Raw genomic sequence first — 115343 nt, forward strand, 5'->3', positions numbered from 1 at the left:
GAAAGTTTACGGTAGCACGCATGTGCATTGTCCAATATTCTGGATCCAGTGCCTCAGCGTCAGTTAGCCACTGCCCGGTTACGGTAGAAATAATTGGCTTTTTTGGAACGTTGAGCTGTATAGTCTTTATAATTTCACGGAAGGGATCTATGGCGTTATCCATCATCAGGGAATGAAAAGCATGACTGGTGTGTAAGGGTTTGTATAATATTCCATGCTGATCCAGTACCGAAGTGTATGCTGCTATATCGTCAATGCTGCCAGCCAGTACGCAGAGTTCCGGTGCGTTGATTGCCGCTATGCTAATGGTATCTGGCAGTTCCCGAAGTTCTGCTGCGGCCGCCCTAACGGAGATCATCGTGCCTTTTGGGAGTTCGCTGATGAGTCTTCCTCTTGCTGCAATTAGTTTAAGCACATCTTCCAAAGAAAAAATGCCTGCCAGATGTGCTGCCACAAACTCCCCAATGCTATGTCCAATCAATACTTCAGGCATAATTCCCCAGCTCATCCACAGCTTAGCCAAAGCATATTCTGTGATGAAAATTGCAGGTTGGGTATAATAGGTGTTATTGATCTGATCAGGGTCTTCAGCATCATATAATACTGATCGGATATCCTGTGCTAAAAATCGCTGTAAAATCGCCGCTCCTTCGTCTATGGCCGCTCTGAATACTGGTTCGTTTGCATATAATCCTTTGCCCATATCAGCATGCTGAGCACCCTGTCCGGGAAATAAGAAGGCAATATCTGCAGAATTGCCTACAGTATCCTGAATCGTTGTTGCCGCACCAAGCTGCTTAAGCAGGTCGTGATGATCCGTTGCAACCAACCATTGCCTGTGTTTGAATGCATTGCGTGTTGTTTGTAACGTATAAGCCAGGTTGGCCAGATTTGTGTCAGGGTTTTTAATCAGAAAATCCTTAAGCTTTTCAGCATACAGATTTAAACTGGTAACGGATTTTGCAGACCAGCAAACCAGTGCCGCTGCAGGTTGTGCTGCAGGAAAAACCCGTGGGTTTTCATAACTTTCCAGGATGAGGTGAACATTCGTGCCGCCAACACCGAAGGAACTTACGCCGGCAAATCTTGGCGAATCACTATCCCAGTCGCTCAGCCTGTCATTTACATAAAATGGGCTGTTTTCAAAATCTATGTGCGGGTTTGGATTATGGTAATGTAATGAGGCTGGCAGTTGCTTGTGATAAAGCGATAATGCGGTTTTAATGATCCCCGCTACACCTGCGGCATGGGTGAGGTGTCCAATATTACTTTTTAATGAACCGATGGCACAATACTGGCGGCCAACATGCTGGCCATAAGCAAGCTGAAGTCCCTCTATCTCTATGGGGTCGCCAAGCGGTGTCGCTGTTCCATGAGCTTCCACATAAGAGATTTGCCCGGGCTCTACCTCAGCATCTTGCAGGGCCATAGTGATAGCTCCGGCCTGTCCTAATGCGTCTGGTGCGGTGAAACTGCTTTTTTGACCGCCGTCGTTGTTAACGCCAATTCCTTTGATCAGCGCGTAGATCGTATCTCCATCTGCGATGGCATCGTCAAGATTTTTTAATAATACAACAGCTACACCATCGCTGAACAACGTTCCACTGGCTGCAGCGTCAAACGGGCGGCAATGCCCATCACTGCTAAACATGGCTCCTTCCTGATGAATTTGCCCGCTGTTTACAGGTACGGTAATGCTGGCACCACCGGCGATAGCCAGGTTGCACTGACCGCTCCTTAAACTTTCTACGGCTTGAGCTATTGCAAGAGCAGATGTGGAACAAGCCGAGTTTACACTTACTGCCGGCCCTTTTAAATTTAATTGGTAGGCAGTGCGGCTGGATAAATAGTCTTTTTCATTAAAGGTGTCGACCATAATTTTTCCCGCCTGCTGTACGGCATCCTGATGTGGCCATACATTATTCAGGAAATAACCATTGCTGCCGCTACCTGCATGTATGCCTATCGTACCATTGTAATTTGAGGGAAGGTGACCGGTTGCTTCCAGTACATCGCGACTGATTTCTAAGAAAATCCGCTGCTGAGGATCCATCAGCTCCGCCTGTTTAGGATTGATTTGCCAAAAGTCAGCGTCAAAAAGGGTTACATCCGAAAGAATTCCACGTGCAGGTATATAGCCTGGGTCATTTTTTATCCCTTCAGGGATAGATGGGTCAAGCTCATCCTTGCTAAAAAAATGAATGGTATCCCGACCTTCACGGAGTAGATCCCAGAATTCTGCAATAGTTTCTGCTTCGGGAAAACGCCCACTCATCCCGACGATGGCGATGTCGCCATTATGACTTGATCTTCGATGGCTTACCTTAGGCTTTGGTGCCGCATCACGGGCATCGCCCGATAAAAAAGCAACGATACCAAATATTGTTGGATATTGGTATAGTTTTGTGATTGGGACCAGGATATCCTGCTGTTTAAAAGCGAGGATCGTTTTCTGGGCAAGTAATGAATTTCCGCCCAGCTCAAAAAAGTTGTCGCCAACACCCACCGGTTTTACCTGCAGCAGGTCTTCCCAGATGCTGGCCATCGTTTGTTCCAGCCTGCTGCCGGGTATAATAAATGGATTTTCCAGTTCAGACCTTCCTAATTCTGGTCTTGGTAAAGCTTTTTTGTCAACCTTCCCGCTAGATGTTTTAGGAAATTCCTTAAGCCATACAAAGTTGGCAGGAACCATATATTCTGGAATCATACTGCTGAGCTCCGACCGGAGTTTTGCAGTATTTTCTTCGGTATTTGCAGAACGTAGGTAGGCTACCAGTTTTTTATTACCCGGAAGGTCTTCCCGTGTGGTTACCACAGCATCCTGCACTGCGGGTAGCTGATTGATGATAACTTCAATTTCCGCTAACTCTATTCTGTAGCCTCGTATTTTTACCTGATCGTCATTTCTGCCTAAAAAAGTAACTTCACCATCAACGCTGATCTTTGCCTGATCGCCTGTTCTATAGATCCTGGTCTGACCAAGTGTAGGATGGTGCCATAGAGGAAACTTTTGGGCTGTTAATTCCGACTGGTGTAAATACCCCTCTGCCAAACAATTTCCTGCAATGCAAAGCTCGCCAATCTGACCGGAGGGTAGCAGATTCAGGTTTTCGTCCAGAATGTAAATGGCAGTATTTGTTATCGCTGAACCAATTGAAGGGAGCGCCGGCCATTCAGCAGCGGCACCATCAAGCTTAAGTTCTGTAACAACATGGCACTCTGTTGGACCGTATTGATTATATAGCATACACTGCGGCAAGTGCTCAAAGAATTGACGTACCTGAGCCGTAATCTTTAGCTGCTCACCAGCAGTCATAATTTCCTGTAAACTTTCAGGATAAATTTGATGTGTTACTGCAGTTTCTGCTAGGAGCTGAAGGGCCACAAAGGGCACGAAAATCCGGTTGATATTTTCTTCTTCAATAAAATGAAGCAACGCTAAAGGATCTAATCTGAGATCGTCGTCAATAAGTATGATTTCTCCTCCAGTACTTAATGTAGCAAAGATTTCCTGAAAAGAGACGTCAAAGCTCAGTGGGGCAAATTGAAGGGTCTTGGTTTGATGTGTAGCGCTGGAATGTTCCTGTTGCCAGGTGATCAGGTTTACCAATGCACGCTGTCCCATGCATACGCCCTTAGGCTTTCCGGTAGAGCCTGAAGTGTACAACACATAAGCTAAACGTGAGTTACCTGGTAAAAATGGAGTGTCGCTAGCTGAGTCGGTTAAAGTTTTTATCCCCAAGGCTATGAAAAGCTGATTTTCTTCCTTTGGACATAGTATGGTTTTGATCCCGGAATCGCCGATGATTTCTTTTAGTCTCGACTGTGGATAAAGGGGATCCAAAGGCAGATACGCCTTTCCAGATTTTAAAATTGCCAGCAATGCAACAAGCATGTCGAGTCCACGGGTGGTGCTAATGCCTATGAGATCTGAATGGTCGGAAGCAATGATTTGTGCCGACAACAGCGTTACCCGATTCTCGAGTTGCCCATACGTTAATTGTGTGTGTTTAAAGGAAACGGCAGTTAATTCCGGAGTTTGTTTTGCCTGTTTACTAAACATGCTATATATATTATTACCGGTCTCATTGGGTTTGCTACTCATCATATAATCACGTATTCGTTTCCAAAATAACACATTCTATTTGTTCAGGTGGCCATTAAGCGCTAAAAAAAAGATATGACATTGTTAAACACAATTAATTTGCCAATCATTTCAGCGGCTTTCCAAGAAGTTAAACGGTATTTTTCCATGCTTTGAATTCTATAGATAATCCTTTGGATTTAATAAAACCACTACGGTAGTAAAGTCTACCTTTGTCGTAATATGAATACAGAATTAATACAGCCTGGTTCCATCAAAGCAAAGCACCAGGGCATCGCTACGGTACTTGCTTTCTCTCTCATTCCTTTGTCAGGTTTCGCTACCGACATCTATATTCCTTCTTTACCTACTATGGCAGGTGATCTGCAGGTGAGCAGTATCCAGGTACAGCTAACATTGAGTCTTTTTTTAATCAGTTATGGCGTTTCTCAACTTTTCATTGGCAGTGTACTCGATAGTTTCGGCAGATATAAAATCAGCTTGATTTCACTTCTGATTTTTGCGATCGCCAGCATCATTATTACGCAAACGAATAATATGTACGTGATTTATGCCATGCGTATTATTCACGGACTTACCGTAGGGGCAGTAGTTGTAGCTAAACGTGCCTATTTTGTAGATCTTTTTAGTGGCGACGAGCTTAAACATTACCTCAGTCTTTTCTCCATTATCTGGTCAACTGGCCCTATTATAGCACCTTTTATTGGCGGTTATCTGCAGTCGGCTTTCGGCTGGGAATCCAATTTTTACTTTTTAGCAGGCTTTGCTGTGCTCTTCGGGATCCTTGAGCTGCTATTTAGTGGAGAAACACTAAAACACGCTATAGATTTCCATATCCAAAAAATTATTGGCATTTATGGTACAATGATCCGTACTACAAGTTTTACCTTGGGCATTGTTATGCTTGGACTGGCTTACTGCATGGTGATGGTTTATAACATGACGGGACCTTTTATCATCGAACATCACCTGAACTTATCGCCGGTAATTGCTGGTTATAGTTCACTTGTTTTGGGTTTTGCCTGGATGGTGGGTGGCTTTATTGGAAAAGCGACTATTAATAAACCCTTCTTTAAAAGAATGGTCTATAATATCCTTTTTCAATTGGTTTTCGTGCTTGTGATGATCATCAGCGTTCAGTTTATCAATACCTTATACTCGTTGATCTTTTTTGCTTTCATTATCCACATTGGCGCAGGATTTACGTTTAACAATTACTTTACTTTTTGTTTGAGTAAATTTCCTAAAAATGCGGGAATTGCAGGTGGGCTAACAGGTGGATTTACTTATGTGATCGTTTCATTTCTTAGTTATGGTGTTGTAAACTTATTTCCACCCAAAGACGAGACCAATCTAAGCTATAGCTATTTTGTAATGATCGTGTTATCGGTTATTGTAATGTTTTTTATTTTCCGACTTAACAAGTCTGGGAAAGAAGAAGCAACAATTTAGATTTTGTTTGCAGAATCAAGTTTGTTGATATAGGCAATCAGCTCCCGTGTAAATTTGTCAAGATTGTTTGCAGGCTGCTTCATCATGAGCATGATTTCTTTGATGTCCTGGGCAGATTGTTCTCTGTTGTCGAGTAGATTGGTTAGTCCCAGGATGTGTACGATTGGCTGACGAATTTTATGCGAGGCGATAAAGATCATTTCCTGCATGCCGGCGATATAATTTTGCTGACTATCCCGGGCGGCTTTCAACTGGGTATTGGCCATAATCAGTTCAGCGGCACGTTTCTCTTTTTCCTCATTCTGGAAAGCAAGTTCTTTATTTGCGATAATCAGTTCAGCTGCCCTGTTTTCTTTCTCCTGATTTTGAAAAATAAGTTCGGTATTCGCAATAAGTAATTCAGCTGCCCTATTCTCTTTTTCTTGATTCTGGTAAATAAGCTCTGTATTCGCGATAATAAGTTCGGCAGCACGTTTCTCTTTCTCCTGATTCTGAAAAAGAAGTTCCTTATTTGCGAGAATCAATTCTGCAGCTCTTTTGCCTTTTTCTTTATGCTGATAGGCGAGTTCTTTATTCGCAACCTTTAACTCTGCAGCCCGCTCTTTCTTTTCCGACGTCTGAAAAACAAGTTCTCTATCGGCTATGACGAGCTCGGCGGCACGGTCTTCTTTTTCCTCATTCTGGTAAATCAGTTCTTTATTCGCTATTAGTAGCTCGGCAGCACGCTTGGCCTTCTCGCCCTTCTCGAAACGGAGTACCTGATTGGCAATTACCAATTCGGCTGCACGGTCTTCTTTTTCTGATTGTTGAAAATCAAGCTCTAAATTGGCAATAACCAATTCAGCTTCGCGTTGCTCTTTCTCCTGAGTATGAAGTGCAATCTCTCTGTTGGCTTGTGCCAGATCTCTGGAATTCTTCTTCATGACTTATTTATGAGCGTTATCGTTATCTTAATGGAGTAGATATACGTAATAACTAACGGAATATACGTGTTTTTGTTCTAACTAATATGTCATAAAGTTGATGGCCGGTTAAATTCGTTATGTATAAAGATACCAATATGTCGGATGTAGAATCAACTTGTTAGCAATGTTGTGCTAAATTTAACACTTTGTTCACCTGGAATCTCTACTTTTAAAAATGGGTATGATGAAAATTAGACGAATAATAGCGGTCGCTCTGCTAACGGCAATAAGTGTATCTGCGATGGCGCAGCAATATACTGTGGGTACTTTTAACCTTCGAAATGATAATGCCGGTGATGTGGGGAATCGTTGGCAGCAACGCGGGCCTGTAGCTGCAAACCTATTGCGATTTCATGGCTATGATGTCTTTGGAACACAGGAAGGCCTTCCGAATCAGATCGCAGACCTTGCTAGGTTTTTACCTGAATATGGCTATTATGGCTTAGGTAGGGACGACGGTAAAGATGGTGGGGAACACTCGACTATTTTTTACCGTAAAGATAAGTTTAAGTTACGTGCTAAGGGGGATTTCTGGCTTTCTGAAACTCCGGATATTCCAGGGAAAGGTTGGGATGCGACCTGTTGCAATAGAATTTGTAGCTGGGTTTATCTGCAGGAAATTAAGACAGGTAAAAAGTTCTACTATTTTAATGCCCACTTTGATCATCAGGGACAGATTGCGAGGGTAGAAAGCGGAAAGCTGATTGTCAGAAAAATTAAAGAGATTGCTAAAGGAGCGCCTACCGTTTTTACTGGGGATTTGAATGGCGGGCAAAAGAGCGATTGGTATTTGACGCTGGCTAATTCAGGATTCTTAACTGATACATACACGCAGGTTAAAAATCCATATGTAAACAATTCCTCATTCAACGATTGGGGTAAGCAGGTAGATGGGTATGAGATTATTGACCACGTATTTGTGACAAATGGTTTTAAAGCTCAACGATGGGGCGTGTTGACAGATACTTATCATGGTAAATTTGTTTCAGATCACTTCCCAATTTTGGTGGATGTTATTATGAAATAACTGACCAATCAGCGGGCAAGGTGTTGTTGTTGTGTCTTGTTTTTCAAACATCCTGGTCTTTTACTGCGTTATTGGTTTAATTTGCAGAAAGTATGAAAGAAATTAAGGATATCATATCAGCGTATGATGCTGCAGTAATTCAGGGTAAACGATCTGCATTGGCCACTGTAGTCCATGTTGAAGGCTCATCTTATCGTAGACCCGGTGCGCGTATGCTCGTTACTGAAGACGGAATGCTTACTGGCGCTATAAGCGGCGGATGTTTGGAAGGTGATGCACTCCGTAAGGCATTGATGGCAATTAATGAGCAGCGCAATAAACTGGTGACCTATGATACAACGGATGACGATGATGCCAAATTTGGTGTACAACTTGGCTGTAATGGGATTGTCCATATTTTATTTGAGCCTATTGATACTTTAAAGAAAGACAACGCGCTCCAGTTGCTGAAGAAAGCGACTGTTGATAGACAACCCGCTGTTCTGGTCACTTTGTTTTCAATGGATGCACGCGATGTGCAACCTGGAACATGCTACTTTCTTTCTGATTCTGGTGTTGCAGAATCGGGATTGAAATTGTTGGATGCTGCAATAGCAGCATCCATAGTCGCAGAAAGTGCATCTGCCTTAGCCAGTCAGACTTCAACTATCCAACAATACCATGTTAATGAAATAAATCTAACTGCATTTGTGGAAGTGCTGCAGCCATCCATAGCATTAGTTATATGTGGCGCGGGTAATGATGCCATTCCTCTGGTTGCTATAGCAAACGTGCTTGGGTGGGAGGTAACGATACTGGATGGGAGGCCCACACATGCGAATGTACAACGTTTCCCGAATGTTCATGCTGTGCTAGTGGCACGTTCAGAACGCGTTCTGGATCACATTCAGCTGGATGATAGAACGGCCTGGGTGCTCATGACGCATAACTATAACTACGATCTGGATGTGCTCCAACAACTTGCCGGTACTTCCTGCAGTTATATTGGTATTCTCGGTCCCAAGAAGAAGCTGCACAGGATGTTTGATGACCTGGCCGCTAAAAATATAGTAATTTCCGATCAGGTAAAGGCAAGAATATATAGCCCGGTAGGTCTGGATATCGGAGCTGAAACAGCAGAAGAGATTGCCTTGTCTATTGCTGCGGAAATCAAAGCAGTAATCTATGGTAAAACGGCATTGGCACTGAGAGACAAGCAGTCGGCAATACATGCTTCAGCAGCAACAGGTATATGAGCAATGCCGTAATTATTTTAGCTGCAGGGAACTCTTCCCGCTTGGGAAGACCCAAGCAATTGCTTATTTATAATGGCATTAGTCTGCTGCGGCACACTGTTACAGCCGCAGTCCAATTGAACACTGATCTTGTGGTGGTAGTAACCGGTGCAGAGCACGGGTTATTGCTGCCAGAGCTAAAGAGCGATCCGGTTTACCTTTGCCATAATACAAATTGGGAACAGGGTATGGGCACTTCTATTGCCACTGGCCTGAACTGTGCGTTGCTTCAGCTTCCTGACTTGCAAAGTTGCATTCTCGCGGTGTGTGATCAGCCATTTTTGTCGGCCCAAACTTTTAAGGAACTGATTTCTCTGCAACAACAAACAGGAAAAGGAATAGTTGCTTCTGCCTACGCAGATACGCTAGGAACTCCTGTGCTTTTTGAGCGTCGATTTTTTTCAGATTTGCAACTTCTTGATGGTAGTGGAGGGGCGAAGATGCTTTTTAAAATATATGCGGCAGAGCTCGTCACTGTGCCTTTTGCTAAGGGTGAAATAGACGTTGATACACAGCGGTCGTACGAAGCTTTGCTGGCTTCTGCACAGGAAAAACCCTGAAATCCTAAATATCCAGGCATAATTGGCTAACTTTAACTTTGAAAACTACCTAAGCCCATGATCATAGATAATTTTAACCGGGTGCATGACTATCTGCGGATTTCGCTGACTGACAATTGCAATTTGCGGTGTTTTTATTGTATGCCCGATGAGGACTATGATTTTACGCCTGCTTCACGCTTGATGCAGGTTGATGAAATCTTGCATCTCGCCAGGGTGTTTGTGGCTGAAGGGGTAAAAAAAATCCGGTTAACCGGGGGCGAACCATTGGTACGTAAAGATGCTGCCAGAATTATTACGTCGCTGGCAGCTTTGCCGGTCGAATTGACCTTAACGACAAATGCCACCCGGCTACACGATTTTATTACTGTGCTTGAGGAAGCGAAGATTAAGTCTATCAACATCAGTTTAGATACTTTACAGCGGGACAAATTTATGTTGGTTACCCGACGTGACTTATTTGAACAAGTGATGGCCAATATTGAGTTGCTACTCGATAAGGATATCCTGGTGAAGATCAATGTAGTGGCGATGAAAGATTTTAATGATCAGGAGATTAATGATTTTGTTGAATGGACCAAAGATACGCCTGTTGACATTCGTTTTATAGAGTTTATGCCTTTTAGTGGGAATCGCTGGACGAGTAATCAGGTGATTTCGCAAGAGCAGATCCTGCAAACTATTGGCCAGAGATTCGATTATAGCCCGTTGCCGGGTGATGTCCATGATACAGCACAAAGTTTCTCTGTACCTGGGCATGCAGGACGGTTTTCCATCATCAGTACCATGACAAAGCCCTTTTGTGCGGGTTGTAACAGAATGCGCCTCACAGCAGATGGAAAGTTGAAAAACTGTCTGTTTTCGGCGGGGGAGACCGATTTACTACAGCCGCTGCGCAGGGGCGAAGATGTATTGCCGTTGATACATCAAAATATTAAGGGCAAGGCAAAAGAACTCGGGGGGCAATTTACAAACGCACTCGAGCAGATTGAAGCACTTACGATTCAAAATAGAAGTATGATTACCATTGGCGGTTAACGATATGATTTCAGTAGAAGAAGCGAAAAACAGTATTCAGCAAAACAGTAAAAAGCTGGCTCCGAAAAAGGTGCTGCTCTGTGATGCGGCAGATTTTATACTGGCGGAAGATGTATTTGCAATTACCGATATTCCGGGCTATAACCAGTCGTCAATGGATGGTTATGCCATTGCTTTTTCAAGCGATCAGAATCCGTTAACCTTAAGCGGTACAACAGAAATACTTGTTGAAATGGCTGCTGGTACAACAACGCAGCATATCCTGGAACCTAAGCATGCCATGCGAATTTTTACCGGAGCACCATTGCCTCTGGGAGCAGATACTGTAGTTATGCAGGAAAAGATCGAGGTGAAGGAAAATAAGCTGGTTATCAAGGATGAACAGCTTAGTCTGGGGGCAAATGTACGGTTAAAAGGGGCTGAAGTGAGGTCGGGAGCATTGGCAATGCCTGAAGGTACCTTTTTGTCGGCCGCCGCGATAGGATTTTTGGCAGGCATCGGCATAGCCGAAGTGTGGATATATCCCGCCCCCAGTGTAACCGTAATTCTTACTGGAAATGAGCTGCAGACACCAGGGACACCGCTTGAGTTTGGACAGGTTTATGAGGCGAACGGTGTCATGCTGACCGTGGCGCTACAGAAAGCCGGTATCAAAGAGATCAACGTAGTTAAAGTTGCTGATGACCTGGTAGAATTGTCGGGCGTACTGCAAACAGCTTTAGAAACCAGCGATGTGGTGTTGCTAACTGGTGGTGTAAGTGTTGGCGACTATGATTTTGTTGTCGAAGCAACACAAGCCTGTCAGGTGGTTCAGCAATTTCATAAAATCAAACAGAAACCTGGAAAGCCTATTTTCTTTGGTGTTAAGGCCAATCAGCTAATATTTGGCCTTCCAGGAAATCCATCGTCAGTACTCACTTGTTTTTATGAATATGTATATCCAGCATTAAAAGTCTTATTACATGGAGCATCTGCAATTAAAGTTGTAGAGCGAAATATTAGTCATGCTTATCAAAAACCCGCAGGACTTACACATTTTTTGAAAGCTAGAATGGATGGTGATATGGTTATTCCCCTGCACGCACAGGAATCTTTTAGACTTCATTCCTATGCGCAGGCAGATTGTCTGATTTGTCTGCCAGAGGATTGTACTTTGGTAGCTGCCGGAGCATTAGTAGAAGTACATATATTACCAATTTAAATTATCTCAACATGGTTAAGGTTAAACTTATCGCTTTTGGTCAATTGGCAGAGATTCTGGGAGATGATGAACTCAATCTGAATGCCGCAGATACTAATGGCTTAAAGGATGCGCTCAACCAGCGCTTTCCTGAATTAAAAAACAAGAAGTATGTGTTAGCCGTTAACAAGCAAGTGGTGTCAATCAATATACTTTTGACTGAAGGTGCAACGGTAGCATTACTTCCACCATTTTCGGGAGGATAACTATGGATAAGGAAAGGTACAGCAGGCATCTCAACCTCAAAAATTTTGGCGAAAGCCGGCAGCAAAAGTTGCTGGATGCGAAGGTGCTTGTTATCGGTGCCGGCGGTTTGGGGTGCCCGGTTTTACAGTATCTAACTGCAGCTGGTGTTGGTGAAATAGGTATTGCAGACGGTGATACCGTTAGTCTTTCCAATTTACAGCGACAGGTCCTTTATACGGTTGATGATATTAGCTTGCCTAAAGCCGTGCAGGCTGCAATCAGGCTGCAGCGCCTTAATCCAGATATTGTTATTCATACACACGTATTGCATGTGGATGCTGCGAATGCACTGGAACTGATTCGTTATTATGATATTGTTGTTGACGGAACGGACAATTTTGCATCCAGATACTTAATTAATGATGCTTGTGTATTGCTTGAAAAACCTTTGGTTTATGGTGCTGTTTATCAATATGAAGGTCAGGTTGCTGTTTTCAATGTTGCAGATATCCTTGGAATAAAAACCAATTACAGGGATCTGTTCGCTACACCGCCATCTGCGGTCGACGCACCTGATTGCAATGATACCGGCGTGATTGGTGTTCTGCCAGGAATCATTGGTGTGCTTCAGGCCACAGAAGTGATCAAATTGATCACTGGTATAGGAAAGGCATTGATCAACCAGTTGCTCACATGGTCTGTAGTGTCAGCTACAGCTTATACCGTGCAGCTTCAGGAAAATCCTGAGGCTAAAGCTTTTATTCCTGCCGATCAGGCAGCTTTTCGTGCAACGGATTACGACTGGCTATGTAGCACGCAAATAACAGGAGTAGAACAGATCGGGCCAATCTCATTTGTACAACTCACTACCGAGGCCGACGTACTTTTTATTGATGTCAGGGAAAGCGGGGAGCAGCCGGAAGCGCACTTTCCGCATCTTCAAATTCCACTATCTCGATTTAAGGAAAACCTGTTATCGATTCATAAAAATAAAGTTGTACTTTTTTGTCAAAGTGGAAAAAGAAGCCTTCAGGCAGCACAGATCATTCGTGATAGCTTTGGCGAATCAAAAAAAGTATATAGTTTAACGGGTGGCATACTCACCCTAATCGAATAGTTATACATGAAAAATATATTTATACAAGGCCCAGTGCAGTCTGGCTTTATTGCAGATAGCATTCAGAAGCACAGTGCTAAAAAAGATATCGGAGCACACAGTATTTTCTTAGGGCAGGTAAGGGCCGATGTTATCGGTGATAAAACCGTGGCTGCTATTGATTACACGACCTATACTGAGATGGCGCTCGAAAAAATGCACGAGATCAGGGAGGATATCTTCTCCAGGTACAGTCTCAACTGCATGCATGTTTACCACAGCCTCGGTGAAGTAAAAGCAGGTGAGATCTGCCTTTTTGTATTTACGTCTTCAAAACATCGGAAAATCGCCATTGAGGCCTGCGAGGAGTTGGTAGAACGTGTCAAGGCGGAGCTGCCGGTGTGGGGGAAAGAAATTTTTGAAGACGCATCACATACTTGGAAAGTCAATGGTTAATATCACACATAAATCCTTTACACTCAGAAAAGCTATTGCCACAGCTTTAGTGCAGACCTCTATGCAACAAACTATTAATGCTATTGAGCAACGTAAAGTACCAAAGGGCGATATCTTTGAATTTGCCCGTGCTGCGGCACTGCTGGCAATAAAAAAAACCAGCGATGTGATTCCTGATTGTCATCCGCTCCCTATAGAATATGCTGCCATTACTTATGAAATAAATGACCTCTCTGTTTTGATCTCTGTGGAAGTGCATACGATTTACAAAACAGGTGTTGAAGTGGAGGCGATGCATGGTGCTTCTGTTGCTGCACTGGTGATGTATGATATGCTGAAGCCGATCGATAAAAATGTTGTCATTTCCAGTATAGGACTTAAGTCAAAGACTGGAGGGAAGAGCGATCACAAACGCTCGGATAGGAAACTGAAATCGGCGGTGGTCGTCTGTTCAGATCGTGTATCAAATGGTGAAAAACAGGATGCATCGGGTAAGGCCATTATCGCGGAACTGGAAAAACATGGGCTTGAATGCGATCAGTATAGTATAATCCCTGACGACTATGATAAAATTCAGCAGGTTGCGAAGGAGTTGCAGGAAAGTGGTTTTGACCTTGTTTTATTTACCGGAGGTACCGGTCTTTCTAGTCGCGATGTAACGCCGGATGCAATTGCTCCATTGTTGGACCGGGAGATACCTGGAATTATGGAGACTGCGAGGAGTTATGGTCAGTTACGCACAAAGTTCGCTATGCTATCCCGGGGAGTGGCAGGATTTATGGATAATATGTTAATAGTGACCCTTCCTGGTTCAACCAATGGTGTGAGAGAAACAATGGATGCATTATTTCCGGCGGTGTTGCATGTATTTGAAGTCAAATCCGGCGACCCACATTAAACAAAATGCTTTGGTGACTGTTAGATGCTTAAATTACCTTGCATATGATGGACCAACAGCTGATATCCACCTCCTTCACAATCAATAGAAAAGAGTACAAAGTTAGCGTAGCTCCATGGTCGTCACTTCTGGATGTCATGAGGGAGACTCTTGATCTTACCGGGACAAAAAAAGGCTGCGATCACGGGCAGTGTGGCGCCTGTACGGTTTTGATCAATGGAAAACGTGTGTTAAGTTGTCTCACCCTCGCGGTGATGAAAGAGGGTGCAGAGATCACAACAATTGAGGGCATCGCTGAAGATGGGAAATTACATCCATTGCAGCAGGCATTTATTGATCATGATGCATTTCAATGTGGTTATTGCACTCCCGGCCAAATCTGTAGCGCCATAGGTATGCTGCAGGAAGGGAAGGCGCAATCCCGTGCTGAGGTAAAGGAGCTAATGAGCGGCAATCTATGCCGCTGTGGTGCCAACACAAATATCATTGATGCCATTATGGAAATCAAGGAAGGAGCAGCCCATGCATAATTTTAGGTATAAGGCTGCAACATCTGTTTCCGATGCAGTTGTAGAGGTTAATCAGTCAGCTGAAGGACAGTTTGTTGCCGGCGGAACGAATGTGCTCGATTTAATGAAATATTTTGTGGCGAAGCCCGAAGTGCTGGTAGATGTAAATCCATTGAATAGTCTTCCTGTTGTTTCTGAGTATAAGGAAGGTGTACGATTGAGTGCTTTTGCTACCAACGCTGACACAGCATATCACCCTATAATCGAGAAACGATACCCTTTACTGTCCAAGGCAATTCTTGCCGGAGCTTCCGCACAGATCAGAAACATGGCTACAAACGGAGGCAACCTACTGCAGAGAACACGCTGTTATTATTTTTATGACGTCAACACGCCATGTAATAAAAGGGAGCCTGGCACCGGGTGTTCAGCTATTCGTGGTTACAATAGAATGATGGCCATTATGGGCACTTCTGAACATTGTATTGCTGTTTTTCCTTCCGATATGTGTGTCGCGTTGGCAGCCCTAGGCGCTGTAGTGAATACAGACGGCATGCAGGGAAAACGGGAGATTCCTTTTGCCGACTTTCACCGCCTGCCAGGAGATCATCCAGAAAAGGATAATAATTTGTTGGCAGGAGAATTGATTACAGGAATAGATCTCCCTGCGGAGGGCTTTGCTGAGCATTATGCTTATTTGAAATTGCGCGACAGGAATTCATACGCTTTTGCGCTAGTGTCTGTCGCTGTGGTGTTTAGATTAGATGGTGATCTCATAAGCGAAGCACGGATAGCATTAGGAGGTATAGCCCATAAACCATGGCGCGTGCTTGATGCTGAGCTTTATTTACAGGGCAAGTCGGCAACGGTGGATCATTTCGCCGCTGCCGCAGAAATCATTCTGCAAGGAGCGAAAACTTTTGAATTTAACAGCTTTAAGCCCGAACTGGCCAGAAGAGCGATCATCAGATGCTGCAAGATGGCGCTGAGCCCAGATACACAATTACCCGGCGCACAGCCGTCCGCTTAATCCAGAAAGATATGTCTACACAACCCGCAATCGGCCAGTCTATAAGCAGGCTGGAAGGATTTGAAAAAGTTACAGGTTCTGCAAAATATGCAGGAGAATACAATGTGCCAGATCTACTATACGGATATGTGGTGAACAGCACGATCACTAAAGGAGAGATTCTGAATTTTAATGCTGATGCGGCACTGGCATTACCAGGTGTAATCAAGGTTTTTTATTACGGAAACAGACCCTCACTAGCTTGGTTTAATATGCAATATGCAGATATGGATGCTCCACCGGGCACACCGTTCAGACCACTGCAGGATGCGGAAATAAAATACAATGGACAGCCCATAGCATTGGTAGTGGCCGAGTCGTTTGAGCTTGCAAAATACGCTGCTACACTCGTTAAAGTAGACTATAAGGAAGAAACCTTCACCACGGATCTCATTGCAAATCAGGCATCCGCCCGATCACCAAAGGTGGGCTTAGCCACTGCACTGAAGCCACCACCTCCAAAACCAGTTGGAGATTTTGAGGCTGCTTATGATACGGCCTTTGCAAAGGCGTCAGGCAAGTTTATTCATGGCACGGAACATCATAATCCACTAGAGTTGTTTGCTACAACAACAATTTACGAAGGCAAGGGAAAGGTAACGATATATGACAAGACACAGGGCACTGTAAACTGTCAGCTCTATGTCGGCAATGTTTTTGGCTTGCACTTTAAAGATGTACGTGTGATCTCTCCCTATGTTGGGGGTGCGTTTGGCTCTGGTCTTCGGCCTCAGTACCAGCTATTTTTGTCGGTTATGGCTGCTTTGGAGTTAAAGCGAGCGGTAAGGGTTACTTTAGACAGGACCCAAATGTTCAGTTTCGGTCATAGGCCGCCAACAACTCAGTTTACCAGATTTGCTGCTGCAGCTGATGGATCACTGCGGGCTATTAACCATACTGCCATAGCTGAAACATCCAGGTTTGAAGATTATACTGAAGTTGTGGTCAACTGGGCACATATGCTCTATCCTGCGAAAAATACGTTAATGGAATACAAGCTTGTGCCGCTGGATGTGTTCAGTCCTTTGGATATGCGTGCTCCAGGTGGCAGCACCGGACTGCATGCAGTAGAAAGTACAATGGATGCATTGAGCTATCAGCTTGGTATTGATCCATTGGAATTCAGGCTTATTAATTATGCGGAGAAGGACGAAAGTACCGGTCGTCCCTATTCCAGTAAAGAGTTGCGTAAATGTTATGAAGAGGGCGCAGCCCGTTTTGGCTGGTCTGAACGATTACCGCAGCCGCGCAGCATGAAAAGAGGCAATAAGCTTGTAGGCTACGGGATGGCAACAGGTATTTGGGAAGCTATGCAGCTGCCTGCCAGGGCTAAAGCATTGATTAATGCGGAGGGTAAGTTGGAGGTAAGTAGTGCCGTTACAGATATCGGTACCGGAACGTTAACGGTGATGACACAGATTGCTGCTGATACGTTAGGTCTTGCGATGGATGACGTCACATTCAGCTATGGCGATAGCAAAATGGCCTTTGCACCTATTCAGGGTGGTTCATTTACTGTTGCTACAGTAGGATCCGCAATTAAGGCTGCCGGCTTAGCTTTGGCAAAAAAACTTTTCCGGAAGGCTAAACAAATGCAGAACTCTCCCCTGGGTAAGGCAAAATTTGAAGATGTAGAGTTTAGGGATGGTTTAATAGCCTTAAAGGCCCAGCCTAAGGCTGTGATAGCCCTAAAAGATATTGTGTCAGCAAATAAAGGGCGCGCCATACAATCTACAAACTTCAATTTGCCCAAAGTAATGAAGTTGAAAAACTATTCAAGAGCAGCCCATAGTGCAGCTTTTGTGGAGGTGGAGGTAGATGAGGAACTGGGCGTAATCAATGTCACCAGGGCTGTTACTGCTGTTGCAGCAGGTAAGATCATCAATCCGAAAACTGCTAGAAGCCAAATCCTGGGGGGTATGGTCTGGAGCATCAGCAAAGCACTCCGTGAAGAAACAATTACCGATCATAATTTCGGTAAATACATGAACCAGAACCTTGGTGAATACCACATTCCTGTTCATGCAGATATTCATGAATTGGATGTGATTTTTGTCGAAGAAAAGGATGATATTGTTAATGAGTTGGGAAGTAAAGGGATAGGGGAGATAGGCCTGGCGGCTATGCCGGCGGCAATCGCAAACGCTATATTCCATGCTACGGGAAAACGTATAAACCGTTTCCCTATACATCTGGATGACCTTATGTAAGTTAAATTAAGGTTTGTAACTTATACCGTTTTTGATGACCAAGCCGATATTTCTAATTTTAGTGATATCGGTTTCTGGATTATCGGCGACTATAATCATATCTGCCATCAGCCCTTCTTTAATTCGGCCGACCTCATTTCCGATGCCAAAGGTGTCTGCATTAACTGAGGTAGCTGCACGCAATACCTCGAGAGGTTTCATGCCATATTCGACCATTAACTCCATTTCCAACGCGTTGTTTCCATGGTTAAAAACACCCACGTCGCCGCCCATACAAATGGTAACACCAGACTGCAGGGCGAGTTGAAATGCTTTTTTCTTTTTTATTACCCTTGCTGGATCCTGATCCATACCTTTCTTCCACCCATTATAACTGGCAATGGATTCGCCTGCGGCTAGCGTGGGGCATAGCGCAATATGGTTGGCTTTCATCAGTTTGAAAACTTCCAGATCCCCGCCGTCCCCATGTTCAATAGTATTTACACCTGCGGCGATGGAGCGCAGCATACCTTCTTTAGTCCCGGCATGCACTACCACCTGACGGCCACTACTCTTCACCACCTCAACAACAGCTTTCAGTTCGGCCGTAGTAAATGTTGGCATAGCCTCGCCCCCACGGCCAGATCCGTAATCAGCATATACTTTAATCAGATCGGCGCCTTTACTCATCTGGATCCTTGCCTCTTTAACCAATTCATCCTGATTACCTACTTCTGCAGCACCACCCGGTAAGTCGAGCTCAGCGGTCTCCGGTTTCGGTCCATAAGTACCCGTGGCAACAATAGCCCTGGTAGCAACAAGCATCCTGGGGCCTGTAACTATGCCTTTCTCGATTGCCTTTTTTAATCCTGCATCATCATATGCCGCACCTTCGGTACCCAGATCACGAACGGTGGTAAATCCTGCGAGCAAAGTTTTACGGGCATGACTTACAGCACGTGCAGTTCTTTCAGCGCGACTTTCTTTCAGTACCTGATCGTTCCAGCTTACTTCATTGTAGGCGTGCAGGAAAAGGTGTGAGTGTCCTTCAATTAACCCCGGTAACAAAGTTGTATTCGGCACTTCTATTCTTTTTGTTGGGCCTACCAATTGGTTAAATGTCCCTGAGCCTGCATAAATAATTTTATTACCCCTGTAGGCTACTTCCCAGCCTGGATGCATGGCGACGCCGTCAAATACCCTTGCAGGTTTAATGATAAAAGTGGTGTCCTGAGCAGTGCCCTTTAAATTGAAAAGGCAGAGGAGGAAAAGTATAGTGCCGCGGATTTTCATGGTTGGATATTATCAGGCTAAAATACAAATCGCTTTGTCTTCTTGTACAGCTTTATGTTTGCTAAATAACTGTGTTTTTGATTACCTTAGTTTTCAGTGGCTTACATAAAGATGTGGCAAATGCTGTTGTCAAGCATGACAGTACATGACAGAACTCTATAAAGCCCTTACTACTTTTAGACTAATCAAATAAAAACCTATTCATGCAAATTATCTTTGGAGTTATCTTCCATTTTATTGGCGGTTTTGCCTCAGGCAGTTTTTACATTCCTTACAAGAAAGTCAAAGGATGGTCCTGGGAGAGTTACTGGATTGTAGGTGGTATCTTTTCCTGGCTCATTGTTCCGCCGCTTGCAGCATACCTGACTATTCCGAATTTTGCAGAAATCATTCGTCATACCCAAGGAGGCATTTTAGGTCTTACTTACTTTTTTGGTGTGCTATGGGGAATTGGCGGACTGACTTATGGCCTGGGGGTACGTTATCTGGGTGTTTCGCTTGGCAGTTCTGTAATTTTGGGTCTGTGTTCGGTTTTCGGCGCCATCATTCCCTCAATATATTATAATTTCTTTCCAAAAGCAGGAAAAGATACCCTGACCGACATGCTAAACAGCAGTTGGGGGCAGCTTGTGCTTATCGGGTTGCTCGTTTGCGTAATAGGAATTATCGTTTGTGGCAGAGCGGGTGCATTGAAAAGCAAGGATCTTGCAGATGCTAAAACAAATCAAGCTGAAAATTCAGAGTTTAAGATTGGCTTGGGACTGTTTGTTGCCATCATATCTGGTATTTTGAGTGCATGCTTTGCTTTCGGCATTGATGCAGGTAAAGACATGGCTAATGAGGCCAATGAAATCTGGAAAAGTACACACCCGGGGGCAGGAGAATTCCTCTATCAGAATAATGTAACCTATATCATCATCCTGTGGGGAGGCCTGACCACAAATTTTATCTGGTGTATGATTTTAAATGCCAGAAATAAAAGCTTCGGCGATTATACCAATAAAAAGACACCATTATTATCTAATTATATTTTTTCAGCACTCGCTGGCATCACCTGGTTCCTTCAATTCTTTTTTTACGGGATGGGGGAGAGTAAGCTTGGCAACGGTGCAAGTTCCTGGATCCTTCACATGGCCTTTATTATTCTGATTGCCAATATGTGGGGCTTAGTGCTCAAAGAATGGAAAGGGGTAAGTAAAAAAACATTTGCAACAATATTAACTGGAATTGCGCTCATTGTACTTTCCATTCTTATTGTTGGGTACGGTAATTCCATTAAATAATTAAATCTATTTTATGCCTGTTGAAACAAACGCTTTTAAACATGTAAGCTATCTCTGGGATCAGGAGGAAGCAGATCGTCTGGCTGGCGACGAAGTCGCGCTACTGATTTATCGATCCAATTTGCTCGGCGCAGATTTGCGTCTAACCAATTATGGTGGGGGAAATACCTCCTGCAAAGTTACAGATACTGATCCGCTTACTGGAAAGGCTGTAGAGATCATGTGGGTTAAGGGATCTGGCGGAGACCTCGGTACGCTCAAAAAATCTGGTCTTGCAGCATTATACGTAGATCGGCTCCGTAGCTTGCAGCAGATCTATCGGGGCATTGCGTATGAAGATGAAATGGTTGAACTTTTTAACCATTGTATTTTTGATTTACAATCAAAGGCACCATCTATTGATACGCCCTTACATGGTTTTCTTCCATTCAAACATATTGACCATCTACATCCCGATGCAGCAATCGCAATTGCTGCCGCAAAAGATGGAAAGCGAATTACAGCAGAATTATTTGGCGGAACTATTGGTTGGGTAGACTGGCAGAAGCCGGGATTCGATTTAGGCTTACAGCTGCGTAGCTGCCTGGATGAGAATCCGGGGATCCGCGGTATTATGCTCGGCTCACATGGTCTTTTTACCTGGGGTGATACAGCTTACGAAAGTTATATCAATACCCTCGAAGTTGTAGAGCAATGTGCGGCTTATCTTGAAGAAAACTATAGTAAGAAGGGACCTGTATTTGCAGGGCAGAAAATTCAGAGTCCAGGATCAGAAATCAGATTGAAGCAGGTGGCAGAGATTGCACCAATACTGCGCGGTTTTTGTTCCAGTGAAAAGCATATGGTCGGGCATTTTACTGATGATGCCCGCGTGTTGGAATTTATCAATTCAAATGATTTAAAAAGGCTTGCTCCATTGGGTACCAGCTGCCCGGATCATTTTCTGAGAACGAAAATCAGTCCGCTGGTACTGGATTTAACAGCCGAAGAAGACCTCAGTGATTCTGCGGCACTAAAAGCAAGGTTGGAGCCTGCATTTGAAGCGTACAGAACGATGTACAAACAGTACTATGAAGACTGCAAGCATGACAACAGTCCGCCAGTACGTGATCCAAATCCAGTTATCATTCTATATCCTGGAATAGGTCTGTTCTCTTTTTCTAAAGATAAACAAACAGCCAGGGTAGCTGCAGAATTTTATATCAATGCCATCAATGTAATGAAGGGTGCCGAAGCAATCTCATCTTACACGGCGCTCCCAAGACAAGAAGCCTTCAATATCGAATACTGGTTGTTGGAAGAAGCAAAATTACAGCGGATGCCCAAACCAAAGGCGCTCTCTGGAAAAATTGCACTTGTTACTGGTAGTGCCGGAGGTATAGGTAAAGCAATAGCGCGTAAATTTATTGAAGAGGGCGCTGTGGTAGTTATCAATGATAATGACGAGAGTAGGCTTCAAATCGCAGATGCCAAATTTAAAGCGGATTATGGCGCTGACAGTTATGTAACCACACCACTTGATGTTACCAATGCCGACGAGATTGATCGTGCATTTCAAAAGGCTTGTGTTTCTTTCGGAGGTGTAGATATTGTTGTAAATTGTGCTGGTATTTCCATTTCCAAATCTATTCAGGACCACACAGAAAAAGATTGGGATCTATTATATACCATTTTAGTGAAAGGACAATTTTTAATTACTCAGGCGGCAGTAGCTATTATGCGTAAACAAAACATAGGTGGCGATATACTCAATATTGTGAGTAAAAATGGACTTGTTTCAGGCCCAAATAACTCGGGATATGGATCTGCCAAAGCCGCACAACTGCACTTAAGCAGGCTTAACGCTGCAGAGCTCGGTCCGGATAAGATCAGAGTAAACACCGTTAATCCTGATGCCGTCATTTCTGATAGTAAAATATGGGAAGGCTCATGGGCTGAAGGACGTGCTAAAGCATATGGAATTACGGTGGCAGAACTACCAGCCTTTTATGCGAGCAGAACCCTATTAAATGAAATTATATTACCAGTAGATATTGCCAATGCCTGTTTTGTATTCATCGGCGGAATGCTCAACAAATCAACAGGCAATGTGCTCAATGTAGACGGCGGTATTGCACCAGCATTTTTGCGCTAAGTATCATCCCTAATCACCTAAACGACAACAACCATGCAACTCGAAAAATATCAGATCCAATCGCACAACGAACCTCAGCTAAGCGCACATTACCGTAAACTTGCTTATCTGGAAGAAGAACTTGGTGACACCGAGCAGCTTATTGAAAAATTAACCGCCTTCCAGATCGCTATTCCAAGCTGGGCACTGGGCACGGGAGGAACACGCTTTGGCCGATTTTCAGCTGGTGGTGAACCCCGTAACCTCGAAGAAAAAATCAATGATATAGGTCTTTTACATGCGCTAAACAGATCCAGTGGTGCCATTTCGCTGCATATTCCCTGGGATATCCCACAGGATACACTAGCGGTAAAAGAACTTGCTGCATCACATGGATTGCGTTTTGATGCCATGAACTCGAATACCTTTCAGGATCAGCAAAATCAGGAATTCAGTTACAAATTCGGATCGCTACAGCATGAGGATCCCAAAGTTAGAAAACAGGCCGTTGAACACAATATTGAAGTAATCCGGCAGGGAATTGAACTTGGATCCAAATCGTTGACCGTATGGCTTGCCGATGGCTCTTGTTTTCCTGGACAGCTGAACTTCAGAAAAGCTTTTCAGCATACATTGGATAGCCTGAAAGAAATCTATGCCGCCTTGCCCGACGACTGGAAGATCTTTATAGAATATAAGGCCTTTGAACCAAATTTTTATTCAACTACTGTTGGCGACTGGGGTCAATCTCTGCTCTTCGCCAATAAGTTGGGTCCTAAGGCATATACATTGGTAGATCTCGGACACCATTTGCCAAATGCCAATATCGAGCAGATTGTATCGCTCCTGCTAATGGAAGAGAAACTTGGTGGATTTCATTTCAATGACTCTAAATATGGAGATGATGACCTCACTGCAGGTAGTATTAAGCCTTATCAATTGTTCCTGATTTTTAATGAACTTGTTGAAGGAATGGATACCCGTGGAATGGATCATGCTGAAGATTTGGGTTGGATGATAGATGCTTCACACAACGTGAAAGATCCTCTGGAAGATTTATTGCAATCTGTGGAAGCGATTATGCTGGCGTATGCCCAGGCATTGATCGTAGACAGAGCGGCACTACAAACAGCGCAAATTGAGAATGATGTAGTACGCTGTCAGGAGATATTGCAAAATGCTTTCCGTACTGACTTACGTCCGCTGGTAGCCGAAGCCAGACTTCGTTCTGGAGGTGCACTGGCGCCTGTCGAATTGTTCAGATCTCTGCAAATCAGATCTCAACTCATTCAAGAACGCGGATTATTTACTATGGCTACAGGCCTGTAGGATACAGACATGAAGCCTGTACCAGTTATAGCCATATTCGATGTTGGTAAGACCAACAAGAAACTCTTTCTTTTCGACGAACACTATAGAATTGTGTTTGAGCGGACGGCGCGTTTCCTGGAAACAACAGATGAAGATGGAGAGCCCTGTGAAAACCTGGAAAGTCTCCGGCTTTCGATATTTGACTCCCTCCGGGAAGTTTTTAGGATGCCGGAGTTCGAGATCAGAGCGATTAATTTTTCGACCTATGGAGCCAGTCTGGTTTATGTAGATAATCAGGGTACCCCAATAGCACCATTGTATAGTTATTTGAAACCATACCCCGAGTATCTGAAGCAGCAGTTTTATGCTACTTATGGAGGTGAAAGCAAAGTTGCCGAACAAACAGCATCTCCTATTTTGGGGAGCCTCAATTCCGGTATGCAACTCTATAGGCTTAAATACGAACAGCCTGATGTGTTTAAAAAACTAAAATATGCCCTGCATCTACCTCAGTACCTTAGCTCGCTCATCTCGGGCATTGCCAGCTCGGAAATTACGAGCATCGGTTGCCATACCGGCCTATGGGATTTCGGGCGCTCAGCTTATCATAAGTGGGTTAAAGAAGAAGGCCTACTAGATAAAATGGCACCCTTGGTGCCATCAACAGAAGTGCATTCGGCTTGTTTTCCTGGAAATAACTATGCGGTCGGGGCAGGACTGCACGACAGCTCCGCAGCACTTATACCTTATCTGGCAAATTTTACAGAGCCTTTTGTGCTCCTGTCTACCGGCACATGGTGTATTAGTATGAATCCTTTTAACGATAGTGTGCTGACCGAGGAAGAGCTTAATCAGGATTGTCTTTGCTACCTCCAATATGGAGGCAAACCTGTAAAGGCATCCAGAGTATTTTCTGGTTATGAACACGAACAACAGGAGAAGCGAATCATCGCACATTTTAAAGAAGAAAAATCAAGATATAAAGATCTGGAACTTGATGAGGAAGTGATTGCAAAACTGCGTAAAAGTAAGCCGGCAAAACCGGAATTCTCATCGCGGAACCTGGCAGATTTTGATACCGGGGCCGAAGCCTATCACCAGCTCATGCTTGACCTTGTTGAAAAACAGCTGCAATCCACCAACCTTGTACTTGCCGGAACACCCGTTAAAAGAATCTTTGTTGACGGGGGATTTAGCAAGAACGCAATATTTATGCATTTGCTAGCCTCGGCGTATCCGGAGATTGAAGTCTTTGCTGCTTCTATGGCTCAGGCAACAGCAGTGGGCACAGCGTTGGCCATCCATCACGCATGGAACACTAAACCATTGCCAACCGACCTGATTGAACTTAAGTATTACTCCAACGCACGTTTTGTATGAAGGTAGGGCTTTTTATACCCTGTTATATAGATCAGTTCTATCCCGACGCTGCCATTGCGACCCTGCAATTGCTCCAAAAACTCGGTGTAGATGTTACTTATCCGCTTAATCAAACCTGTTGCGGCCAGCCAATGGCAAACTCAGGCTTTGAACACCTTACTGCTGGATGCGAAGCGCTTTTTATCCAGAACTTTGCCGATTTCGATTATATCGTTTCTCCATCCGGAAGCTGCACCTTACATCTTAAAGAGCATTTGCATTCTGATCATGCGCCCAAAACGGCGTTGGACATACGTACGAAACTCTACGAACTCACAGAGTTTTTAACGGATGTACTTGAGGTGAAAACTCTCCTTGCCCGTTTTCCACACCGCGTCGGGATGCATCAGGCCTGCCACGGTCAACGTGGATTGAAACTTTCCCAGATGTCAGAACTTGTTGCCGAGCCCTTTTCCAAACCTCAATATCTGCTCGATATGGTTGATGGAATTGAGATGGTCGAGCTGACCAGGCCAGATGAGTGTTGCGGATTTGGCGGCACCTTCTGTGTGGCAGAAGAGGCTGTATCCGTTAAAATGGGGAAAGACAGAATCGCAGACCATGTAAGCCATGGCGCAGAGTTTATAACCTCAACAGACATATCTTGTCTTATGCATCTTGAGGGATTGCTTAAACGAAATGGCAGTAAGGTCAAAGTGAAATACATCGCAGAGATCCTCAACGCCTCTTAAAGACCACGATAAACTTATGGAAAAATCTAAAGGCACCCATGCCGAACTCGCTGAGCAATTCAACAAGGATCAGTCACGGGTCGACTGGCATGATGAAACGTTGTTCTGGATCAGGAATAAGCGGGACAAAGCCGCTGGAAAGATACCGGAATGGGAGGCCTTAAGAGAACAGGCCTCAGCAATCAAGAATAATGTTTTATCCAATCTTCACACCTACCTGGAGGATTTCGAGAAACGGGCCCTGAAAAACGGGATTCAGGTACATTGGGCTGTAGATGCTGCGGCACACAACCAGATCGTACTTGACATCTTGAAGCAGCACGAAATTACCGAAATGATCAAAAGTAAATCTATGCTTACCGAAGAATGTCAGCTTAATGAGTTTTTAGCTGTGAATGGCGTTGACGTCATAGATACCGATCTCGGTGAGCGTATCGTACAATTAGCAAAGGAACCACCGAGTCACATCGTTTTACCCTGTATCCATAAAAAAAAGGAAGAGATAGGTGAACTTTTTTATAAGCACCTCGGGACCGCCAAGGGAGAGTCTGATCCGCAGGTGCTCACCGCTGCGGCACGAGTACACCTCCGACAAGCCTTTATTACCCGGCGTGCAGCGCTTACCGGAGTTAACTTCGCAGTGGCCGAAACAGGAGAATTTGTAGTATGTACGAATGAGGGCAATGCCGATATGGGCGCACACCTGTCGGAAGTCCATATTGCGGCCATGGGAATCGAAAAAATAATTCCTGAACGCAAGCATTTGGGTGTGTTTTTAAGACTACTTACCAGAAGCGCCACCGGACAACCTATTACTACTTATTCCAGCCATTTTAAAAAGCCCAGGCCTGGTCAGCAGATGCACATTATCCTTGTTGATAATGGTAGGTCTACGCAATTGGGAAGGCCCGATTTTAGGAATTCTCTGAAGTGCATCCGTTGCGGAGCCTGTATGAATACTTGCCCTGTATATAGGCGTAGCGGCGGCCATAGTTACCATAACGCCATCTCAGGCCCTATCGGTGCCATACTGGCTCCGAATCTAAATATGGAGAAGCACACAGATTTACCATTTGCCTCTACCTTATGTGGTTCCTGTACATATGTTTGCCCGGTAAAAATAGATATCCATACACAGTTGTATAAATGGAGGCAGGTAATCGTTAAAAAGGGTTTTGCAGATCCTGCTAAAGCTGCAGCAATGAAGGGAATGGAGTTCACTCTGTCTAGCCCTGCACGTTATAGGGCAGCGGGTAAAACAGGTAAATGGATTTTAAAGCATGTTCCTGTTATGGTAAATAATCGGCTTAACGCCTGGTATAAACACAGGGAAATGCCGGCAGTTCCGATAACTAGTTTCAGAGATTGGTATATCAAAAATCATAAACATGACTAACAGAAATCTGATACTTACGGCAGTGGCGAAAAATCAGCCGGAATACCAGGAGATTCCTGATATTCCGGCTGAAAATAATATTGAAACAGAAACTTTACAATCTTTTAAACAGGTACTTTCAGATATCGGCGGTACTGCGCTTGAGGCAAAAGATATCGCAGAACTGAAAGTGTTAATTCAGACATTTTTTCCAGAATCATCTCGTAAAGTTAGCACAATGCAGATCCTGTCAGATATTGTAGATACCGATCTTTCTTCTGATTTCCCCCATGACTTTGAAGATGTTGATGTAGCAATTTTGGAAGGACATTTTGGCGTTGCTGAAAATGGAGCAGTCTGGATTACAGAGGATAAGATGGGGCAGCGCATTTTACCGTTTATCTGCCAACATTTGGTGTTAATTATACACAAAGATGAGGTCTGTGCAACCATGCAGCAGGCGTATGCGAAAGTCGGAACGGCTGATTATGGCTTTGGGACTTTTATAGCCGGCCCATCCAAAACTGCCGATATTGAACAATCTCTTGTACTGGGTGCACATGGGCCAAAAAGCCTTCTTGTGCTTATACTTAGTTAGGTTTTTTTCTAAAAACAAGAAATAAATCTGCGTATCAGAAATCGTACAGGATGCAACAGGTTGCACCTTATGAAATATTCAAAGATCTTAGCTTTATCGATGGGGTAAACCTAATCGCTAAAACAACTAACCAAATTTTAAACCAAATTAAAACGAACTACGATGGGTAGGAAATTTTTACATTATTTATCTGGGGCCAGACACCTGCAGCTATTTCTGATGCTGTTGTTGCTTAGCCCGTTTGCTTTTGCTCAGCAAAGCATGAAAATTACCGGAAAGGTAACTTCCTCGGAAGACCGGACTGGATTACCGGGTGTGTCCGTAAAAGTAAAAGGGACACAAGTTGGTACTGTAACGGACGGTGCCGGTGCTTACACACTGACTGCCGCAAAAGGAAATGTGTTAACATTCAGTTATGTGGGATACGACTTGTACGAAGCAACCGTTGGAGAAAGCAGTACGGTAAATGTTAGCCTTAAATCTAAAAGCGCAGATCTTCAGGAAGTCGTAGTTGTAAGTTACGGTTCTAGCAGACAAAGAGATATTACTGGCGCAGTAACGAAGGTTAATGCCGAAGATCTTCAGAATCTTCCTGCAGCAGAAATTGGTCAGAAACTAACCGGTCGTGTACCTGGATTGCAGGTAAACCAGGCATCTGGACGTCCCGGCCAAGGTATGACTTTCAGAGTTCGTGGTGCAGCGTCACTCGGATCAGGTAATCAACCCCTGATTGTGGTAGACGGACAGCCGATTACTGGTGACGTCAATCTGATCAATCCTGATGATATCGAGAGTTTCAGTGTGCTGAAAGATGCTGCTTCGACAGCATTATATGGCTCACGTGCTGCAAATGGTGTTATTCTAATCACAACTAAACAGGCAAAATCGGGCCGCTCTACGATAAACTTCAACACCTATTACGGTACACAGACTGTGCTACAGCGTGGTAGACCTGATATCATGAATGCAAATGAATTCGCAACATTCATGAAAGGTTACTATGAAGACAGAATCAAGTATGAAAACTGGAAAAATCCGGTAACAGGTTTGGCAGAAGTACCTGCAGATTATCAAAATCCAGCTCAGTATGGAGAAGGTACAGACTGGTATAACGAATTGCTGCGTACTGCTCCAATTCAAAACTATAACTTAAATATTTCTTCGGGTACAGATAAAGTATTGTCGAGCAACTCACTTACTTATTTCAAGCAGGACGGTGTACTTAGAAATACAGGAATGCAACGTTTTTCTTTCCGTTCAAACAATCAGTACACACCGAGCAGCAAGGTGAAATTCGGTTTTAACATAGCACCAACGTATCAGATCGACAACAACACACGTGGTAACCTTGATGGTAACAGACAAATTCTGGTAGGCGGTGAGATCAGTTCTCCGTTAATTCCGGCAAGAAATGCTGATGGCAGTTACCCTACCCGTACAGGTTCGTATGGTATGTTTGCTTTGCCAAACTTTTTGCAGCAGTTGGACCTGATGAAAAACAAACAGAACAGTTTGCGCATTCTTGCCAATGCATTTGGAGAAATTGAATTGCTTAAAGATTTACGTTTCCGCACAACAATTAATACGGATCTTGGTGCTATAGATCAGAACTCTTTTAACTCATCTAACTACGGTACAGCTGGCGCTCCCGGACCGTCAATCCCTTCTGCTGTAAGTAACAGTAATAACTATACTTCGTGGTTGAGTGAAAATATTTTGACTTATAAATTGACAAAAGGAGACCATAATTTTGATTTCCTTGCAGGATATAGTGCGCAGAAATACAACCGGAATTTCCGTACAATTAACGGATCTGTATTCCCGAATGACAACATTCCATGGATTGCTGGTGCTGCAACAACTACAGGTACAACCAATAACACTGCCTGGGATATCGCTTCTATGTTTGGCCGGATTAACTACGATTACAAAGGTAAATATCTGATCTCGGCGAATATACGCCGTGATGGTTCGTCCAGGTTCGGTAAAAACTCTAAATATGGAACTTTCCCTTCGATATCTGCAGGCTGGATTATCAGTGAGGAGTCTTTCTTTCCGAAATCAGATAATTTTTCATTCCTGAAGATCAGAGGAGGTTACGGAAAAACGGGTAATAATAACATTGGTGATTATACACAGACATCTTTGGTGGGCCAAACTAACTATGTGTTCTCAAGCGCCTTGGCTCAGGGGCTTTCAATCACCTCGCTGGGTAATCCTGATCTGACCTGGGAAACATCAAAACAAACTGACATCGGTTTGGAGATGAATTTCTTCAAAAACAGGATTAATGTAACCTATGATTACTACAATAAGCTAACCAATGGTATGCTTTACCTGATTAGTATTCCTTATGCCTCTGGTTACTCAAGTATCAGATATAACGTTGGAGAATTCAAAATGTGGGGACATGAGTTGAGCATCAACTCCACCAACTTAACGGGTGAAGTAAAATGGAACACAGGATTTAATATTTCCTTCAATGACAACAAGGTGCTGAGTTTGCAGGATAATACGCCAATTGGTGGTACTGCAACGTATAACGACTATAACCGTACCGCAGTTGGCCGCAGAATCGGAGAGTTGTTCGGTTATGTTTTTGATGGCGTTTATAAAAATCAGCAGGAGTTCGATTCCCAGCCTAAACATGCAACATCAGCAGTAGGAACTGCAAGGATGAAAGATATCAATGGTGACGGAAAGATCGATCAAAATGATAAAACGTTTTTAGGCAATCCTAATCCTAAATTCCTTTTCGGTTTGAACAACGACATCCGCTACAAAAACTTTGATTTCTCAATTTCAGTTTCGGGACAAGTAGGCAATAAGATCATGAATACCAACCTGCAGAACTTCCAGAATTTGGATGGAATCTTCAACATCGAAAAATCGATGATGAACCGCTGGAGATCACCTGAAAATCCTGGAAACGGACAAGTGCCAAGAACATTGTCAAATACAACAGAATTGTACCGTTTTGGTAATTCAAACTGGGTGTTCTCTGGAGATTATCTGACAATCAGGAATATTTCTGCTGGTTACACCTTTACAAGCGTGCCGAAATATTTCAAGTCAGCACGTATCTATCTGGCAGTAAATCAGGCGTATGTGTTTACTAAATATCCAGGACAGAATCCTGAGGTAAATGACAGCAGAGATAACCAAACCACTGCAGGTCAGGACAACGGGTCTTACCCGGTTCCAAGAACAATAAGTATTGGTGCAAACATTAATTTTTAACTTGTGGAAGCTCAGGAAAAGCGGTATCGCTTTGACGAACTTCATAACTAATGACAATCAAAATATAACAATATGAAAAACTCAAAATATATGTTGATTCTTTTAACAGGAGCATTGAGCTTTGGTTCCTGTAAAAAGGACTTCCTGGAGTTATTTCCGGAAGGACAAATGAATGAAGGAAACTTCTATAAAAGTACAGTTGATTTTCAACAAGCTGTAGTGGGTGCCTATACTCCACTAAGGGATGTTGCCAACATTGCATTTTATATGGATGAGATGCGTTCTGACAATGCACACTACGACTACAATTCTAAAGATCGTGGAGGCTTGGGTTATGAGCAACTGGCAGATTTTCTGGATAACTCACAAAATGGCGTAACAGCAACGCGTTACCAGGGTGATTATAACGGGATTTCACGCACCAACGTGATCCTGGATCGCCTGGAAAAAATCACTTTTACAATGGCTGATGCTGATCGCAAACAGATTGTTGGTGAGACAAAAGCACTGCGTGCACATTACTATTTTGACTTGGTTAGGCACTATGGCGGTGTTCCACTTCACTTGCATGAAGTGACAGAGAAGTCGCAGGCCACATTGCCACGTTCTACAGCTGAACAGGTGTACGCTCAGATTATTGCTGATTTCACCGACGCGCTTGCCAATGTTGCTGCACCTAAACTACCGCAGGAAACAGGTCGTGTTACAAAAGGTATGGTTGCTACTGAGCTTGCTCATGTCTACATGACACTTAAGCAATTTGATAAAGCAATTCCATTACTTCAAAGTGTAACTACAATGGGTTACAGCCTATGGGCGAATTATGAAGATGCTTTCAAGAATGAGAACAAAAATAACAAAGAGTCAATTTTTGAAGTACAGTATAAGGATGGTACCGATGGTCAGTCTAGTACATTTATCTACAGATTCATCCCTAATGGAAATACACTGAATATCACTGGTATTTCTTACAACGACACTAACGGCGGATGGAACTATCCAACGGATGATTTGTTGGCAGCTTATGAGCCTAATGACAAACGTCTGGATGCAACTATCGGTGTAATTGAAGGAACCTATAATGCGAATACTGATTTCGTTGCAAGTAAAATTGTAAGTATCGTAAATTATAAGGCCCCAACAGGTGTCATCGCCAAATACTTTATCCGCAAATATTTCCACCCTCCTTACCTGCTCGCAAACAATACCAAAGAAAACTGGCCGATCTACAGATATTCGAACGTTCTGCTGATGCTTGCCGAGTGTTTAAATGAAACTGGTCAGTCTGCAGCTGCCCTGCCTTACCTTAATCAGGTAAGAACACGTGCTGGCTTAGCCGCAACTACTACTATAGATCCTGCACTTTTGCGTCCTATAATCGCACATGAGCGTAGAATCGAACTGGCTTTCGAAAATCACAGATGGTTGGATCTGGTACGTACCGATCAGGCGATTCCAGTACTTACAGCTTACGGTATTAAAACTAAAGCACAGTTCGGATATATCCTTCCTGCAGCATATAATGTTACTGCTGCTCGTTTTATCTATCCAATTCCATTCAGGGAATTACAATTGAATACAGCGTTGGTACAGAGTCCGGGATACTAAATTTAAAGAAGATGAATTATCAAATTACTGAAGAGCAAATCAAATCCTATCAGGAGAATGGATTCATAGTTATCGAGGACTTTCTGAATGCTGCAGAGCTGGACCATTGGAGAGCCACTGTAATGAATGCTGTAAAGAACCGTGCCGGGCAGAAAATGCCCGGCAAGGATCTCAAAACAGGAGAGTCTGATGGGATCAATGACGATACGGAATACTTTGGAAAAGTATTTGATCAGTTGCTAAACTTATGGCAAACAGATGCCGGTGTAAAAGAGCTGATGGTTGATCCACGTATTGGAGAGATGGCAGCAAAGCTGGCCGGTGTAGATGGGATCAGAATCTGGCATGACCAGGCACTGTTTAAACGCCCATGGGCTAATCCAACTTCATGGCATCTTGATACGCCATTCTGGTCTTTTTCGGACAGGAATGCGCTTTCCATTTGGATTGCACTGGACGACGCTACATTAGAAAATGGTTGTCTGTTCTTTGTTCCTGGTTCTTACAAGGAAACAGAGTTTGAGAATAAGGGCATTGGTAAAAATATGGACAGCATCTTTGAGGTGTATCCGCAGTTTATCAAAGTGCCGTCGGTGGCGGCACCAATGAAAGCAGGAAGTTGTTCGTTTCATAACGGGCTAACTATTCATGGGGCTAATGCAAACATGAGCAGCGGTCACCGCCGCGCCATGACTTGTGCATATATGCCCGATGGCAATGTGTTTAACGGTCAGGCTAATATCCTGCCTCAGGAATACATTGACACGCTGAAGGTTGGCGACCTGCTTGATAGCGATGAGCAAAACCCGCTAATATATCACCGTTCAAAAAATAACGCGTAGTGATCGTAGACTTCTTTTGCCCGAGATGGGGATCAGAACATATTCCCTGGGATACCTTCCTGCCTATGGTGGTGCAGGCGGGTTACCGGGGGATTGAATGGTTTCCCTATGGGGAGGAGTGTAATATAGATGAGGTTACGGCTTTACTACAAAAGCATGGCCTGCAGTTTACTATCGTCATGACTGTACTTGGAGAACAGGCAGATTTTGCAGGCTATCTTCAGGAACTGAAACTACGACTGGTTGACTTAAGTCAAATTGGGAAGAATTTAGGTGGTCCCTTATGTATAAGCGCTCAAACCGGGAGAGAATACTTTAGTCCTGATCAGATTGATGCTATTCTGACCTGCTGTCTCGGGGTTAGCCGAGACACAGGCATTCCCATTTATCAGGAAACACATCGGAACAAATGGTCTTATGCTTTACATGTTATGCCGGAAGTCTTAAAAAGACATCCTGAGACTATGCTTACGCTTGATATTTCACATTGGTTTTGCGTGTCCGAAAGCTTGCTCGAAGACCAGCAGGAAGCCATGAAAGTCGCTATTGGCCGAGCAAGACATTTGCACGCGCGGATAGGGCATACACAAGGGTCGCAGGTAGCCGATCCATCCCTTCCACAATATACAGATACTGTTAACGCACACCTTAGGGTTTGGGATCAATGGACCGCAGAGCGAAAACTCGCCGGTATAGAAAGACTAACCATCACTCCCGAATTTGGGCCAACTCCTTATCTTGTACCTACACACACAACTAAAACCGCCTGGGAACAGCAATGGGATCTAAATCTCTGGATGAAAGATCTGCTAAACAGGCGTTACAATTTATTTAAGCATTCATGAGAAGAAGAGATTTTTTGATACAGGGATCGGTAGCCGCATCAGGTATGGTATTGGTAAATTCACTGCCAGCTATTGCCCGTGAGATACTGGCCGATGGCACGGTGTCGCAGCGCATGCCCCTGTATGAAATATTCAAAAACCCAGCAAGCCAGTACCGTCCTTTTGTACGCTGGTGGTGGAACGGGAATAAAATAGAAAAAACAGAACTCGCCAGAGAGCTCAGGATATTAAAAGCTGCCGGAATTGGTGGTGTAGAAATTAACCCGATCTCCTTTCCGCTTCGTACGGATGATATGGGAAAACCCAGTATCGAATGGCTGAGCGACGAATGGATAGAACTGTTACGATTTACGCTGGATGAAGCAAAATCTTTAGATATGACCTGCGACCTGCTGGTAGGTACTGGTTTTCCTATGGGGGGAGAATTTCTTGAAGGTGGAGAGCGGTCGCAGATTGCAGTCATCGCAGTAAAGCGCTTTCAAGGGCCTCTTGAAACAGAGATATCCCTTTTTGATCTTTACAAGGAAGCCGATCCATCTATTACAAATCCATACAGCGGCAGAACAATGGAACTGCTGGAGGTGAAACTGGTGCCAGATCCATTAAACAGAATGGATGAGGTGGTTGACCTGTCAAAAAAGATTAAGAATGGAATTGTGAAACTCTCCATTCCAGCAGGAAATTATGCGGTATATGGCCTGGTAAAAGTCGAAGGTTTTATGCAGGTAATTCAGGGAAATCCAGGTGGAATGGGTCCTGTTCTCAACCATTTTGATAGTAAAGCTGTTAAGAAATATCTGGATAAAATGAGTGAGACCATCCAGAAAAAGATAGGCCCTCTGGCTCCCAAAGTACGCTCTTTCTTTGTTGATAGTCTGGAAACAGAAGGTACCAACTGGACTAGCGATATGATGAGCGAGTTCAAAAAAAGACGCGGATATGATCTGTATCCTTACCTTCCTTTTATCCTGTTTAAAATTGGCGGTATGGGCAATACACTGAATGCGAACTATCCTGTTCAGATGGGGGAGGACATGAAAAAGATGACCGACCGTATGCGGTATGATTTCGAACTTACAAAAGCAGAACTTTTTCAGGAACGCTTCGTCCATAATTTTGCGGAATGGTGCAAAGACAACAAGATTAAATCAAGGGCACAGGCCTACGGCCGTGGTTACTTTCCCCTGGAAGGAAGTTTTGAGATAGATATACCAGAGTGCGAAACCTGGTTGAAATATGGCATTGGAGAGGATATCAGCGAAGAAAAATTCAGTATGTATCCATGGCACCTCGGTAGGGGTAATACCATGATCAATAAACTGGTTTCTTCGGCCGCACACTTGAAAGATAAAAAGTTAATCAGCTCTGAAGAACTAACCAATACCGATATGGTATTTAACGAAGCACTGGAAATTTTGAAAATCGCAGGTGATCAGAGTACGATTTCCGGGGTAACGCATCCGATATTCCATGGTTTTAATTATTCACCTCCCGATGCAGCCTTCCCTGGCTGGATTACTTATGGTGGCTATTTTAATGAGAAAAATACCATCTGGCCATATTTTAAACATTACACCGATTACCGTGCCCGGCTCTCAGCAGTGTTGCAACAGGCAACGATGTTTGCTGATATTGCATTGTTGGCTCCTTTCGCTGATCAATGGGGTACCTATGGTGCCCAAAATGAACCGTTTCCAACGGTTGTGTCCCCGCCGTATCAGATGCTGGTCTGGGAATCTATTCATCAAAATGGTAATGCATGCGACTATGTTTCAGAATCGGTGATCAATACCTCAACAATCAAAAACGGATGGATCACTTATGGAAAAAGGAACTATCACACACTATTCCTGATTGAAGTACGTGGTGTAGATCCGGCAACGGCTAAAAAAATCTACGAGTTTGTTGCTGCCGGTGGGCGTGTGTTTTGCCTGGAGGCCATCCCCAATCAAAGTACAGGTTGGAATAACTATGCACAGCGGGATCTTGAGGTGCAAAACTGGGTAAAGAAAATGCAGGCCTTCCCCGATAGATTTGTTTTCTTAAGCAAACCGGCTACGGATTTTATGGGCTGGTATAAATCCATCCAGGAAAAGTATAACCTGACGCCTTATGTTAAAATTAAATCACCTAAAACGTTTGTGACTCAGGTACGCTACCAGACTAACGATGCGGAGCTGCTGTTACTCAATAATTCCAGCAATAAACGTAGCGCACAAATGGATCTGACTTTTAGCAAGGCAGTAACTGGTCGTAAACAGACATGGCTGTGGGATGCCGTAACAGGTGAAAGATTTAAGCTGAACATGCCTGATGGTAAATTTAGTATCAGCCTTGGGCCCGCAGATTCCAAACTGATTGTATTTAATAGCGACAGTGCTGGAACAGTATGGAAAAATCCTCCGCTTGCGGGTGCCAAAGGAAGAACAATCAATACCAAATGGGCTGTGGAATTCAGACACAGCGACGGGTCAGTTAAAAAAGATGAATTCTCTAAACTTTCAGACTTGAAGGAACTCCCTGATTATTCACATTTTTCAGGAACAGCGATCTACCGTAACACATTTACGCTGAGTGACAAAAATAGTCTTCCTTATCTGAATCTTGGTGACGTTTACGGGATCTGCGACGTAAAGATTAACGGTAAAGATGCCGGTACCCAATGGTATGGGCGAAGAATTTATCCTACTGCAGGTTTACTGCGTAATGGCGTCAACGACATTGAGATCAAGGTGGTTACCGTCATGGTAAACTATATGAAGACATTAAAAGATAATGTTGTTGCGCAATACTGGACGAACCTGAAAAGGAAAGACCAGCCACTACAATCTATGGGGCTGGTGGGGCCTGTCACTTTATACTAAACCTAAAATTTATAACCATGTTAAAAAAATATATTCTGATTGCATTTATAATGCTCGCTTCCAGTCCGCTCTGGGCTAAAGATTATAAGGCCTCGTTGTTTGGAATTCACTCTGATGGAACCACGCTGAACACGAAATCTATCCAGTTCGCGATAGACTATATCAGTGCTAAAGGCGGTGGGCGCCTTGTTTTCTACGTTGGTCGCTATCTGACCGGATCACTTAACCTGAAGTCTAATGTGGAAATCCGTCTTGAAGAAGGTGCTGTCTTATTAGGTTCTTTAAACCCATTCGATTATGATAAAAAGACATGGACAGCACTGTTGTTTGCAACAGATGTAGAAAATGTTGGTGTAACCGGAAAAGGTATTATCGACGGACAAGGCAAACTTGTTGCACGCAACGTTGTAGATAATATCGAAAAAGGATTACTTGTAGATTCATATAAATATGGAAGACCTTCTGAGACTAACAGGCCCATGTTATTCTATTTCCGTAACTGTAAAAATGTAAATATTAAGGGGGTTACCTTCCGTAACTCCGCAAGCTGGAACCAGACTTACGACCAGTGTAAAAACTTGGTTGTCGACAGCGTTACGGTAGATAATGTAGAATACTGGAATGAGGATGGTGTGGATATAGTGGATTGCGAGGATGTTAAAGTGATGAACTCTTATATAGATGCTGCTGATGACGGTATATGTCTGAAATCCCATGATGCTACAAAGGCCTGCAGAAACATCCTGATCAGCAACAATACCATTCGTTCAAGCGCAAATGCGATTAAATTTGGTACAGCTTCCAGAGGTGGATTTATTAACGTGAAAATCATTAACAATAAAGTTTTTGACACCTATCGCTCGGCACTTGCCCTGGAGGCAGTTGATGGTGGTTTTCTAGAAAATGTTGAAGTTGACGGCCTGACATCTACAAACACCGGAAACCTGATCTTCTTACGTACCGGAGAGCGGGTTGTAGGTAAAAAAAGCAGATTACAGAATATTAAAATTAACAACGTTAGCGGCGATATCCCGGCAACTAAGCCAGATGCAGGGTATGGCTATGAAGGGCCAATAGAAGATCAGCCACGAAATATTTCTCCGGGTATCATCATCATTGGCGTGCCAGACGCAATGATTACAGATGTGACATTGAATAACGTTAGTTTTCACCATGCTGGTGGAGGTAAGGCGGCATTTGCCAATGTACCATTAAGTCAACTGGACAAAATCCCTGAAATACCAGCGCAATATCCAGACTTCTCGATGTTTAAGGAATTGCCATCATGGGGTGTATTTGCAAGGCATGCCATAGGGTTGAAAATAACTAATCTCACAATGATCTGCGATCGAAAAGATTTTAGAGTTCCCATTGTACTCGATGATGTTCGGGAATCTAGTTTCAGTGGATTGAAAATTACACAAGCCGGAAAGCAGAAAGATATCCATCAGAATAATACCAAAAATATCACTGTAAAATAGTGATTCTAAACAGGCCATTTTGCGCGGTGTGTTATTTGGTGCAAAAATAGCCTGTTGAAACGTCGTTAGTTGGCGAATAGACAGGGGTTACGCAAGGATAACGCACGCATAACCCAGACATAGCGCAGGCAATGTCTGGGTGACATCTGTGCAATACCTGTTTGATAACAGGTTAAGCCATGGCAATTTTTGATAGCTCATTACAGTTCATTTTTTAACCAATAACTATGAAATACAAAATATTCGGGCTGTTTATAGGCCTGTGTGTATGTGCCTTTAATGTTGTTGCCAAAGATTATCAGGCCGGATTCTTCAAAATCAAATCAGACGGACAAACGCTCAATACAAAATCCATCCAGTTTGCGATAGATCACATCAACGCAAATGGAGGTGGTCGTTTATTATTCCCGGCGGGCCGCTATCTAACGGGATCAATATTTCTGAAGTCAAATGTGACATTACACCTGGAAGAGGGAGCAGTGTTGCTAGGTTCTCTGAATCCTTTTGATTATGAGAAAAAGATTTTTACGGCACTCGTTTTTGCTTATGATCAGCATAATGTAGGTATTACCGGAAAAGGCACAATCGATGGACAAGGGAAATACCTGGCCAGGAATATTGTTACAGCGATAGAAAAAGGACTGATCGAGGATCTCTATACAGATGGGCGTGCTACTGCCGATAACAGGGCTATGCTGGTCAACTTCAGAAACTGCAAAGATGTGCTGGTGCGTGGAATTACGTTGAAGCACTCTGCCAGTTGGACACAGACCTACGATCAATGTTTTAATCTGGTGATCGATAGCATTAAAGTTGATAATACTGTATATTGGAATGAGGATGGTGTTGACATTGTAGATTGCGAAAATGTACAGATGACGAATTCTTATATCGATGCTGCAGATGATGGCATTTGCTTGAAGTCTCATGATCCTGAAAAGGCATGTAGAAACATTCTTATCAGTAACAATGTGATCAGATCCAGTGCAAATGGGATTAAATTCGGTACTGTTTCCAGAGGTGGATTTGTAAATATAAAGATATTAAACAACAAAGTATACGACACTTATCGTTCGGCAATAGCGCTGGAGGCTGTGGATGGAGGATATATTGAGGACGTGGAGATCAATGGACTTCAATCGATACATACAGGAAATATCATTTTCTTAAGAACTGGAGAACGTTGGGGAAAGAGCAGCCGAATGAAAAATATTAGGATCAGTCATGTAACAGGTGATATACCATCCACAAAGCCTGATGCAGGCTATGAATATGAAGGGCCCATTGAGGATCTGCCACGAAACATCTCGCCAGGCATTATCATCGCCGGACTCCCCAATGCCATAATTGGTGATGTAATTCTTGACCATATTAATTTTACACACGCTGGAGGCGGAAATGCCCTATATGCAAATGTACCCTTAGACAAACTGAGCAGGATTCCTGAGCTGCCTGCTAAATATCCTGATTTTTCTATGTTTAAGGAGTTGCCTTCCTGGGGTGTGTTTATTAAGCATGCCCGTGGAGTGAAAGTCTCCAATTTAACCATGACCTGCGAACGGCCAGACTTCCGGATCCCGATTGTATTAGATGATGTGGATCAGGCAAGCTTTCAGTCCATGAAACTTACTCAGGAGGCAAAGAAAAAAGACATTTTTCAGAATAATAGTAAAGGAATTCTGATAAAATAGCCTGTTAGAACTTTATTTTTACAGAATCAATCAAGCTTAAATAGAATGAAGAAAATATTATTTGGCATCTGCGGACTTTTATGTGCATATGTTGCCCAAGCTCAGAAGCAACCTTATCAATATGTAAAACCGATTATTGGAACGGAAAAGATGGGACATACCTATCCTGGTGCTACTGTGCCTTTTGGTGCGGTACAACTAAGTCCAGAAACGGATACCCTGTCTTATGAGCAAAACGGGAAATACAATGGAGATGTGTATAAGTATTGCGCGGGTTATCAGTATTCAGATAAAACTATTGTTGGTTTTAGCCATACACACTTTAGTGGGACAGGACATTCAGATTTAGGTGATTTCCTCATTATGCCTACTACGGGAAAGCTACAGCTTAATCCAGGTACAGCCAATGAGCCGCAAAGTGGGTACCGATCGGCATTCTCCCATGATACTGAAGTTTCAGAAGCCAATTATTATAAAGTTAAACTAACCGACCATCAGATCACTGCAGAGATGACTACCAGCGCACGTGTGGGATTTCATCAGTATACCTTTCCGAAATCAGACCAGTCGCACATCATTCTTGATCTGATCAGTGGAATCTACAATTATGGCGATAAAAATGTCTGGACCTACCTGCGTGTGGTAAACGATACTTTGGTGACGGGATACCGCCAAACAAGTGGATGGGCGCGTACGCGTACCGTGTATTTCGCAATGACATTTTCAAAGCCTATCGCTAGCTACGGACAAAAAAACTACGACCCTAAGCAGGTGTATCGTGGTTTCTGGGGTAAGTTTGATCAGACTAAAGATTTTCCTGAGATGGCAGGAAGGAAGATCAGGGCTTATTTCGATTTTAAAACTACAGAAGGAGAAAAGATTAAAATCAAGTTTGCATTATCTCCAGTCAGTCAGGAGAATGCTTTGGAGAATATGCGCGCGGAAATTCCGGGATGGGACTTCGAAAAAGTTAAACGTGACGGACAGCAGGCATGGAATAAAGAGTTGAATAAAATAGCTGTAAATACTTTGAATGAAGATGATAAAGTGAATTTCTATACGGCTATGTACCATACCTTCATTAACCCCACGTTATACACTGACGTGAACGGTGCTTACAGAGGCTTAGATCAAAACAATCACCAGGCAAAAGGATTTGATAATTACAGTACTTTTTCTCTCTGGGATACTTATCGCGCTTTACACCCCCTTTTTAACATCATACAGCAGAAAAGAAACGGGGATATGGTTTCTTCTATGATGGCACACTACGATCAGAGTTCATTAAAAATGTTGCCGGTTTGGTCTAACTCTGCCAACGATAACTGGTGTATGAGCGGATACCATAGCGTTTCTGTTATTGCTGATGCAATCATCAAGGGAAATTACACAGGTGATGCAAGTGCTGCGCTCGATGCCTGCGTAACGACTGCAAAACACAGAAGTTACGAAGGCATAGGTGAATATATGGATAAAGGGTATGTAGCTTCAGAGTCTAACGGTAATTCTGTTTCCAATACATTGGAATATGCTTACGACGACTGGTGCATTGCGCAACTGGCAAAAAAATTGAACAATACAGCAGTCTATAATGAGTTTATTAAAAGATCTGAAAACTGGAAAAACGTTTATGATGCTAAGTCAGGCTTTATGCGCCCGAGATTGAAAAGCGGGACTTTTAGAGAGAAATTTGATGTGTTAAGTACAAATGGACAAGGATTCATCGAAGGTAACACTTGGAATTACAGTCTGTATGTACCACATAATCCTGAGGCAATGATCGCGCTGAGAGGTGGTAAAAAACATTTTGCTACGCATCTGGATTCTTTATTTACTATGCACTTGCCTGATGAGTTTTTTGCAGAAACAGAAGATATTACGAGAGAAGGCATCATCGGTAATTATGTACATGGCAATGAGCCGGCACATCATGCAGCTTATTTGTATAACTATACTACTACACCATGGAAAACGCAGGATCGTGTACGCATGATCCTTAAAAAAATGTACAAACCGAGTTCAGACGGTCTAGGCGGAAATGATGATTGCGGACAAATGAGTGCATGGTTTATCTTCAGTTCGCTTGGATTTTATCCAATGGCACCGGGTTCGTTGAACTATGAACTAGGTAGCCCTGCTGTGATCAATGCAACACTGAATCTGGAGAATGGGAAGACTTTTAAAGTAACTACTAAGAATCAAAGTGATAAAAATGTATATGTAAGTCAGGTTATCTTAAACGGAGCTATTCTTAAGCGTAGGTCTATTACGCATGAGGAAATAATGAAAGGTGGAGAAATCCAGTTTATCATGTCTGCGAAGCCAAACACGAAAGCTTTATAATAAATGAAGAAGCTTTTTAAATTATGTCTGCTGATTTTGATTACAGGATCGGCCGCGGCACAGGAAAGAAATACACTGCAGGATACAACCTTTACACTGGCAAATTATAGCAAGGTGGAGCGTAAAGTTCCTATGCGTGATGGGGCAACGCTTTTTACAACCATTTATACGCCAAAGGATCAGTCGAAGAAATATCCTTTTCTGATCTGCCGGACGCCTTATAGTGTGGCGCCTTACGGCGAAAAGATGAAGGTTCCCGCGGGTCCAAACAGGATGTTTGATCAGGAAGGTTTTATTTTTGTTTATCAGGATATCAGAGGTAAATATATGTCGGAAGGTGATTTTGTTGCTAACCGACCATATATCAGGAATAAAAAAGGAAAACAGACTGATGAGAGTTCCGATACTTATGACACAATAGATTGGTTACTTAAGAACGTCTCTGGAAATAATGGTAAGGCGGGCGTATGGGGGATTTCATCGCCAGGTTTTTATGCTACCTCATCATTGATTGATGCCCATCCGGCATTGAAAGCGGTATCGCCGCAGGCACCGGTAACAGATTGGTTTATGGGGGATGACAGGCACCACAATGGTGCATTCTTTCTGATGGGTAGTTTCTCATTTCTATCCTCTTTTGGACAGCAGCGTGACTCGATCAGCACTAAGGGAGCTCCTGGCTTCTCAAAATATGGTACAGCTGATTCCTATCGCTTTTATATGGATGCAGGTCCTTTAAAAAATTTCAATGAGAAATTTCTGCATGGCAAAAGCGTACTCTGGAATCAAATGATGGAACACGAATCATATGATGACTATTGGAAGGCGCAAACACCAATTCCACATCTGAAAAATATTAAGCCGGCAGTGCTTACGGTAGGAGGTTGGTTTGACCAGGAAGACCCATATGGGCCACTTAAGGTATTTGAGGGCTTGGAAAGAGCTAAACCAAAAAATGAAAATATTCTTGTAATGGGTCCCTGGTATCATGGATCGTGGTCGCGCAAGGATGGCGACCTGCTTGCTGGATTAAATTTCGGTAGTAAGACCGGCGAATTCTATCGGACTACAATAGAACTTCCATTTTTCAGGAGTAAGCTTAAAGGTGCTGAAGATCCGAAGTTATCGAAAGCAATCATTTTTCAGACTGGTTCCAACGAATGGAAACGTTACTCCAAGTGGCCGCCTGAAGAAGCAATAGCTAAAGATCTGTACCTTCAACCAGGGAATAAACTAGCTTTTGAAGCACCGAAAATGAATGCTCCAGGTTTTTCCGAATACCTGAGCGACCCCGCTAAGCCCGTGCCTTTTTCGGCTGATATTAAAATTTTAAGAGGTTTCGAATACATGGTCGAGAATCAGCGTTTTGCTTTTATGCGTCCTGATGTTTTAAGTTTCGAAACAGAGATTCTGGAGCAGGATGTCACGATTGGCGGACACCTTACCGCAGATTTATTTGTAAAAACTACTGGAACAGATGCTGACTTCATCGTGAAACTGATCGATGTTGCGCCGAACAACGGATACCAGCTCATGGTTCGGGGTGAGGTTATGCGTGCCAAGTTCAGGAATGATTTTTCAAAACCTGAAGCCATGATACCAGGAAAACTTACGGAAATAAAGTTTGATATGCAGGACGCCTCGCATGCTTTCTTAAAGGGGCACAAGATTATGGTTCAGATTCAGAGCTCCTGGTTCCCTTTAGTGGATCGAAATCCACAAACTTTTACAAATATCTATACTGCTGATGAATCAGCATTTCAGAAGGCTACCCAGCGTATCTACTTTACGCCAGATGCGCCTTCACATATTAAATTACAAGTTATACCAATACCTTAAATACCGTGATGTCAACCAAATCCTTCCTCGCTAAAATTCTTTTATGCACCCTCGTTTGGGGAGGCAATTTATTCATTTCCCAGGCGCAGGACATTGCTTACGCTAAGGAGGTTGTAAAAACACTCGCCTCGCCTGCATTTAAGGGTAGAGGGTATGTTGGTGGCGGCGATCAGATTGCTTCTGCTTACATCGCTCGGGCCTTTAAAAAATCAGGTCTCGCTCCCTTAAATGCCGGCTCTTATTTTCAGGATTTTAAACTGGCTGTAAACACTTTTCCAGGAAAGGTAGATGTGAAGCTGAACGGGAAAACATTAATAACTGCTAAGGATTATCTAATCGGAGCTACAAGTCCTGCGATTCATGGAACCTTTAAAGTGATTCCAGTTAAAAGGTCAGATATTAATACTGAAGAAAAGCTCATGGCAGTTATACAGGCTGCCACTGATGCCTTTATTTTGCTAGATGATAGGATTGAGGGCCCGGAAAGTACTGCAGAGCTGGGTAGCATCAATGCAAGTATACGGGCACTTAAAAACAGCGAAAAACTAAATTTTAAGGGTCTGATAGTTTATACCAAGGATAAACTAACCTGGACAACACTAACCTACCAGACTATTAGGCCGGTGGTGACGATCAATAAAGCAGATTTAGATCCAGCATTGGTCAACACACTGACCATCGATGTGGACGCCAGGTTTGTCCCAGAGTACACCACACGCAATGTAGCCGGGATGATCAGGGGTAGCTCAGGATCAGATTCAACGATAGTGATTTCGGCACATTTTGACCACCTTGGTATGTTGGGTAATAAAGTATATTTTCCAGGAGCTAATGACAATGCAAGTGGGGTAGCTATGTTGCTTAGCTTTGTGAAATATTACGCTAAGAACAAGCCTAAATACAATACTGTCTTTCTGGCGTTCTCTGGAGAGGAGATAGGTATTCTGGGCTCCAAAGCTTTTGTGGAAAATCCGTTAATTAACCTGAAGAAAATAAAATTCCTGGTTAATTTTGATCTGGCAGGAACAGGTGAGGAGGGAATTAAAGTGGTTAACGGAACAGTATACAAAAAGGAATTTGACCGACTTGTAGATTTGAATTCGGCTTTTAAGCTAGTGCCTAAAGTAGAGATCAGGGGAGAGGCCTGTAAGAGTGATCATTGCAGGTTTTATGAAAAAGGCGTACCTTCTTTTTTTATTTATACCCAAGGAGGCATTGCCGCATACCACGATATATATGACAGGGCGGAGACGTTGCCGCTAACTGAGTTTGAGCATTATTTTGAGCTTATGGTGAAATTCTTTGGGACCATTTAATTTTGTAGTATGTCTATTAAGCCGGCTAGATTTTTTGATCATATTTTTGTAGATGGTTACTCTGCAACACCAAAATATCTGCAGCTGACCAACTCAATTATTAGTGCTATAGAGGCAGGGAAAATTAAAAAGGATCAGATGTTGCCCTCGATTAACGAGCTTAGCTATGAGCTGGAGATCTCGAGAGACACGGCAGAAAAGGGGTACAAACATTTGAAAAAAATCGGAGTGTTAGGCTCAGTACCTGGTAAAGGCTATTATATCATCAATACGGATTTTAAACAGAGTCTGAAGATTTTTCTGTTGTTCAATAAGCTCAGTGCCCATAAAAAGATTGTGTACGATTCTTTCATTAAGGCTATTGGTGATCATGTAGCCGTTGATTTTTATATTTACAACAATGATTTTGCGCTGTTCAAAAAACTCATTACAGACCATAAGAATGACTATTCTCATTATGTGATCATCCCGCATTTTTTGGAAGGAGGGGAGAATGTTTGTGATGTGATTAATATGATGCCTAAAGACCGGTTAATTTTACTGGACAAGAAAATACAGGGACTTACTGGTGATTATGCTGCTGCATACGAAAACTTTGAGAAGGACATCTACCAGGCTTTGGAACAGGCTAAAGAGCAGTTGAGTAAATATCATACACTCAAGATCATCTTTCCTAAACGCAGCTATTTTCCAATCGAGATTTTAAAAGGGTTTTCTAACTTTTGTCAGCAATATGCATTTAATTCTAAGGTCGTTTTTGATATTAAAGACGAGCCAATAGCGGCAGGTGAGGTATATATCAACTTGATGGAAGATGATCTGGTGATTCTGATTGAACGTATCATCAGCATGAAACTACAAGTTGGTAAGGAAATAGGCGTTATTTCCTACAATGAAACGCCTTTAAAGAAGATTATTTTAAATGGTATTACAACCATCTCTACTGATTTCAACCAGATGGGACAACTCGCTGCGCAGATGGTATTGGAGAACGCTAAAAACCACGTGGAAGTTCCTTTTTACTTAACATTGCGTCCTTCTTTATAACGCTGATTGTATTACCTATATCCTTGCGCCTGAAGGTTAAATAGCTCAGCGTATCTTCCTCCCTTTGCAAGCAATTCTGTATGGCTACCGATTTCGGCCATTTCACCTTTTTCCAATACCAAAATTCGGTCTGCCATGCGCACAGTAGAGAAGCGGTGAGATATTAGTACGGCTGAACGGCCTTTGGTCAATTCTGTGAAGCGTTGAAAAACTTCATATTCTGCACGTGCATCTAATGCCGATGTAGGTTCATCCAGGATTAATAGTTCTGCATCACGCATGTAGGCACGTGCGATCGCAATTTTTTGCCATTCACCTCCCGATAGTTCTATCCCGTCTGCAAAACGTTTCCCTAACATCTGATTGTAACCATCTGGGAGCCTTTTTACCAATTCATCGGCAAGACTTTGTTTGGCAGCATTTTCAATAAGCTCTGCGTTTTCCTGTTCATTGATATTGCCAGTTGCAATATTCTGCGAAAAAGTCATCTGGTATCTCAGAAAATCCTGAAAAATAATGCCGATGTGTTGTCTGAGTTCAGTAAGGTCATATTCTTTTAAATCATATCCCTCGAGTAGAATTCTCCCTTCAGTAGGATCATACAATCGCGCAAGTAGTTTAACAAGGGTAGTTTTGCCAGCACCATTTTCGCCTACTAAAGCCAGTTTTTCTCCGGGATGTAGAGAAAAGTTAAGGTGTCGGTTCGCCCATCGCTCAGAATGGATGTATTTAAATCCCACATTCTCAAACGTAAACCCTGTTAGAATCTGCTTCGGGAAGGGGCGCGGATTTGTAGGGGGAAGAAGTCGCGGGCGAATCTCAAAGAACTCGAAGAAATCGCTTAAGTAGACGGCACCCTGTGCTACAGTACTAAAACGGCTTAATATGTTTTCAAGTATTGACCGCAATTGCCTGAATGATCCGGCAAGGAAGGTGAGCTGACCTATTGATATTTTCCCATTAATCGTTTGTGCAATAATAAATATATAAGCGCCATAATAGCCTGCACTGCCTAATATGGCAAATACAGTTCCCCAAATAGACCGTTGAATAGAAATTTTGCGGTTATCAGCGTAAAAGGTATTGGATAATACCTGAAAACGATCGGTGATAAATTTGGAAAGGCCGAACATTTTTAATTCTTTAGCAGTATCATCGCTGGCCCCCAGGTAACGCAGATAGTCAAGCTCCCTACGTTGTGGCGTCTGACTTCTTGAAAGGGCGTAATTCTGATCATTGAAATACGACTCTCCCATAAAAGCAGGTAAAATTGCGATCAACAATAAAAGTATGAGCCAGGGATTAAAAGCCATAAGTCCCACCGCCAAAAAGAGCATTGTGATTATGTCCTGTACCTGCGCCATGATTTGCGAAAGTAGTATTGTACGGCCCATAGTCTGCTGCCTGGCGCGTTCAAGTTTATCATAAAAGACAGCATCTTCAAACTGATCCAAATCCAATGTAGCAGCATGTTTCATGATCTTTACAGAAGTATGATTGGCAAACAAATCACCCAGTAAACTGTCACGCAGCATAATCGCGCGGGTTAGGCCATCTGCCAGAATAGCCAGGCCAAACTCAATTGCTACCAGCATCCATAGCTCATGTTCCTCCATCAGGTTTCCAACGGGCTTAGCAACATGTGTGAAGTGTACCACATGATCGATAATCAGCTTACCTACATATAAAATAAGAAGTGGAAGTGCAGAGCGTATAATCCGTAAGATGATGTTTACAAGCGTCATCTTTGGATTGGTTTCCCAGACCAGTTTGAAAAAGGATGGTAAATTGCGCAATGCGGCAAGACGTTCTCGAAGCGTTAGTGGTGTGGTATTTTGAATGGGAGGTCTTCTGCTCATATATGATGTAAAGGTAAGGATAGAGACAGCACCAATAAATTAAAAATCAATGCAATCTAGTGATTCCGGATTGCTCTTAGATCAATGCTATAATAGAATATATAAAAACCAGTACAGGAAACTAATGCTTGCAGGCAATTAAACAAGAATAGCTGTCGGGAAAGGATCAACATAGCGAGCGCAACAAACATGAAAAAAAGTAATCCGACATGGCTTGATTTTTTTTCTGTGTTTTTATATTGGCTTACCTGGATGCAAAATAGTGTTGGCAAGGCAAGCGCAATGCCAGCCAGGGAACTCGTGAAATCGGCATTTACCGTATGGATATAAAGGAGCAAATCCGGTAGGAATAATAGGAATAGAACCAGTAAACTTCTACCCATGGCATTAAAACGATTTATCGGTAAGCTTCTGTTGAAATTCATGTCCGTTGCTTCCTGCTTTACCAAAGTCGCGATCAGTACGCTGTGCGTGATTATTGCAGCAAGCAGGCCCAGCTGAGGAACACGGATGTCGGGGCCGACATCGGCAAACATCCAAAGCATGGCTTTGAATACTATAAATGAAAGTGTTTTGCAAATCAGAAACATAAGTGTCTGCTGTCTCCAAATGTACACAATCGGCCAAAGCCATTGGGGCTTAACGAATGTGGGGATTTTAACAAACCGAACCTTTAGGCGGATGGATAGGTTCTGGGTAACTTTTCTAAAAGTTAGAACTGTAGGTGTGATTACTAATAAAAGCGCAAACACTAGCGCCATGGCCGCATTGAAATAATAATGATAAATAAAGGCGGTCGTGCTAACGATTGTTATATAAGTGAGGATGGGAAGAAGTAAAGTGGCGTAAAGGCCAGACCATGATAAGTATTGACTGCGTTTTGTAGCTGCGGCTGAGACATTAATGAAGCTATAGACATCCAGTTTCAGTTCTTTGTTCACAAACAATATACATTTTATGGCGTATAGTGACCATAACACAAAACATGCGGCTAAGATGATGGTGGAACCGGATATGCTTCGGAGCAGGGAAAGGTGGTAGCTCAGCAACTGACCTGCTTCTACACTTCCGAAAAGAATATATAGTGCAAAGCAGAATAAGCCGAGATGCTGCCGGTAGAATTCGCGGGATAGCGTTTTTAACAACAGGCTCAGCATTTGTGGATATCTCCGTTTTGAATCATGAAAACCCCGTCGAGGCTTAACATATCCGGGTCAATATCCTGATGTGAAGAGATCAGGAACATACAGCCTTTTACGCGGTATTCTTTAATCAACGAAAATAATTCCGTTGCTGATTCTTTATCAATGGTGATCAGTGGCTCGTCAAGTAAGAAGAGTTCTATTTCTCCTATAAATGCACAAATCAGGGATAGTTTTTTCAACATCCCACTTGAGTAACCGCCTATGGCCTGATTCATAAAAGGTGACATGCCAAATCTTTCAATCAGTTTTTCGACATCATCAAGCTTAGCACGCCTTACCTGCTGATGGTAACGAACTAAATCGTTGCCGGTTATATATCCGGGATATTGTGGCTCTGCTTCAGCGTAACTAATCGTAGATCTATAGCTGACGGGCTGCTTCTTAAGGTTCACATTTCTGAAGCTTACCTGTCCGTCAAATGGTGTTTGACCGGCGATGATTCTGAATAATGTCGTTTTGCCAGTTCCATTTGCTCCCTTAAGCCAGTATACGCCATCTGTTAACTGAAACTTTTGAAAAGAAATAACAGTATGGCTGCCGTATTTTTTACAGATACTTTCGAGACTCAGGGCCATTGATAAAAGTTTTAATTTTAGAGCCGATAATTTGGAGTAAGTTACATTAAAAGGTTGTTAAAATTGAAATGTTATAGCTGAAATGGCCTTTTTTTTGTTAGGTTTACAACAATCCATCCGTTGCTGCTGCAATGATTTTCTTTCTTTAACAGCCTAATCCCTTCATGGAATTATATTATTCTTTCTCAGTACTTATTGTTATTGCTTCGTTTTTTGCTTATCTGAATCTGCGTTACCTAAAACTACCTTCTACGATCGGAATCATGATTATTGCGATGATCAGCTCTGTTCTTTTAGTTATTACCGGTAGTTTATATCCTAAGACTTTCTCACACTTTTCTACATTATTAAATGATGTCGACTTTACAGAGGTACTTATGGGAGCGATGCTTAATTTTCTGCTATTCGCCGGAGCTATTCATATTAATCTGAAAGATTTGCGCGAACAACGCTGGCCAATCATAGTCTTTTCAACGATTAGCGTAATCATATCAACCTTTGCGGTAGGGGGAATGTTATTTTATGTCGCACCAATATTGCATGTACAAATTCCATTTCTATTCTGTCTTTTGTTTGGTGCACTGATATCACCTACCGATCCCATTGCTGTTTTGGGTGTATTGAAAGAAGCTAAAGTGCGTAAATCGCTGGAAACGAAAGTTGCCGGGGAATCGCTGTTTAATGATGGTGTAGCAGTTGTCGTATTCGCTGTGATCCTACAGCTAACTCAGGGGAGTGACATCGAGATCTCATTCTTTCATATATCCTGGTTGTTGGTTAAAGAGGCTGTTGGTGGTTTTTTATTAGGCGCATTGTTGGGTCTTGGCGCCTCTAATGCCATGCGTAAGATTGACGATTACAAAGTTTCAGTGCTGATTACGCTTTCTGTAGTCATGGGAGGTTATCTGATTGCGCATAGTATGCACATATCCGGCCCACTCACCATGGTTGCTGCTGGTATTGTAATTGGCAATTATGGAAAGAGAACAGCGATGTCTTCCACGACTAAAGACTACCTTAATAAGTTTTGGGAGTTGATTGACGAAATTCTGAATGCAATCTTATTTCTTTTCATAGGATTCGAATTATTGATCATACACAACGTTACCAGCTACTGGGTGATGGGAGTTGCCTGTATTGTAATCGTTCTGTTGGCCCGGTTTATTTCTATTTATATTCCTGTACTCCTGATCCCATTCAAAAATAAATTTAGTAGCGGCACCGTTAAAATTTTGGTGTGGGGTGGTCTGCGTGGGGGCGTGTCCATTGCACTAGCTTTATCAATGGATGAAGGGTCCTATAAGCCAATCTTAATTGCAGTAACCTATTTTGTGGTGGTGTTCTCCATTATCGTGCAAGGTCTCTCTGTGGGTAAAGTTGCAGCACGGGTTTTGTCAAAAGAAGAAATTTAACGATTTAAAAGGCTTTTTTAGTTAAACGCAGTGCTATAGCCCGATCTTTCAGTATTCCCTCATGCTTTGGACTGATATGTAGTCCCTCATCGTACTGCAATACCGCCTGGTAATAATCCTGGAACTTGAAGTATACTGATCCAAAACCCCAATAAACATCAGAATTTTCCGGGTTGAGCAGCCATGCCTGGTTGAACCTGTACATGCTCGTCTGCAGGTTGCCTTCGTTGAGGTATTTAAATCCAAATTTAACATAGTTGTCTGCTGCTTTTTCTGCTGTGCCAGAGGCCAAAATGGCGCTCTTTACAAATTCCTGATCAGCCTTTATCTGGTCCGGGCTTTTCTTCGCAAGACCATATTTCGGAAGCAAACGTATATTTGTTTTCGCTGCTTCCTTCCAGGTTTCGTAAGGTGATTTCGTATTGCATGTACTAAACATAAAAATAAGAAGCAGTGACAGGCTATAGTTGAGGAGATTTTTCATTTCAAATCAAAAATCCAAACTTAGTTTATTTTATAATTTGATCCTATAGGCAATACGCAAGGCAAATTGTTTAATGAAGCTGAACGCGGTATAGTCTTCAAATTTTATACCGGTTTCAATTCCATTGTCGAAGTCGTAACCCATTGAGACAGTGTATAAGAAAGAATTTCCTGATTTAATTGTAGTTTGACGAATTCCCTGAGCATCAACGGAAAGCGCATATCTGGGGGCATTATTCACCCCAATTGCCAATCCGGCATCGCCAGCAAAAAAGAGCCGCTTTCCGGTATATGTCCTGATTCCCGCCTTTAATGGTATAATGTTAAAATGTCTGTCTGTTTGCTCATTGCCTCCAAACCAGATTGAATATCCTGTGGACACCGTTCCGGAAATGGCACTGTTGAGTTCGCGCTGCATAAAAAGCTCTGCACCGGTAAATAATCCGACCGGGTTATCCCAGCCTATACCAGCATGTATACCGACGCCCAGAAACCAGCTATCAGCTTCTGCAGTTTTTTTTGCAGCGGCCTTAAAAACAGAGTTGTAAGCTATTCCTGCTTCCCATCCCAACCAGCGTTCAACCGGGTTCCTCAGCCTGTGTGTTCCCGGTTCTATCCTGAACCTTTTTTGGTATCCCGGTATACTTCCTGTATAGCTGTATTTGTTGTAAGTTGGTCCAGTTACCAGGCTTAGGCGACCAGAAACAGGAATGTTAAGCAGTAGCTTGGCCTGGGCCCAGCGATCGTCCCATCCACCGGTATAAGCAAATTGATAATTTCCTTCAGCGGAGATAAAAGTATTTTTTCCAAGCATAAAATCATGCCCAATTCCCAGTCCGAAGCCATAAAGTTTGTTTTCAGTGGAGAGGTTTGAGCTTATCAAGATCATACTATAAAACTGATGCGTACCTGTCTTCAACGAAATATTGGTGTTTGTAAGGTTATTTGTTGACAAGCCGATCCTGTAAAAGCCGTTGCGTATGATATTGATTAGTCCAATACTTATTCCTTCAGAACTGTCTACCGTATTAACAATGCCGATCTGAATCCCGTGCAGGCTTTTGGCGGTGTTGCTTAGGGAAGCAACTTGCATTCCGCGTGCGTCAGATGCAGCTGTATTAATAAATCCGGCGAACTGTACGCCCCGGAGCGTGCCAAGTGCTTCATTGTGAATCCCTGCTACCTGCAGACCTATTACTTTTCCACCAGTTAAATTAAAAAATCCCGCGGCTTGTACATATTTTGCATCGAGTTTATTGATGTTAAAGAGGCCGCCAAGCTCAAAGCCGTTTACTCCTGCAGTGTATCCGCCAATAACATTCAGAGAAAACTTATTTATGACCTGAGAACTGAACATCCCATGCGAGCTCAAACCGGGAACTAATGAAAATTGGATCGGGCGATGAGCAAAGAAGTCAGGAATGTTCATACTCTGTATCCTTTGTCGTGCAGAAATTAGTAATTTTCCAAGTGCCGTTCTTTCTACGTCCTTATTGTTGCCATCAATATTTGTATAGACCTCTGCGTTATATCTTTTGCTGATATTTACATTTTGCAACATGTTTAACGAAGTGTCTCTGTACGCTAGCTTGCTCGCTGTTAATGTAATAAAGCCCGGGTTACCCAATTTAAGTTTAAGTCTGAAGTATCCATGTTCATCAGTCAGCGTAGAGACTAGCTGGTGTTTTTCGTAAACGCTTACATTCACCAAGCGTTCTTTTGTAAACTCATCTATTACCAGGCCACTTACTGAATAAGTTGACCTGTCTGTCACGGCATCGGTGTTGATCATTGACATTCGACCCATTGCAGGCGTGATGATCAGGTAGTTTCGTCGTTCTTCAATTTCAAGTCTATCTGAAAAGAGTTGCTTTAGTAAATTACTCACGGTTATGTGATGTGCAGAAATACTTACCAAACTGTCTCTTGCAATGAGTTTGCCATTGTAAGAGAAATAAAAATCTGCGGCTTTCTCTATTTTTGTCAGCACTTCAGATAGCCGTTCGTTTTTACTTTCGATAGTTATTTTTTTATTGAGTATATCCTGAGCCTGGATGGGGGATGCAAAGACGAGGCTAAATAAAAGCACGATTGTGGCCGAGAAACGCAGTTGAAGACATTTACTTATCATCTATTTCAGGATAATCTGATCCGATTTTTTTTCAACGGTTATCTTAAAAGTTCTGCTGATGACATCAAGTATTTCGTCGAGCGATTGCGCGCTGAACGTTGTATTTAAAGGTAGATTCTTTAGTTCTTTTCTTCCAATACTGATATGTGTGTTGTAGGCTTCGTTAAGAACTTCGACCATTCTCCAAAGCGGTGTATTATCAGCAATAAATTTTTTGCTACGGTACCACTTATACAGCTGATCTGGATTGTTTGTTTTTGTAGGCATGCCTGACTCTATATTGATAAGGCCTTTTTCACCAGGGCGCAAAGACATCATCTTTCCGTTAGTAATGACTTGCACGATTCCGGTCTCCACAATTACTTCGAGTAAATTGTTTGAGCTTTTAACGTTGAATGATGTTCCCACAACGCGAATTTTTACATTTCCGCTTTGGATAATAAAAGGCTTTATTTTGTCAGGGACGATTTTGAAAAATGCTTCTCCGGAAGATAATGTTACCAGTCGTTGCGCATCACTGAAATGTTTAGGATATATAATTAGACTTTTTTTGTTAAGCGTGACCACTGAGCCATCGGATAACGTATCGGTTCTGACTTGATCGACGCTACTTATCTGTTGTTCCTGGTTAAGGATTTTGGTATATATCCATGTTCCAGATACTAAAACAATGATCGCTGCAGCAATGCTGAACCAAGAAGATCTGTTTTTAAATTTTGTTGTTGGCGTTGCGTTTGACTGCGTCAATCGGGACTTTAAACGAAGTAGTGATTCTTTTGCATCTCTTTTTCCATTGAATGCAAGTTCAGCACTTTGTTCCCAGATGAGTTGGAATTCCGTAAAACGACGTTCGTTGGCTGACTGTTCAGCACGCCATTTTTCTACCTGTTTGCGCTGTTGTGCACTTGCTTCGTTAAGTAGATAACTGATCAATAAATCGTCATTTATATTCATGTATTCAGCATCTCTGTTCATCTTCGGGTATTGATAAGTATAAATAACAGTAAGGGTAAATAATCTGCAAGATCATTTCTTAATCTTTTTAGCGCCTTGCTTATTTGATTCTCAATGGTTTTTACAGAGAGACCAAGTTGCAAGGCAATTTCTGCGTATTTCAGCTCTTCAAATCTGCTTAGCTGAAAAATAGTACGACACTGTTCTGGCAAAGCATTTATTGACTTGCTTAGTTGTTGTTCTAGTTCTTTATATTGTAGGTTTTTAGATGCACTTTCTGCATACTGTTTTTTCCCGACACTGTGTTCCTGATAGCCTTTTTTTACCTTCTCGTGTTTCAGGTAATTTAGGCATTCATTATGGACCGACCGATATAAATATGCCTTCACCGAAACGTGTATTTGAAAGGATTGTTTCTTCTCTAATATTTTCACAAATACTTGCTGAACCAGTTCATCTGCCATATCATCTTCATATAGAATGGCATAAGCGTATCGGTGTAACGCGGCATAATGTTCCAGATAAACCTCTTCAAAGTTCTGTGCGTTAATTGTTAATGCTGTTGGGATACTGGCGTTGTGCAAAATATATTGTTTCGATCTCGTTTTAATTACTGTTTATGACAACGCAAGTAGGGATTACCCCTATCCTCAGTAGATTTTTATCTAAGATAGTAATTTTTGATGTCCGTGAGATGAACGCTATCCAGTTGTATACCTATGTTGAATAGGTTTTAATCAGGCTATTTTCTTATCATTGTGCACAAAAATTATTATGGAACATTTACTGTCCCGTTTTGGGCAAACATATAAAGAACGGATAGCACGCGCAGTGTCAGATATTAATGCAGGTAAAGGGGTTTTAGTAGTAGACAATGAAAATCGCGAAAATGAAGGAGATCTTATATTCTCGGCTGAGAAGATGACAGTAAAGGATATGGCACTTACAATCCGTGAGTGCAGTGGTATCGTTTGTTTATGTATTACAGCTGAACAAGCAGCGCAATTAAATCTCCCGTATATGGTGGCTGACAACAACAGTAAGTTTCAAACACCATTTACCGTTACCATCGAAGCAAAAGAAGGTGTGACAACAGGGGTTTCTGCCGCTGATCGCATTCAAACTATAAAGACTGCTATTGCTAATGGTGCTGTGCCTGGTGATCTCGCCCGTCCAGGACATGTATTCCCGTTAATTGCAAATGCTGATGGCGTATTAGGTAGAGAAGGTCATACTGAAGGTAGTGTAGATTTGATGAAGATCGCCGGATTAAAGCCCGCTGCGGTATTATGTGAGTTGACGAATGAAGACGGAACGATGGCAAAATTACCTGAACTAATCAGCTTTGCTGAAAAACATGAAATTATAGTCATTAGCATCGAAGATATTATTTGTTATCGCAAAAATATCTAATGAAATCAAGCTTTAAACTGATCCACTAGTTATTGCAAAGGTGTTAAACTTTAGGAAGATTATTGAACAAATTGTCTACAATCTCAGTGCTTGAAAAATATATCCCATGCAAACCGAAGTATGGTAGCGGAGACAACACAAAGGAAAAAGATTCTGATGAATTTGTTTCCTTTTAGCAGGGCGAGTTTAATTCCCAGAAATGATCCGAATAAATTAAACACGGCCATTGGTATTGCGAATTCATATAGAATATGGCCGGACTGTGCGAAATAAATGATGGCGGCGACGTTAGTCCCAACATTAAGATATTTCGCATTTGCACTGGAGTTTAAAAAGTCTTTTCCTAATAGGGATATGAAGGCAAGCATAAAGAATGTGCCTGTACCGGGACCGATTAAACCATCGTAGAACCCAATTGCAAAACCGAAACTCAATCCGATCATGAGTTGTGTCAGAAAAGAAAGTTCTTTTGCCTGATGCTGACCGAAATTCTTTTTGGAATACGTATAAATAGCAATCACAATTAGAAGAATGAGTATGATCGGCTTAATTACATCGCTCCGAATTAATGTAATGCAATAAGCTCCTGCCAGTGCCCCCGTAAAAGCGGTTATAATAATTGGACAAAGTAGTTTCCAGTTAATGATAACATTTCTGGAATATTTATATGCTGCGAAGGCCGTTCCGGTTACGGAAGGAATTTTTGTAGTTCCAAATAATGTCGCGATAGGATATTGAGGAAGTATGATCAACATTGCCGGAGTTTGTAGCAGGCCTCCGCCACCAACTATAGCGTCAATAAAACCTGCGAAAAAGGAAACTGCACAGAGGATGATAATTTCTTGGATCATAATATACTAAAGTATTTAAAATATTTTAGTGTGTCTAAGACGTCGATTAACTATTTTATTAGTTATATTGTGTTTAATCTAATTTGTTAAAAAATGTCCTCCATTAAGGTATTCAGAAACTCCACAACACTGCTACTTTTTGTCCACTTTGTTAACATGAGTTTTAATGCGCAGGCACGACAGGAAAAACTTTATGATATTGCCAGCGGATTAATAGCAAAAAACGCATATTTAAGCGCACTGGACAGCGCGATTGCATATCGAAATGCTTATTATAAAAAACTTACGGTGAAGGGTATACGAACAAAACCTATTAGCATCGATATGGACGTAGTGCTTTTCAGTTCATTTTTAGGTGAAGAATATCTTGTTCCTGGCCGTGATTTAAAGACTGCGTTAACAGTTGGGAACTATCGTTTTAAACCAGCTGCTGATTATATTTTGAATCAGGCTACGACACGGCAAGTGGTCATCATTAACGAGGCACATCAAGTTCCTAAGCACAGACTGCTGACGATGAATTTGCTGGAAGCGTTGTATAAAATAGGATTTCGTTATTTATGTGTTGAAGCACTTGATGATGATTCAACGTTGTTGAACTTTGGATACCCGACAATAAATTCTGGGTTTTACACTGCAGAACCTGGCATGGGAAATTTGATTAAAAAAGCCATCAAATTGGGCTATAAAGTGGTCCCTTATGAAAGTGATGATGATACAGATGACAATCCTAAATATCCTACATATGCGCAAAATATCCGGGAGGTGAATCAGGCAAATAATATTAACAAAATATTAATCAAAGATCCTGGAGCAAAGATTTTAGTCCATGCCGGTCATGGACATATTTGGGAGCGTGGGACAAACTTGATCTATATGGCTGAATATTTTAAAAATTTAGCGCACATCGATCCACTTACAATTAATCAGTCTGTCAATAATTTACGGGAATTTTCAATACTGCTGGATCACTCGGCCGATCGTGTTGAGAATGATCTCCCTTACGTAGTATTAGATACTCAGTTTAATCCTGTAGTATCTACTGAGGATAAGATTGGGGATTACGATCTGCTAGTGGCCTGGCCAACTCCAAAGCGAGTCTTCAATCGGTTCGATTACCAGCTCGCGAAGAATGGTACATCAATAGTTAAAATCAAGCTCGCAAACTCGGATGCACATAATCTCTTGCAGATTATGTCGACCAAACCGGGAGATGATATTCCAGTTGATCAATTTTTGGTTAAAAAAGGTGTTGGTGAGTATGCAACGGCATTGGAGCCTGGTGAATATAATATTCAGCTGGTTGACAGTATGGGAAAAGTAATTTGGAAAAGATCAATTAAATCCATTAGCCAGCGCAATAATGATGACTAATGCTGCAATTAGGCTTGCAGCGGTATAAATAGCGCCCCCTAGGAGGATGTAGTGTCCGGTCGTCCTCCTGGTTCTTGTCTTTTTATACATCCCCGCACGGTAGGCTTGTACGTACCCAGAATCCTTAAGTAGAGTAAAATCGCTTGTGGTTGAGCTATCAGGCTTTAAATAATCGGAGCTGAAGTTTCCTCTGTCTTTTCTAAAAATAGCGAATGCCTTGCGACTGATCTTATGTCTTTTTACGTCAATTCGGGCAATATTAAGAATAGAATCTTGCCTGGTTTTCTGAGCAAAAAGGATTTTTGAGCAGCATAGCAGTATCAGTATGTAAATTAATTTGTTCATTTCCTTAACTAATGTAAATAATCCATTTCTATTTAACAATTTAAAATTCAGTCTGTTAATTTGTTTTTTTTTGTAGTTGAACTTATTTTTCAGTTAAATAACTTAAAATATAGTTGTGTAACTGATTTATAAGTTGTAAGTTTGGTTATGGAGGAATTAACAAAAGCAGAGGAACGTGTTATGCAGGTGCTCTGGACATTGAAAAAATGTTTTGTGAAGGACATTATTGAAGCGCTACCTGACGATCCCAAACCACCGTACAATACAATTTCATCTGTAGTGAGGTTGCTGGAGAAAAAAGGGTATATCGATTACAAAGCCTATGGTAAAACCTATGAGTACTTTCCAATTGTTTCCAAAGGGGCATATCGCAAGGCAAGTTTTAAAAAGATTCTGTCAGGTTATTTCGACAATTCACCTGAGAGTCTGTTTTCTTTTATGGTTAAAGAAAAACAACTAAGCCCGGAGGACATAAACAAGATCAAAGATATTATCAACAAAAATCAATAAATATGAATTTGCTTGGCTATCTGACAGAAGTTTCGTTGTGTTCTGCAATTTTCTATGCCCTCTACTTTTGGGTATTGAGCAGATTTACATTTTTCGCATTAAATAGGATTTATTTATTGTTTAGCCTAGTAGTCAGCCTAATTATACCTGCAATAGATATTCAGGTAATGGAGGCACAACCTACCATAACAATGGTACATAAAGCACTGCGATTTGAAGAAACGAATCCTGTTATTGACTTAAGTCCGGTAAATACTAGTGTTCCTATCAATACCGAGATTTTTATAGCTGATTTTAATTGGACTAAGTTGTTTACACTGTTTTATTACTGCATTACAGGTGTGCTGATCTTCAGATTGTTAATAACTGTGTTAACTTTTGCAAAAACAATACGTGGTTTCGATATAGAGCTTACTGGATCAGTTAAACTGTTGATTAATCACCCTAAATTGCAGAATGGATCTTTTCTGAACTACATTTTTATCATCGACTATGGTCTTAACAAAGACGAAGTTAATCAGGTTTTCAGCCATGAGCTTATCCATGTCAAAAGATATCATTCAGCAGATAGGATCTTCGTCAGACTTTTGCAGGTTATGTTATGGTTTAACCCTGTAATTTATTGGTTCGCTAAATCAATTGAACAGAACCACGAATTTGAAGTGGATCAAGAGATTGCGATGTTAAAGGATAAACATATCTACGCCAATCTTCTGCTTCAATTATCAATCTCTGAAAGCAATTTCTACCATAGCTTTAGCAAAGAGCCGCTAAAGAAACGTATTGCTATGTTGTTCAACCAACCAACCCCAAATATGAAAAAACTAATGTATGTGCTGACGGTACCTGTGGTATTGATCAGTTGCCTTGCCTTTGCGAGGTTTGAAAAAGTAAACGTAGACAATGCAGAAGTCGATAAGAATGGACTATATGCTTTGCCTTTGGACTCGCAGCAGTATAAACAAAAAGTTGTTATGACACGAAAACAACGCACTTTGCGTGAGGAGTCACTTCGGGCCAAACGGGATTTGATAACGAATCCAGAGTTTCAGAAGAAGATGGATTTTTTGAAAAAAATTCAAAATGGAATGATCACCGCTAAAATCCAGGGTTTCTACACCAATAAAAGGACTGGGAAAAAAGAAGGATATCTGGCGAACTACCAAAATGAAGTCATCGTTGTGAGCAGTGGTAAGCGTGACGATGCGCATTTTGACAGCTTGTTTTCACCAGGTGAGCAGATAACTTTTACAATTGCATTAGCAGGGCTAGAAAATAATACGCTAATCAAGCTTGTACCTGAATATATCATTGATGGTACAAGCAAAATGTTGGTGATGGCTAAAATCCCAGAAAAAGCTTATCCATTTCTTTATGAGGTCAATAAGGTTCGCTTCGCTGATGGGAAAATTGCGCGTCTTGATAAATTCTCCAATGGTAAATTACGAAGCGCAGATGTGGAAACAGGAGAGGGCACGGTGCTCAGTGTGAATTTTAAACCAGGTGATAATCCTGGTCTAAGTACATTGAATATTAATGATGAGGTTCGCTTCAGATTTGTACATGAACAAAAAGTTGCGGAGAAAAATTATGTAATAAGCGACTGGGTGTCTATTAGCAAGGATATAAAAAATTATGGAATCAAGAACCCTGATTTCTTTTATAAATTTTACGAAAAGATATAGCTTCGTCTATCCATTGGCATTAGTTTTTTAATCTCAGAGCACTGCTGATTTTTCAGCAGTGCTTTTTTATTTAGAGATTTATCAATGTTAATTTGAGAGGTCATCATTTTTAATTCCACGTCTTGTCTTTTTTAACGGTTCCTTCAATTTACCGAACCTATAATTCAAACTCAGGTTGTAATTTCTGAAGTTTTCCCTCGTGTTATTGATCTGTAAAAAATTAATATCCGCCGTTGTTATAATGTTCTCTCTATAACGATGAAAAGGGTTCAGGAAGATCGCCGAAAAAGACAGTTTATTTTTAATAAGATCTTTATTAATCGAAAATGATGAACGTAGGTATCCATTACTCGTACCTTGTAGTGTTGTGATATTTTTGCTAAGTACGGTAGCAGACGCATTGAGCCGCCAATTGCGGGGCAGAATATATCCGGTTGACAGTGTGGTATTATACGTAAAGATCTTGATTTTAGTTAGCCTTTCGTTATTCGAAGCATCCAGCCACAGATATCCTCCGTTCCCGTTTACAATTATATTCCAACTCTTAGTAAAAGGGTAACTAAAGTTGAAATTTGCACTTATGCCTGCTGTCTTTCCAATATTCTGGTAGGTTACTCTGGTGATCTGAGACTGCGGATTGAACTCCGCCATTTGGATGAAAATATTATTGACAAAAGAATAATCCAATGATAAATTCATCGATAGTTTTTTAGTACTACTATAACCTAGCTGCAGCGCGTTGATTAATGATGGTTTTAAATCTGGATTTCCGCTTGTCTCAAAATTTGGATTAGAACGATTTACAAAGGGATTGAGTTTATTGATGCCGGGTCTTTTAATCCGTTGGGAAAAACCGAAATTGATGCTGTGCTGCAGATTGATTTTCCTGAAAAAGGAAACGGTAGGAATTAAGTTAAAATACTGCTGATTTGCCTGAGTAGCGGTGGATATGAAGTTGGCATCGACAATTGTTTTTTCAAGTCGTATTCCGGCTTTAACAGACCACTTTCTTAGCGTAAATGCATAGGTATTATATGCTCCAAAAATATATTGATTGTTGTTAAACAGGTTAGCCTCGCCCGGTGTATTCATAGAATTACCTTCATTATTTCTAAGTATTCCTTTTATTCCGGCTTCGATGCTGACCTTGTCAATTTGTTGAACGAAATCGATCTGGGCCGTTTGTTCTTTGTATTGGTCTTTGTTATCCTGCCTGTAATCAGGTTCATCAGTATGAAAACGATCGTAAAAAAGAACATTACTGCTGAAGATATTGTCGAACGTGTAATAACGATAAGAAAAAGTAAGTAGCTTGGTTTTATGGTGCCTAAAGCCAAGTTGGTAGTTTACTCCTGCATCCCAGCCGTCACCCTTCACCGTGTTGTCATTGTTGAGCTGGTATCTTTGTAAAAGACTTCTTTCTTCCTGCAATTGTGATAGTTGCGAAACATGCCCATCTGTGTTGCTGCCGTTAATATTTAGCTGTGCTGATAATAAGTTTAGACTATCTACCTCATAACTGATTTCTGATCCGGCGTAAGCACTGCGACCGTTGGATTTATTAAAGCCTTGTTGAGTTAGCAGATTCGCGATATTTCCTGTGGAAGTCCGGCTCAACACACTGCTTACTTCTGGCACGCGAGAAGTGTTGATTCCCGCATAGGTGGCTATAGCTAATCGACCATTTTTGAAGTTATATGATCCTCCCGGACCGAATCCCTGGACAGGAAATTGTGCAGCTAAGGTTAGCGATCCATTATAGCCATTTTGCATAGCACTGGTAGTGATAATATTTATGATGCCTGCAAGACCTTCTGCATCATATTTTGAGGAGGGATTAGTAATTACTTCAATCTTTTGTATTGATGAGGCCGGCATGTTCCTAAGTACCTCTGTAGGGTTTCTCTCCAGCATACTTGATGGGCGTCCATTAATGAAAATCCTGTAATCTGACTTCCCCTTCATAAGAATGGTATTGGATGCGTCAAGTGATAAAAATGGTATTTTAGGAATCATACTGAGTACACTGTTTCCTTTGCTTTCGGGATCAAGCTGCAGATCATAAACGATCCTGTCTGCTTGCTGCTTAATAATGGGTCGGGTTCCAGTAATTTTAATGTCTTTAAGTTGCTGTATCTTGGATGAAAGAGTATCCTTAATAGCCGGTTGTTTTGGTGTTTGTGCGTTGAGGGTAAAACATATCAGTAGAAGTACCACCGTTATTAGGCTTGCGATTTGGCTTTTGTAAGAGGTCATTGCTTTCATGTATCTAATTGATATATCAAATTTCAAGTAAGCCAGAGGCGAAAGCTAGTACTGATGACGTACAGTTCTATACGACTGATGGATGTAGGGGAAGTAGTGATAAACTATCTGGTCAGGAAATAAAAGCAATCCAAGCGGTTTTTTCTCCTGTTCGTCAACTATATTAGCAAATACACACAAGAGATAGATTTTTGTTGAGAAATCTGATATGAAGTCCTCAAAGAAAAGCCACGTTCTGCTCGTTATTATTGCTGCTATTCCTTTATACTGGGGCTGTCTCTATTATATTGAATTAGCTGCTCACCAGGAAATTGAAGAGTTGGCTTTTGCCGCAACAATCGGAGCGATCGGCTTTGTGTATGTTGGGCGTTATTTTGCCATTTTACGGGCAACTCAGCAGAAAAGCTCTAGAAATTTACTCAGCTCACTGGCATTGTCCATCATTAGCTGTTTAATCTGGTTATTTATACATGCAGATTTTCCTTTGGAAAAGACTCCTGCATTAAATCTTTTGCTTTTCTGGGTGCCGGCAATAGCGCTTAGCATCGCATCGGGAATGCTCTTAAAGTTAATCAGAATAAATATCTCTGCGCTCGAAGATGCTCGTGTGGATGTAGCGAACCGCGAGGGAGAATTGAAGTTGCTACAATCGCAACTAAGTCCCCACTTCCTGTTTAATACATTAAACAACCTATATGGTATATCCATGACCAGACATGAACAAGTACCTGGCCTTTTATTAAAGCTCTCTGAATTACTGAGGTATGCTGTTTATGATGCCAAGGCTGACTTCGTACTTTTGACAGAAGAAATCGACTACATCAACAACTATATCGAGTTTGAAAAAATCAGACTTGGAGATAGACTAAAAATAACCCTGGATCTGGAAACTAAAGCTGCAGAGCAAATTTGTATCGCTCCAATGTTGCTGATCGTATTTATAGAAAATGCCTTTAAACATGCCAGGAATTCTACAGACGAATATGTAACCATTGAGATCAGTCTTAAAATATGGGCAAGATCTATACTTTTCTCAATACGGAATTCCTTTCAGGAGCATGAGGATCCGAGTTTGAACAGGAAAAATAGTGGACTGGGATTAGAAAATGTACATCGCCGACTACATTTATTGTATTCTGGTACACATGATCTTCAGGTGGAAACTGAAAATGGGTTTTATCAGGTAGCGTTGAGGTTAAAAGTAAAATAAATGAAGCGTTATAATTGTTTGATCGTCGACGACGAGCCGATTGCCAGGGAGATTATAGAGAAATTCTGTGGGTATCTGCCATCGCTAAAAGTACTTGCCAGTTGCGGGCAGGCCTTCGAAGCTATGGAGATATTAAGCAGCGCAAAAGTGGACATCCTCTTTTTAGACATTAACATGCCGGTTCTCGATGGAATATCATTTTTGAAAACATTGAAAAAAGCGCCGCAAGTGATTTTTACTACTGCTTATAAGGAGTACGCCACTGATGCCTTTGATTTGGCGGCCTGCGACTATCTTTTGAAGCCTTTCTCTTTAGAAAGATTTATTATGGCTGTTGGACGGGCCGAGGAAAGGTTAAAGCAGTTGGAGAAACCTTTGAGTATCATTCAGGAGACAAGCCAAATTGATCATATTTTTATTAAGGCCGAGGGTAAAATTTATAAACTGGCTTTTGAGAAGATCTTATATACAGAAGCACAGGGCAATCATACTAAAATTGTAACCACTGATCAGGATCTCCTCCCGACAATTACTTTTTCAACCCTGCAGGAGCTACTGCCAAGCATGCTATTTTTACGTGTGCACCGTTCTTTTTTGGTTAATATGTCGAAAATTACTCATGTAGAAGGAAATAGGATCTTTATTGAGGAGATGCAAATTCCTGTAGGAAGTCTTTACCGCGATCGATTTATGAAAGCACTTGGGTTATAATTGGTATCGGATTTCTGGATAAAAGCGATATTGCAAATTCGTCAAATTTGGAACATTTCTGTAACAGTCATTATACGTGTTGTGCTTTAGCATAACTTTCTCTTAACTTTCGGTTTAATTCGGGACTGGACATTTGTCGCAATATTCGCTTATGAGAGCGGTTGTTTGTAAAACAGAAACAACCCGCTCCATCATAAGAGAAATGTATACACTTTATTAGTTTATAATTTATGTTTAAAAAAATTATCTTTCCCGTAGTGTTCATTTCCTGCAGTTTAATGATGATTTCCTGGGGTGTTGTAGGACATCGGGCAATAGGGAAAATAGCAGAAAGTCATCTTAGTCCGAAGGCGAAAACAGCGGTAAATCTTTTGCTGGGTTCAGAATCGTTGGCGATGGTCAGCACGTACCCAGATGAAATAAGAAGTTACGAGCAATATGCCTACACCGCACCATGGCATTATGTAAATCTACCACATGGCCTGACCTATGAGCAGTTTAGTGCACAACTTATTGGTTTGGAAAAACCTAATATCTATAAAGCCTTATTGAAATGCGTAGATGACCTTAGGAACCCAGCAAAAACAAAAGACGAAAAAGTTTTTGCCATGAAGTTTTTGGTTCATTTAGTTGGTGATCTTCACCAGCCTATGCATACAGGAAGATCAGAAGATTCTGGGGGTAATGGCATCAAGGTAAAACTTATGCGAAAAGACAGCAATCTGCACGGACTTTGGGATAGTGGTCTTATTGATTATGCTGGAATGACATACACTGAACTCGCCGCTAACTGCGATCAGGCAAGTAATCAGCATATTAAACAGTGGCAGAAAGATGACATTGTTAAATGGGTCTATGAATCGTATGAAATCAGCCAAAATCTTTATGCTGAAGCAGCTAAGAATCCTGAATTCGACTACAATTATTATCCAAATCATGCAGATATTGTAAAAGAAAGAATTAACCAGGCTGGTGTGCGCCTTGCCGGTCTGTTGAATGATATCTGTAAATAATTATAACTCATCCCATGAATCTTAAATTTTCATCGACCATAAACATATCCCGGTATTTTAAATATCATGTCATTGCATTACTAATAGGTATTCCTGCTTTTTGTAGTGCTCAACAGACCGATACTATACAACACATAATTTCAGGCAATAGAAATTCTGCGGAACAGCAGAACAAGCCATATGTTATTTTGATCTCCGCTGATGGATTCAGGTACGACTATGCGGAAAAATACCACGCATCACATTTACTTAATTTAAGTAATGGTGGCGTTCGGGCAAAATCAATGATTCCAAGTTTCCCCTCTGTAACCTTTCCAAACCACTATACCCTTGTTACTGGAATGTATCCGTCGCATCATGGTTTGGTCAATAATAGCTTTTATGATGAAAAGCGCAATGATAAATATTCCATGAGCGCCAAAGATAAAGTGCGAGATGGGAGCTGGTATGGCGGTACACCACTGTGGGTGCTTGCTGAGCAGCAACATATGATTGCAGCAAGTATGTTTTGGGTGGGATCTGAGGCGGCGGTGCAGGGTGTGCGGCCCACTTATTACTATGACTATACAGAGCAGATTAAGCCCGATGCACGCATACAGGCAGTTAAAAATTGGTTAAGCCTGCCGGCTGACAGAAGACCTCACCTGATTACCTTTTATCTTTCAGAACCTGATCATGCAGGGCACAGTTTTGGTCCCGATGCACCGCAAACAGAGAAGGCGGTGAAAGAGGTAGACAGCATTGTTTTCCAGCTTACGGAAGCAGTTAAATCAACGGGATTGGATGTGAATTTTGTTTTTGTGGCTGACCATGGTATGACTGCTGTAGACCGTGAGCACCCCCTTCCGACGCCGGCGGCCATTGATCCTGAGAAGTTTATCATCGCGTCATCGGGCACAATGATGGATGTACATGCAAAAAACAAAGCTGATATTCTTCCGTTGTATGAAGAACTAAAAAAGTCTGAGAAAGACTATCGAGTCTATTTAAAAACAAACATGCCGGCGAAATATCATTATGGTGCGTCAGATGATAAAATGAATCACATTGGAGATATTCTTTTAATTCCGGACTGGCCAAAGGTCTTTTCAAATAGAAAACCAGGTATCGGTCATCACGGTTTTGATCCTTCGGTAGTAAAAGACATGTATGCTACTTTTTTTGCGTGGGGGCCGGCTTTCAAAAAAAACAAGAAAATTGGCTCTTTTGAAAATGTAAATGTTTACCCGTTGATTACAGAGATTTTAGACCTGCCCTACACAGAAAAGATTGATGGTAATAAAAAGGTGTTGCATGGAATTTTAAAATAATTGCGCTCAGAACAATCAGGCTACTGATGTGTTGTACTGGCAAAATATAAATATACTCGCCATGACATATAAAGAACTTCTTCAATCGCTGGCCGACCAGGCTTCTCAAAACTATTCTGCATATCTGCAATCTAAAATTGATGCTGTGATCAGCCCAGACGATACTTTACTTGCCGATAAGACAGAACAATACCGTGATGGTTATGACTGGAATGAAAAAAAATTCGGAGCTATCCTTGCCATGGTTAAAAATGACGGATCCCTGGATGATTCTGCTCCGGAAAATGTAGTCAACGATACGCAGAAATAAATAGCGTTTAACATTACCTAAATCTTTTGTTAGCTTTGTTAGTAATATGCTGTCAAAGAAAACGAAGTATGCCATAAAAGCGCTTGTTGCTTTGGGTAAAAATGTACAGAATCCGCCAATGCAGATTGTTCGCCTGGCAGAGCAGGAAATGATTCCCAGAAAGTTTCTGGAGCAGATTTTACTGGATCTGAGGAATGCAGGTTATTTATACAGTAAAAAGGGAGCTGGTGGGGGATATAGTCTGAACAAAGATGCGAAAGATATTTACTTAGTGGATATTCTGAGAATCACTGACGGCCCGATCGCAATGGTACCTTGTGCGAGCCTTAAATTCTATCGGAAATGTGATGAATGCCACGACGAAGTTACCTGCGGAATCCGGAAGACATTTATCGAGGTACGAGATGCTACACTGAAAGTTCTTACCCAAACCTCAATAGCCGACGTAATTGCCAAAGAAAGCAATGGAATCTTAATGGATTAGTCGGATTAAATAAATACCGCTAATAGACTACTATTTCCATAGACTTTATTATATTTGTGTCAGAGCCCGGTGGGTTTTGTATAAATATCAAGGTTATGCGATTAGTGAGTACAGAGAATAAAGTTAAAGAGCCAAGAATTACACTAGTAGGAGCTGGTCCCGGAGATCCTGATCTGATCAGCCTAAAAGGTATTAAAGCATTGCAGACCGCAGAAGTAGTCCTTTACGATGCTTTAGTGAATCAAGCTTTGTTAAATCATGCGCCTCAACACGCCATTAAGATATTTGTTGGTAAACAGTCAGGAGATGAATCATTCTCTCAGGATGCGGTAAATAAATTAATGGTAGATTATGCATTGAATTTCGGGCACGTCGTTCGGTTAAAAAGTGGCGATCCATTTGTATTCGCACGTGGATTCGAAGAAATCGACTTCGCTGAATCTTATAATATTGAAACTAATATTATACCGGGTATCTCGAGTGCAACGGGAGTGCCAGCGTTACAGAAAATCCCGATGATCTTTGGTAAACTGAGTGAGAGCTTTTGGGTACTTACAGGAACTAATGCCGATGGATTATTATCCCCTGACTTAGTAGCTGCGGCAAGATCCAGCGCTACCATTGTTGTTTTAATGGGTATAGAACGGGTTAAAGAAATTGCTGCCATCTTTCAAAAAGAAGGTAAACATAGACTGCCGGTTGCTGTAATAGAAAATGGTTCTTCAGAAACAGAACATATCGTTATCGGCATTGTTGACACGATTGCGGAATTAATTGAAGAACGTCAAATAAAATCACCGGCTTTGTTGGTCTTTGGTGATGTGGTTTCTCTTCATCCTGAATTCGCGAGGATAAGGGATTTTTACCACGTCCTGGAATACCCTCAGGATTAATGCGCTAACAAATTGTAATTTTCTGAATATATTTTGCAAAAACCCGGCAATTTGCCGGGTTTTTGCTTGCCCTATGTACGGAGTGCTACGATGATACTATTGTGGTACTGCATCCGTTTACATTTAATATGACTAGCAGACTTCCTTGTAGAAAAAATCTATACATTCTCTTATTTTTTTTTCTGCCCCTTTTTACATTTGGACAACGTGCGAACTGGCAAAATCTTGACCTGAAAGCAGATTCGACATTCGGTATAAGTACCGAAAAAACGTATAGTATATTACTTAAAGGTAAAAAGGCCACAAAAGTGATTGTAGGTGTGCTAGACGGTGGAGTAGATGTTAATCATGAAGATCTTAAAAGTGTAATCTGGCTAAATGGTAAAGAAAAAGCTGAAAATGGCCTGGACGACGATAAAAATGGATATGCTGATGATATGCATGGATGGAATTTTCTCGGTTCGGCTAAAGGATCTGTACATTATGAAGCTTTAGAACTTACGCGCTTGTTAAAAAGAGACCGCAAAAAATTTAAAGACGTTGCTAAGTCTTCTTCTCAGGATCCAGAAGGTTATTCAAATTATAAGGCCATGCAGGCAGATTTCGATAAGCAACTCGAAGAGGCTAAGAGTTCGTTGATGGATGCTGAAATCTTCAAGAATGTTCTGGATAAGATGGTCAAAAAGATTGGTAAAGAAAAACCTGTCGCATCCGATTTTCAAAACTATTCAGCGCAAACAGAGCTTGACCGCATAATTATTTCCATTATTGTTCCAGAATTACAATCCGGGACTTTTTCAGATTTTTATAAGAGCCAGGTAACAGATGCGGTAGATGAATTTACACAAAAAGTTAAGTATAACCTCAATCCTGATTACGATCCACGCCCTTCATTGGTTGGAGATAATTATGCAGACAGTAGAGAACGAATTTATGGCAATGCCGATGTTAAAGGCCCGGATGCGAGTCACGGCACACATGTAGCTGGTATTATCGCGGCCGACCGTAAGAATACAATAGGTATAAAGGGGGTGGCTGATGAAGTCGAGATCATGGTGGTGAGAGCGGTTCCCAATGGGGATGAGCGTGATAAAGATGTAGCGAATTCGATCCGGTATGCGGTCGATAATGGCGCGAGAGTATTAAATATGAGTTTTGGAAAAGCATATTCATGGGATAAAGCCATAGTAGATGACGCAGTAAAATACGCTATGTCAAAGGACGTCCTCATCATCCAGGCTGCCGGAAATGACAATCAAAATCTGGATGTTGAACCAAACTTTCCCAATAGGCGATATATAGGTGGTGGAAGCGCTGGCGCTTATATCATGGTTGGTGCATCTGGCTGGACAGATAACGAAAACCTGAAGGCAGACTTTTCCAATTACGGACCCACCACGGTAGACGTATTTGCTCCCGGAGAGAAAATTTATTCTTCAGTGCCAGATTCAAAGTATGCATCTTACGACGGGACAAGTATGGCCGCTCCGGTAGTAGCTGGGCTTGCTGCATTGATCAGGTCATATTATCCGAAGCTAACTGCGGTTCAGGTAAAAGACGTGATTATGAAATCTGTTGTTAAAGTAAACCATAATGTTAATATCAAATCTGGAGAGATTCTTAAGTCTGTACCTTTTAAAGATATTTGTGTTTCTGGTGGAATAGTTAACGCGTTCAATGCCTTATCGTTGGCGGCTCGCTATAACTAAATCAGTTACTGTAAAGGGATATTAGAGGGTGAGTGTGGTCGCAGTGTGATAATATTGTTATGTTTATTCTATCTTAAATTTTGTATTATTACGGCTTAGGGAGCTAATACACACAATCCATAGACCATCATTTAGAATGACTTCATCCGGCGATCTCTTTCAATTGTCCCCCATGCCCATGTGGATTTTTGATACTCAGACCTATAAGTTCATGGATGTGAATGAGGCTGCTGTCCGTATTTACGGATATACACGCGAGCAATTTCTATCAAAAACCATTATGGATATTAGTGCGGATTCAGACCATGATCTTAAAGCTAAAATCGAAAGTCATACCCGTTCTAATTTGTATTATAAAGAGGTGCATACCTATATCAAAAATGATGGACATCAGATCATTGCCGAAATAGAAAGTAATATGATCCACTTTGAAGGTCGTGAGTGTAGATTAGTGTTGGCTCTTGATATTACCCAAAGATTGCAAAATGAGCTCCGGGTACGGGAAAGTGCAGAAAGGTTCGACATTGTATCCAAAGCAACAAGCGATACCATTTGGGACTGGTCGCTAGCACACGACACGATAACATGGAACAAGGGTATTAAAGGTATTTTTGGCTATAAGAACATACAACAAAATACCACATCGAGCACTTGGTGGAAAGAAAAAATTCATCCGCTTGATCGTGATCGGGTGGTAGATAGAATTCAGCACCATATTGATAATAAAATCGAACGTTGGAAAGAAGAATACCGGTTTATTTGCGCTGACGGCACTTATAAACATGTTTTTGATCGGGGTTTTCTTCTATTTAGTGACAAAGGACAGTCGGTTAGGATGATTGGTGCAATGGAGGATATTTCAAAGCGGAAATTGGAAGAACATTGGTCGAAGTTGCTGGAATCAGTTGTGATCAATGCGACTGATGGCGTTGTGATTACCGATGCTAATACCGGTCCTGGCGGACCTAAGATCATGTATGTGAACGAAGCATATAATCGCATGTCTGGGTATACCAAGGAACAACTCATTGGAAAATCTCCACGAATCTTCCGGGGAAGAAATTCGGTTATGGACTCATTCAGGAAAATTCATCAGGCAGTGGCCAGTCACCAAAGCTGTACGCTGGAGCTTGTTAATTACACTCGATCGGGAACTGAATATTGGGTCAGTTTAAATATCACACCTGTAGCAGACAGTACAGGTACCGTTACCCATTGGATAGGAATCCAAAGGGACATTACTGAGAGCAGGAAGTATATTCAGGCTATTGAGGAACAGAATAAAAAGCTAAAAGAAATTGCCTGGATTCAATCACATTTGGTGCGTGCACCATTGGCAAGGGTCATGGCGTTGCTAGATCTCCTGAAACATTATGAGCCTGGTGATGATACCGATATCCTCATTGAACATCTAATGAGTTCAGCAAAAGATCTCGATAGTATTATCATTGATATCGCCGACAGAACACCATCCCAAGAGATTAATTAGCTATTGGGAAAAGGTGCTTAGGAATATTGCGGTCTTCCATAAAACATAATTTCTCATACTTAAAGTCGTTAACCTTGCCGGAGTCATTTAATCTAACATAGATCGATATGATTAGGTTGTAAGCAAATATCACGTTTAAGTTTAGCTGGTTTCTGTTATATAACTGAATAAGTTCTTGCGCATGTCTTATTGCGTTATCAAATTCTTCGCGATTTGCGCTCTGCTGAGCAACAAGCATGATTACCAAAGATTCAGAATATTTAGTAAAAGAGTAGCCATCTTTTGCAGAAGAGACCTTGAGCAAAATCTGTTCAATCTGGTTTACTTTAGCACAAGGATGCGATCGCGCTCCTCCTAAGCCAAAAACCGCGAGCAGATATAGTGAAAATGGTGTTTTTTCTCGGAAAATTTTAGGATGTAAATGTTTGATAGATCTGATAATTTGCATTGCATCCTGCTGAGTTCCGTAAAAGATATTTAACATTAGCATCAAAAGATAAGAGATCGCCTTTGGTGTGGTCAATATTTGATTCGCGTCTTTGCCAAAGAAACCGGGGTCATTCATAAACTGTCGGGTTAGTCCCCATACAGGATCTAAAGTTGTACTATTATGTGCAACTTTAGCATGAATCATTTTTGCAACAGCTATTGGACTTACCAGAAAAGTATTGGGTGTCGAATCATAATGTTCTAAAATTTCTATCCGCGACTGTATTTTTTTGTGATCTAAACTAAATAAATCGACCAGGCAGAGCATAGATTGATAGATATAGCAATGTTCTCGGGTGTCAGATACTTCCGCTAAAACGGTTATCGCCTGGACGTAGCATGAATCAATAAAATCGAAATTAGTTAGCTCCTTGATGATTGCATCATGGAGGTTGAAATTTCTAAGTAAATCAATCGTATCAGGACTGTGTTTGAATCTATATTTTAAGTTTTCAGCAATAAAAAGAATCAGATAATTCTTTTCATAGTTGCTCAGTACCAGTTTGAATATATGAATTAGCGCATTGAATTCCGCTATTTTGACCATGAACCTAATTGTCCACTGCAGCAAAATAAAGCGTACTTGATGGCTGTCATATTCTTTATGTATGTAGTCAAAGAATGTAGCATCTACATTCAAATTAAATTTTTCTAGTATTTCTACAAATAAAAAGTACTCAAATACATGTGGATGGATAAATCTCACAAATTCTTTAGGATGCGCATTTTCATATCTTTTTTCTTCCATCAATATGCCATCGGAAAGCAACTCCATATAAGCATTCTTGAATGCAGACAGTTCGTTGATTACCAAATCCTTTGAGACAGAGTTGCCTGACTTGCCGTAGTCGGTCAGCTTAATGATTTTTTTCAGGAAAAGGATCTTTTCAGTATAGTAGTTTGAACGATAGATTTTTTCCTGTATAAATTTTGAGATCAGTTCGTAAGAAGAGATATTAGTGTAGTAGTTAAAATCCGGGTCTTCTTCTTTCAGTTGATAATATAGTTGAATGTGAAAGGGGAATTTAAGTTGCGCCTTCAGTCTCGGACTTAACTCAATTTTATTGCCGGTGTTCATCTTAGAAAAAATCTGATCCAATTCTTTTTCAGTTAATGGAGGGACATTGGAAACGTCGTTTAAGTTAAAATAATTTCCTTGGAACCAAGCTGATCGCAGAAAGGGAGAATGACGCATACGATCATAGAAACGCATCCAGGTTGTTGAACGCATACTTAGAATCATCTTGATGTTCACAGAATCTTCCAATAAACAAACGAAGTTAATCAGGCTATCAAATAGTTGATTTTTGAGATCTCTTTTAAGCACCAGTTCTGCAAATCCATCGATGATGATAATGAGTTTTCCATTAATGAGATTTCTTTTGAAATAGGGGATGAGGCTCTCAGCATCTGATAGAGAAAGAAGTGCCTTGATTTGATCTTCCAGATTGAATGAATTGTTAATCTTGTTGAAGACTGTCTGAGCATTTACAAATAACACAACTGAGTCTTTATAGGGACTTTCATCTTTAAGAAAACTATTGTCAACCAAATGGCTCAACATGGTTGTTCTACCGTAACCTGGTTGAGAGATAAAACTCATGAAGATATGGTCACTGTTGTAGAAATCCTCAAAATCATGCTCAGCAAACTTTCTGTTTATGGTGAGATCATATGGTAAGCCAGACCGGTTTCGGATACCTTTTAATGTGAATTCGGTTAATCTACGCGCCTGTTGCGCTACGTCGATCCAGGATCTCTGCCCTACAGTTATAGCTGCGATAGAAGGATTAATCGCATCAAGTAGTTCGTCTTTGTCTACATATTCTGATAAGGTAGTTAGCGTAAACTTTGAAAATTTATGTTTAACTACTGCGAAACCGAACAGCCGTTTAATGGTTGTTTCGCTAACATTCTTATTTAGGGTCTTACTGATCTCTATCGAAATACGCTTGCAATCTGCAGGTGTTATAGATCTTATCCCAGTTTTAAGTAAGATCAAACTTTTAAGTTCATTTAAAATTGATGCATCATCCATGATGTTTTTTGCTTGAGCGTTAATTTGTCGATCGTTAGTACTAATATATACGATAATATTTAGAAAATGAACAGACACGTTGGCGACATGACGTGAATAAAAACGAACAAATTATCTTAAAATACTGTAATTCAGTTTTTTATTAATCTATGATGGATATAGAAATGGTGTAAATGTGCTAAAAATGAACAAAATGAACATTTGAATGTCATTTTTCGCTAGACGTAAATGAACAACTTGAATGGTTGATTCGGCAATACTGATACTTAAAATTGCCGTAAGTATTATCGTTAAACTAAAATGCTAATCTATGTGCCCAACATCTACTATTCCTGAAAAAATTAAAAGGATCGTTTTCTTGTCCTTATGCATTCTAATAACGCTGATTCAGTTCAAATCGTATGGACAGGCTCCTTCAAAAAGAGTGTACGCAAATACGGTCCAGAAAAGTGCTGACGATCCGTTACTATTAATTCTGAACGCAGGCAATGTAGCGAATGAAGGAAATGCCGTAAATAGTGATCCTGCAAGTTTTGCTACACTTAACTCTACGGTAGTTCAGCTAGCAATCATCCGAATTGGCGGTGTGGCAGCAATCAGACTTAGATTTACAGGCGCGGAAAAGCCAGTTGCAAATACGCCAGTTTCGATCAAATTGGGACTAGGTGGAAATGTTTTATCTGTTTTGGGCGGTGCAACTGTTCAGGCAGTAAATGGAGCGGCAACTGATGTTGATGATAATCTTGGTAATACAGTCGGCCCTGTATATACGGTGTCACAATTGGCAACTGTGCTGGGAGGTACAAATCAGGTTGAGTTTTCTATCACGCCTACTCAGGCTTATGATGGTGTTCTGATTAGGCTCGCGCCACCTCAAAATCTCCTGTCTGCAGGTGTGCTAAGTTCGTTGCAAGTCTACCACGCTTATTTTAATGCACCAGCAAATGTTATGTGTAATACTGCTCAGGATGTGCTTTTTGGGAATACAGGGGTTATTGCAGGAAGTTTAAATCCGGTAGATAATCCATATAATGCGATCGATGGAAATGAAAATACAAGCGCATTTCTCAGAGGAAATGTAAGTGCCTTGAATAAAACATACCTCACTGCACTATTTCCTTCTCTTTCGCGTGCAGGAGATTCAGTGCGTCTTGTTGTACAGCCCCAAGGTGCTGGTCTCCTTGACTTAAATCTACTAGCCAGTAATTTTGTGGTTCGTACGTATAATAACAATACCGACAATGGTGCACTTACCTTGGACCCAGCTTTACTTCGTTTAACACTCCTCGGTGGAACCACAAATAAATATGTAGTCAGCTATCCTGTTACGGCCTTGTTTAATAGGGTAGAGGTCGCTATAGGCGATGGACTGGTCAGTGCGTTAACCGGACTGAATGTGTTTGAAATAGGGCGCAGGGCACCCTCGCCAACCCTTTCGGCGGTTGGGCTAACAAATAATACATTAACCATATGCGAAGGCGCGTCAGCAAATATAACAGTCTCAAATCCGGAAGCCGGAGCCACATACCGCTATTTTGATGCGGCTTCAGCTGGCAATGAAATTACTGCAGGCGTAACAGATAATGGAACTAAATTTTCTCCTCCAGGCTTAACAGCTGGTGTATACACCTATTATGTGGCCATGTACAGATCAGGATGTACTGATGCCGTATCTGCCAGAACAAAAATTACAATAACCGTTACACCAGGCGCTACTGCTGCTGCGATATTAGCTAATGACGTGCCAATCTGTTTAACTACACCAGCAACATCTGCTGTATTGACAGCCACGCTAGCCACGCCAGGTAGCATCGTTAACCCAGTATTTACTTATTATTTTGATGTCGCTAAGACACAGCCAGTTACCAATGGTACTGTCGCAGGCGTTACTTATCTGCTCACAGCAAACGGTCTAACAGTAACCGGGCTTACCGCTAATAAAACCTTCTATGTAAGTGTGCAGGGAACAGGAACTTGTGAAAACATGGCAGGATCATTGAAAACACAAACAGTTATAGTAAATGCAAGTCCGCAGCCAGTAATCGATATGTCTGGTACGCAGAATATTGCAGTAGGAGGATCGTTCACTTTGACGGCAACATCTGCAGGAGCAACATCTTTCCAATGGTATAAGGACAACGTGCTTACCGCTGAGGTTGGGCCTACATTGACAAGAACGAATGTTACTGCGGCTGACGCCGGTGTTTATACCGTCGTTGCCATTGGAGCTGGTGGCTGTGCTTCTATTCGTAGTGCATCAACAACCATTGTCGTTGCCGGTCTGGGTTCAACGAAAAGAATTACAAATGGACTGAATGCACAGGGAAGGATTGCTGCTGGGTCAGAGCTGACATACACGATAGAGCTTACGAATAATGGGTCTGCAACTGTTAATGGAGTCACCATTTCAGATGTGATCCCAACTGGAACTACTTACGTGTCAGCGAGTGCATCAAACGGTGGTACGCTAACTGGAAATACGCTAAACTGGACTGTTGCAGTGCCACAAGGTATAACGGCAATAACCTTTAGAGTTCTGGCAGCAGCTGACTTATCTGGAATTCCAACAATAACGAATACTGCAGATGTCACTATTCCAGGCGCCCCGCCTGTACTGCAACAGCCGTCAACCGGACCAGTACAGACAGAGCAGACAAGTACTTTTACGAGTTCTAAATCAGTCGCCGGACTCGTTGGAGGCCAGATCACTGCAGGCTCTCAACTCAGTTATACAATTTCTATTGTGAATACAGGTACCGTCGGACTAACAGGCGTCACAGTAAGTGATGTTATCCCGGCAGGAACAACTTATGTTCCGGGTAGCGCAAGTAACGGTGGTATATTAACAGGAAATACCCTCAACTGGAATGTGAACGTTCCTTTCGGTCAAACGCTGCCATTAACATTTAACGTTACTGCTGCGAGCAACTTAACTGGAATTCCTACTATCACAAATACCGCAACGGTTACTAATCCGGGAGATCCGACAAATCCGCAAACACCCGCTACACCACCGATTCCAACTACACAAACCAGACAGTTTACCAGCACAAAAGCTGTTAGCGGTCAAACTCCGGCAAATAGAATCATTGCCGGCTCGACTTTAACTTATAGTATTACAGTCAATAATACAGGAAATGTTGATCTGACTGGAGTTACAGTAGCGGATGCTATTCCAGCAGGAACCTCTTATATTGCTGGCACTGCAGACAATGGGGGTACATTGAATGGTGCGACGCTGAATTACGTTATTGATGTGCCATTTGGACAAAGTAAAACAGTTTCATTTCAGGTTAAGGTTAATGACGACCTAACAGGAATTTCAAGTATTGGAAATACTGCTACGGTTACTGATCCTTCAAATCCAGGGACGCCACAAACACCTGCATCTCCAACATATCCTACAGATCAAACTAATACCTTTACAAGTACTAAAACAGTTTCCGGGCTAAATGCCGGAGGAAAAATTGCTGCGGGATCTGAGCTGACCTTTACAATCAATGTTACAAATACCGGCAATACCAATTTAACAGGCGTTACCATAACCGATCCAATTCCTGTTAATACTACTTACGTTGCTGCAAGCGCAGATAATGGAGGCATCTTGACAGGAACAACACTCAACTGGACTTTAGATGTGCCATTTGGCCAAACTAAAACAGTAACGTTCAAAGTTAGAGTTGCGGATGACCTTACCGGAATAGCGTCAATAGGGAATATTGCTACAGTTACAAACCCTGCAGACCCCGCAAATCCACAAACACCAACCGTTCCCCCAGTGGCTACAGATCCAGTTCGTTCATTCACTAGCTCAAAAACTGTTGCGGGCTTAAACGCAGCAAGTAAGATCGCCGCTGGTTCAACATTGACGTATACCATTAATGTTCAGAATACAGGTTCTACAACGCTGACTGGGATAACGATCAGCGATCCAATCCCGGCTAACACAATTTATGTTGCGGGTAGTGCAGATAACAGCGGTACGCTGACAGGCACCACATTAAATTGGACAATTGATGTTCCCTTTGGGCAAACTAAATCCGTTACCTTCCAGGTAAAAGTTGCTGACGACCTAACTGGAGTAGCTTCAATTGGAAATACGGCAACTGTTACCGATCCCACAAATCCAACAACACCACAAACACCAACGGTTCCACCCGTAGCTACCGATCCGGTTCGATCATTTACCAGCACTAAAACTGTTGCAGGCTTAAATGCAGCAAGTAAAATCGCAGCAGGATCGACACTTACCTATACTATCAACGTTCAGAATACAGGTTCTACAACGCTGACAGGAATTACGATTAGTGATCCGATCCCGGCTAATACAACCTATGTTGCTGGAAGTGCAGATAACGGTGGTACCTTAACTGGTACTACTTTAAATTGGACAATTGATGTCCCTTTTGGACAAACTAAGGCCATTACCTTCCAGGTAAAAGTTGCTGACGACCTAACTGGACTAGCTTCAATTGGAAATACGGCAACTGTTACCGATCCAACAAATCCAACAACACCACAAACACCAACAGTTCCACCCGTAGCTACCGATCCGGTTCGATCATTTACCAGCACTAAAACTGTTGCCGGCTTAAATGCAGCAAGTAAAATCGCAGCAGGATCAACACTTACCTATACTATCAACGTTCAGAATACAGGTTCTACAACGCTGACAGGAATTACGATTAGTGATCCGATCCCGGCTAATACAACCTATGTTGCTGGAAGTGCAGATAACGGTGGTACCTTAACTGGTACTACTTTAAATTGGACAATTGATGTGCCTTTTGGACAAACCAAGCCTGTTACCTTCCAGGTAAAAGTTGCTGACGACCTTACTGGAATTCCTTCTATAGGTAACACGGCAACAGTAACTGATCCTACAAACCCAGGAACACCACAAACCCCCACCGTTCCGCCAGTACCTACAGATCCGGTTCGTTCATTTACCAGCACGAAGTCCGTTACAGGATTGAACGCAGCAAATAAAATTGCAGCAGGATCGACACTTACATACACAATTAACGTTCAGAATACAGGTTCTTCAACGCTGACAGGAATTACAATCAGTGATCCAATCCCAGCTAATACAACCTATATTGCTGGAAGTGCAGATAATGGAGGTACCTTAACTGGTACTACTTTAAATTGGACAATTGATGTTCCTTTTGGACAAACCAAACCTGTGACCTTCCAGGTAAAAGTTGCTGACGACTTAACTGGAGTGGGTTCAATAGGTAACACGGCAACAGTGACTGATCCAACAAACCCAACAACGCCACAAACACCAACTGTTCCACCAGTACCCACAGATCCGGTTCGTTCATTTACCAGCACGAAATCCGTTACAGGATTGAATGCCGCAAATAAAATTGCAGCTGGATCGACGCTTACTTACACTATTAGTGTTCAAAATACAGGTTCATCAACACTAACAGGTGTTACAATCACTGATCCGATTCCTGCCAATACAACATATGTTGCTGGAAGCGCAGATAATGGAGGTGTTTTAACAGGGACTACGTTAAACTGGACAATTGATGTGCCTTTTGGACAAACCAAGCCTGTTACCTTCCAGGTAAAAGTTGCTGATGATCTAACTGGAGTGGCTTCAATAGGTAACACGGCAACGGTTACTGATCCAACAAATCCAACAATACCGCAAACCCCAACCGTTCCGCCAGTACCTACAGATCCTACCAAATCGTTCGCCAGTACGAAAGCCGTTACAGGATTGAATGCTGCAAACAGAATTGCCGCAGGATCAACGCTTACTTATACTATTAATGTTCAAAATACAGGTTCATCAACACTAACAGGTATTACAATCAGTGATCCAGTCCCTGCCAACACAACTTATGTTGCCGGTAGCGCAGATAATGGAGGTGTTTTAACAGGTAACACGTTAAATTGGACCATCGATGTGCCTTTCGGACAAACCAAGCCTGTTACCTTCCAGGTAAAAGTTGCTGATGATCTAACTGGAGTATCTTCGATTGGAAATACGGCAACCGTTACCGATCCTACAAACCCAACAACGCCACAAACACCAACTGTTCCGCCAGTACCAACAGACCCAAGCCGTTCGTTTAACAGTACAAAAACTGTGGCCGGACTAAATGCTGCTGGTAAAATTGCTGCTGGCTCAACGCTTACTTATACCATTAACGTCCAAAATACAGGATCTACTTTACTGACCGGAATGACTATTAGTGATCCAATTCCAGTAAACACAACCTACATAGCAGGGAGCGCGGATAACGGCGGTACGTTAACAGGGAATACATTGAACTGGACAATTGATGTGCCTTTTGGACAAAGTAAAGCAGTTACATTCCAGGTGAAAGTTACCGACGACCTGACCGGTGTTCCATCTATCGGAAATACAGCAACGGTAATAGATCCTACTAACCCAGGAACACCACAAACGCCAACAGTGCCACCAACAACAACCGATCAGACTGCTGATTTCGCAGTCACCAGCATGGTTGTTAGCACAGGTACAGATGGTAAAGCCCATCCTGGAAATCAGTTAACCTACACAATCACAGTTAAAAATACAGGTAACGTAGCCCTGAATAATACAAACATTAGTGACCCGGTTCCTAACAGCACAACTTTTACTGCTGCGCAAAATGGAGGAGTTCTGAATGGAACAACCAATACAGTCGGGTTCGTTATTCCGACATTGGCACCAGGAGCAACAACTACTGTCAGCTTTACAGTTACTGTAAATGCAGATCTTACTAATACAACTGTTATCGCCAATACCGCTACAGTAACCAATGCAGCAATCCAAAAGACAACACAGGCTGATATACCTGCAGTTTGTACAAGTATGTCTGTTGCAAGTGTTACAGTGAACGGTGGAAACGGTGGTAACCTATGCGTTGCTCAGGCTGGTAATGTCGAAATTAGAGCTACCAGCACAGGTGTTACCAACCCAATGTATTACCTGTATAATAGCAGTACACTCGTTGCAACCAATACAACTGGCATATTTAGCGTTGCCGCAATTGCGGGCACTTCCTACACATATAGCATCGGCATTAGTGGTGCTGGAGTCTGTGAGTCAAGTGCTGCACAACGTGTATCTGTAACCTTTACTACAAGCACTATTCCACCAGTGCCTACTGTCGCACTGACCTCGGTTGATGTTTGTCTAAACTCACCTGCAGTATTGACCGTGACAAATCCGCAAGCAAATGCAACGTATAATTGGTATACTGCAGCCGTAGGTGGCACACTTGCCGGCTCAGGAATAACCTTCACAACTCCCGCCCTCAGTACTTCTACATCTTACTTTGTAGAAGGAGTCTCTGCCGGGGGATGCACCGCTGGTACAAGGACAGAAGTACGTGTTAATGTCCTCGGCAGACCGGTAGCTCCTGCTTCGATAACAGTGAATTCAGGTGTTGCCTGTAGTGGAACTGCAGCAGTACTTGCGATAAACAATCCTGATCCAGCCCTTACTTACCGTTGGTTCAGCGCAGCAACTGGCGGAACAGCACTCTCAACAGGTGTTACATTTACAACCCCATCGCTTGCAGTTACCACAATGTACTATGCTGAAGCAGTGTCAGCAGCCGGCTGCAGTAGCCCGACAAGAACTGCTGTAACGGTAACTGTACTTCCGGTACTTTCAGCTCCAGTGGTTACAGTACAAGCAACAACGCCTACTTCAGTAACATTCAGCTGGAATGCAGTGACAGGTGCAACAAGATATGAAGTTTCGCTTGATGGAGGTATCAATTGGCAAGCCCCAAGTTCGGGTTCGGCAGGTACCACTCAGGTGGTGATCGTAGCGAAACCAGCCATTTTGGTTAGTATCAGGGTACGCGCGGTTGGGCAGCAGGCCTGTCAAACCAGCGCTGTATCTACCCTGGATGGTACATCTGCTAATCCAATGGGCAATGGGGTGTACATCCCGAATACTTTTACACCAAATGGTGATGGCAGGAATGATTTCTTCCTGATTTATGGTAATACCATCGCAAGTATGACACTACGGGTGTACAATCAATGGGGTCAGTTTATCTTCGAATCCCGCAGACCTGAACTTGGATGGGATGGAACCTATAAAGGGCAGTTACAGCCTAATGGAGTATACGTCTACTACGTGGATGTGGTATTTCAGGATGGAACGAAAACGCTTAAAAAAGGATCAATAACCCTGTTACGATAATTCAACATTAACCTGAAATATACATTATGAAGAAGCTAACGAAAATTTTATCCCTGGGAATGTTGTTTACGCTTACAGCGCTCCAGACAAAAGCACAAATTGATCCGCACTTTTCACAATATTATGCCAATCCATTGTGGTTAAACCCGGCGCTCACCGGGGTAACTGATGGTGATTACAGAGTAACACTCAATGCAAAAGAACAGTGGAGCTCAATATCCAATTCATTTCTTACCGCCGGCGCCTCATTTGATATGGCGCCGGTAAAAAACTTTGCCTTTGGTGCGCTTGTAATCAATCAAAATGCCGGTGATATCAGCTATAATCAACTGAATGCACTGGTGTCAGGGTCCTATAGAATCCGGTTTGGTAACCGCGGATTAAATATGATCAATTTCGGATTGCAGGCAGGTATTCTCAATAAAAGTTTTGATGCCTCAAAGATCACCCTCGGAAGTCAATATAATCCAACTATGGGTTTTGACGACTCGATGGGTATGAATGAGTCTTTTAGTTCGTCTAACACACTGGTGCCAGATGTAAATGCTGGGGTAATGTTTTTTGATGGAAACCCAGATCAGTCAGTAAATACTTTTCTGGGGGTTAGTGCAGGACACCTCACTCGTCCGGTAGATAAATTTGTAGGAGCGAGTACAAAGATGCCCATCAGGTATACTGCTCATGGAGGGGCAAGGATCAAGGTTACAGAGATGCTTGACATTACTCCAAACGGTATATACATCAAACAGGGAAACGCGCGGGAGATTGCCGCAGGAGCCTATGCGCAGCTGATGCTTAACGCGGAGACGGATCTGCTTTTTGGCTCAAACTATAGAGTAGACGATTCTGCTATAGCCTTCTTCGGCTTACACCTGAAGAGTATTGTTGTAGGCGTGAGCTACGACTTTAACACTTCAGCACTTAACAGAGCCACAGGAAGTAAAGGTGGCTTGGAACTCTCACTCTCATTTACCAGTCGCAAGGGCATCACAGGTCCAAGCTTCTTTTGTCCTAGACTCTAATTTAACCACATATGAAACGTTATATACTCATTTGTTTGTGCCTGCTTACCGGCAACGCATTACAAGCACAGTTTGTGGCTAAAAGTAAACGTGCCGCAGATGTTTATTTTCAGCATAAAGATTATTATGCTGCGGCAGAATATTATAAAAAGTCTCTTCAGCTCAGTTCAGATTCTGGCGGCTTCGTACCACCCTATGGTTTCGATAAAAAGATTAAGGAAGAGAGTCCGAAAAGAGCCGATTATGAATATGCGGTGTATCAACTGGCACATTCATTACGACTATATAAAAACTTCAAAGACGCCGAGGGGTGGTATGCAATAGCGCAAGAGTTTGCCGAACCCCAATATGCGCAAGCCGGCTATTGGTACGGAGAAACGCTGATGACGAATCAGCGTTTTGCAGAAGCGATTATCGCTTTTCGCAATTTCCTCGCCAAAGACAAAACGAACGACGAGTACGCTGCTAAGTCAAGGATGAATATCGCTTCCTGCAATTTCGCATTGTATGAAATGTCTTATCCGAGACTCTATCAGCTAACACGGTTAACGAACGCTGTAAACGGCAAAGGATCAAACTATACACCTTACCTGATAGGTGGAAAATTCTATTTTACATCTTCAAGGCCAGTCAGTGTTGCTGGAAAAGATGAAGTGCTTGTCAATAAAAAAGATGAAAAAGTAATAAAAAAAGAATCTCCATATCTTAATTCTGTATATGAGGTGACAGGTGATCTGCTCAGTAGCCAGGTGAATTTGAAGCGTGTAGAATTTGACCCTAAAGACAAAGAGTCTGCTGCACCAGCAATTCATCCAAATGGAAAACTGATGTATGTAACGCGATGGAGTAAGGGAACAAGAAATATCTACGAAGTAACCGCCACAGGTGATGATAAAGATAAGGACAAGGAAAAAGTATGGTCGACCACGCAAGGGTTGGTAGCCAATATTAATGTGAATGGCTACAATTCTATGCAGCCTTTCATTTCTAAAGACGGAAAATATTTGATGTTTTCATCTGACAGGCCGGGTGGACAGGGAAAATACGATATCTGGTATTGCCAGATTCGAAAAGATGGAACGCTTGGGTTGGCAGTAAATATGGGCCCGAAGATCAACAGTAAAGAAGACGAGGAAGCGCCATATTATAACTCTACAACCAAAAGACTCATGTACAGCAGTGCAGGAAAAGTAGGTCTAGGGGGGCTGGATTTTTACGAGTCCATGGGTGACTTCAGCACCTGGACCGATCCTACCAATATGGGCTATCCTTTTAATTCATCAAAAGACGATGTCTATTTTACACCAACAGACGACCTTGATAATACGGGGTATATCAGCTCCGACAGGCAGTCTGTGTGCTGTTTGGAAATCTTTCATATCAAAAGAGATTATCTGAACGTGCAGGGTAAATTGCTGGACTGTAAAACTAACAAGCCTCTGGTAGGGGCAACAGTTACATTGACGGATTCAACTGGCCAGCACAAGGCTATCACCGATGCTCAAGGTATATATAAGCTCAACATAACAACCAATAGAAAAGTAAAATTGCTTGCCGAGATGCCAGAGTATTTTGCTAAGGTGGTGAATTTCGGATATGAAACCCTGTCAAAATCTGATACACTGTTTAGCTCTGACCTTTGTTTAGTCCCTTTTAAGGTCGATAAGCCAATAGTATTGAAAGATATCTATTATGAGTTTAACAGTGCAGAGCTAAATGATGCCTCCAAAACAACGCTTGATCAGCTCTTTACCATTATGTCTGATAATGAGAGCATAGAGATAGAACTCAGCGCTCATACAGATAATATTGGTACGGCAGAGTATAATCTGGAACTTTCTGAAAAAAGGGCCAAATCTTGTGTCGATTATCTCATAGCCAAAGGTATTCCAGCCAGCCACATGGTTAGCAAGGGCTACGGTTTTACAAAACCTATTGCACCAAATCAGCTGCCTGATGGTAAAGACAATCCTGAAGGGCGGCAGATGAACAGACGCACTGAATTTAAAGTAACAAAAAAATAATATTAACGGTTCATAGGTTGATCTGCTTCAAACTTAACGAACTTAAAATCTGAACTGTCCTTCCTCATATACCAAACCTTGTAGCTTTGATTTGGTGGTATGGTAAAATGGAAGGATAGTTCATTTATAGTTTTATCCTTCGGGAGAAACCCAGGCAATAGCGTATCCGCGATGCTTGTTATCTGATCTTTGTTGTACATATCCGCTAAAAAAAACAAGTATACCTGTTTTTTTTTGATCAACTGGCACCAAACTTGTTGAGCTTCTTTTTTTATGATGAAGCGTATACTAGTCGTTGAAGACGACCCTGATATTTTAGAAGTGATACAGCTTGCGCTGGAATTGAATAATTATAAAGTCTTTCCGCTAATGACCGGAAGGCCCGTTTTTAGAATTATCGACGATTTTAAACCCGATCTTATTATCATGGATATCAGACTTGATGGTATGGATGGCAGGGCAATCGTTAAAGAAATACGGTCGAGACCAGAAACGGCAGATATTCCTGTACTCATGGCTTCAGCAGAATTTTCGGAGGATTACATCATGCGGGAACACTTGCTGGGAAACGACTATCTCGCAAAACCTTTTGAAATTGCTGTACTTTTAAAAAAAATCAAGAATCTTTTAGAGGCGTCTCCGGTTTAAAGAAATTATTTTTTGCCATGATGCTGAGCTAAAAAAAATTCGCGCGACTACTCTTTTTAATCATCATGCTTTCTATTGATGAAAATATAGTGTCTACTTTATCAAATCTTCAAAATTTCTTTGTCCATATTCTCCTGTCTGAGCTACAATTGAAGCAAACAGATGGCTATGATTTTAGGATATCGAATAATCCACCAAAAAATATGTTGGCTCCTTTTCCTGTCATGCATTTTGCCCGTCCGGGCAAATGCATGGCAGGAAGGATATAATTTCAGAAAGAAGATAACTATACCTAAGACGAAAGTTATCGCAACAAATGATCTAACAGATTTTGTTTTTCTACTCGAGTTGCAGGATACCACACTCAGGTTTATTTCTGGACAATGTCAGAGCAATCGAGTTTCAGGTTACAGCAGGCCAGACATATGTTTCTCGACAGCCAATGGTACAGAGCTACGCCTCAGCGCTCAGGTTGAGCAATACAACCCGAACACAGGTCGGCTATTATGCTGGGTCAGTTTACCCATGCTTTCTGCTTTGGGAACACAAAGTCCGGCGACATCATTGTATATTTATTATGGATCGAGCATGGTGGCTGATCCATATAGCATTTCGGCTGTTACGACCTGGCATGGTGCTGTAGCAATATGGCATATGGATCCCGAAGGTGATTCCGGCTCTGTCCGGAATGGGGCAGATCAGGATCCCTCAGCTAAAGCGATTGGATTTCATCTGACAACTGCAAACTATGTGGAGGGAAAAATTGGCAAAGCGGTACATCTGCAAGGTAGCCCGTCACGGATGACGGGACTAAAAGACACAAGCACACGGTTTGCCATTTCAGGTTGGATAAAAATTGATCAACGTGGCAAGGAACAGGTGATTGTTAGTAATCGTAGCGAGAATGGAGGCTATGAGTTGTGTGTAGGCAGTGGCGGTGATATTCAGATACGCATCTACAATTACGGATTTCGTTATGAATTGATCAGCACAACCATACTTACCGAAGCAACATGGTATTTTGTTGGGGTCTCTCTGCAGGACAAGGTTTTAGCACTTTCGGTTAATGGGATAGAGGAGGGCTCTACACGTCATGTCGATCTGAAAATAGCCGGTGGGGGAATTATAAGCATTGGTAGTTCGGTTAACTCAGACCGGTATTTCACCGGAATGCTTGATGAACTTCGAATTCGACATGACGCTAAGAATATGGGTCATTTATCGGTAGAATACGCCAACCAGAATAACACGCTTGCATTTTACAGCTTAGGGAACGAAGAGACATCTGCAATGGCGTATTCCAAAGGCCCGATCTTTACCGGGACAGTGGACGATAATTGGCTAAATCCGGCTAACTGGAGCATCTTGGAGGTACCCAGTGCAGCTGGAACAATTAATATTGCCAAGAACAAAATAGCAAGACTGTCAGGAGTTGCACGATCAACCCAGCAATTGCTGCTGGAGGAAAACGCTGTATTACATGTTCAATCTGATTTGACGGCACATTGTCTGGTAACATTAAAGGCAGGTGCTCGTATTATCATCGATGGTGATCGCGTCCTTCAGCTTGATGGAAATATACAAAATGCAGGGATAATAGCTACCGAGGATGGTAGGCTTCTATTTGCCGGAGATCGGGCTCAGCAAATCAGTGGGGCTGGTTATGTCAGAGTGGCCAATTTCAGTGTCCAGAAAAATACTGCAAATTTGGTAATTCAGCTTTTGCAATCCATCTATGTGATTCATTCACTAACGCTTGACTGGGGGATAGTGGAGACACATGATAACCTAACGTTAGGACTGAGTAATGATGGTATTACGGCACAATATTTTCAGACTGCCGGTCAAGTTCAGGCTGCCCTTATCGGAAGCGTTGCAATAGAAAAGTATATCAAAGGCGGATTTATATATCCCGGCACCGGTAGAGGGTGGCGGCTTTTAAGCTCACCAGTTTATCAGATCCGCAGCGCTAGCTTACCACAATTTGATCTCCATGAACTTCAGAATGCCATGTTTATTACTGGGAAAGAAGGAGCAAACAATGGTTTCGATAACTCTCCATTAGATGGTAACACAATATATACGCACGTAGAAAATTTATACGGAGCATTAACGGATAGATATCAGCCCATTCAAAATATGGATCAAAAAATACCTTTAGGTGATGGGGTATTTGTATTTTCAAGAGGATCAAGACTGATCCCAGATGCTTTTACGCGAGAAATAGTTTCTCCTCCATTTATTAATCCAGATGGGTATGTGGTTACTTATAGGGGGAATGTCTGGACAACCGATCTCATTAAAACCCTATATAATTCCCATAAAGGTGAACTGGGGGATGGATTCAATTTGCTAGGAAATCCTTATCCGTTTTCTATAAAATGGGGCGCGTTAATAACTTCGGGGCTTAGCCCATTTATCTGGCTGTATGATCCTATAAATCAAAGTTATGATGTTACCGACGATCCTAATGCCACAATAAATCCAGGAACTGGTTTCTTTGTTAAAGTCAACCCGGAAGTTAATTCAGGTAGCTTAGTATTTAAAGGATATCAAAGCACTGCAATAGCTTCCAGATTATCAGTGCAGCCCGCCATGCAGGCATTGTCTGTGACAATTATTAAGGACGATTTTATGCAACGCTATAAAATAGTGCTTACTCCAGATGGTACCGATGGAGGAAAAAGAGCAAGTGCTGAAAAAATAGGAACAGGGATAGTAAGTATTGCAGGTATTAGCCCGGAGCGTAAGAAATTGTCTATAGATAGACGCGGTAGTTTGGCGCAGCCTATTGATATTCTTTTGTCCGTTCAAGGACAGTTATCAGGTAAATACTTTTTGCGGTTTGATGGTCTTGAGACTTTTCAACCCGCAACACGGATAACGTTAGAAGACCGCTTTCTTAAACAGAGAATACCGTTCTCGGGAACTGTTCAATCGTATCCTTTCGATATCGATAAATCCAAGTCGGAAACCGAGGGTGACAATCGTTTTCTGCTACATATTGATGGATCCGCTGCAGCGCATCAGGATGACAAGAATATCACGGTATATCCAAATCCTTTTACTGATGTATTCTTTGTGAAAACAAAAGCCGCCTTACCTGAAAATATGAATATTCGAATCAGGGATATGCTGGGCAATTTGGTACTGACCAGAAAATGGAAGAACACTGAAAAAAATGGAGTCGTAACGATCTCGGGAATGAGTCTGAATAAAGGCATCTATTTTCTGGAACTGATCGACAGTGCGACAGATATCATTTTCAAATTTGCCAAAGTAATTAAACAATAGAGACATGATCCATAAAATGTTAATGATAGTTGGGTTGTGTATATCAATCAGCGTAACAGCGCAGTCGGATGATCCGGGGATACCCCCTGGGGGCGACCCTGATATTAATGAAGTACCGCTTGATCATTCAGTGTGGTTTCTGTTAATTGCAGGATCTTTTTATGGATTGTATAAAGTCAATCGAATTGAGGATAATAAAGCCTAATCAAATTATATTAATCTGAGATACCTTCCCTTTCCAGTATATAATTATAAATGCCCTCAATAGGTTTCTGAAGAATCTTGCCAACCTTAATTCCGTTCTTTTTGCAAACAGCTTTAAGGACATCCTGATAGTAATATGCGATAGAACCTACAAAATGACATTCTAGTCTGTTGTAGTCCGGATAATCTTTAATATTGCTATCAACAAATTCCTGAAAACCTTCTTCAAGAAGCTGTTTTATGTAAGGATGCTCCTGTCTTTTGGACATAAATCTACTCATCCCTGCAAGGTATACGTTCGGAAAAGCTTGCTGATAAACGTTAGTGATAACTTTCTCTTTGTCAGCTTCAAACTCCGTACGGAACATTTCGCCCAGATCGGAAGGCAACATGTTGTATAAGTAAGCGGTAACCAATTTACGTCCAAAATGTGTTCCTGAACCCTCGTCACCAAGAACGTATCCCAGTCCGTGTTTGCTCTCGTGCACCGTCGTCCCATCGTAGTAAGAAATATTTGACCCAGTACCCAGGATACAGGTAAGTCCAGCCTCGGCACCACATGTTGCATAGGCCGAGCCCATGAGATCGTGGTCTACGCTAATAAACGCCTTAGTAAAAAACAGAGAAAGCCCATTGGAAACAACTTCATGTTTGTCTGGCGACGAGCAGCCTGCACCAAAAAAATAGATTTCCTTAACTTCTTCCGCATACACAGCAACCTCCTTTTTCTTAGAGAAAATCTTAAAAATATCCTGTGCATTTAGAAAATAGGGGTTAATACCCGGTGTGCTAAAACTAATCGTTTCTTTTCCGTTAAATCCCATCCAGTCTGTCTTGGAAGAACCACTGTCAGCTACTAATATCATGGGATAAAAATAAGAATCTTATCGAACATTTAAGGTGCCGCTAATTTCTTTTAGGCTGATCTCGGTAAGCTTTGCCTGATATTGAGCATCAAGGAAACGCGTTACCGCATCAATGGAATTCCGCTGTGCCTCGCGTAATTCTAAAGGAGCAATGCTTCCAAGTCGATACTTTGTTAATGTAATATCTAAATTTTGCTTTGCTATTTCCACATTGCCGGTTTCCACCTTCAACAGGTCAAGATTGGTCTGGTAATTCTGGTAGGTGGAGATCAGTTGCGCACTGATAGTTTGCTTTGTTTTATCCAGATTAAGTTCTGAAGAGCTGATAAGTACTTTTGCATTCCGCTCATTTTGCCTTTGCAAGAATCCGTTAAAAATATTTAAACTGGCCGTTACCCCATAAGTCAATCCATTCGCGCGAAGTGCCGTGTTAAAACCCGTTGGACTCGTGCTCCTGTTAAAATCGTACCCACTATTAATCGCTACAACCGGATAGCGTTGTCCCTTAACCTGCTTCAAATTCAGTTCTGCAATTTTTTTATTGATGAAGGCATTTTGGAGATCTGGATTTAATGCATTTGCCTGTGTTTGCAAGTTGGCATACACGAGATTGTTTTCAATGTCAATCTCTTCCTTCACCTTGAACTCAATATTAAGATCTCGGGCCATCAGCTGATTCAGCGTCACCATCGTCGTCTTTAGTAAGTTCTTTTCAGTAAGGTAAGATGATGTATCCGTATTGTAATCTACTTTAGCAGTAAGAACATCTAATTTGGAGCCACGTCCCAATTGAAGTTTATTATCAGCAATAGATACACGCAATCTCGAGATGTCCAATGCACTGTCTTTCGCTGCAACAAGCTGTTGTTGCCTAACCAGTGCGTAGTAGTTGTTCACCACATCGGCAATGGTTCCTAAGATCACGCCTTTAGTGTTTACCTCGCCCTGCTTTTGCAGTTCTTTAAGTCTGTCGTAGTTAGCAAACATCTGGAAACCGTCAAAAATTGTCCAATCTAAAGCTACACCATAGCTCTGATTGGTGTTTTTTACACCGCTCAATTTCCTTTGTGTGCCTGTAGAAGTTGTCTGTGTCGAATTCTGACTGCTTCCACCTTTACTGAACGTTGCGCCTAATGTGGGCAGTAGTCCGGCATTTCGAGCATTAACATTATTTTGGGCGATCAAAAGATCATTATTAATGAGTTTGATGTCGTAGTTGTTTTTTAAGGCGGTTTCAATTGCCTCCTGAAGCGTCATACTCGGTAAGGCATTTGTATTCTTATCCAGGATGTTTTGTGCTGTGGCTTGCCCAACAAAGCAAACTAAAGCCATACCTAAAAAGCAGCACAGTAACCGTATATGTATATTAAGCTTTTTCATTTTTTTCACTTTCTAATGCTGCTTTTAGAGAACGGTCAAGTTCCGTGTTTTCTTTGTGTTCCTTAGACCAATACGAATAAATAGATGGGATTACAAACAAGGTAAGTACCAGGGAGAAGGTCGTTCCTCCAACAATTACAATACCCATACCCATTCTGCTTTTTGCGGCTGCACCCAAGGCCATTGCAATAGGCAATGCACCGATAGCAATGGCAAGACTCGTCATCAAAATTGGCCGAAGTCTGGAAACAGAAGCCTCGCGAATTGCATCGTGTACGCTTTTTCCTTGTTCCTTCAGCTGGTTGGCAAATTCTACAATAAGAATTCCATTTTTGGTTACCAGTCCGATTAGCATGATTGTGCCAATCTGACTAAAAATATTCCAGCTTTGGCCAAAGAGCCAAAGTGATAGAAATGCCCCGGCAACGGCCATAGGTACCGTTAAAATGATAATCACAGGATCCTTGAAACTTTCAAACTGCGCTGAAAGAATCAGATAAACGAGTAAGATCGCCAGTCCAAAAGCAAAAAGTGTATTTGAAGAACTTTCCTTGAAATCTCTGGACTCACCACCAAGATCGGTAGAGAAAGACTCGTCCAGTACTTTGGCCGATATACGGTCCATTGCATCAATACCCTCACCAATACTTCTTCCTGGTGCAAGACCGGCTGATACTGTTGCTGAAGTAAATCGATTGTTGCGGTATAATTGTGGGGGACTGCTTTCTTCTTTGGCAATAACCAGATTGTCTAGTTGGATCAGTTGATTTTTATTATTACGTACATAAACAGAGCTCAAATCCAACGGATCTTTCCGGTTGCCGAGTTCAAACTGTCCAATTACCTGGTATTGTTTTCCGTTCATAAAGAAGTAGGAAAAACGTTGTCCGCTTAACCCTAACTGCAGAGCTAGTCCTATATCTTGAATAGACACACCCAGATTTCTGGCCTTATCGCGATCTATAGTAAGATTGATCTCAGGCTTGTTGAATTTCAGGTTCACATCTGATGTCGTAAAAATTGGATCCTTAGAAACCTCATCCATAAACAAGGGCACCTTTTCTCTAAGTTTCTCAAAGTTCTGTGCCTGGATGATGTAGTTTATTGGTAACCCCCCACGGCGACCAACGGAGATTGTTGGCTGTTGGGTAACAACAACCTTACCTTCCGAATATTTCCTTGTGATGCTGGTCAATTTTTGGGCAATGTCAGCCTGTGAACGCTCTCTATCGCCTGGATCTGTTAATCCCATCCGCACAAATCCTCCATTTGTAGATCCTGAGCCGCCGAAACCGGGAGAAGTAATGGTAATGTTTACTTTTTTCTCTGGGACGGAATCATTGATCGTCTGTTGGATTTTCATCATGAACTGATCCGTATATGTAAATGATGCGCCTTCAGGTGTAGTAACGTTCATATTGATCGCACTTCTGTCATCGTATGGTGCAGTTTCTTTTGGTAAGATCTTCCAAAAGATTACAATCAGGCCCACACAGAAAAGTATAATAGGTATGGCAAGCCATTTTTTATTCAGGAATTTATCTAGATTTTCAGCATACGTGTCATTAAGCTTCACAAAATAAGGCTCTGTCATCTCGTAAAACTTCGACTTCTTATGGCCCGTTTTTTTCATCAAATAGGCATTAAGCATGGGCGTAAGCGTGAGCGATACGAATGCAGAAATTAATACTGCTGCACCGATCACAATTCCGAATTCCCTGAACAAACGTCCAACAAACCCCTGTAGGAAAATTACGGGTAAAAACACGGCGGCAAGCGTGATAGAAATGGAAATTACTGCAAAGAAAATTTCGTTAGACCCTTTAATTGCAGCTTCGAAAGGTGAAAGTCCTTCTTCCACCTTTTTAAAGATGTTTTCTGTAACTACAATTCCATCATCGACCACAAGCCCGGTAGCGAGTACAATTGCCAGTAATGAAAGCACATTGATGGAGAATCCAAAAATATACATGATGAAAAATGTAAAAACCAACGATACCGGAATGTCAATTAGCGGTCTGATTGCGATTGCCCAATCTCTAAAGAACAGGTAGATGATAATAATTACCAGGATCAGGGATAGGATGATGGTCTCAGCCACCTCTGTTACCGAGGCCTTAATAAATTTAGTCGTATCCAGAGAAATATTTAGTTTGATATCCTTCGGGATATCTTTCTGGAGCTGAGCAAACCGTTTGTCAAATTCTTTTGAGATATCCAGATAATTAGCGCCTGGTTGAGGCACAAGGCCAACAGCTACCATGGGTCTACCAGATTCCCTTAAAATGGTCTCCTCATTTTCAGAACCTAAGATGGCGTAGCCTATATCCTTCAACCGCACTACATTCGCCGAATCATTTTTAATAATCAGATCATTAAACTGAGTTGCATTGGTTAGTTTACCAAGTGTTTTTACAATTAATTCTGTATTTGCCCCGGTAATCTTTCCAGAAGGGAGCTCCACATTTTCTGAATTTAGTGCAGTAAGGATATCCTGTGATGTTAGGCCATAAGCAGCAAGTTTGTTTGGATCTATGCGGATACGCATGGCGTATTTCCGCTGTCCCTGAATCTGGACGCTACTTACACCCGATATCGTCTGCAGTCTTTCAGCAATTACGTTTTCTGCGTAATCACTCAGCTCCATTACATTTCTTTTATCACTCTGAATGGTCATAGTGATTACTGCGTCAGAATTGGCATCAGCTTTACTAACTACAGGGTTTCCATCAATATCCTTTGGTAAACTTCTGGCGGCCTGCGAAACTTTATCACGGACGTCATTTGCTGCATCGTCAATGTTTTTATCAAGATTAAACTCGATTGTAATATTACTGCTTCCCTGGTTACTACTAGAAGATATATTCCTGATCCCGTCAATTCCATTAATAGATTTCTCCAGTGGCTCGGTAATCTGCGACTCAATGATATCAGAGTTGGCACCAGGATATGATGTACGTACGTTGACAACAGTCGGGTCGATATTTGGAAACTCCCTGACGCCAAGGAAATTGTAGCCGATAACCCCAAATAGCAGGATCATCAGGTTCATTACAATGGCTAGAACAGGTCGCTTTATACTCGTGGTTGAGATACTCATGCTTGATTCAGATTAGTTTTTGACCAGCGAAACTTTTACCGGTGCATCGGGTTTTAGCGACATTGCTCCTGTAGTTAACACAGTATCACCAACCTTTAGTCCGGAGGTGATCACAATATTTTCTGCAGTACGTGTGCCAGATTCAACAGGCACCTGTTTTGCTTTTCCATTGCTGCTGATAAAAACAGTTTTACCTTTTAATACCGGAATAATGGCTTCATTGGGTATAAGGATAGCATCCTTCATCGTGCTCAAGGCCAGTTTGATTTTTGCAAAAGAACCAGGAAGTAATTCATTGTTCGGGTTTTCCGCCAGCGCCTTGATCTGCAGTGTTCGTGTCTGAACATTTATACCTGGCTCAAGTGCGAAGATCCGTCCGCTGAATTTTTTGGATGATCCGTCTGTACTGAATGTAATTTCAGACTGAGTCTTGATCTGTCCCATATATTTCTCGGGTACTGAGAAGCTTATTTTAATAGGGTTTATACTTAGCAGGTTGGCAATTACTTTATTCGGGGTTAAGTACTCTCCAACAGAAATAGAGCGTAAGCCAACTTTGCCATCAAATGGCGCATAGATCGATGTTTTTGCAAGTTGCGCACGGATGAGCTGCGTTTGCGATTTTAACGATTGCAAGTCGGCTAACGAAGTATCGTATTCCTCCTGGCTGATTGCTCCTTTTGCAAGGAGTTGCTTAGCCCGGTTCTCATTAGTGCCCGACAAGCGTTGTTTGGTTAAGGCTTCTTGTAATTGAGCCTGGATATCTCTGTCGTTGATTTTAACTAGCAGTGTTCCCTTCCGCACATTGGTTCCTTCTTTAAAAAAAATTCCTGTAACTAATCCTGAAACCTCACTCTGCAGGCTAACAGATTCATTTGCATCTATGGAGCCTGTAATTTCCAGATCGTTATCAAAAGCTGAGGATTTAACCACAACACCATTAACAACCATAGCCTGTGGGCCGCCTTTGCCATCTTTTCCGGCTGATTTTCCACCCCCAGCGCCTCCGCCGGAACCTTCAATTTTTTTGTTGGCAGAGATGCGGTAGTAAACCAGGTAGGCCAAACCCAATGCTATTAATGTGTAGATTAAATATCTCAGTTTCATTTTGGTTAAATAACGGTTAACGTACAAAAATATTCAAATATGTTATCACACTCGTGTTGTATTAAGTATGTTACAGCCTTATTCTTCAATTCATGAAGTTAAAAATAGAATAATTTTAAATTTGCGGCAAAGCAACACGATATGTTTGGGAAAAAAGCAGCAATAGGATTAGTAGTATTACTAGCATTGGGTATGACAGCAAAATCAGAAGTAAAGATAGGTTTCGAAGTGAGTTTCACTGAGCCTCAGGCACACTATGCCGAAGTAGAGATGAATATCGCGGGGATCAGTAAGGATTTTATTGATGTTAAAATGCCTGTTTGGGCACCGGGATCCTACCTGATAAGAGAATTCTCTAAAGGTGTCGAAGGATTTAAAGCTACTAGTGCTGGTAAGGCACTTCGAGTGGAAAAGGTCCGTAAAAATATATGGCGCATTTACAGTGCTAAAGCTGCGCAGGTGAAAGTTAACTATAGGGTATATGCCTTCGAAATTTCTGTTCGGACGGCTTTCATCGATGCAAGTCATGCTTTTCTGTCATCTACAGGCATTTTCATGTATCCAGACGGATATCTGAAGTCGCCAAGCACCGTCAAGGTAATTCCGTATAGTGGATGGACAAAAGTTTCTACAGGCCTTGAGCCGGTTTCAGGATCAGCATTCACCTACAGGGCTTCAGATTTTGATATTCTTTTTGATAGCCCTATAGAAGTAGGGACGCAGGATGTGTTTGATTTTATGGCTTCTGGCGTAAAGCATGAAGTGGCTATGTATGGCGGCGGTAATTACGATAAAGAAAAGCTAAAAGTGGATATGGCAAAGGTTATCGAGCAGGAAACTGCAATGTATGGCGAAAATCCAAATAAACATTATACGTTCATCGTACATAATTATGCTACCGGGGGTGGTGGTTTGGAGCACCTCAACTCTACTGTGCTTGGCGCCTCACGCAATCAATATACGACGGAAAGGGGCTACAATGGTTTCCTTGAACTTGTTGCACATGAATATCATCATTTGTGGAACGTAAAGCGCCTTAGACCGGTAGCCTTGGGGCCGTTCGATTACGATAACGAGAACTATACCGCTAACCTCTGGATAGCCGAAGGATTTACTGCGTACTATGAAAATAAATTCATGTTGAGAGCTGGCTTCATCAACTCGGATAATTTTGTAACCCGCATGGGTGATGCTGTCGCCGGTGTAGAAAATACAATCGGTGCAAAAGTACAGTCTGCTTCGGCAGCGAGCTACGATGCCTGGATCAAACAATACAGGCCAAATGAAAACTCTGGGAATACCTCAGTTTCGTATTATACCAAGGGTGAGGTAATTGGTTTGCTCATGGATCTTGAGATTGCTCATGCCACAAAAGGGACGAAAAGCTTGGATGATGTCATGAAAGCGATGTACCTGCAATGTAAAACTCTAAAAAGGGGCTATACCGATGCCGAGTTTAAAGCAATGGTAGAAAAGATTAGTGGGATCAGCTTCGCTACTTTTTATGAGAAATATGTGAATGGTGTTCAGCCTGCGGATTATACAACTTATCTTGGTTATGCTGGTGTACAGGTTAACAATGCAAACGCTGGTAAAAGCATTCCATATCTTGGAGTTGCATCCAAAAAAACCGAGGGCAAGATCATGATTACGTCGGTAGCCCGCAACAGTGCAGCCTGGGTTGATGGGATCAATGTAAATGACGAGATTATCAGTATCAACGACGTGCCGGTAGAAGCTGCAATCGAGAGAATGCCTGTAATTACAGGAAGTAAAGTCGGCGATGTGCTCAAGGTAACTTTGAAACGTGATGGCACAACAAGGGATTTTAAAGTTACATTGAAAGCTAGTCCAAACATTAAGTTGGTTTCACAAATCGATCCTAACGCCACTGACGCTCAAAAAGCAGTGCTGAAAAGGTGGATGGGAATCTAATATCCAGTATAAAAATAAAGCCTGGTTTCGTGAGAAGCCAGGCTTTTGTTGTATAAAACTTTTTTTTAAAATGTAAATCTCAAGGAAAGACCTAGTCCGGCACTGTCAAAGTATGTTTCTGGAGTAAGGCCGATTGCCGGTTTCCAGTCAAGTGACAAGTTGATGGGCGCATCAGCGAATTTGTAGTCAAGACCTAGAACACCATCAACAGATAGGTAAGCATCTGTTGAGTTATCATATTTCCATTTTCTTGTTCCTACGGATGCCCCAGCACCATAGTACCATAGTAAGCCTGGTGCACCTTCAATCTTATTATTCACTTCGTATAATCCGGAAATCCTGAAATAAGAAAAACCATTGTTAGATCTGAAGTTGGCAATGAGGTCCAGCATCTTGTTGCCGCCAAGCGTAGTTTTAAAGGTTACGCCATTAGCGGTTCCAAATCTTCCTCCAATTGCGTTACGGTAGTCTTGTGCAGTAGCGGTGTTACGGATCGCAAAACTCGCGATCACTGTTAAGCAGATAATTGTAAATAATTTCTTCATCATGTATGTTTTTAGTAAAACTTTCCGAAAACAATTATTATGCCGTCATGCAAATTCCGTTAAATTTTATATTCGTTTTCTTTGTTTATCTACAATAAACAACCGATTGTCAAATTTGTAAGCGGGAAAACAGACCGAAATCAAATTTGGTTTTATTAGAGAATTTTATTTGTTAGATTTGGGAAACAGCACACAACCAAATATTAAATAGCTTATTTTATGGGTACAGTAATAACCAGAGTATTCGACATCCTTGCGTATAATTTAGAGAAGTTTCCGAAAGAAGAATTTGTTAGTGGTAAGATCAACGGAGAATGGAAAAAGTACAGTACCGCAAGTTTTTGTAAGACGGTTGATGATTTAAGTAAGGGTCTGATAAGCATCGGTGTAAAAAAAGAATCCAGAATTGCGGTGATGTCACATAATAGGCCGGAATGGAATATTTCCGATTTCGCCATTATGCAGATAGGCGCTTATCAAATTCCTTTATATCCTACGCTTGCTGAACATGACATTAAGTTTATTCTTGAAAACGCAGAGGTGAGCGTAATCTTTGTTGCCGATGAGGAGATCTACAAAAAGGTTAATTCTGTTGCGAATGAAATAGAAAGTGAAATAAAAATATATAGTTTTAATCAGGTCTCTGGCGTCAGCCATTGGGGGGAACTCATTGCTGAAGGACAAGAACAGACAACAATAGCACTTGACACATATCGCGACGCAATAAAGCCTGATGATATTCTCACGTTAATTTATACGTCTGGTACTACGGGTACGCCGAAAGGTGTAATGCTGACGCATGATAATTTGGTAAAGAACTTCGAAAATTCGGCAGTGATCTTTCCTGCGGGTGTAAAGAAAGTGTTAAGCTTCCTTCCACTTTCGCACATCTTTGAACGCATGATCGTTTATCTTTATCTCTACACAGATGCAGCGGTTTATTACGCAGAGAGTATGGATACCATTGTGGCTGATATACAGTTTGTAAAACCTAATGGATTTTCTACTGTTCCCCGCCTATTGGAGAAGGTCTACGAAAAGATTATGGAGAAGGGCAAGGAACTAACAGGTATTAAAAAAGGACTTTTCTTCTGGGCAGTTGGTGTGGGAGAAAAATTCGAAATAGAATCAGGATGGTTTTATAAACTTAAACTGGGTATTGCGCGTAAACTGATCTTTTCAAAATGGCAACAGGCACTGGGTGGTGAGATCATTGTTATCGTTTCGGGAGGAGCTGCTTTAAATCCAAGGTTGGCACGTATTTTTTGGGCAGCAGACATGCCGGTATTCGAAGGTTACGGACTTACAGAAACCAGTCCTGTAATTACTGTTAATCACTTTGATAACACAATGTTCGGAACGGTAGGCCCTGTGATCAAAGGGGTGGAAGTGAAAATTGCGGAGGATGGAGAAGTGCTGGCCCGTGGCCATAATATTATGAAGGGGTATTACAACCGACCGGATCTGACTGCCGAAACAGTTGATGCCGAGGGTTGGTTCCACACTGGTGATATTGGCGAACTTATTGATGGTAAGTTCCTTAAAATTACAGACCGTAAAAAAGAAATATTTAAGACCGCTGGTGGTAAGTATGTGGCACCGCAGATGATTGAAAATAAATTCAAAGAGACTGTATTGGTAGAGCAGGTAATGGTATTGGGTGAGAACCGGAAATTCCCCTCAGCGCTTATTGTTCCCAATTTTAATGCATTGAAAGGGTGGGCTGCAAAAAAGGGAATCACCTACACTACTAATGAGGAGATGGTTAAAAATGAGCAGGTTATTGCGAAGTTTAATGAAATCGTAGAATATACCGGCAAAGATTTTGGTAAATGGGAGCAAGTAAAAAGGATCTGTTTATTGCCAAAGGAATGGAGCATCGCTGGAGGCGAGCTAACGCCTAAACTCAGTCTGAAAAGAAAAATCATTCTGGAGAAAAATAAAGACATCATAGAAAAAATGTATAAGGATGCTGAGAACTTCAAAGCGTAGAAATGCCGCATATTATTCGGGATTATTTTCGGTAGCCCTCTTGTTTGCTGCATGTGCCGGTGGACAGCTCGGTATTCGGAACAGTATGGAATATCGGAATGGGATGGTTGTTTCTGCAAAACAGCAGGCTTCGCAGGTCGGTATTGACATTCTGAAAAAGGGTGGAAATGCTGTGGATGCTGCAGTGGCTGTGCAGTTTGCTTTGGCCGTTGTGTATCCCAATGCGGGTAACATCGGTGGTGGAGGATTTATGGTTTTTCGTAGCGCGGCAGGTGAATCGAATACGCTCGATTTTCGGGAGAAAGCTCCATCTGCTGCCTCCCGGGATATGTATCTGGATAGTACGGGGAACCCAATTTCTGCAAAGAGTCTGAATGGTAGCCTGGCGTCAGGGGTGCCTGGGACGGTTGCTGGAATGGCTGCCGCGCATAAAAAATATGGTAAGCTGAAATGGGCCGACCTTGTTGAGCCTGCAATTGCGCTAGCCAACCAAGGCTTTTCGCTGAGTGAAAAGCAGGCTGCTGAATTAAACGGTCAGCATAATAACTTTACGAAATTAAATCCTCTTGGTACAGCCTTGCTGAAGTCAGGCAAATGGCTTCCAGGAGATAAGCTTATCCAGCATGAGCTGGCGAATACATTAACTCATATCAGGGATTATGGTAGAGCCGGCTTTTACGAAGGAGCGGTAGCAGATTCGATCGTTTCAGAGATGCAGCGCGATGGCGGCCTCATCACAAAGGCAGATTTAAAAAGCTATGAGGCTGTTTGGCGGAAACCGGTAACAGCTAAGTATAAGGACTATAAGGTGATCACTATGCCGCCCCCTTCAAGCGGAGGCATTGCGCTGGTGCAACTTTTAAAAAGTGTGGAGAGTTATCCTTTGCACCGCTGGGGCATTAATTCTGATTCTACGGTTCAACTGATTGTCGAGGCAGAGCGAAGGGCTTATGCTGATCGGGCAAAGTTTCTCGGAGATCCTGATTTTATTCATGTTCCTGCCGCTCAACTTATGGATAATTTATACATAAAAGAGCGTATGAATAGTTTTGACTGGGAAAAGGCAACGCCAAGCGCAATGATTGATGCGGGTGAAATTGCCCCGGCAGAACATGAAGAAACAACACACTATTCTATTGTAGATAGAGATGGTAACGCGGTTTCTATAACTACGACATTGAATGGTAGTTATGGTGCAGGTGTAGTCGTTAAAGGAGCCGGTTTTCTGCTGAATAATGAAATGGACGACTTCTCTGTAAAGCCAGGTTCACCAAATATGTACGGCCTGGTAGGTGGTGAAGCAAACGCAATCGCCCCCGGTAAGCGGATGTTAAGCTCAATGACTCCAACTATCCTTGAAAAAGAAGGGCAACTATTCATGGTTGTGGGGACTCCAGGAGGGTCTACAATCATTACGTCGGTATTTCAGACCATACTCAATGTGGTCGAATTTGATAAAAGCATGCAGGCTGCTGTGAACGCAAAGAAATTCCACCATCAGTGGTTGCCTGACAATATTCAAATGGAAACTGATGCACTAGATAGCCTAACGCAGGTCAGGCTAAAAGCGAAGGGCTATATCATCATGGAACGCGGCTCAATCGGTCGGGTAGATGCAATCCTGAAAACCAAATGGGGTTACTACCAGGGTGGTGCCGATCCACGTGGCGATGATACTGCGATTGGCTGGTAATTGTACTTTATTCTAAACAGATTTTTCCGGAATTTTTACTTTGTTTAATTTATTAGTCGGTTTAGAGGATGTTTATCAGAGCTTCCGACCTGATTCTGATATGGTATAGGTATTGTATATGTATCAGGAATCATACAAAGTAAAAACACTAAAATCTGATATTATGAAAAGAATAGTATTAAAATGTCTGCCGGTAGCGGTTGCAGCTTTATTCTCTGGAATAGCAGCACAGGCGCAGGAAACTGCAACAAGTCCATCGATGCAGTTCAGCACTTGGTCTATCGGTGTAAATGCAGGTGTACTAACACCTATTGCCCCTTTTGGTGGCAGAAATGACTTTTCTAACTGGAAGTCAGATTTAGGTTATGGCTTATATATCAAAAAGCAGTTCACCAACTATTTCTCTCTGCGCTTAGACGGAGTAAGGGGTAAGGTTAAAGGTGATAACTCTGAAGCTTTTGACAGCGGATTTACGCCAACTGGTGTAAGTGCATTTAAAACAGATTTGTCTTATTCGGGTAGTTTAAATGCTGTGGTGAATATGTTCAATATCGATATGTTTCAAAAAGAGAATGCACTACAATTGTATGTGTCTGCTGGTGCTGGTTTGGCTGGTTATAAACCATCCACTACTACAGGTAGTGCGACTACCGAATTTGCAGGTGGTAAAACCATATCTGAACTTATCATTCCCGTAGGTTTAGGTGCAAAGTTTAAAATTGCAGAAAAAGTGAATTTCGATCTGGGCTGGACAGTAAATTTCGTTGATGGAGACAATTTCGATGGAACATACAGAAATAGCAACAACGATAAATATTCTTATGCTTATGCGGGGCTTGAATTTGCGTTGGGTAAAGGAAGGCAACTTGCATGGCACAATCCGGTAGCTGCAACTTATGATGAGGCGCTTGCTGCTAAAAATGCGGCCAATGCATTGAAAAGCGATCTTGATGCACAGAAGGCAGAAAATGCAAGGTTAAGAAGCGACATGAATGACTTACTGAAAGATAGCGATGGTGATGGTGTGGCAGATAAATTGGATAAATGTCCGGATACACCATCAGGAACAGTTGTTGATGGTGCAGGATGTCCATTAAAAACACCAGCTCCAGTAGTTCAGGAAAAAATCATTATAACTGAAGCAGACAGAAAAGTAGTTGCTGACGCGATTAAAAATCTGGAGTTTGATTTTAACAAATCAACAATCCGTGCCAAGTCTTATCCTACGTTGAACCGTGTTGCTGAATTGCTGGTTGCTAAAAACTTCAGCTTGAAATTAGCAGGTCATACAGATAGCAAAGGAAGTGATTCATATAATCTTGGTTTATCTAAAGACAGAGCTGAGTCAATTAAAGCTTACCTGGTATCTCAAGGTGCTAACGCGTCTAGAATTGAAGCTACAGGTTATGGAGAAACGCAGCCAATTGCCACAAACGCAACTGAGGCTGGGCGTCAGAAAAATAGAAGGGTAGAGTTTACGCTTTACTAGATTTCTTGATCTTATTTTTCAAAGGCCGTATCAATGATACGGCCTTTTTTGGTTTTGGCAGGTACAATTTGTGGCTACTGGAATTTTGCGGTTTTTGGCCTTTAAAAAATTAAAATTTCGACTTGTATTACAAACTTTAATTCTTTAGCTTTGTTATGCAAGCATAGCATTTGATGAAACAACAGGAAACAGTAGATTATTTTTTAAAGGTCGTTTGGCAGAATGTTTCAAATGCCTATAATCAGATAGCCTCTGGTTTTGGTATTACCCAAGCCATTGGTTATATGTTGATTAATATCGAGAAGGAGGGCACAGCAGTATCGAAGCTTGCAGGTTTGCTCGGTGTTAAGGCAACCAGCCTGTCGCGCATGCTGAACAATATGGAGCAACTAGGCTTGATCTACAGGGAAACGGCGGTTGGTGATAAACGCTCTGTGAAAGTTTACCTTACAGATTTCGGTCGTGAAAAAAGGCACCTCGCCAGGGAAGTGGTGATCAACTTCAATGATTATCTGAATAAAGAACTGACGACGCAGGAAAAAAACAATCTGATTGCCACATTACAAAAATTGAATAAACTCACATTAGCATATACAAGCACTATAGAAAATGATGAACAAAAAAATAAATAAGGTTGCTGTATTGGGCTCAGGTATTATGGGGTCTCGTATTGCATGTCACTTTGCCAATATTGGCGTAGAGGTCTTATTACTTGACATTGCCGCTAAAGAGGGGCCAAAAAATGGAATTGTCAATACAGCATTACAGACTGCCATTAAAACGAACCCCTCGCCGGTATACTCAAAAAAAGTAATTTCTAAAATTACTACTGGTAATTTTGAAGAGGATATGGCTAAAATTGCGGGCTACGACTGGATTATAGAAGTGGTTGTTGAAAATCTGGATATCAAGAAAGTTGTATTTGACCAGGTAGAGCAATTCCGTAAACCAGGAACACTGGTTACGTCTAACACCTCAGGTATTCCTATCCATTTAATGGCTGAAGGACGATCGGAAGATTTCAAAGCAAATTTCTGTGGCACACACTTTTTTAATCCGCCAAGATACTTGCGCTTGTTGGAGATTATCCCAACTGCACATACCAGACCGGAGTTGGTTGACTTCCTCATGCATTATGGTGATAAGTTCCTGGGTAAAACGACGGTGTTATGTAAAGATACTCCCGCATTTATAGCAAATAGAGTTGGCGTTTATTCTATTATGGCGTTGTTGCATCTTGTAGAGAAGATGGAGCTTACAGTAGAGGAGGTAGATAAATTTACCGGTCCGGCTTTAGGAAGACCAAAATCCGCTACCTTCAGGACTACAGACGTGGTAGGACTTGATACCATGATCAAAGTCTCGAAAGGCCTATACGACAATTGCCCGGAAGATAAAGCCCACGATTTATTTAAATTACCTGGCTACGTAGAAAAAATGGAGGCCAATAAATGGCTTGGGGATAAAACCAGTCAGGGCTTTTATAAGAAAACTAAAAACGCCGAGGGTAAAACAGAGATCCTGGCCCTGGATCTGAAGACGCTGGAATACAGGCCACAGCAAAAGGTGAAATCTGCTACCCTTGAACTTACAAAATCTATTGAAAAGGTAAAAGACAGAATGAAAGTCTTTGCTACAGGTAAAGATAAAGCGGCAGAGCTTTTCAGGGCATCATCGTTTGGTCTTTTTGAATATGTTTCGGATCGTATTCCTGAAATATCCGATGAGCTATACCGTATTGATGATGCGATGCGTGCTGGTTTTGGCTGGGAGTTAGGTCCTTTCGAAGTTTGGGACGCTGTGGGAATCAAGGAATCATTGGAGGGTATGAAACAGTATGGACATGAGGCTGCCGCCTGGGTACAGGAAATGCTTGATGCCGGACATAGTTCTTTCTATAAAGTTGAAGATGGGATTCGTAAATATTATGATATTCCTTCAAAAAGTTACAGGGCTGTTCCAGGTGCAGAAGAATTTATTATTCTTGATAATATTAGGGGTAACAAGACAATATGGAAGAATTCTGGCGCTTCGATCATCGATCTTGGCGACGGTATTTTAAATGTAGAGTTCCACTCTAAAATGAATACAATCGGAGGCGATACCCTTCAGGCAATTAATAAAGCAATAGATCTTGCAGAAAAAGAATATAGGGGTTTGGTTATCGGTAACGATGGAGCCAATTTTTCTGCCGGCGCCAATGTGGGGATGATCTTTATGATGGCGGTTGAGCAGGAGTGGGATGAGCTAAATATGGCGATCCGGCTATTCCAAAATACCTCAATGCGCATCAGGTACTCTGCTATACCAGTCGTGGTAGCGCCGCATAACCTTACTTTAGGTGGCGGCTGCGAATTCAGCTTACACGCAGATCACGTCCAATTAAATGCAGAAACTTACATGGGCTTGGTTGAATTTGGTGTTGGCGTAATCCCTGGTGGTGGCGGAACAAAGGAATTTGCTTTGCGTGCTTCGGATGAATATAAAGAAGATCAGATTGTGCAAAATGCATTAAAAGATCGCTTCCTTACTATTGGTATGGCTAAAGTGTCTACCTCGGCGGTGGAAGCCTTTGAGCTTGGATACCTGCAGAAAGATAAGTACGCGATAAGCATGAACAGAAGTAGGCTTATTGCTGATGCAAAGGCAAAGGCAATTGAACTGGCAGAAGCTGGATATACACAACCAGTGCGACGCAAGGATATCCGTGTTCTTGGCAAACAAGGGCTAGGCATTGTGTATGCAGGAGCGAATACCATGTATTCAGGTCACTATATTTCTGAACATGATAAGAAAATATCTGAGAAATTAGGTTGGGTGATGTGTGGTGGCGATTTATCTTCTCCAACGGAGGTTACGGAGCAATATCTGCTTGATCTCGAAAGAGAAGCATTCCTGTCGCTATGCGGAGAACGCAAAACCCTGGAGCGCATCCAGAGCATTGTAACCAAAGGCAAACCTTTAAGAAACTAATTACGAATAACTAACCAGTAGAAAAAAATGGAAGCTTATATAATAGCAGGATATCGTACCGCAGTAGGGAAAGCACCTCGTGGTGTATTTCGTTTTACAAGAGCCGATGATCTGGCTGCAGAGGTAATCAGGGAGTTAGTAGCATCGGTACCTAATCTGGATAAAGAACAGGTTGAGGATGTTATTGTTGGAAATGCTACACCTGAAGCTGAGCAGGGGTTGAATATTGGGCGTATGATTTCACTGATGGGGCTGGATACTGATAAAGTTCCCGGTGTAACAGTAAACAGATATTGTGCATCCGGCCTGGAGACAATAGCCATGGCAGTGGCAAAAATTAAAAGTGGCATGGCTGATTGTATCATCGCCGGCGGTGTCGAGGTCATGTCAGGAATGCCCTTTGGCGGTTGGAAGGTGGTTCCAAATCCAGAGGTTGCACAAAAAAATCCGGATTGGTATTGGGGTATGGGCCTCACAGCAGAAGCTGTAGCCAATGAATATAAGGTGAGTCGGGAAGACCAGGATGAGTTTGCTTTCCAGTCCAATATGAAGGCTGTGGAAGCCATTAAAAATGGGCACCTGAAATCTGGTGTTCTTCCCATCACGGTGAATGAAAATTACCTGGACGACAATATGAAACGTAAAACCCGGAGTTACGTTGTCGATACCGACGAAGGTCCCCGTGCTGATACGTCGATTGATAAGCTTGCGAAGCTTAAGCCAGTATTTGCGGCCGATGGCAGCGTTACCGCCGGTAACTCTTCTCAAACTTCTGATGGGGCAGCCTTTGTGCTGATTGTATCAGAGAAAAAAATGAAGGAACTGGGGGTAGAACCTATTGCCAGGTTGGTAAGTTATGGTGTGGCAGGTGTTCCGCCCCGGATTATGGGTATTGGCCCGATTGAGGCTATTCCTAAAGCATTAAAAATGGCGGGAATGACTCTGGATCAGCTTGACCTCATAGAATTAAATGAAGCATTTGCGTCGCAGTCGCTGGCTATCATTCGAACATTAGGGCTGGATACCAGTAAATTAAATGTGAATGGCGGCGCTATTGCACTCGGACATCCGCTTGGTTGTACAGGAGCGAAGCTATCGGTACAGCTATTTAATGAATTGAAAAGAAGAGATCAGAAATACGGTATGGTAACTATGTGCGTTGGAAGCGGACAGGGTGCTGCCGGAATTTTCGAAATGTTATAACCTATAAACCTACAGGGCGCTGTCCTGAAACAAAAAAAGTATGGAAACTACTGATAAAAAAACAATTAAGGGTGGCGAATTCCTGATCACGGAAACGCAGTTCCAGGATGTATTCATTCCTGAAGAGTTTGACGAAGAACAAACCATGATTGCCCAAACCTGTCGCGATTTCCTTGCTGCGGAGGTTTTTCCTAATCTGGATAGAATAGACAGTCAGGAGGAGGGCTTAATGGAGTCGTTGTTAACCAAAGCTGGTGAACTTGGTATTCTGGGTGTTTCCATTCCGGAAGAATATGGCGGTTTTGGTAAGAACTTCAATACCTCTATGCTTGTAGCCGATGTAATCGGTGCAGGACATTCATTCGCTGTAGCACTTTCAGCGCATACAGGAATCGGAACATTGCCAATCCTATATTATGGAAACGAAGAGCAGAAATCTAAATATGTGCCTAAATTGGGTACTGGTGAGTGGAAAGCCTCTTATTGCTTAACAGAGCCTAACTCTGGCTCTGATGCGAACTCTGGCCGTACTAAAGCTAAACTTACCGAAGACGGAAAACATTATGTCATCAACGGACAGAAGATGTGGATTACCAATGGCGGTTTTGCAGATATCTTCATTGTTTTTGCGAAGATAGATAATGACAAGAACCTTACTGCATTTATTGTTGAGCGTGACTTTGGTGGTATCACCATGAATCCCGAAGAACATAAAATGGGAATCAAAGGGTCTTCAACACGTCAGGTGTTTTTTAACGATTGCCATGTGCCAATTGAAAATATGCTTTCCGATAGAGAGAATGGGTTTAAGATCGCTGTAAACATATTGAATATCGGAAGGATTAAGTTGGCTGCTGCAGCGGTGGGTGCATCTAAAACTGTAATAGATACTGCGATCAACTATTCTAACGAGCGTATCCAGTTTGAACGTCCGATATCTAAATACGGAGCAATCAGATTTAAGATTGCAGAGATGGCTACGAAAGTATATGCTGTCGAGTCTGCAAACTATCGTGCCGGGCAAAATATTGATGATGCTTATGATGCTCTAGTTGCTGGTGGGATGGATGCCAGTAAGGCAAAACTAAAATCTACAGAGCAGTTTGCGGTGGAATGCGCAATTCTTAAGGTTTGGGGTTCTGAAGTCCTGGACTATGTAGTGGATGAGGGTGTTCAGATCTATGGCGGCATGGGCTTTTCTGCTGATGCGCCGATGGACAGAGCTTATAGAGATGCCCGGATTAACAGGATTTTTGAAGGAACGAATGAGATCAACAGACTGTTAACGGTAGACATGATGCTAAAACGCGCCATGAAAGGTGAACTTGATCTGATGACACCGGCAACTGCTGTTGCAGGGGAGCTGATGTCGATCCCTGATTTCGCTGAGCCGGATGAGACGCTGTTTGCTGCAGAGAAAAAAGTGATACAGAATCTTAAAAAGGCTACGTTAATGGTAGCCGGGGCTGCTGTTCAGAAATTGATGCTTAGTTTGTCAAAAGAGCAGGAGATCCTGATGAATATCGCAGATATGGCCAGTTATGTGTATATCGCCGAGTCAGCAATGCTACGCACTGAGAAGCTGGTAAGCCTGAAAGGTGAGCAGGCATGTGCCGGACAGATTAACATGATGAAAATCTATTTTGTGGAGGCTGTTGATGGTGTAGCTAAAGCAGGTAAAGAGGCGCTCTGGGCATTTGCCGATGGTGACGAGCAACGGATGATGCTGGTTGGGTTGAGAAGATTTACCAAAATGGATCCTTTCAATGTTAAAGATGCCCGTCAGAAAGTGGCGCAGGAATTAATCGCTGCAAACAAATATTGCTATTAACAATTATTAACTAAATATTGTCTTGATGGCGACCGTCCCGTATCTGATATGGGGCGGTTTCTTTTTTTAAGGACCGGATACAACTTGTTAAAATTCGTTAAATATTGCGCTATCCCTAATAAAACAGTATTTTTGTGCAATATGTTAAAAAATGCATTTTTAGCAATGTGTATGGTGCTTATGTTAGCGCTTGTTTCTTGTGAGAAACCAGTGGCTTACGATAAAACTGTGCAGCTGAAATTGGATGTTGACTCCATAGAAAGGTTTGTTAAAGCTAACGGCATTGCTGTCACGAATGATGGTACAGGCTTATTTAGCCAAATTTTGACAAAGGTTGACGGGACGGGTACACTGGAGGGCACGGATATGCTCACAGTAACATATACAGGTAGATTATTAAATGGCGTAGTTGTGGAAAGATTGGCAACACCAGATAGTTTACTTTATTCAAGCGTGACTGAGGGTTGGCGAAATGGATTGAAAAAAATTCCGATGGGTGGTCGCATCAGGCTGATCATTCCTTCAACGATGGCATATACCAATAAGACGGTGGGACTTATACCTGCAAATTCAAATTTGGATTATACGATTGACCTGATTAAAATTACAAAATTAAAAACCGTTAAAAATTAAATAAATATAAAATGCTAAAAAGGTTATCATCATATACTTTTGCTTTACTGAGTGTCTTTATCTTAATCAGTTCTTGTAAAAAGGAATATGAGTCTATTGAAAATATTGATGATGCAAAGATTCAACAGTATATTTCGACCAACAAGATTACTGCTACAAAAAATGACAAAGGAATCTATACACAGATTGTGAGTCAGGGTATAGGGGATCTTTATCAAAATACAGATTCTGTTTTGTATCGTATAACAATTAAATCAATTACTGCAGGTACCTTGTACTATGCAGACTCCCAAAATGGTAATGCATCCTCGTTGGTAGCCTATACAGGTTCTATCGTTATTCCATTGCAGTCCTTGTCAATTTCCGTACCTGCTTTGCGTGAAGCTATTCTTGCACTTAGACCTGGTGGAGTAGCAAAACTTTTAATTCCGTCAAACCTTGCGTATGGAAAGAATGGTTATGATGTAGCTAATGTGATCAGTATACCGTCAAATGAGCCTCTTGAAGTTACGATTACAACGCTTTCAGATAAGTCACAGTCAGCTCTGGATGACAAACTTATTCAGGCATATATCGCAAAAAATAAATTGACGATGACCAAAGATCCTTCCGGCGTATATTATAGTATTGCGACACGCGGTGTAGGATCAGTTGTTATCAACAAAGGAACAACGATTAGTGCTAATTATACTGCAAGATTACTTGACGGCACTGTGGCTACATCTGTAACCGACGGTACTTATTCGGGCGTTACACTGGTGACATCTGGTCAACCGGCTGGTTGGATGAAAATAATTCCAATGGTAACAGCCGGTGGGAAGGTTAGAATGATTATTCCTTCTACTTTAGCTTATGGAAACTCTTATTCGAGTGCGATTACTGGTAATGCCGTTCTTGACTACGATGTTGAAATCTTAACTGCTATAAATCAGTAATTTGCCAAATTTTGTGATTTATTTTCACAGTGGTAAAATTCTTGGGAATGATTTCTATTTTTAATAAAATTAAATCATTCCCAAATGAAAAAAGTTATTTACACGCTCGCGTTGCTCTCGATAGCATTCGCATCATGCAGGAAAGAACAGGCCAGTTCGCCTGTACAAGTACAGCCAAAATTAGAAAACGGTTACTATCCGTTAGGAACTGTAATTCCATTATCACCCACGCCAGTGCAATTGGAACGTGGAAATCATGATTTGTCGTATATTCCGGAATATACTTGGGCGCCTGGTGGTCACCAACAATTTGCAAAAGGAACATTTGGTTCCGGTGATGAAGTAGCGAGGTCTGTAAATGGGTATTATTCATTATTTATACAGGCTGATGGCAATTTAGTCTTATACAAAAGGTCTACTCCAAATGGTTCGTTGATACCGACAGCACTCTGGGCAACTGATACAAGTCATAGTTATCCTTCAGCAAAGTTTTCAGATACAAATGGTATCATATCTTTGCTTGCGCCAAGCACTAGCGGGCCTGTCAATTATTGGGTGTCCAATGTCTCTAGTGGATCGACAGATGCTATCTGGGTGCTACAAGATGACGGTAACTTCGTAGGCTATACTCATTATTATTTAGGGGCGGGTGCAATAGTAATCACTGGTGCTCCGTTTGCAGCCACTTTTACTGACGGTGGCAGACGAAGTGATGTATTTGGTCGCGTAGGTAGAGTATAACTCCTGTTGTGCTAGGATAATTAACTTAGCGCTTCTTTAAATACACGTAATATTCTTTCTCTGGCAAAGGTATGCTCAACTATTGGTTGGGCATATTTTTTTGTATCGAACTCCGGGATCCACTTTTTAATGTATTTAAACTGAGGGTCGAACTTTTTAGTCTGCAACTCTGGATTAAATACCCTGAAGTACGGTGCTGCGTCGTTGCCGCAGCCACATGCCCATTGCCAGCCGCCAACATTGCTGGCCATCTCGTAGTCAAGCAGTTTTTCGGCGAAATAAGTTTCTCCCCATCGCCAGTCTATCAATAAGTGCTTTGTTAAAAAGCTACCAACAATCATCCGGACCCTGTTGTGCATAAATCCAGTGGCGTTTAATTGTCTCATGCCAGCATCAACAATGGGGTAACCTGTTTCGCCTTTACACCAGGCTGCAAATTCATCTTCGTTATTCCGCCATTTGATATTATCGTACGCAGGCTTAAAACTATCCTTTTGTACTTGCGGGAAATGCCAGAGAATCATCATATAGAAGTCGCGCCACGCCAATTCGGATAACCATTTGTTGGCTTTCTCTTCAAGAGCTGTTCTCGCGGCCTCGCGAATGCTGGCTGTACCGAAGCGAAGGTGAAGGCCGATATGCGTTGTAGCGTCGTCTGCCGGATAATCTCTGCGTTGTTCATAACCTGCAAGTTTGGCCTCAAAATTAATTGGAGGGAAGGCCTGACTAGATTGCTCAAAACCTAACGATTTAAGCGTAGGGTTATGGAAAGGTTCAGTTTTCAGGAACTGACCAAAATATTTATGGGTAGGGTAGGAGCTGACGAAGAAGTCGTTCATTTTTTTTTCCCACTGTCTGAAGTAAGGAGTGAATACTGTATAGGGCTTGCCGTCTGCCTTAACTATTTCGCTTTTTTCAAAGATAACCTGATCTTTGGAGGTCTTAAAAGTTATTCCTTCCGAACGGAGATACTCGGCTAGCGCCCCGTCCCGTTCTTGAGCATAAGGCTCATAGTCATGGTTGGCAAAAACGTGTTTCACAGTGTAACGTTCAAGTAATTTACCCCATGCTTCCTCAGGGGTACCATGCAAAATCAATAAGTCAGAACCTGTTTTTTGCAGCTCTTGTCTGATTGTAAGCAAGGTGTTGTAAATAAAGGTTACCCTGGCATCATCTTTCTGACTGAGGTTGTCGAGAATTTTTGTGTCAAATATAAATATTGCTAACACTGGAACGCCTGATCTAAGCGCATGGTACAGTGCTGCATTGTCATGTAATCTCAAATCTCTGCGCAGCCAGCAGATCGTAACTTCTTTTCTCATCAATTGTAAATATCGGATAATGCTGCTTCTAGTTGGTTAAATTTGAAAGAAAAGCCTGTGTTAAGGATTTTTTGAGCAGAGGTATTTGTGCTGCTTAATGCCACTACGCTCATTTCTCCGAGCAGAAGTTCCAGGATTTTTGATGGAACAGAGAATGGCCATATCGGACGGTGCAAGACTGTCCCCAGAGCTTTAGTAAGCGTGGCGTTCGTTACGGGGTACGGTGCACAGGCATTAAA

General features: G+C 42.0%; 82 protein-coding genes (2 of these 82 cut by a window edge). 61 read left to right on the forward strand and 21 right to left on the reverse strand.

Features of this window, described 5'->3' with window-relative positions:
• Positions 1-4108 carry the 5' portion of a polyketide synthase gene (locus CLV32_RS20260; protein WP_243732370.1) on the reverse strand. Its footprint begins 2441 nt before the window's first position, so only the first 4108 of its 6549 coding nucleotides appear in the window; it begins with the start codon at positions 4106-4108; its stop codon lies beyond the left edge, outside the window.
• Positions 4109-4327: 219 nt separating this feature from the next.
• Here CLV32_RS20260 and CLV32_RS20265 point away from each other — a divergent pair, with 219 nt between their 5' ends.
• Positions 4328-5557, forward strand: a complete 1230-nt coding sequence (locus tag CLV32_RS20265) for an MFS transporter (protein ID WP_133558788.1) — start codon at positions 4328-4330, stop codon at positions 5555-5557.
• Here CLV32_RS20265 and CLV32_RS20270 read toward each other — a convergent pair.
• Entirely contained in the window at positions 5554-6480 is a 927-nt protein-coding gene (locus CLV32_RS20270; protein ID WP_243732371.1) for a coiled-coil domain-containing protein, read from the reverse strand. The genes CLV32_RS20265 and CLV32_RS20270 overlap by 4 nt on opposite strands.
• A 223-nt stretch (positions 6481-6703) precedes the next feature.
• Between CLV32_RS20270 and CLV32_RS20275 the strand changes: the two genes are divergently transcribed.
• From CLV32_RS20275 to CLV32_RS20330, 12 genes are all read left to right on the forward strand, one after another.
• Positions 6704-7549, forward strand: coding sequence for an endonuclease/exonuclease/phosphatase family protein (locus CLV32_RS20275; protein ID WP_317130278.1), 846 nt, complete (start codon positions 6704-6706; stop codon positions 7547-7549).
• Positions 7550-7641: 92 nt separating this feature from the next.
• A complete protein-coding gene (locus CLV32_RS20280) occupies positions 7642-8784 on the forward strand; it encodes an XdhC family protein (RefSeq protein ID WP_133558789.1) in 1143 nt (380 codons plus the stop codon).
• Positions 8781-9383: a nucleotidyltransferase family protein gene (locus CLV32_RS20285; RefSeq protein ID WP_133558790.1), complete on the forward strand. Its 603-nt coding sequence runs from the start codon at positions 8781-8783 to the stop codon at positions 9381-9383. The genes CLV32_RS20280 and CLV32_RS20285 overlap by 4 nt, the downstream gene beginning before the upstream one ends.
• A gap of 57 nt (positions 9384-9440) precedes the next feature.
• A complete protein-coding gene (moaA, locus tag CLV32_RS20290) occupies positions 9441-10421 on the forward strand; it encodes a GTP 3',8-cyclase MoaA (protein WP_133558791.1) in 981 nt (326 codons plus the stop codon).
• A 4-nt stretch (positions 10422-10425) separates the two neighbouring features.
• Positions 10426-11622 (forward strand): molybdopterin molybdotransferase MoeA, encoded by a 1197-nt coding sequence (locus tag CLV32_RS20295; RefSeq protein WP_133558792.1) that lies wholly within the window; start codon positions 10426-10428, stop codon positions 11620-11622.
• 11 nt (positions 11623-11633) lie between these two features.
• Entirely contained in the window at positions 11634-11867 is a 234-nt protein-coding gene (locus CLV32_RS20300) for a MoaD/ThiS family protein (RefSeq protein ID WP_133558793.1), read from the forward strand.
• Positions 11868-11869: 2 nt separating this feature from the next.
• Positions 11870-12964, forward strand: a complete 1095-nt coding sequence (locus tag CLV32_RS20305) for a HesA/MoeB/ThiF family protein (protein ID WP_133558794.1) — start codon at positions 11870-11872, stop codon at positions 12962-12964.
• 6 nt (positions 12965-12970) lie between these two features.
• Positions 12971-13399, forward strand: a complete 429-nt coding sequence (locus CLV32_RS20310) for a molybdenum cofactor biosynthesis protein MoaE (protein WP_133558795.1) — start codon at positions 12971-12973, stop codon at positions 13397-13399.
• Positions 13392-14297, forward strand: a complete 906-nt coding sequence (moaCB, locus tag CLV32_RS20315; protein WP_133558796.1) for a bifunctional molybdenum cofactor biosynthesis protein MoaC/MoaB — start codon at positions 13392-13394, stop codon at positions 14295-14297. The genes CLV32_RS20310 and moaCB overlap by 8 nt, the downstream gene beginning before the upstream one ends.
• 44 nt (positions 14298-14341) lie before the next feature.
• A complete protein-coding gene (locus CLV32_RS20320; RefSeq protein WP_208111063.1) occupies positions 14342-14827 on the forward strand; it encodes a (2Fe-2S)-binding protein in 486 nt (161 codons plus the stop codon).
• A complete protein-coding gene (locus CLV32_RS20325) occupies positions 14787-15836 on the forward strand; it encodes an FAD binding domain-containing protein (protein ID WP_243732372.1) in 1050 nt (349 codons plus the stop codon). The genes CLV32_RS20320 and CLV32_RS20325 overlap by 41 nt, the downstream gene beginning before the upstream one ends.
• An 11-nt stretch (positions 15837-15847) precedes the next feature.
• Positions 15848-18085: a xanthine dehydrogenase family protein molybdopterin-binding subunit gene (locus CLV32_RS20330; RefSeq protein WP_133558797.1), complete on the forward strand. Its 2238-nt coding sequence runs from the start codon at positions 15848-15850 to the stop codon at positions 18083-18085.
• Between the two features lie 6 nt (positions 18086-18091).
• On the opposite strand, the gene CLV32_RS20335 is transcribed toward CLV32_RS20330, so the two are convergent.
• Entirely contained in the window at positions 18092-19357 is a 1266-nt protein-coding gene (locus tag CLV32_RS20335) for a metal-dependent hydrolase family protein (protein WP_133558798.1), read from the reverse strand.
• Between the two features lie 203 nt (positions 19358-19560).
• Here CLV32_RS20335 and rhaT point away from each other — a divergent pair, with 203 nt between their 5' ends.
• From rhaT to CLV32_RS20425, 18 genes are all read left to right on the forward strand, one after another.
• Positions 19561-20640 carry an L-rhamnose/proton symporter RhaT gene (rhaT, locus tag CLV32_RS20340; protein ID WP_133558799.1) on the forward strand — a complete coding sequence of 360 codons (1080 nt, stop codon included), beginning with the start codon at positions 19561-19563 and terminating at the stop codon, positions 20638-20640.
• A 13-nt stretch (positions 20641-20653) separates the two neighbouring features.
• Positions 20654-22774, forward strand: a complete 2121-nt coding sequence (locus CLV32_RS20345) for a bifunctional aldolase/short-chain dehydrogenase (protein ID WP_133558800.1) — start codon at positions 20654-20656, stop codon at positions 22772-22774.
• A 33-nt stretch (positions 22775-22807) separates the two neighbouring features.
• Complete coding sequence (locus CLV32_RS20350; RefSeq protein ID WP_133558801.1) at positions 22808-24082, forward strand: TIM barrel protein; 1275 nt, start codon at positions 22808-22810, stop codon at positions 24080-24082.
• Between the two features lie 9 nt (positions 24083-24091).
• A complete protein-coding gene (locus tag CLV32_RS20355; protein WP_133558802.1) occupies positions 24092-25444 on the forward strand; it encodes an FGGY-family carbohydrate kinase in 1353 nt (450 codons plus the stop codon).
• The gene (locus CLV32_RS20360) at positions 25441-26175 is read left to right on the forward strand and encodes a (Fe-S)-binding protein (protein WP_133558803.1); all 735 of its coding nucleotides are present in this window, start codon (positions 25441-25443) and stop codon (positions 26173-26175) included. Before CLV32_RS20355 ends, CLV32_RS20360 begins: the two co-directional genes overlap by 4 nt.
• Positions 26176-26191: 16 nt before the next feature.
• Positions 26192-27571, forward strand: coding sequence for a lactate utilization protein B (locus CLV32_RS20365; protein WP_133558804.1), 1380 nt, complete (start codon positions 26192-26194; stop codon positions 27569-27571).
• A complete protein-coding gene (locus CLV32_RS20370) occupies positions 27564-28148 on the forward strand; it encodes a LutC/YkgG family protein (protein ID WP_133558805.1) in 585 nt (194 codons plus the stop codon). The genes CLV32_RS20365 and CLV32_RS20370 overlap by 8 nt, the downstream gene beginning before the upstream one ends.
• 162 nt (positions 28149-28310) lie before the next feature.
• Positions 28311-31388 (forward strand): SusC/RagA family TonB-linked outer membrane protein, encoded by a 3078-nt coding sequence (locus CLV32_RS20375; RefSeq protein WP_133558806.1) that lies wholly within the window; start codon positions 28311-28313, stop codon positions 31386-31388.
• A 72-nt stretch (positions 31389-31460) separates the two neighbouring features.
• On the forward strand, positions 31461-32996 hold the full coding sequence (locus CLV32_RS20380) for a RagB/SusD family nutrient uptake outer membrane protein (RefSeq protein WP_133558807.1): 1536 nt from the start codon (positions 31461-31463) through the stop codon (positions 32994-32996).
• A gap of 11 nt (positions 32997-33007) precedes the next feature.
• Complete coding sequence (locus tag CLV32_RS20385) at positions 33008-33838, forward strand: phytanoyl-CoA dioxygenase family protein (protein ID WP_133558808.1); 831 nt, start codon at positions 33008-33010, stop codon at positions 33836-33838.
• Positions 33838-34683 carry a sugar phosphate isomerase/epimerase family protein gene (locus CLV32_RS20390; protein WP_208111064.1) on the forward strand — a complete coding sequence of 282 codons (846 nt, stop codon included), beginning with the start codon at positions 33838-33840 and terminating at the stop codon, positions 34681-34683. The genes CLV32_RS20385 and CLV32_RS20390 overlap by 1 nt, the downstream gene beginning before the upstream one ends.
• A complete protein-coding gene (locus CLV32_RS20395; RefSeq protein ID WP_133558809.1) occupies positions 34680-37547 on the forward strand; it encodes a glycosyl hydrolase in 2868 nt (955 codons plus the stop codon). The genes CLV32_RS20390 and CLV32_RS20395 overlap by 4 nt, the downstream gene beginning before the upstream one ends.
• A 17-nt stretch (positions 37548-37564) precedes the next feature.
• On the forward strand, positions 37565-39028 hold the full coding sequence (locus CLV32_RS20400) for a glycoside hydrolase family 28 protein (RefSeq protein WP_208111065.1): 1464 nt from the start codon (positions 37565-37567) through the stop codon (positions 39026-39028).
• A gap of 227 nt (positions 39029-39255) precedes the next feature.
• Positions 39256-40719: a glycoside hydrolase family 28 protein gene (locus CLV32_RS20405; protein ID WP_133558811.1), complete on the forward strand. Its 1464-nt coding sequence runs from the start codon at positions 39256-39258 to the stop codon at positions 40717-40719.
• 45 nt (positions 40720-40764) lie between these two features.
• Complete coding sequence (locus CLV32_RS20410; protein ID WP_133558812.1) at positions 40765-43062, forward strand: GH92 family glycosyl hydrolase; 2298 nt, start codon at positions 40765-40767, stop codon at positions 43060-43062.
• A gap of 3 nt (positions 43063-43065) precedes the next feature.
• On the forward strand, positions 43066-44901 hold the full coding sequence (locus CLV32_RS20415; RefSeq protein ID WP_133558813.1) for a CocE/NonD family hydrolase: 1836 nt from the start codon (positions 43066-43068) through the stop codon (positions 44899-44901).
• Between the two features lie 8 nt (positions 44902-44909).
• Complete coding sequence (locus tag CLV32_RS20420) at positions 44910-46217, forward strand: M28 family metallopeptidase (RefSeq protein WP_133558814.1); 1308 nt, start codon at positions 44910-44912, stop codon at positions 46215-46217.
• Positions 46218-46232: 15 nt separating this feature from the next.
• Positions 46233-47264 carry a GntR family transcriptional regulator gene (locus CLV32_RS20425; RefSeq protein WP_394346182.1) on the forward strand — a complete coding sequence of 344 codons (1032 nt, stop codon included), beginning with the start codon at positions 46233-46235 and terminating at the stop codon, positions 47262-47264.
• Positions 47265-47275: 11 nt separating this feature from the next.
• On the opposite strand, the gene CLV32_RS20430 is transcribed toward CLV32_RS20425, so the two are convergent.
• The 3 genes from CLV32_RS20430 to CLV32_RS20440 are packed head-to-tail and all read right to left on the reverse strand — an operon-like array spanning position 47276 to position 50903.
• Positions 47276-49123, reverse strand: a complete 1848-nt coding sequence (locus CLV32_RS20430) for an ABC transporter ATP-binding protein (protein ID WP_133558816.1) — start codon at positions 49121-49123, stop codon at positions 47276-47278.
• A gap of 56 nt (positions 49124-49179) precedes the next feature.
• Positions 49180-50280, reverse strand: coding sequence for a hypothetical protein (locus CLV32_RS20435; RefSeq protein ID WP_133558817.1), 1101 nt, complete (start codon positions 50278-50280; stop codon positions 49180-49182).
• Positions 50274-50903, reverse strand: coding sequence for an ABC transporter ATP-binding protein (locus tag CLV32_RS20440; RefSeq protein ID WP_133558818.1), 630 nt, complete (start codon positions 50901-50903; stop codon positions 50274-50276). The genes CLV32_RS20435 and CLV32_RS20440 overlap by 7 nt, the downstream gene beginning before the upstream one ends.
• A gap of 164 nt (positions 50904-51067) precedes the next feature.
• Here CLV32_RS20440 and CLV32_RS20445 point away from each other — a divergent pair, with 164 nt between their 5' ends.
• The gene (locus tag CLV32_RS20445; RefSeq protein ID WP_133558819.1) at positions 51068-52315 is read left to right on the forward strand and encodes a cation:proton antiporter; all 1248 of its coding nucleotides are present in this window, start codon (positions 51068-51070) and stop codon (positions 52313-52315) included.
• Between the two features lie 4 nt (positions 52316-52319).
• Here CLV32_RS20445 and CLV32_RS20450 read toward each other — a convergent pair whose 3' ends face one another.
• The 4 genes from CLV32_RS20450 to CLV32_RS20465 are packed head-to-tail and all read right to left on the reverse strand — an operon-like array spanning position 52320 to position 56467.
• Entirely contained in the window at positions 52320-52799 is a 480-nt protein-coding gene (locus CLV32_RS20450) for a tetratricopeptide repeat protein (protein WP_133558820.1), read from the reverse strand.
• 30 nt (positions 52800-52829) lie between these two features.
• Positions 52830-54929 (reverse strand): peptidase associated/transthyretin-like domain-containing protein, encoded by a 2100-nt coding sequence (locus tag CLV32_RS20455; protein ID WP_133558821.1) that lies wholly within the window; start codon positions 54927-54929, stop codon positions 52830-52832.
• Positions 54930-55904, reverse strand: coding sequence for a FecR family protein (locus CLV32_RS20460; RefSeq protein WP_133558822.1), 975 nt, complete (start codon positions 55902-55904; stop codon positions 54930-54932).
• Positions 55901-56467 (reverse strand): RNA polymerase sigma-70 factor, encoded by a 567-nt coding sequence (locus tag CLV32_RS20465; RefSeq protein WP_243732373.1) that lies wholly within the window; start codon positions 56465-56467, stop codon positions 55901-55903. The genes CLV32_RS20460 and CLV32_RS20465 overlap by 4 nt, the downstream gene beginning before the upstream one ends.
• Positions 56468-56657: 190 nt before the next feature.
• Here CLV32_RS20465 and ribB point away from each other — a divergent pair, with 190 nt between their 5' ends.
• Positions 56658-57296, forward strand: a complete 639-nt coding sequence (gene ribB / locus CLV32_RS20470; protein ID WP_133558823.1) for a 3,4-dihydroxy-2-butanone-4-phosphate synthase — start codon at positions 56658-56660, stop codon at positions 57294-57296.
• A gap of 83 nt (positions 57297-57379) precedes the next feature.
• Here the strand turns inward: ribB and CLV32_RS20475 are convergent, their stop codons facing one another.
• Positions 57380-58147 (reverse strand): sulfite exporter TauE/SafE family protein, encoded by a 768-nt coding sequence (locus CLV32_RS20475; protein ID WP_133558824.1) that lies wholly within the window; start codon positions 58145-58147, stop codon positions 57380-57382.
• A gap of 156 nt (positions 58148-58303) precedes the next feature.
• On the opposite strand from CLV32_RS20475, the gene CLV32_RS20480 reads away from it, so the two are divergent.
• Entirely contained in the window at positions 58304-59521 is a 1218-nt protein-coding gene (locus tag CLV32_RS20480; RefSeq protein ID WP_133558825.1) for a hypothetical protein, read from the forward strand.
• Here the strand turns inward: CLV32_RS20480 and CLV32_RS20485 are convergent.
• Positions 59483-59866, reverse strand: coding sequence for a hypothetical protein (locus CLV32_RS20485; protein ID WP_133558826.1), 384 nt, complete (start codon positions 59864-59866; stop codon positions 59483-59485). The genes CLV32_RS20480 and CLV32_RS20485 overlap by 39 nt on opposite strands.
• 147 nt (positions 59867-60013) lie before the next feature.
• On the opposite strand from CLV32_RS20485, the gene CLV32_RS20490 reads away from it, so the two are divergent.
• Together CLV32_RS20490 and CLV32_RS20495 are read left to right on the forward strand one after the other, a co-directional pair.
• Positions 60014-60376 carry a BlaI/MecI/CopY family transcriptional regulator gene (locus CLV32_RS20490; RefSeq protein ID WP_133558827.1) on the forward strand — a complete coding sequence of 121 codons (363 nt, stop codon included), beginning with the start codon at positions 60014-60016 and terminating at the stop codon, positions 60374-60376.
• Between the two features lie 2 nt (positions 60377-60378).
• A complete protein-coding gene (locus CLV32_RS20495) occupies positions 60379-62061 on the forward strand; it encodes a M56 family metallopeptidase (RefSeq protein ID WP_133558828.1) in 1683 nt (560 codons plus the stop codon).
• A gap of 87 nt (positions 62062-62148) precedes the next feature.
• Here CLV32_RS20495 and CLV32_RS20500 read toward each other — a convergent pair whose 3' ends face one another.
• The gene (locus CLV32_RS20500) at positions 62149-64326 is read right to left on the reverse strand and encodes an outer membrane beta-barrel family protein (RefSeq protein ID WP_133558829.1); all 2178 of its coding nucleotides are present in this window, start codon (positions 64324-64326) and stop codon (positions 62149-62151) included.
• Positions 64327-64534: 208 nt separating this feature from the next.
• Here CLV32_RS20500 and CLV32_RS20505 point away from each other — a divergent pair, with 208 nt between their 5' ends.
• From CLV32_RS20505 to CLV32_RS20545, 9 genes are all read left to right on the forward strand, one after another.
• Positions 64535-65536 (forward strand): sensor histidine kinase, encoded by a 1002-nt coding sequence (locus tag CLV32_RS20505; protein ID WP_133558830.1) that lies wholly within the window; start codon positions 64535-64537, stop codon positions 65534-65536.
• On the forward strand, positions 65537-66247 hold the full coding sequence (locus CLV32_RS20510; protein WP_133558831.1) for a LytR/AlgR family response regulator transcription factor: 711 nt from the start codon (positions 65537-65539) through the stop codon (positions 66245-66247). It abuts the gene before it with no gap.
• A 230-nt stretch (positions 66248-66477) separates the two neighbouring features.
• The gene (locus CLV32_RS20515; protein ID WP_133558832.1) at positions 66478-67260 is read left to right on the forward strand and encodes a S1/P1 nuclease; all 783 of its coding nucleotides are present in this window, start codon (positions 66478-66480) and stop codon (positions 67258-67260) included.
• Between the two features lie 14 nt (positions 67261-67274).
• Positions 67275-68570, forward strand: a complete 1296-nt coding sequence (locus tag CLV32_RS20520) for an alkaline phosphatase family protein (RefSeq protein ID WP_133558833.1) — start codon at positions 67275-67277, stop codon at positions 68568-68570.
• Positions 68571-68631: 61 nt separating this feature from the next.
• The gene (locus CLV32_RS20525; protein ID WP_133558834.1) at positions 68632-68880 is read left to right on the forward strand and encodes a hypothetical protein; all 249 of its coding nucleotides are present in this window, start codon (positions 68632-68634) and stop codon (positions 68878-68880) included.
• Positions 68881-68926: 46 nt separating this feature from the next.
• Complete coding sequence (locus CLV32_RS20530; protein ID WP_133558835.1) at positions 68927-69364, forward strand: RrF2 family transcriptional regulator; 438 nt, start codon at positions 68927-68929, stop codon at positions 69362-69364.
• A gap of 95 nt (positions 69365-69459) precedes the next feature.
• Complete coding sequence (gene cobA, locus CLV32_RS20535; RefSeq protein WP_133558836.1) at positions 69460-70257, forward strand: uroporphyrinogen-III C-methyltransferase; 798 nt, start codon at positions 69460-69462, stop codon at positions 70255-70257.
• 128 nt (positions 70258-70385) lie between these two features.
• Positions 70386-71966, forward strand: a complete 1581-nt coding sequence (locus CLV32_RS20540) for a S8 family peptidase (RefSeq protein WP_133558837.1) — start codon at positions 70386-70388, stop codon at positions 71964-71966.
• A 136-nt stretch (positions 71967-72102) separates the two neighbouring features.
• Positions 72103-73455: a PAS domain-containing protein gene (locus tag CLV32_RS20545; RefSeq protein WP_133558838.1), complete on the forward strand. Its 1353-nt coding sequence runs from the start codon at positions 72103-72105 to the stop codon at positions 73453-73455.
• Here CLV32_RS20545 and CLV32_RS20550 read toward each other — a convergent pair.
• Positions 73448-75982, reverse strand: a complete 2535-nt coding sequence (locus tag CLV32_RS20550) for an NACHT domain-containing protein (protein ID WP_133558839.1) — start codon at positions 75980-75982, stop codon at positions 73448-73450. The genes CLV32_RS20545 and CLV32_RS20550 overlap by 8 nt on opposite strands.
• Before the next feature lie 310 nt (positions 75983-76292).
• Between CLV32_RS20550 and CLV32_RS20555 the strand changes: the two genes are divergently transcribed.
• From CLV32_RS20555 to CLV32_RS20575, 5 genes are all read left to right on the forward strand, one after another.
• Complete coding sequence (locus tag CLV32_RS20555; protein WP_133558840.1) at positions 76293-84167, forward strand: DUF7507 domain-containing protein; 7875 nt, start codon at positions 76293-76295, stop codon at positions 84165-84167.
• A gap of 26 nt (positions 84168-84193) precedes the next feature.
• Positions 84194-85189, forward strand: a complete 996-nt coding sequence (locus CLV32_RS20560) for a PorP/SprF family type IX secretion system membrane protein (protein WP_133558841.1) — start codon at positions 84194-84196, stop codon at positions 85187-85189.
• 11 nt (positions 85190-85200) lie between these two features.
• Positions 85201-87213, forward strand: coding sequence for an OmpA family protein (locus tag CLV32_RS20565; RefSeq protein ID WP_133558842.1), 2013 nt, complete (start codon positions 85201-85203; stop codon positions 87211-87213).
• Positions 87214-87486: 273 nt separating this feature from the next.
• Positions 87487-87861: a response regulator transcription factor gene (locus CLV32_RS20570; RefSeq protein WP_133558843.1), complete on the forward strand. Its 375-nt coding sequence runs from the start codon at positions 87487-87489 to the stop codon at positions 87859-87861.
• A gap of 231 nt (positions 87862-88092) precedes the next feature.
• On the forward strand, positions 88093-91155 hold the full coding sequence (locus CLV32_RS20575; protein WP_166641996.1) for a LamG-like jellyroll fold domain-containing protein: 3063 nt from the start codon (positions 88093-88095) through the stop codon (positions 91153-91155).
• Positions 91156-91370: 215 nt separating this feature from the next.
• Here CLV32_RS20575 and CLV32_RS20580 read toward each other — a convergent pair whose 3' ends face one another.
• Genes CLV32_RS20580 through CLV32_RS20595 form a run of 4 tightly spaced genes read right to left on the reverse strand, consistent with a single transcriptional unit; the run spans position 91371 to position 97812 of the window.
• Positions 91371-92225 carry an N-acetylglucosamine kinase gene (locus CLV32_RS20580; RefSeq protein WP_243732374.1) on the reverse strand — a complete coding sequence of 285 codons (855 nt, stop codon included), beginning with the start codon at positions 92223-92225 and terminating at the stop codon, positions 91371-91373.
• Positions 92226-92243: 18 nt separating this feature from the next.
• Positions 92244-93605, reverse strand: a complete 1362-nt coding sequence (locus tag CLV32_RS20585; RefSeq protein ID WP_243732375.1) for a TolC family protein — start codon at positions 93603-93605, stop codon at positions 92244-92246.
• Positions 93592-96705: an efflux RND transporter permease subunit gene (locus CLV32_RS20590; protein ID WP_133558845.1), complete on the reverse strand. Its 3114-nt coding sequence runs from the start codon at positions 96703-96705 to the stop codon at positions 93592-93594. The genes CLV32_RS20585 and CLV32_RS20590 overlap by 14 nt, the downstream gene beginning before the upstream one ends.
• Positions 96706-96717: 12 nt before the next feature.
• On the reverse strand, positions 96718-97812 hold the full coding sequence (locus CLV32_RS20595; RefSeq protein WP_133558846.1) for an efflux RND transporter periplasmic adaptor subunit: 1095 nt from the start codon (positions 97810-97812) through the stop codon (positions 96718-96720).
• A 141-nt stretch (positions 97813-97953) separates the two neighbouring features.
• Here CLV32_RS20595 and CLV32_RS20600 point away from each other — a divergent pair, with 141 nt between their 5' ends.
• Positions 97954-99747: a M61 family metallopeptidase gene (locus CLV32_RS20600; protein ID WP_133558847.1), complete on the forward strand. Its 1794-nt coding sequence runs from the start codon at positions 97954-97956 to the stop codon at positions 99745-99747.
• Between the two features lie 65 nt (positions 99748-99812).
• Here the strand turns inward: CLV32_RS20600 and CLV32_RS20605 are convergent, their stop codons facing one another.
• Positions 99813-100295, reverse strand: a complete 483-nt coding sequence (locus CLV32_RS20605) for a hypothetical protein (RefSeq protein ID WP_243732376.1) — start codon at positions 100293-100295, stop codon at positions 99813-99815.
• Between the two features lie 216 nt (positions 100296-100511).
• Here CLV32_RS20605 and CLV32_RS20610 point away from each other — a divergent pair, with 216 nt between their 5' ends.
• The 10 genes from CLV32_RS20610 to CLV32_RS20655 all read left to right on the forward strand — a co-directional run bounded on the left by CLV32_RS20610 (position 100512) and on the right by CLV32_RS20655 (position 113782).
• Complete coding sequence (locus CLV32_RS20610; RefSeq protein ID WP_133558848.1) at positions 100512-102284, forward strand: AMP-dependent synthetase/ligase; 1773 nt, start codon at positions 100512-100514, stop codon at positions 102282-102284.
• Positions 102262-103977, forward strand: a complete 1716-nt coding sequence (gene ggt, locus CLV32_RS20615; protein ID WP_133558849.1) for a gamma-glutamyltransferase — start codon at positions 102262-102264, stop codon at positions 103975-103977. Before CLV32_RS20610 ends, ggt begins: the two co-directional genes overlap by 23 nt.
• Before the next feature lie 163 nt (positions 103978-104140).
• Positions 104141-105466, forward strand: coding sequence for a DUF6089 family protein (locus tag CLV32_RS20620; RefSeq protein ID WP_133558850.1), 1326 nt, complete (start codon positions 104141-104143; stop codon positions 105464-105466).
• A 173-nt stretch (positions 105467-105639) separates the two neighbouring features.
• Positions 105640-106098 (forward strand): MarR family winged helix-turn-helix transcriptional regulator, encoded by a 459-nt coding sequence (locus CLV32_RS20625; RefSeq protein WP_133558851.1) that lies wholly within the window; start codon positions 105640-105642, stop codon positions 106096-106098.
• On the forward strand, positions 106079-108439 hold the full coding sequence (locus CLV32_RS20630; RefSeq protein WP_208111069.1) for a 3-hydroxyacyl-CoA dehydrogenase/enoyl-CoA hydratase family protein: 2361 nt from the start codon (positions 106079-106081) through the stop codon (positions 108437-108439). The genes CLV32_RS20625 and CLV32_RS20630 overlap by 20 nt, the downstream gene beginning before the upstream one ends.
• 27 nt (positions 108440-108466) lie before the next feature.
• The gene (locus CLV32_RS20635) at positions 108467-109642 is read left to right on the forward strand and encodes an acetyl-CoA C-acyltransferase (RefSeq protein WP_133558853.1); all 1176 of its coding nucleotides are present in this window, start codon (positions 108467-108469) and stop codon (positions 109640-109642) included.
• A 40-nt stretch (positions 109643-109682) separates the two neighbouring features.
• Positions 109683-111473, forward strand: a complete 1791-nt coding sequence (locus CLV32_RS20640) for an acyl-CoA dehydrogenase family protein (RefSeq protein WP_133558854.1) — start codon at positions 109683-109685, stop codon at positions 111471-111473.
• A 141-nt stretch (positions 111474-111614) separates the two neighbouring features.
• The gene (locus CLV32_RS20645; protein WP_166641997.1) at positions 111615-112106 is read left to right on the forward strand and encodes an FKBP-type peptidyl-prolyl cis-trans isomerase; all 492 of its coding nucleotides are present in this window, start codon (positions 111615-111617) and stop codon (positions 112104-112106) included.
• Between the two features lie 11 nt (positions 112107-112117).
• Positions 112118-113041, forward strand: coding sequence for an FKBP-type peptidyl-prolyl cis-trans isomerase (locus tag CLV32_RS20650; protein WP_133558856.1), 924 nt, complete (start codon positions 112118-112120; stop codon positions 113039-113041).
• Positions 113042-113125: 84 nt separating this feature from the next.
• Positions 113126-113782 (forward strand): hypothetical protein, encoded by a 657-nt coding sequence (locus CLV32_RS20655; RefSeq protein ID WP_133558857.1) that lies wholly within the window; start codon positions 113126-113128, stop codon positions 113780-113782.
• Between the two features lie 20 nt (positions 113783-113802).
• On the opposite strand, the gene CLV32_RS20660 is transcribed toward CLV32_RS20655, so the two are convergent.
• Together CLV32_RS20660 and CLV32_RS20665 are read right to left on the reverse strand one after the other, a co-directional pair.
• On the reverse strand, positions 113803-115104 hold the full coding sequence (locus CLV32_RS20660; protein WP_133558858.1) for a cryptochrome/photolyase family protein: 1302 nt from the start codon (positions 115102-115104) through the stop codon (positions 113803-113805).
• Positions 115104-115343, reverse strand: the end of a protein-coding gene (locus tag CLV32_RS20665; protein ID WP_133558859.1) for a TIGR01777 family oxidoreductase. Its footprint extends 666 nt past the window's final position; only the last 240 of its 906 coding nucleotides appear in the window; the start codon falls outside the window, past its right edge; it ends in the stop codon at positions 115104-115106. The genes CLV32_RS20660 and CLV32_RS20665 overlap by 1 nt, the downstream gene beginning before the upstream one ends.

Origin of the sequence: Pedobacter duraquae (genome assembly GCF_004362245.1) — a bacterium.
Lineage (GTDB): Bacteria > Bacteroidota > Bacteroidia > Sphingobacteriales > Sphingobacteriaceae > Pedobacter > Pedobacter duraquae.

Coding starts and splice junctions, on each gene's coding strand:
- cobA (WP_133558836.1), top strand. CDS start 69,460: ATGCGATTAGTGAGTACAGAGAATAAAGTTAAAGAGCCAAGAATTACA.
- CLV32_RS20280 (WP_133558789.1), top strand. CDS start 7,642: ATGAAAGAAATTAAGGATATCATATCAGCGTATGATGCTGCAGTAATT.
- CLV32_RS20515 (WP_133558832.1), top strand. CDS start 66,478: ATGTTTAAAAAAATTATCTTTCCCGTAGTGTTCATTTCCTGCAGTTTA.
- ribB (WP_133558823.1), top strand. CDS start 56,658: ATGGAACATTTACTGTCCCGTTTTGGGCAAACATATAAAGAACGGATA.
- CLV32_RS20360 (WP_133558803.1), top strand. CDS start 25,441: ATGAAGGTAGGGCTTTTTATACCCTGTTATATAGATCAGTTCTATCCC.
- CLV32_RS20610 (WP_133558848.1), top strand. CDS start 100,512: ATGGGTACAGTAATAACCAGAGTATTCGACATCCTTGCGTATAATTTA.
- CLV32_RS20345 (WP_133558800.1), top strand. CDS start 20,654: ATGCCTGTTGAAACAAACGCTTTTAAACATGTAAGCTATCTCTGGGAT.
- CLV32_RS20270 (WP_243732371.1), bottom strand. CDS start 6,480: ATGAAGAAGAATTCCAGAGATCTGGCACAAGCCAACAGAGAGATTGCA.
- CLV32_RS20530 (WP_133558835.1), top strand. CDS start 68,927: ATGCTGTCAAAGAAAACGAAGTATGCCATAAAAGCGCTTGTTGCTTTG.
- CLV32_RS20650 (WP_133558856.1), top strand. CDS start 112,118: ATGCTAAAAAGGTTATCATCATATACTTTTGCTTTACTGAGTGTCTTT.
- CLV32_RS20265 (WP_133558788.1), top strand. CDS start 4,328: ATGAATACAGAATTAATACAGCCTGGTTCCATCAAAGCAAAGCACCAG.
- CLV32_RS20505 (WP_133558830.1), top strand. CDS start 64,535: ATGAAGTCCTCAAAGAAAAGCCACGTTCTGCTCGTTATTATTGCTGCT.
- CLV32_RS20355 (WP_133558802.1), top strand. CDS start 24,092: ATGAAGCCTGTACCAGTTATAGCCATATTCGATGTTGGTAAGACCAAC.
- CLV32_RS20635 (WP_133558853.1), top strand. CDS start 108,467: ATGGAAGCTTATATAATAGCAGGATATCGTACCGCAGTAGGGAAAGCA.
- CLV32_RS20445 (WP_133558819.1), top strand. CDS start 51,068: ATGGAATTATATTATTCTTTCTCAGTACTTATTGTTATTGCTTCGTTT.
- CLV32_RS20450 (WP_133558820.1), bottom strand. CDS start 52,799: ATGAAAAATCTCCTCAACTATAGCCTGTCACTGCTTCTTATTTTTATG.
- CLV32_RS20480 (WP_133558825.1), top strand. CDS start 58,304: ATGAGTTTTAATGCGCAGGCACGACAGGAAAAACTTTATGATATTGCC.
- moaCB (WP_133558796.1), top strand. CDS start 13,392: ATGGTTAATATCACACATAAATCCTTTACACTCAGAAAAGCTATTGCC.
- CLV32_RS20600 (WP_133558847.1), top strand. CDS start 97,954: ATGTTTGGGAAAAAAGCAGCAATAGGATTAGTAGTATTACTAGCATTG.
- CLV32_RS20555 (WP_133558840.1), top strand. CDS start 76,293: ATGTGCCCAACATCTACTATTCCTGAAAAAATTAAAAGGATCGTTTTC.
- CLV32_RS20455 (WP_133558821.1), bottom strand. CDS start 54,929: ATGATAAGTAAATGTCTTCAACTGCGTTTCTCGGCCACAATCGTGCTT.
- CLV32_RS20350 (WP_133558801.1), top strand. CDS start 22,808: ATGCAACTCGAAAAATATCAGATCCAATCGCACAACGAACCTCAGCTA.
- CLV32_RS20375 (WP_133558806.1), top strand. CDS start 28,311: ATGGGTAGGAAATTTTTACATTATTTATCTGGGGCCAGACACCTGCAG.
- CLV32_RS20500 (WP_133558829.1), bottom strand. CDS start 64,326: ATGAAAGCAATGACCTCTTACAAAAGCCAAATCGCAAGCCTAATAACG.
- rhaT (WP_133558799.1), top strand. CDS start 19,561: ATGCAAATTATCTTTGGAGTTATCTTCCATTTTATTGGCGGTTTTGCC.
- CLV32_RS20385 (WP_133558808.1), top strand. CDS start 33,008: ATGAATTATCAAATTACTGAAGAGCAAATCAAATCCTATCAGGAGAAT.
- CLV32_RS20485 (WP_133558826.1), bottom strand. CDS start 59,866: ATGAACAAATTAATTTACATACTGATACTGCTATGCTGCTCAAAAATC.
- CLV32_RS20570 (WP_133558843.1), top strand. CDS start 87,487: ATGATGAAGCGTATACTAGTCGTTGAAGACGACCCTGATATTTTAGAA.
- CLV32_RS20460 (WP_133558822.1), bottom strand. CDS start 55,904: ATGAACAGAGATGCTGAATACATGAATATAAATGACGATTTATTGATC.
- ggt (WP_133558849.1), top strand. CDS start 102,262: ATGCTGAGAACTTCAAAGCGTAGAAATGCCGCATATTATTCGGGATTA.
- CLV32_RS20330 (WP_133558797.1), top strand. CDS start 15,848: ATGTCTACACAACCCGCAATCGGCCAGTCTATAAGCAGGCTGGAAGGA.
- CLV32_RS20545 (WP_133558838.1), top strand. CDS start 72,103: ATGACTTCATCCGGCGATCTCTTTCAATTGTCCCCCATGCCCATGTGG.
- CLV32_RS20590 (WP_133558845.1), bottom strand. CDS start 96,705: ATGAGTATCTCAACCACGAGTATAAAGCGACCTGTTCTAGCCATTGTA.
- CLV32_RS20420 (WP_133558814.1), top strand. CDS start 44,910: ATGTCAACCAAATCCTTCCTCGCTAAAATTCTTTTATGCACCCTCGTT.
- CLV32_RS20660 (WP_133558858.1), bottom strand. CDS start 115,104: ATGAGAAAAGAAGTTACGATCTGCTGGCTGCGCAGAGATTTGAGATTA.
- CLV32_RS20285 (WP_133558790.1), top strand. CDS start 8,781: ATGAGCAATGCCGTAATTATTTTAGCTGCAGGGAACTCTTCCCGCTTG.
- CLV32_RS20490 (WP_133558827.1), top strand. CDS start 60,014: ATGGAGGAATTAACAAAAGCAGAGGAACGTGTTATGCAGGTGCTCTGG.
- CLV32_RS20325 (WP_243732372.1), top strand. CDS start 14,787: ATGCCATTATGGAAATCAAGGAAGGAGCAGCCCATGCATAATTTTAGG.
- CLV32_RS20370 (WP_133558805.1), top strand. CDS start 27,564: ATGACTAACAGAAATCTGATACTTACGGCAGTGGCGAAAAATCAGCCG.
- CLV32_RS20365 (WP_133558804.1), top strand. CDS start 26,192: ATGGAAAAATCTAAAGGCACCCATGCCGAACTCGCTGAGCAATTCAAC.
- CLV32_RS20520 (WP_133558833.1), top strand. CDS start 67,275: ATGAATCTTAAATTTTCATCGACCATAAACATATCCCGGTATTTTAAA.
- CLV32_RS20335 (WP_133558798.1), bottom strand. CDS start 19,357: ATGAAAATCCGCGGCACTATACTTTTCCTCCTCTGCCTTTTCAATTTA.
- CLV32_RS20510 (WP_133558831.1), top strand. CDS start 65,537: ATGAAGCGTTATAATTGTTTGATCGTCGACGACGAGCCGATTGCCAGG.
- CLV32_RS20295 (WP_133558792.1), top strand. CDS start 10,426: ATGATTTCAGTAGAAGAAGCGAAAAACAGTATTCAGCAAAACAGTAAA.
- CLV32_RS20655 (WP_133558857.1), top strand. CDS start 113,126: ATGAAAAAAGTTATTTACACGCTCGCGTTGCTCTCGATAGCATTCGCA.
- CLV32_RS20540 (WP_133558837.1), top strand. CDS start 70,386: ATGACTAGCAGACTTCCTTGTAGAAAAAATCTATACATTCTCTTATTT.
- CLV32_RS20410 (WP_133558812.1), top strand. CDS start 40,765: ATGAAGAAAATATTATTTGGCATCTGCGGACTTTTATGTGCATATGTT.
- CLV32_RS20525 (WP_133558834.1), top strand. CDS start 68,632: ATGACATATAAAGAACTTCTTCAATCGCTGGCCGACCAGGCTTCTCAA.
- CLV32_RS20605 (WP_243732376.1), bottom strand. CDS start 100,295: ATGATGAAGAAATTATTTACAATTATCTGCTTAACAGTGATCGCGAGT.
- CLV32_RS20435 (WP_133558817.1), bottom strand. CDS start 50,280: ATGCTGAGCCTGTTGTTAAAAACGCTATCCCGCGAATTCTACCGGCAG.
- CLV32_RS20645 (WP_166641997.1), top strand. CDS start 111,615: ATGTTAAAAAATGCATTTTTAGCAATGTGTATGGTGCTTATGTTAGCG.
- CLV32_RS20305 (WP_133558794.1), top strand. CDS start 11,870: ATGGATAAGGAAAGGTACAGCAGGCATCTCAACCTCAAAAATTTTGGC.
- CLV32_RS20400 (WP_208111065.1), top strand. CDS start 37,565: ATGTTAAAAAAATATATTCTGATTGCATTTATAATGCTCGCTTCCAGT.
- CLV32_RS20310 (WP_133558795.1), top strand. CDS start 12,971: ATGAAAAATATATTTATACAAGGCCCAGTGCAGTCTGGCTTTATTGCA.
- CLV32_RS20495 (WP_133558828.1), top strand. CDS start 60,379: ATGAATTTGCTTGGCTATCTGACAGAAGTTTCGTTGTGTTCTGCAATT.
- CLV32_RS20595 (WP_133558846.1), bottom strand. CDS start 97,812: ATGAAACTGAGATATTTAATCTACACATTAATAGCATTGGGTTTGGCC.
- CLV32_RS20415 (WP_133558813.1), top strand. CDS start 43,066: ATGAAGAAGCTTTTTAAATTATGTCTGCTGATTTTGATTACAGGATCG.
- CLV32_RS20585 (WP_243732375.1), bottom strand. CDS start 93,605: ATGAAAAAGCTTAATATACATATACGGTTACTGTGCTGCTTTTTAGGT.
- moaA (WP_133558791.1), top strand. CDS start 9,441: ATGATCATAGATAATTTTAACCGGGTGCATGACTATCTGCGGATTTCG.
- CLV32_RS20640 (WP_133558854.1), top strand. CDS start 109,683: ATGGAAACTACTGATAAAAAAACAATTAAGGGTGGCGAATTCCTGATC.
- CLV32_RS20395 (WP_133558809.1), top strand. CDS start 34,680: ATGAGAAGAAGAGATTTTTTGATACAGGGATCGGTAGCCGCATCAGGT.
- CLV32_RS20405 (WP_133558811.1), top strand. CDS start 39,256: ATGAAATACAAAATATTCGGGCTGTTTATAGGCCTGTGTGTATGTGCC.
- CLV32_RS20630 (WP_208111069.1), top strand. CDS start 106,079: ATGAACAAAAAAATAAATAAGGTTGCTGTATTGGGCTCAGGTATTATG.
- CLV32_RS20300 (WP_133558793.1), top strand. CDS start 11,634: ATGGTTAAGGTTAAACTTATCGCTTTTGGTCAATTGGCAGAGATTCTG.
- CLV32_RS20380 (WP_133558807.1), top strand. CDS start 31,461: ATGAAAAACTCAAAATATATGTTGATTCTTTTAACAGGAGCATTGAGC.
- CLV32_RS20550 (WP_133558839.1), bottom strand. CDS start 75,982: ATGGATGATGCATCAATTTTAAATGAACTTAAAAGTTTGATCTTACTT.
- CLV32_RS20625 (WP_133558851.1), top strand. CDS start 105,640: ATGAAACAACAGGAAACAGTAGATTATTTTTTAAAGGTCGTTTGGCAG.
- CLV32_RS20275 (WP_317130278.1), top strand. CDS start 6,704: ATGATGAAAATTAGACGAATAATAGCGGTCGCTCTGCTAACGGCAATA.
- CLV32_RS20320 (WP_208111063.1), top strand. CDS start 14,342: ATGATGGACCAACAGCTGATATCCACCTCCTTCACAATCAATAGAAAA.
- CLV32_RS20440 (WP_133558818.1), bottom strand. CDS start 50,903: ATGGCCCTGAGTCTCGAAAGTATCTGTAAAAAATACGGCAGCCATACT.
- CLV32_RS20620 (WP_133558850.1), top strand. CDS start 104,141: ATGAAAAGAATAGTATTAAAATGTCTGCCGGTAGCGGTTGCAGCTTTA.
- CLV32_RS20430 (WP_133558816.1), bottom strand. CDS start 49,123: ATGAGCAGAAGACCTCCCATTCAAAATACCACACCACTAACGCTTCGA.
- CLV32_RS20565 (WP_133558842.1), top strand. CDS start 85,201: ATGAAACGTTATATACTCATTTGTTTGTGCCTGCTTACCGGCAACGCA.
- CLV32_RS20560 (WP_133558841.1), top strand. CDS start 84,194: ATGAAGAAGCTAACGAAAATTTTATCCCTGGGAATGTTGTTTACGCTT.
- CLV32_RS20475 (WP_133558824.1), bottom strand. CDS start 58,147: ATGATCCAAGAAATTATCATCCTCTGTGCAGTTTCCTTTTTCGCAGGT.
- CLV32_RS20580 (WP_243732374.1), bottom strand. CDS start 92,225: ATGATATTAGTAGCTGACAGTGGTTCTTCCAAGACAGACTGGATGGGA.